This is a genomic window from Bradyrhizobium sp. JHI2711 (assembly GCF_056156565.1).
Map to the genome: position 1 here is coordinate 1 of NZ_JBPZPT010000009.1, position 92,121 is coordinate 92,121.

General features: G+C 58.4%; 60 protein-coding genes and 14 pseudogenes. 46 read left to right on the forward strand and 28 right to left on the reverse strand.

Translation table 11 applies throughout. The features are described 5' to 3' along the window. Positions 1-34 precede the first annotated feature (34 nt). Positions 35-961, forward strand: a pseudogene (locus ACTEK7_RS34845) (IS3 family transposase); the annotation flags it as partial. An 18-nt stretch (positions 962-979) separates the two neighbouring features. Here the strand turns inward: ACTEK7_RS34845 and ACTEK7_RS34850 are convergent. The 4 genes and pseudogenes from ACTEK7_RS34850 to ACTEK7_RS34865 form a co-directional block, all read right to left on the reverse strand. Continuing rightward, positions 980-1,153: pseudogene (locus tag ACTEK7_RS34850) on the reverse strand (IS3 family transposase); the annotation flags it as partial. A gap of 64 nt (positions 1,154-1,217) precedes the next feature. Next, complete coding sequence (gene ltrA, locus ACTEK7_RS34855; protein ID WP_225130581.1) at positions 1,218-2,729, reverse strand: group II intron reverse transcriptase/maturase; 1,512 nt, start codon at positions 2,727-2,729, stop codon at positions 1,218-1,220. 550 nt (positions 2,730-3,279) lie between these two features. Beyond that, positions 3,280-3,606 (reverse strand): annotated as a pseudogene (locus tag ACTEK7_RS34860) (transposase); the annotation flags it as partial. 200 nt (positions 3,607-3,806) lie between these two features. Further along, positions 3,807-4,031, reverse strand: a complete 225-nt coding sequence (locus ACTEK7_RS34865) for a transposase (RefSeq protein WP_225130583.1) — start codon at positions 4,029-4,031, stop codon at positions 3,807-3,809. Between the two features lie 965 nt (positions 4,032-4,996). On the opposite strand from ACTEK7_RS34865, the gene tnpA reads away from it, so the two are divergent. The 4 genes and pseudogenes from tnpA to ACTEK7_RS34885 all read left to right on the forward strand — a co-directional run bounded on the left by tnpA (position 4,997) and on the right by ACTEK7_RS34885 (position 7,205). Beyond that, on the forward strand, positions 4,997-5,410 hold the full coding sequence (tnpA, locus tag ACTEK7_RS34870) for an IS66-like element accessory protein TnpA (protein ID WP_225148627.1): 414 nt from the start codon (positions 4,997-4,999) through the stop codon (positions 5,408-5,410). A 5-nt stretch (positions 5,411-5,415) separates the two neighbouring features. Continuing rightward, positions 5,416-5,770, forward strand: a pseudogene (tnpB, locus tag ACTEK7_RS34875) (IS66 family insertion sequence element accessory protein TnpB). Between the two features lie 101 nt (positions 5,771-5,871). Further along, positions 5,872-6,447 (forward strand): annotated as a pseudogene (locus ACTEK7_RS34880) (transposase domain-containing protein); the annotation flags it as partial. Between the two features lie 95 nt (positions 6,448-6,542). Then, positions 6,543-7,205: an IS66 family transposase gene (locus tag ACTEK7_RS34885; RefSeq protein ID WP_275945349.1), complete on the forward strand. Its 663-nt coding sequence runs from the start codon at positions 6,543-6,545 to the stop codon at positions 7,203-7,205. Here ACTEK7_RS34885 and ACTEK7_RS34890 read toward each other — a convergent pair. Both ACTEK7_RS34890 and ACTEK7_RS34895 read right to left on the reverse strand, forming a co-directional pair. Then, entirely contained in the window at positions 7,202-9,271 is a 2,070-nt protein-coding gene (locus ACTEK7_RS34890) for a recombinase family protein (RefSeq protein WP_225130585.1), read from the reverse strand. The genes ACTEK7_RS34885 and ACTEK7_RS34890 overlap by 4 nt on opposite strands. Beyond that, entirely contained in the window at positions 9,243-9,443 is a 201-nt protein-coding gene (locus ACTEK7_RS34895; RefSeq protein WP_225130587.1) for a hypothetical protein, read from the reverse strand. Before ACTEK7_RS34895 ends, ACTEK7_RS34890 begins: the two co-directional genes overlap by 29 nt. Before the next feature lie 260 nt (positions 9,444-9,703). Between ACTEK7_RS34895 and ACTEK7_RS34900 the strand changes: the two genes are divergently transcribed. The 8 genes from ACTEK7_RS34900 (at position 9,704) to ACTEK7_RS34935 (ending at position 21,306) form a co-directional block, all read left to right on the forward strand. Beyond that, a complete protein-coding gene (locus ACTEK7_RS34900; protein ID WP_463671684.1) occupies positions 9,704-9,952 on the forward strand; it encodes a transposase domain-containing protein in 249 nt (82 codons plus the stop codon). 47 nt (positions 9,953-9,999) lie between these two features. Continuing rightward, complete coding sequence (locus tag ACTEK7_RS34905; protein ID WP_225130589.1) at positions 10,000-10,599, forward strand: UPF0149 family protein; 600 nt, start codon at positions 10,000-10,002, stop codon at positions 10,597-10,599. Between the two features lie 602 nt (positions 10,600-11,201). Continuing rightward, positions 11,202-12,410, forward strand: coding sequence for an acetyl-CoA C-acetyltransferase (locus ACTEK7_RS34910; RefSeq protein WP_225130591.1), 1,209 nt, complete (start codon positions 11,202-11,204; stop codon positions 12,408-12,410). 23 nt (positions 12,411-12,433) lie between these two features. Beyond that, entirely contained in the window at positions 12,434-14,614 is a 2,181-nt protein-coding gene (locus ACTEK7_RS34915; protein WP_225130593.1) for a 3-hydroxyacyl-CoA dehydrogenase NAD-binding domain-containing protein, read from the forward strand. Between the two features lie 653 nt (positions 14,615-15,267). Next, on the forward strand, positions 15,268-16,449 hold the full coding sequence (locus ACTEK7_RS34920; protein ID WP_225130604.1) for a trans-sulfuration enzyme family protein: 1,182 nt from the start codon (positions 15,268-15,270) through the stop codon (positions 16,447-16,449). Positions 16,450-17,778: 1,329 nt separating this feature from the next. Continuing rightward, a complete protein-coding gene (locus tag ACTEK7_RS34925; RefSeq protein ID WP_225130606.1) occupies positions 17,779-18,270 on the forward strand; it encodes a GNAT family N-acetyltransferase in 492 nt (163 codons plus the stop codon). A 299-nt stretch (positions 18,271-18,569) separates the two neighbouring features. Continuing rightward, positions 18,570-19,574, forward strand: a complete 1,005-nt coding sequence (locus ACTEK7_RS34930; protein ID WP_306469177.1) for a cysteine synthase family protein — start codon at positions 18,570-18,572, stop codon at positions 19,572-19,574. A 772-nt stretch (positions 19,575-20,346) separates the two neighbouring features. Then, positions 20,347-21,306, forward strand: coding sequence for a succinylglutamate desuccinylase/aspartoacylase family protein (locus tag ACTEK7_RS34935; protein ID WP_225130610.1), 960 nt, complete (start codon positions 20,347-20,349; stop codon positions 21,304-21,306). Between the two features lie 513 nt (positions 21,307-21,819). On the opposite strand, the gene ACTEK7_RS34940 is transcribed toward ACTEK7_RS34935, so the two are convergent. After that, positions 21,820-22,266 carry a hypothetical protein gene (locus ACTEK7_RS34940; RefSeq protein WP_225130612.1) on the reverse strand — a complete coding sequence of 149 codons (447 nt, stop codon included), beginning with the start codon at positions 22,264-22,266 and terminating at the stop codon, positions 21,820-21,822. Between the two features lie 1,935 nt (positions 22,267-24,201). Between ACTEK7_RS34940 and ACTEK7_RS34945 the strand changes: the two genes are divergently transcribed. The 10 genes from ACTEK7_RS34945 to ACTEK7_RS34990 all read left to right on the forward strand — a co-directional run bounded on the left by ACTEK7_RS34945 (position 24,202) and on the right by ACTEK7_RS34990 (position 40,638). Next, a complete protein-coding gene (locus ACTEK7_RS34945; RefSeq protein WP_225130614.1) occupies positions 24,202-24,684 on the forward strand; it encodes an SET domain-containing protein-lysine N-methyltransferase in 483 nt (160 codons plus the stop codon). Positions 24,685-25,749: 1,065 nt separating this feature from the next. Then, a complete protein-coding gene (locus ACTEK7_RS34950; RefSeq protein WP_463671685.1) occupies positions 25,750-27,627 on the forward strand; it encodes an IucA/IucC family protein in 1,878 nt (625 codons plus the stop codon). 872 nt (positions 27,628-28,499) lie between these two features. After that, positions 28,500-28,748 (forward strand): hypothetical protein, encoded by a 249-nt coding sequence (locus tag ACTEK7_RS34955; RefSeq protein WP_225130616.1) that lies wholly within the window; start codon positions 28,500-28,502, stop codon positions 28,746-28,748. Next, entirely contained in the window at positions 28,741-29,442 is a 702-nt protein-coding gene (locus ACTEK7_RS34960) for a D-2-hydroxyacid dehydrogenase (protein ID WP_225148628.1), read from the forward strand. Before ACTEK7_RS34955 ends, ACTEK7_RS34960 begins: the two co-directional genes overlap by 8 nt. A gap of 975 nt (positions 29,443-30,417) precedes the next feature. Continuing rightward, entirely contained in the window at positions 30,418-32,643 is a 2,226-nt protein-coding gene (locus tag ACTEK7_RS34965; protein WP_225130620.1) for an acetate--CoA ligase family protein, read from the forward strand. Further along, on the forward strand, positions 32,640-34,736 hold the full coding sequence (locus ACTEK7_RS34970; protein WP_225130622.1) for a 3-hydroxyacyl-CoA dehydrogenase NAD-binding domain-containing protein: 2,097 nt from the start codon (positions 32,640-32,642) through the stop codon (positions 34,734-34,736). The genes ACTEK7_RS34965 and ACTEK7_RS34970 overlap by 4 nt, the downstream gene beginning before the upstream one ends. Positions 34,737-35,100: 364 nt before the next feature. Then, the gene (locus ACTEK7_RS34975; protein ID WP_225130624.1) at positions 35,101-36,288 is read left to right on the forward strand and encodes an acetyl-CoA C-acyltransferase; all 1,188 of its coding nucleotides are present in this window, start codon (positions 35,101-35,103) and stop codon (positions 36,286-36,288) included. Positions 36,289-36,463: 175 nt separating this feature from the next. After that, the gene (gene pimC / locus ACTEK7_RS34980; protein WP_225130626.1) at positions 36,464-37,654 is read left to right on the forward strand and encodes a pimeloyl-CoA dehydrogenase large subunit; all 1,191 of its coding nucleotides are present in this window, start codon (positions 36,464-36,466) and stop codon (positions 37,652-37,654) included. A 161-nt stretch (positions 37,655-37,815) separates the two neighbouring features. After that, entirely contained in the window at positions 37,816-38,949 is a 1,134-nt protein-coding gene (gene pimD, locus ACTEK7_RS34985; RefSeq protein ID WP_225130628.1) for a pimeloyl-CoA dehydrogenase small subunit, read from the forward strand. Positions 38,950-39,885: 936 nt separating this feature from the next. After that, positions 39,886-40,638, forward strand: coding sequence for a DUF4011 domain-containing protein (locus ACTEK7_RS34990; protein ID WP_225130630.1), 753 nt, complete (start codon positions 39,886-39,888; stop codon positions 40,636-40,638). Between the two features lie 252 nt (positions 40,639-40,890). Here the strand turns inward: ACTEK7_RS34990 and ACTEK7_RS34995 are convergent, their stop codons facing one another. Next, entirely contained in the window at positions 40,891-42,096 is a 1,206-nt protein-coding gene (locus ACTEK7_RS34995) for a hypothetical protein (RefSeq protein ID WP_225148629.1), read from the reverse strand. Positions 42,097-42,272: 176 nt separating this feature from the next. Next, complete coding sequence (locus tag ACTEK7_RS35000; protein ID WP_225130634.1) at positions 42,273-42,560, reverse strand: hypothetical protein; 288 nt, start codon at positions 42,558-42,560, stop codon at positions 42,273-42,275. 198 nt (positions 42,561-42,758) lie between these two features. Here ACTEK7_RS35000 and ACTEK7_RS35005 point away from each other — a divergent pair, with 198 nt between their 5' ends. From ACTEK7_RS35005 to ACTEK7_RS35015, 3 genes and pseudogenes are all read left to right on the forward strand, one after another. Continuing rightward, on the forward strand, positions 42,759-43,103 hold the full coding sequence (locus ACTEK7_RS35005) for a radical SAM family protein (protein WP_225148630.1): 345 nt from the start codon (positions 42,759-42,761) through the stop codon (positions 43,101-43,103). A gap of 239 nt (positions 43,104-43,342) precedes the next feature. Continuing rightward, positions 43,343-43,492, forward strand: a pseudogene (locus ACTEK7_RS35010) (DUF3606 domain-containing protein); the annotation flags it as partial. Positions 43,493-43,519: 27 nt separating this feature from the next. Further along, entirely contained in the window at positions 43,520-44,053 is a 534-nt protein-coding gene (locus ACTEK7_RS35015; protein ID WP_345944135.1) for an SOS response-associated peptidase family protein, read from the forward strand. Between the two features lie 179 nt (positions 44,054-44,232). Here ACTEK7_RS35015 and ACTEK7_RS35020 read toward each other — a convergent pair whose 3' ends face one another. Next, positions 44,233-46,392, reverse strand: coding sequence for an exonuclease domain-containing protein (locus tag ACTEK7_RS35020; protein ID WP_225130638.1), 2,160 nt, complete (start codon positions 46,390-46,392; stop codon positions 44,233-44,235). A gap of 310 nt (positions 46,393-46,702) precedes the next feature. Here ACTEK7_RS35020 and ACTEK7_RS35025 point away from each other — a divergent pair. Together ACTEK7_RS35025 and ACTEK7_RS35030 are read left to right on the forward strand one after the other, a co-directional pair. Then, positions 46,703-46,963, forward strand: a pseudogene (locus tag ACTEK7_RS35025) (hypothetical protein); the annotation flags it as partial. A gap of 185 nt (positions 46,964-47,148) precedes the next feature. Next, complete coding sequence (locus tag ACTEK7_RS35030; protein WP_225130641.1) at positions 47,149-48,555, forward strand: AlbA family DNA-binding domain-containing protein; 1,407 nt, start codon at positions 47,149-47,151, stop codon at positions 48,553-48,555. Here ACTEK7_RS35030 and ACTEK7_RS35035 read toward each other — a convergent pair. The 4 genes and pseudogenes from ACTEK7_RS35035 to ligD all read right to left on the reverse strand — a co-directional run. Beyond that, positions 48,552-48,919: pseudogene (locus ACTEK7_RS35035) on the reverse strand (non-homologous end joining protein Ku); the annotation flags it as partial. The gene ACTEK7_RS35030 and the pseudogene ACTEK7_RS35035 overlap by 4 nt on opposite strands. A gap of 85 nt (positions 48,920-49,004) precedes the next feature. After that, the gene (locus tag ACTEK7_RS35040) at positions 49,005-49,172 is read right to left on the reverse strand and encodes a hypothetical protein (protein WP_225130731.1); all 168 of its coding nucleotides are present in this window, start codon (positions 49,170-49,172) and stop codon (positions 49,005-49,007) included. Continuing rightward, the gene (locus ACTEK7_RS35045) at positions 49,172-49,318 is read right to left on the reverse strand and encodes a hypothetical protein (RefSeq protein WP_225130643.1); all 147 of its coding nucleotides are present in this window, start codon (positions 49,316-49,318) and stop codon (positions 49,172-49,174) included. Before ACTEK7_RS35045 ends, ACTEK7_RS35040 begins: the two co-directional genes overlap by 1 nt. Positions 49,319-49,504: 186 nt before the next feature. Further along, positions 49,505-50,443: a non-homologous end-joining DNA ligase gene (gene ligD / locus ACTEK7_RS35050; RefSeq protein ID WP_225130645.1), complete on the reverse strand. Its 939-nt coding sequence runs from the start codon at positions 50,441-50,443 to the stop codon at positions 49,505-49,507. Positions 50,444-50,759: 316 nt separating this feature from the next. Between ligD and ACTEK7_RS35055 the strand changes: the two genes are divergently transcribed. From ACTEK7_RS35055 to ACTEK7_RS35065, 3 genes and pseudogenes are all read left to right on the forward strand, one after another. Continuing rightward, positions 50,760-50,966 (forward strand): hypothetical protein, encoded by a 207-nt coding sequence (locus ACTEK7_RS35055; protein WP_225152502.1) that lies wholly within the window; start codon positions 50,760-50,762, stop codon positions 50,964-50,966. Then, positions 50,967-51,194: pseudogene (locus tag ACTEK7_RS35060) on the forward strand (DNA polymerase/3'-5' exonuclease PolX); the annotation flags it as partial. A gap of 915 nt (positions 51,195-52,109) precedes the next feature. Then, complete coding sequence (locus ACTEK7_RS35065) at positions 52,110-52,997, forward strand: LysR family transcriptional regulator (protein WP_225130647.1); 888 nt, start codon at positions 52,110-52,112, stop codon at positions 52,995-52,997. 208 nt (positions 52,998-53,205) lie between these two features. Here the strand turns inward: ACTEK7_RS35065 and ACTEK7_RS35070 are convergent, their stop codons facing one another. The 5 genes from ACTEK7_RS35070 to ACTEK7_RS35090 all read right to left on the reverse strand — a co-directional run bounded on the left by ACTEK7_RS35070 (position 53,206) and on the right by ACTEK7_RS35090 (position 60,171). Beyond that, positions 53,206-54,174 carry a CobW family GTP-binding protein gene (locus ACTEK7_RS35070; protein ID WP_225130649.1) on the reverse strand — a complete coding sequence of 323 codons (969 nt, stop codon included), beginning with the start codon at positions 54,172-54,174 and terminating at the stop codon, positions 53,206-53,208. A gap of 9 nt (positions 54,175-54,183) precedes the next feature. Beyond that, a complete protein-coding gene (locus ACTEK7_RS35075; RefSeq protein ID WP_225130651.1) occupies positions 54,184-55,830 on the reverse strand; it encodes an amidohydrolase in 1,647 nt (548 codons plus the stop codon). A 250-nt stretch (positions 55,831-56,080) separates the two neighbouring features. Continuing rightward, positions 56,081-57,736, reverse strand: a complete 1,656-nt coding sequence (locus ACTEK7_RS35080) for an amidohydrolase (RefSeq protein ID WP_225130653.1) — start codon at positions 57,734-57,736, stop codon at positions 56,081-56,083. 28 nt (positions 57,737-57,764) lie between these two features. Further along, positions 57,765-58,781 carry a CobW family GTP-binding protein gene (locus tag ACTEK7_RS35085; protein ID WP_225130663.1) on the reverse strand — a complete coding sequence of 339 codons (1,017 nt, stop codon included), beginning with the start codon at positions 58,779-58,781 and terminating at the stop codon, positions 57,765-57,767. Positions 58,782-59,550: 769 nt separating this feature from the next. Further along, positions 59,551-60,171 (reverse strand): helix-turn-helix domain-containing protein, encoded by a 621-nt coding sequence (locus ACTEK7_RS35090; RefSeq protein ID WP_225130665.1) that lies wholly within the window; start codon positions 60,169-60,171, stop codon positions 59,551-59,553. A 240-nt stretch (positions 60,172-60,411) separates the two neighbouring features. Here ACTEK7_RS35090 and ACTEK7_RS35095 point away from each other — a divergent pair, with 240 nt between their 5' ends. The 4 genes and pseudogenes from ACTEK7_RS35095 to ACTEK7_RS35110 all read left to right on the forward strand — a co-directional run. After that, positions 60,412-62,898: a GcvT family protein gene (locus ACTEK7_RS35095; protein ID WP_225130667.1), complete on the forward strand. Its 2,487-nt coding sequence runs from the start codon at positions 60,412-60,414 to the stop codon at positions 62,896-62,898. A 12-nt stretch (positions 62,899-62,910) separates the two neighbouring features. Beyond that, positions 62,911-63,843, forward strand: coding sequence for a formyltetrahydrofolate deformylase (gene purU / locus ACTEK7_RS35100; RefSeq protein WP_225130669.1), 933 nt, complete (start codon positions 62,911-62,913; stop codon positions 63,841-63,843). Positions 63,844-63,868: 25 nt separating this feature from the next. Then, entirely contained in the window at positions 63,869-64,789 is a 921-nt protein-coding gene (folD, locus tag ACTEK7_RS35105) for a bifunctional methylenetetrahydrofolate dehydrogenase/methenyltetrahydrofolate cyclohydrolase FolD (RefSeq protein ID WP_225130725.1), read from the forward strand. Between the two features lie 1,033 nt (positions 64,790-65,822). Further along, positions 65,823-66,842: pseudogene (locus ACTEK7_RS35110) on the forward strand (IS481 family transposase); the annotation flags it as partial. A gap of 131 nt (positions 66,843-66,973) precedes the next feature. Here ACTEK7_RS35110 and ACTEK7_RS35115 read toward each other — a convergent pair. Further along, positions 66,974-68,512, reverse strand: coding sequence for an acyl-CoA synthetase (locus ACTEK7_RS35115; protein ID WP_225130671.1), 1,539 nt, complete (start codon positions 68,510-68,512; stop codon positions 66,974-66,976). A 1,245-nt stretch (positions 68,513-69,757) separates the two neighbouring features. Further along, positions 69,758-70,726: an NAD(P)H-dependent flavin oxidoreductase gene (locus ACTEK7_RS35120; RefSeq protein WP_463671686.1), complete on the reverse strand. Its 969-nt coding sequence runs from the start codon at positions 70,724-70,726 to the stop codon at positions 69,758-69,760. A 930-nt stretch (positions 70,727-71,656) separates the two neighbouring features. Here ACTEK7_RS35120 and ACTEK7_RS35125 point away from each other — a divergent pair. Together ACTEK7_RS35125 and ACTEK7_RS35130 are read left to right on the forward strand one after the other, a co-directional pair. Next, entirely contained in the window at positions 71,657-71,968 is a 312-nt protein-coding gene (locus ACTEK7_RS35125; RefSeq protein WP_225130676.1) for a hypothetical protein, read from the forward strand. 667 nt (positions 71,969-72,635) lie between these two features. Then, positions 72,636-74,012 (forward strand): annotated as a pseudogene (locus ACTEK7_RS35130) (aspartate aminotransferase family protein). Positions 74,013-74,589: 577 nt separating this feature from the next. Here ACTEK7_RS35130 and ACTEK7_RS35135 read toward each other — a convergent pair. Next, positions 74,590-74,832: a hypothetical protein gene (locus tag ACTEK7_RS35135; RefSeq protein WP_225130678.1), complete on the reverse strand. Its 243-nt coding sequence runs from the start codon at positions 74,830-74,832 to the stop codon at positions 74,590-74,592. A gap of 1,435 nt (positions 74,833-76,267) precedes the next feature. On the opposite strand from ACTEK7_RS35135, the gene ACTEK7_RS35140 reads away from it, so the two are divergent. The 9 genes and pseudogenes from ACTEK7_RS35140 to asnB all read left to right on the forward strand — a co-directional run bounded on the left by ACTEK7_RS35140 (position 76,268) and on the right by asnB (position 87,850). Further along, positions 76,268-76,801, forward strand: a complete 534-nt coding sequence (locus tag ACTEK7_RS35140; RefSeq protein ID WP_225130687.1) for a hypothetical protein — start codon at positions 76,268-76,270, stop codon at positions 76,799-76,801. Between the two features lie 55 nt (positions 76,802-76,856). Beyond that, positions 76,857-77,351, forward strand: a complete 495-nt coding sequence (locus tag ACTEK7_RS35145) for a hypothetical protein (protein ID WP_225130689.1) — start codon at positions 76,857-76,859, stop codon at positions 77,349-77,351. A 19-nt stretch (positions 77,352-77,370) separates the two neighbouring features. Next, positions 77,371-78,428, forward strand: a pseudogene (locus ACTEK7_RS35150) (IS630 family transposase). A gap of 609 nt (positions 78,429-79,037) precedes the next feature. Continuing rightward, positions 79,038-80,570, forward strand: a complete 1,533-nt coding sequence (gene istA / locus ACTEK7_RS35155) for an IS21 family transposase (RefSeq protein ID WP_225130726.1) — start codon at positions 79,038-79,040, stop codon at positions 80,568-80,570. Between the two features lie 11 nt (positions 80,571-80,581). Then, on the forward strand, positions 80,582-81,325 hold the full coding sequence (istB, locus tag ACTEK7_RS35160) for an IS21-like element helper ATPase IstB (protein ID WP_225130691.1): 744 nt from the start codon (positions 80,582-80,584) through the stop codon (positions 81,323-81,325). A 1,255-nt stretch (positions 81,326-82,580) separates the two neighbouring features. Further along, complete coding sequence (locus ACTEK7_RS35165; RefSeq protein ID WP_225130693.1) at positions 82,581-83,681, forward strand: MFS transporter; 1,101 nt, start codon at positions 82,581-82,583, stop codon at positions 83,679-83,681. A 619-nt stretch (positions 83,682-84,300) separates the two neighbouring features. Continuing rightward, entirely contained in the window at positions 84,301-84,912 is a 612-nt protein-coding gene (locus ACTEK7_RS35170; protein WP_225130703.1) for a CDP-alcohol phosphatidyltransferase family protein, read from the forward strand. A 29-nt stretch (positions 84,913-84,941) separates the two neighbouring features. Next, positions 84,942-85,745, forward strand: coding sequence for a formyl transferase (locus ACTEK7_RS35175; RefSeq protein ID WP_225130705.1), 804 nt, complete (start codon positions 84,942-84,944; stop codon positions 85,743-85,745). 209 nt (positions 85,746-85,954) lie between these two features. Continuing rightward, positions 85,955-87,850: an asparagine synthase (glutamine-hydrolyzing) gene (gene asnB / locus ACTEK7_RS35180; protein ID WP_225130707.1), complete on the forward strand. Its 1,896-nt coding sequence runs from the start codon at positions 85,955-85,957 to the stop codon at positions 87,848-87,850. 437 nt (positions 87,851-88,287) lie between these two features. Here asnB and ACTEK7_RS35185 read toward each other — a convergent pair. The 6 genes and pseudogenes from ACTEK7_RS35185 to ACTEK7_RS35210 form a co-directional block, all read right to left on the reverse strand. Next, positions 88,288-88,989: pseudogene (locus tag ACTEK7_RS35185) on the reverse strand (peptidase C39 family protein). 9 nt (positions 88,990-88,998) lie between these two features. After that, on the reverse strand, positions 88,999-89,508 hold the full coding sequence (locus ACTEK7_RS35190) for an ABC transporter permease (RefSeq protein WP_249786621.1): 510 nt from the start codon (positions 89,506-89,508) through the stop codon (positions 88,999-89,001). Then, positions 89,469-89,900 (reverse strand): hypothetical protein, encoded by a 432-nt coding sequence (locus ACTEK7_RS35195; RefSeq protein WP_225130709.1) that lies wholly within the window; start codon positions 89,898-89,900, stop codon positions 89,469-89,471. Before ACTEK7_RS35195 ends, ACTEK7_RS35190 begins: the two co-directional genes overlap by 40 nt. Next, positions 89,901-90,764, reverse strand: a complete 864-nt coding sequence (locus tag ACTEK7_RS35200) for an ABC transporter permease (protein ID WP_225130719.1) — start codon at positions 90,762-90,764, stop codon at positions 89,901-89,903. Positions 90,765-91,029: 265 nt separating this feature from the next. After that, positions 91,030-91,593, reverse strand: a complete 564-nt coding sequence (locus ACTEK7_RS35205) for an ATP-binding cassette domain-containing protein (RefSeq protein ID WP_225130720.1) — start codon at positions 91,591-91,593, stop codon at positions 91,030-91,032. 250 nt (positions 91,594-91,843) lie between these two features. Next, a pseudogene (locus ACTEK7_RS35210) lies at positions 91,844-92,121 on the reverse strand (ABC transporter ATP-binding protein); the annotation flags it as partial.

The window sequence follows — 92,121 nt, forward strand, 5'->3', positions numbered from 1 at the left end:
ATGAGGGAGGAGGACGGTGCGGACCATCCCATTAATGGTGACGCAAGCGGCCAAGCGGAAAGCTGTCGCCCATCTCCGTGGAGCCTTCGGGATGAGCGAACTGCGGGCGTGTAAAGTCATCGGCTGCCGTCGCATGACCATGAGATACCAGACGATCCGGGCGGACGATGCCGGCCTTCGCCAACGCATGAGGGTGATCGCGCAGGAGCGCCGCGCTTTGGCTATCGGCGCCTCCACGTTCTGCTCAAGCGGTAGGGCTATGTGATCAACCACAAGAAGCTGTTCCGGCTCTACCGCGAAGAGAAGCTTGCGGTGCGTCGTCGTGGCGGCCGCAAGGGGCGATCGGGACCCGGGCGCCGATGACGTTGCCGATGGCGCCGAACGACCGCTGGTCGCTCGACTTCGCATCGGATCAGCTCACCGATGGTCGCCGCTTCCGTATCCTCACCGTGGTCGACGACTGCACCCGCGAGTGCCTGGCGCTGGTAGCCTACACCTCGCTCTCGGGCACCCGGGTGGCGCGGGAGCTGGACAGGCTGGTGATGGAGCCCGGCAAGCCGAAGATGGTGGTTAGCGACAACGGCAGCGAGCTCACCAGCAACGCCATCCTGACATGGGCTGATCAGAGCCGCGTGGCATGGCACTACATCGCGCCGGGCAAGCCCATGCAGAATGCCTTCATCGAAACTTCAACGGCCGGTTGCGCGATGAACTATTGAACGAGACGCTGTTCACGTCGTTGGCCCAGGCCCGCGTCGCGCTCCGATGCTGGCGGACCGATTACAACGAGGCACTACCACACCCGCAGCTCAGATGGAAGACGCCGTCCGAGTTCGCCTTCACCTGCCACCCGCGCCGGGAGCTGGCGCTGCGCTATGCCGAGGGCTCCGCGCCAGCTCGCGCCGCTGCCACCGCCCAACCGGGCAAATCCAACAGCCGGGGCGAACTCAGGACTGGGTAAAACTTGGGGGGCAAGGTCATCGGTATTGAAGATTTCCCGCTTACCGTGGCAAGCGATAGCGTCCTCCAGCGTCTCGATGCAGAATGCGGCTTCCATCGTGATCGAGACGCGCCACGACAGCACCCGGCGGCTGAACCAAACAAGCACCGCCGCGAGATAGACGAAGCCGCGCGCCATCGGGGATGGAGTAAGAAGCGCATAGGCGCTTCTCCTCCCCGAACCGTACGGGCACCTTTCAGCGCATACGGCTCTCCACTCAAGTCTGGCCCATGGCCATTGCGACATCTCGATATCGCGAGGTGATGGTCTTCCGGGGCTCATCCCTGAAGATGTAGGGATTTGCCTCCGGAGTTCTCCATCGGAACTGCCCCTTTGGACTGGACACCAATCGATGCAGTGCTTTCCCGACATGATGGCCTCGTTCACTGACCCCGTGGACAAACCAGGTCTTGGCTTGCCCAGCGGCCGGCGGTCGGTACCAATTCCGCATCAGTGGTTTGATGCGACTCCGGTACTTCCTCGCCAGCCAATGCGCCATTTTCCAGAACACAACGTGATCGATGTGTCGGAACGTGGTCGCGGTGAAGTCCGTGTATTTGTAGAACGCCGCCCAGCCCCGCAATTGGCGGTTCAGGCGGTCCACCATGTCGACCTTGGCAAGATCATGCTCACCGGAGAGGGCCTTCGACACTTTGTGAGTAAATGCCTTGGCCTTCTCTTTGGGTATGGTCGTGACGACCGCCATTCGTCCGTGTGATCCCCGCTTGCGAATGATCCGGTGCCCCAGAAAGACGAAGCCGTCATTGACGTGGGTGATATGGGTTTTGTCCATATTCAGCGTCAACTTCAGCTTGCCTTCCAGAAAGGCACGGCATTCCTCGCGGATGGCCTCGGCATGGGCCTTCGTCCCTTTGACAATGACGACGAAGTCATCGGCATAGCGACAATAGGCTACGGCAGGTTTCCACTCACGGTTCTCTCGAACCGTGATCGGACGCCCCTGTTGAATGCCGAAGTTCCACGCCCAGCGATCTTTCCTCGCTTTCTTGTTCAGGTATTTCGCCTCCAGCCAGCGGTCAAACTCATGGAGCATGATGTTGGACAGGAGCGGCGACAGAACGCCACCTTGCGGAACGCCTTCACTCGCTGCGGAGAACAAGCCACGGTCAACGTGACCGGCTTTGAGGATTCGCCAAAGCAGATCGATGAATCGCAGATCCCTGATGCGACGACGCACGCATTTCAGGAGCAGCCGATGATGGACGGTGTCGAAGTAGCTCGCCAGATCGCCTTCGATGATCCAGCGGCCCTTCGAGTCAGAGCCATCCTGCAACTGCATCCTAACTGTGCGAACCGCATGATGAACACTGCGTTCAGGACGGAAGCCGTAGGAGCCGGAGTGGAAGTCGCTCTCCCAGATCGGCTCCATGGCCATCAGCATCGCCCGCTGGACGATGCGGTCCAGCAGGATCGGTATACCCAATGGTCTCAGCTTGCCATTGGCCTTCGGGATATGGATTCGCTTGACTGGCGTCGGTCGATAGCTGCCGTCCAGCAAGGCCACGCGCAGCCGCTCCAGATGATGCTCCAGATGAGCTGCAAGACGTCGCTTGTCCATTCCGTCAAGGCCCGGTGTGCCCGCGCCGCTCGACGCAAGTACGATCCGGGCCGCTTCGGCAAGCCAATTCCTGTCGGTGATGAGCCTGAGCAATCGATCAAACCGACGGGTTTGATCGGCTGAGGCCCATGTCGCGAGCTTGTGCTGCATTTCACTGATTATCAAAGGTCTTCACCTCGTTGGGTCAGATCACGTGCACTCCAAGCAACTCAAGCTGCTCCCCTTCGCCATGTGGCCGGCTTTCCCGGCCTCGGACTACTACGGAAGCTCTGCCAGCATGACGGACATTGGAGTCAACTCCCTTGTCATTCCGCTCATGCCTTCCCTCGTTCATATGTCGGACTCCAGCGTATCGGTGAGATTGCCGGTCGCAGTCTTTTCCCTTGCTTGCCGCAAGTCGATGCCGTTGCCTCGGTCTGGCTATGTTCTCCCCCTCGGCCCACGCAAGACGCCATACATCTACGCTCGCGTTCGAGTGTCTCCGGCTACATTTCCATCGACACCATTCAGCATTCCGCCTGTTAAACCGTGTAGGCGGAGGCGACATTTCAGCCCACAGACGCGGATAAACCGGTTCGTGTTCCTCAACCTTCCGATACTCAGCCTCGGGAACCATCTCGGTGTAACGGTTTCACCTCAATTCCCTTTACCTGCGGGCTACGTCACCCTGCCAGTTGACAGCAGGTCACCGCCGCTTGGGCTCATGCTTCCCCACAGCACATCGCTTTGGCTCAGCAGGCCGGCTTTGCTGAGCGCGCCTTCTATAAATCGTTCTCCAGCGTCAGCTCCCCGATCTTGGCGTGCAGCGTTTTCACGTCTACCGCCGGCTCGCTCGTTCTGTTGCCGCCGCCAGCACCAAATACCTCGGCCGCCGCTTCCTGAAGCTGGGACTTCCACTGCGTGATCTGGTTCGGGTGCACGTCGAAATGCTCAGCCAGCTGGGCCAGCGCCATCTCGCCCTTGATCGCGGTAACGCTACCTTGGCCTTGAATGCCGGTGCGTGGTGCCGGCGGACTCGTCTGCTCATCGTCTCTCCTGATTCACGGGACAATCTTGCCCGCCGTCAGGCAGAAATTCCACTTATCGCCCTGTCCAGATTTCCAGAGCCAGCTCTCCGGCCCGTGGAAGCGGCTACAGCCATAGCGCGTTCCATTGGTCGTCGATCAACAATGGCGCGACGCGTTCTTGTGCGAGCTCCAAGTGTTGTCCAGTCTTGATCGCGACTGCTCAAGCCGGCCTTTCTCGCCATAGGCTGCTCGATGTGTCCCGACAACGCAAACAAGTCGTCGCACAAGCCTTGCGCCAGGTCGCCAAATGCTGCGGTGACAGAGCGCGGTGCCGCGCGAAGTCAGAGACGATCGCACCGCAAACAAAGGCTTCCGCGATCCGTCCCTCGTGGACCTCGGCGCTCCAGCGCCGCCGACCAAATGCGCGCGACAATACGCTCGACACATATGCAAACCGTGTTCTTCAAAGCTAACGCATATTGCCGGTCTGCTCAACAACAACGGGTCCGGGAAATACGGTGCTGATCTCATTAACGGGCCGGTCGTTGCGCTTAAAGATCCTGCAACTTTCTCGATTCCCAGCTCCGCTGTTTTCCATCGTGCTTTCATTTTCCCCGCACACTTACGGCCACCGTCGAGGGAGCGGCCTGTGTGTATCGGATGACGTTACGTGCTCCGATGACAAGCTAGCGGCTGATCTGTCGCCCCGTTTTGCAACCAAGCCGGTCTCCCGCACTGGATTTCTGCTTAGGCGTCAGGCATGGGGATGGAACCATGCGGTAGCGCCCACTATCGGGCGCCCGAAATCGCAGCTCTCGGCATGAGATGCGGCTCATTCCGCGATGCTAAACCCTTCCCCAACCCGGCAAGGCGGATGACGGACGCGGTGGCGTTAGCGAACCTGTGGCCCGGAAGAAAATGCGCTTCGTTCCGATTAAGACGGCCGCAGATTATATGGGCGCCCCTGAACAATGGCCGAATTATCGGCGCCTGGCTCACTGGCGATCACAGCGATAACGCAGTGACATTAAAACGATCTAACGGGCGCGGGCCGGCAGATGACAAGGTGAAGTGTTGGTGACCCATGGCGCGAAATCCCGAACCGAGTGAAGCTATTTCCTCTGATCCACTCAAGCGCAAAAATTTGTATTAGCTCCTTTGTTTCGCAGATGTCGTAACGGCCAGCGGCTGCAGATTGCCGAGCGCAAGAACCGGACATATGAGCGCCCGTTCTAATTTGTGAAAAGCGTAAGGCTATTGGCTCGCGGTAGATCTGTTCAACGAGTGTGGGATCTTTCAACACACTCTCGAACATTTCAATGGATAGCGGTACGACGACCCCACCTCGTTTAGGTGGGCGAGACGAGCGAGACTCGTGCGTGGATAGACAACGTGAGGGACGCTCATTCCATGCATCAAGACAGACATCAAGACAGGCATGATGCCGTCTCCTATCAGCGGATCGAAGTGATCACGGGGGAGAGGCGACGGCGCAGTTGGAGCGATGCGGAGAAGACGCGGATCGTGGCCGAGAGCGCCGATCCGGAGACGGGCATTTCCGAGGTGGCGCGACGCAACGGGGTCAACCGGGGACTGCTCAGTGTGTGGCGGCGCCAGGCGCGGCTCGCGTCGAGCGAAGCGCCGCAGTTCGTGCAGGTCAGGCTCGGCGCCGCCGTCGAGGCGCAGCCGAACGCGATCGATAAGGCGCATGTTCTGGTGAGTCCGGCCGAGCGGATCGAGGTGATGATCGCGGGCGCGACGGTGCGCGTGCGCGTCGGCGTCGACGCCGCGACGTTGGAGCGCGTGCTGGCGGCGGTAAGGTAGACGCGATGATCTCGTTCGGTCCAATGGTCCGTGTGTTCGTCGCGACGCAGCCGATTGACTTTCGCAAAGGCTTCATGGCCTGGTCGCGCTGGTAGCGGAGGGATTAGGCGGCAAGCCCTATAGCGGCGACGTGTATGTCTTCCGATCGAAGCGATCGGATCGTTTGAAGCTTTTGGTTTTTGACGGCTCGGGAATGGTTCTAGCGACGAAGTGGCTTGAGAATGGGGCTTCGCCTGGCCACCTGTTCGCGAGGGTACGATGCCGGTGACGGGGGCACAAATGGCGATGCTGATCGAAGGTCTTGCGGAGTGGTCGCGTGTGGTCCCGAAGGTGACGAACCGGCCGACGAAAGTTGCCTGAATCGTCTTGTTTTGCTGGCGATTGCGAGTGTGTTCGTGTAGCTCTGCGATATGGCGCTTCGCCCTGAAGATCTCCCCTCTGACCCTGCGGCTCTCGCCGAGATGGTGCTGGCTTTCGAAGGCGAGAACGACGATCTGCGCGCAGAGATCGCCACGTTGAAGAGCCTGATCTTCGGCGCGCGATCGGAGCGCTCGGCGATCGTCTGCGCCGAACAGATCGCGCTCGATCTGGAACGGACTGCGGGCGCGCGGCCTCCGGCCAATGACGACAAACCGGACGCGCGGAGACCGAAGCGGCGCAAACCCAGGCGCAACATCGGCGCGCTACCGGCGCATCTGCCCCGGGTCGAGCGGGTGATCGAGCCGACGTCCACGCTGTGCCCGTGCTGCACGGGACAGATGCATCGGATCGGCGAGGAGAGCAGCGAAGCGCTCGATCGGGTTCCCGCGTGGTTGCGTGTACTCCGCACGATCCGTCCCAAATATGCCTGCCGGGCCTGTGAGGGCCCGATTGTCCAGGCCCCGGCACCGGCGCGGCTGGTCGAGGGCGGCATGGCGACGACGGCGCTGATCGCGCATATCGCCGCGGCCAAATATGCCTGGCAATCGACGCTCTACCGCCAGACGCAGATCCTGGCGGGCCAGGGTGTCGTCGTCGACCGTCAGACGCTGGCGCGCTGGATGGAGAGCGCGGCGTGGCTGGTCAGGGGACTCTACGATCTGCAACTGAAGACCATGCACGGCTTCGAGCGGCTGTTCTGGATGAGACGCCGATGTCGGTGCTCGACCCGGGACGCGGCCGCACGAGGATCTGCCAGTTCTGGGCGCATGCGACGGACGATCGGGCGTGGAAGGGTCCGGCGCCGCCCGCGGTCGCCTATGTGTTCGCAGGCGATCGCGGCAAGAAGGAGATCGTGGCGCAGGTGGCCGGCTTCGAAGGCGTGCTGCAAGTCGACGGCTATGCGGCCTACGCCTCGCTGGCCGGCGATGCGAAGGTGTCGGGCCAGATCCAGCTGGCGTATTGTCTCGTTCACGCGCGCGGCAACTTCCTGAGGGTGCACAAGACGACGAACTCACCCTTCGCCGCGGAGGTCATCGAGCGCGTTGCGGCCGTCTACGCGATCGAGGAGAGGATCCGCGGTCTCGGCGCCGGGGAACGCCGCGCGGCGCGACAGGCCGAGACGAAGCCGCTCATGGAGGCGTTGAAGGCTCGTCTGATCGCGGTGAAGGACGGGATCTCCCGCCGCTCGACGCTCATCAAGGCGATCGATTACATGCTCGAACGTTGGCAGGGACTGATGGCGTTCCTGGATGACGGGCGGATCGAGCCGGACAGCAACACGGTTGAGCGTTCCATGCGCCCGATCGAAGACGCAACTCGTTGTTCAGCGGCAGCGACGAGGGTGCTTCATACTACCATCTGCCTATCTCCCTAGAGTTGAAGGCATTTCTGGTTGGCGTCGCAAGACGGCGGACGGCGCGATCGCCTGCGAGAGGCATCTTGGCGCACATCTGGTTGCGTGAGATCAGATTGTTTGATGATCCATGTCGAGCCCTTGCATAAATGCTCCGCGGGCAATCGTCCCTCAATGATCATGCGACGTATCGTTGACGGACTGACGTCGAGCATCTCCGCTGCCTCGATTAACGAGAGCTCACCTCGATCCCGACGTTCTCCTTCACGATAAGGGGCGATCTCTCGGGTTCTGCGCAATGAACATACGCTGGTCCTCGTCCAGGACGCCCCGTGCGCGGTTGTTTTTCCGGAGCGACTGAGCAAGGCAGCGATTGCGTAGTCAGGCATTTGACGTGCAAGCACGCGTACAAGATCCACTACCTCGGTGTCGGTCGTCCAACGCGTCACGCCGACACGGTTCTTCTTAGCCTTCAGGCGGGTGTGATCGCCACCTTGCCAGTGGATGACGAGGTCAAGATGCTCATTGTCCTGATCCACGTCGACAACGGTTTCCGACAGAACTGTGCGTAGGATTTTCTTCTTGATCTCGGACGTAACACCGGGGCGTTGCCAGGCTCGGATCAGATCGTCCCCGAGTGTGAGCAGCGCTTTGCGATCGCCGGCGCTGAGTCCAGGAGAAGGCGAACTGGTCAAGCCCTCGATTTCTCGTTCAATCACACGTGCAGCTTGGATGCGCTCGTTCCAGCGACGCTCAAGTTCACTAGCGGCGTGACGATTGTCGGGGTCGACCGCGTCGTATCGGCGATACGCCCGGTTCGCTTCGTAGTGCGCCTGTTCGAGAGACCTTTGGAGCTGACGCAATTTTTCCGACTGTTCGGCGCCCTGAGTTTTCATTGCATTTAGCGCAGCCTCAACGCCAAGCGGTTGAAGCCGCTCCAGCACCTCTCGCGCCACCATCCGATCGAGGCGCATTCCACCGAAGCCAAGACAGGCTGCGACGGCCGCTTTGTTGAAGTCTCCGCGGCAGACATATCTCTGCGTGTCACCGCCTCTACCAGAATACTGAACGTATAACCGCCGACCACATCGCGCGCAGCGCAGAAGCCCAGGGAGAAGTGCTTCGCCGCGTCGGACGGCTCCTCGACCCAGATAGCTCTTGCCGTTGGCATTGTCCGCAATGAGCCGCTGGTTTCGAACAAACTCATCCCAGGAGATATAGCCCTCGTGATGGTCGCGGAGCAGCACGTCCCAGGCTTTCCAATCTCGTTGGGGATTTCGCTTCACCTTCCTCCGGCCGTTCTCAATCGTCGTCCTGACACCCCGTCGTCCGAACGCGTACGCACCGGCATAAACAGGGTTGGTGAGCATGTGATTCAAGGTCGTGTAGCTTGGCGTACGCCATTCGATTTTCGGATCGCTCGAACCTCCAACGGCGAAGGGTAGCGCGATCTTCTCCTGGGTCAACCAGAGCAAGACCTGCCGGATCGATTGCAACTCCACAAATTTCCTAAAGACGAGATCCTGCGCCTCGTGGACACGTACGTCCGGGTTTTTCTCGATTCGGTCATCTTTCGTCTTCACGTACCCGATGGCGACCGTCGTGAAGTGCTCGCCGCGCCGAGCCTTTTGTTTGACGGCTTCAACTGATCGCTGTCGAATGACGCTGAGTTCCAGCTCGCTCATCGTTCCCCTCATCCCCAACAGCAATCGATCGTTGATCGACCGCGAATCATAGACGCCATCTTCATCGACAATGAGCGTGCCGACCAAGCCGCAAAACTCCAACAACGTGCGCCAGTCTCGACCGTTTCGAGCGAGGCGGGAAGCCTCGATCGAAAATACTGCGCCGACGCGGCCCTCGCAGATTAGCGCCAACAACCGCTCAAATCCACGTCTTGCAGTGCCGCCACCAGATTTGCCAAGGTCATCATCAATAACCTCGACTTCGCTCCAGCCGAGTGCACGGGCGCGAGCCTCAAGGCCGTATTGCCTACGTTGGCTCTCCAGGTTGTGTACGACCTGATCGACCGATGACTGTCGAACGTAAACCACGGCGCTACGCGCCAGGGCGGAGATCTTCGTCATGACCCGCCTCCTGACCTGACTGGGCTGGCGCTGCGGGCGCCTTTGCGACAGCTTCGTTTAGCAGAAGCGACAGCAACTTTGCGGCCTCGGCTTGCACCACCTGAGGCAGATGCTCTGCTCGCGCCGTCGCGAACAGATCCGGTTGCCGCCTTTTTTGCATCGTCTTGGACATGGGCTCCTCCCTCGACGGGAGGCGATTCCTCCCAACGCGAGGCTACGAGGACGTCAAGGAACATGCGAAGCTCAAGAAGTCGATCCACCGGGAGACACGGATCAGCTACAATTTTAGCCGATGCTGCTTTGAGCTCCGTCATCCATGCCGGCAGAAGATGGAGGCGGCCGTTCTCGCGGCGAACCGTGAAGTGGCGGTGGCATCGTGGATTTGTTCGCCGAGCACGACCAGGTCTCGGCCAGCGTCAGGATGGAATGGATATGTTACTCGAACTTCGTTGCCCGGAATCCCTGCATTATGCAGCCTCTTCGGAAGGCGGGGGCGAGACATGGGCGGTACTCTCTTCGCTTCTTAACACGGCGAAATTGAATGGCCTCGACCCCGAGGCCTATCTCGTCGACGTTCTCGAACGCATGGTGAGCGGCGCCACGAAGACCCACCAGCTTCACGAACTTCTGGCCTGGAACTGGAAGGCCGCGCGCGAAGCCGAAAAGCGTGCCGTGGCATGACGAAGCGGAAGCAACGGCGAGTAACGCGTAAGCCGGTCAAGACGACGATGGCGGACTATGCCATGTCATTCGAGCGGCTCGGGCAATGGATGAGCGAGCGCGCCAGGTCGCCGACGCTTCGGCATCCGCGAGCGACGTCGCTCTCTATGCTCGACGGCGCAGTGGCCGCTGTCGTCGCCGGGCCGGTCTCGATGGCCTCCGAGGAATGGGTGTGCCCACTCCTCGGCGTCGATCCCGACGCCTTCAATCACAACACCGAGGGGTTCTCGGCGATCGCTGCCACGCTGATGCGCCACAACGCGATCAGCGAGACGCTGTCGACGAGACCGGAGAGCTTCGAGCCGCTGTTCGTGCGATCGCCGGACGGCGACGTCGACCCGCAGCCTTGGTGCATGGGCTTCTACGCCGTCATGAAGCTTCGGCTTCTCGTCTGGTCGCGGCTTCTCTCCCAGAACGGAACCGAACACCTTATGCTGCGGCCGATCCTGGTCCATTGCATCGATGACGCCGGTCGGCCCTTGCTGCCCCCGGCCCGGCGCACACTGGGAACACAACCCATTGTCCAAAACGCCTGGCGCGACATTCCAGCAACCGTCGAGGCCCTGTGGCAGTTCTGGGTGCCTATACGCTTCAAGCGTGGCACGTAGGCCGTCCGCGCCAAGTCCGTGGCCCTCTCGTACCGCTTACTTTCAATGAGTGGAGCTGCGCTCTGTAAGCGGGAGCGACAGTCAAGAGAAACATACGACATTCGGCGCATCGTTGTTCGGTATTCGACAAGGGATCTGGAACGGCGGTAAGTGAAAATTCTTTCCGCGAAGCCAGATAGTGTAAGGTCGTCAGGTCCACACGCTGGATCAGTCTTGGCATGACTATTGCTGTACGTCGCAATTGAGGGGTAACGACACTGAGAGTGGCCTAGCGCATTAGCACGCGCAAAGCGCAGTGCTCTTAGTTTCCGAGCTAGCCTTAAGTACGAGAGGACGAGAGATAGAAGCCCGTGCAGAATATCAGTTGGTCAGGTGCGTCCTTATGTTAAAGAGAAGTACCTTCCGCTTAGAGAGATCGTTTCTCAAGTCGCATGACATTGGGGTGGCAGAAGTCCGGAGAGGTGCATCGCCCGGAGTGTATTCCTGCGTCGCGGTATCGGAGCCTGGCGGACGCATGGATACTGACCGCCGATGGCTGTTTCGCCCGGCAAGCCACCTTGAAATCCGCTGTCCGATATTGGTCCCATTTTAGGTGAGGTATCATGCCTGAGGCATTCATCTATGATCACGTTCGTACTCCACGAGGTCGTGGAAAGCCGGACGGCGCGCTACATGAGGTAACCGCACTTCGGCTAGCCTCCGTGCCACTCAACGCACTTAGGCGGCGGAACAACATTGCTTGCGATATGATCGACGATGTTATCCTCGGCGTCGTCGATCCCATAGGCGAAGCCGGTGGCGACATCGCTCGGTTCGCGGCGCTCAAGGCTGGGCTCGGCGATGCAGTAGCCGGCGTACAGATTAATCGGTTCTGCGCTTCAGGTCTTGATGCCGTGAATTTTGCAGCCGCCCAGATTATGAGCGGTCAGCATGAACTCGTCATCGGCGGCGGCGCTGAATCTATGAGTCGGGTTGGCATGGGCTCATCCGGCGGCGCCTCGTCGATGGATCCCACCGTGGCAATACCCATCTATTTCATGCCGCAGGGACTGTCGGCAGATTTGATCGCAACGAAGTATGGCTTTTCGCGCAACCAGGTTGATAGCTATGCCGTGCAGAGCCAGCAGCGGGCAGCAAAAGCATGGGAGCTGGGTCGTTTCAACAAATCGGTCGTGCCGGTACAAGATATCAACGGGCTTTCGCTCTTGGACAGGGACGAGCACATTCGCCCAAACACAACTCTGGAGTCTTTGGCACAGCTCAAACCGGCTTTTGAGGAAGGTGGGCAAACGGGCAGCTTCGACGCCGTCGCCATTCAGTCACACCCCGAACTTGAGAGCATCAACCATGTGCACCACGCCGGCAACTCGTCGGGCATCGTCGATGGCGCTGCAGCAGTGTTACTCGGGAGCAAAAAGTGCGGTGTGAAACACGGGCTCAGGGCGCGCGCAAAAATAAGAGCTTTCGCCAGTATCGGTTCGGAGCCCGCGATCATGTTAACCGGTCCAGTCGATGTCACAAATAAATTGTTCGCACGCGCCGGCATGAATAAGTCGGACATTGATCTCTTTGAGGTCAATGAGGCGTTCGCTTCAGTCGTCTTGCGCTATATCGAAGCGTTCGAGATCGATCACGACAAGATCAATGTCAATGGTGGCGCGATTGCGCTTGGCCATCCACTAGGCGCCACCGGCGCGATGATCTTAGGCACCGTGCTCGACGAGCTCGAACGCAGCAATAAAGAAACCGCCCTAGTGACCCTATGTGTTGGCGGCGGCATGGGGACTGCCACAATCATCGAACGGGTGTGAAGGCAAGGCGGCAGGAGCAGCATATGATTTTTCAGAACTTTCAAGTTGAAGTCGCCTCGGATGGCGTAGCTCTCGTGACTTGGAGCAATCTCGGTCGTTCGACCAACGTGCTGGACGAGACTTCGACTAGCGAACTCGAGCAGATTGTTAAGGAGATCATAGCGGACGACTCGGTGAAGGGCGTTGTTATCACCTCGGGCAAGGAGAACTTCTGCGCGGGAGGCGATCTCCCGTTGCTCGAAAGCACGAATAGGGAATACATCAAGGCGATGGAGGAAGAGGGGGAGCTTGCCGCGACCCAGATGCTGTTTAATCGAAGCCGTCGATTGTCGCTCGCCTTTCGGTCGATCGAGACGTCGGGCAAGCCCTGGGTGGCTGCCATCAATGGGACCGCGCTAGGCTGCGGATTTGAACTGACGCTATGCTGCCATTATCGCGTTGCGGCCGATAACCCGGTAACGCAGGTTGGTTTTCCCGAGATAAAGATTGGTCTGCTCCAAGGCGCTGGTGGGACCCAGCGTGTGCCTCGCATCGTAGCTTTGGAAGACGCGATTCAGATCTTGCTAAAAGGCCAGCCCGTGAACCTGCCGCGCGCCAAAGCACTGAAGCTGATCGATGCGGTGGTGCCGGCGGCCGATCTGATCAAGAGGGCGAAAGACTGGATAAAAGGGAGCGGCGACGCGGTTTCACCTTGGGATAAGCAGGGATTTAGGTTCCCCGCTGGGCCGATATATTCGCCGGCAGGCAAATCGGCGTTTCGGGCTGCCAATGCGCTCTATCGGCGCGACACTTACGACAATTATCCTGCCTCCCGCGCAGTAATGAGCTGTGTCTATGAAGGCTTACAGCTGCCAATCGACGCGGCGCTGCGCGTGGAGTCGCGATATTTTACGAGCGTCCTACGGTCCAAGGAAGCTCGGGCTATGATTCGCAGTCAAATCTCGATGCGCGAACTGGAGCAAGGGCGTTGCCGTCCGCAGGACGTGCCGCCCAGCAAGGTCAGAAAGCTGGCTGTCATTGGCGCTGGTTTCATGGGTGCAAGCATTGGTTACGTTTCGGCGCGCGCCGGAATCGAAGTGGTTCTAATTACCCGGCACCAACAGAGCGCGATTAAAGCCAAAGCGTACGCAAAATCTGCGTTCGACGATCTAATTCGGAAGGGGCGTGCCAACGAAAATGAGCGCGACGAAGCGCTCTCGCGCATCACGGCAGCCACTGATTATGCGGCGCTTCCGCAATGCGATCTGGTCATCGAGTCGGTATTTGAGGACCGGAAGTCCAAGGCCGACGTGTATGCCAAGGCACAGCCGCTTCTGAAGGACGGTGCTATTTTCGCCTCGAACACTTCGTCGCTGCCGATCAGTTCTCTGGCCGAAACCTTCGGGAATCAGGGCATATTCGTTGGCCTTCATTTCTTCTCGCCCGCTGAAAAGATGAGGCTGGTCGAGGTTATTCTAGGCAAAAACACAGGCAAGCTCGCGCTTGCCACCGCCCTAGACTACGTTGCCCAGATCGGGAAGACCCCGATACTCGTAAAAGATTCCCGCGGGTTTTTCGCTAATCGCTGCGTGCGGCGCTATGTCTCTGAAGGAATAGAGATGTTTCTGGAGGGGGTGCCTCCGGCTGCGATCGAGAACTGCGCCAAGATGGCAGGCATGCCGATAGGACCGCTCTCGTTAGCTGATGAAGTTGCTCTCGACCTTCGCTTGCAGATTATGAAAGCGACAGAAGCCGATTTGGGCCCAAACGCGATCGACCCAGGCCAAAAGAAACTGATGGTAGAGCTAGTCGAGAACCAGGGTCGATTTGGACGAAAAAACGGCCGTGGCTTTTACGATTATCCTGAGAAAGGCAACGGAAAAAAGCATCTTTGGCAGGGTCTTGCCAATCTGCAACCAAGGCATATTGATTCCGACAGGGTTGATACAGGGGAGTTGAGCCAGCGGTTCTTGATTGTGCAATCGGTGGAAGCTGCGCGCGCGATCGACGAATGCATCATAACCGATCCGCGCGACGCCGATGTCGGCTCAATTTTAGGCTTCGGCTATCCACCGTTTACCGGCGGCGTACTATCATATATCGACCTCGTAGGCGCGGACAGGTTTGTTGAGCGCTGCCGCAAGCTCGAAGCTACGTACGGTGATCGGTTTACACCGCCGCAGCTCTTGGAAAATATGGCCAAGAATTCTGAATCCTTCTACTAATTAGCATAACTCTCTTGAGTGCAAGAAAAGACGTGTCGCCATCGCAGCGTATCGGGTCTGCGAAAGAGTCAAAAGTTCGAAATGTTTTACTCAGACCGCGCGATTGCGCGGCCTTGATCAGCACTGACTGGATCTATGCGAACTCATGAAGGTGATCGTTGAGCGTTGGACACAAGCCCTTGCCTTCTCCATGTAGAACGCTACAGCCCCCTTGGCTGGCAAGCTTACCAATCCGTGCTGGGCAATATCTCACTTGCCCCGATCTGCATCAAACGGGATAGCAAACAAAGGCTGAAATGCATCGAAGCGTCATGGCTTCTCTGGAGCTTGACTGATCGCGTTGACAGAATGTCCCGGCACGCTGCCAGATGGCCAGAAGCAGGAGGGCGATTGTGCACGGCTGCCAGGAAGCGAGGACCTATGTTGCTAGGCGAGCCCACTGCAGCGCTCTTGATCCGACAATGGTGTGAGAAGTTCTCGATGTTTATTCGTAAGTTCGCACGGGATGGCGTGATGAGTGATCGCCACTAAAGAAAAGAGTTTTGGAGACTGCCGCGGGTGGCCGTTATCATGGTGAGTTTTCCCGCGAATCTCTGGAGCTCCCCACGAGCGGGACGCGGGAATTCCTCACGAAAGATCTATGAGACGGCAAGATGCGCAAGAACACCCGTTTAGATGAGACGCTTTGCGTTATTCCGCCTGAAACACCGCTTGAAGGCTTCGCGAGTCTTGCCATTCCCGTCTATCGGGGATCGACAATTGTATTTCCGGACGCAGCCTCTTATCGCGGCCGGGCTACTCGTGCACCAGATGGTTACACCTATGGACTGTCGGGGACGCCGACCACACGGACTTTGGAGCGGCAGCTGTCCGCCATGCACAATGCGGAGCGGGCAATCATTGTGCCGTCTGGTCAAGCTGCGATCTCAGCCGCCATATTAAGCGTGGTCAAAAACGGCGATCTTCTGCTCGTAACGGATAACGTTTATCCGCCTGTAAAGCAATTCACGCGCAAGATACTTGGCGATCTAGGTATAGAGACAGAGTTCTTCGATCCTACTCGGCTCACAGAACTCGAGGCGCGGCTTCGCTCCCGACGCACGCGGCTCGTGTGGATCGAGTCCCCCGGATCGACCACCATGGAGATCTGCGACATTCCCGCTATTGCTCGCTTGAGCAAGGAAAACGGCGCGCTCCTTGGATGTGACAACACCTGGGCAACGGGACTATTGTGCAAACCTTTGGACCTGGGCGTTGATATAGTTGCGGAAGCACTCACGAAATATGTTGGTGGGCATTCCGATATTCTGTTGGGCGTGATTATTTTCCGTAATATGGACCTCTACCAGCGTGCACGACTCACATTGGGGTCACTTGGTATCGGCGTGTCGCCCGACGAATGTTCTCTTGCCCTGCGCGGCATGCAGACAATGAGCCTCCGATTGCGACACGTTGGCAAACTTTCAGAAGAATTTGCCCTCCAATTGGCTCAAAGTTGGAACTTCCCGGTGCTACACCCTTGCCTGCCTGGGTTTCCTAATCATGAAATCTGGCAGCGTGATTTCAAGGGCAGTTCCGGTGTTTTCAGCCTCCAAGTGGACGGCGTTTCTTCAGAAGGTATCAATCGCGCGTTAGATGGTCTCCAGACATTCGCCATAGGAGCCTCTTGGGGCGGGACCCGCAGCCTTGTGGCCCCAATGATCATCGCCAGTGACCGCGATGTTATGGCTTCAAGCGCCTCAACAACCTATCTGCGGATTAGCATTGGCTTGGAAAACATTGACCAGCTGTGGGCAGATCTTGAAGGGCTGGTGAAAACGTTGCAACGTCAATAACGCCACACACGACCGACCTAACCATCGTAAAGGCCGTTTTTGAAGAGCGGCATTGACGCGGCAAGCAGAGCTGCCGTACGCAATCTGGTAGGGCAGGGTGAGCTTGGCATAGAAGAGCTTGTACGTGCACGGATGCGCAGGACCAGAGACTCTCGACAATGAAAGGAGAGGCAAATGGCGCATCTCCCACGATGCCCCCGAGGATTAATACATCTCGGCTCAACCAATCTAGTCGTATCGAGGCAAGTGGCAAGATATCTAGACTCATGTTCGTCAGAGCTATGTGCAGATCATCAACTCAGCCGTCCGCCGCCGCGCCAACATCAAGTGCCCTTTGTCAGACCTCGCTCGATGGATCGACTGGCTTCTTCGAACTTGCCTGTGAGAGGCGGCGACGCTCCTTTACGGATCAATCATGCAAGCACGTGCGGATTGCAGCAGAGCTGAAACTCCTCTGGTCGGCGCCGTCGATTTCGCGGGGTGCGATAAAGCCTCAGAAGCTTATTGTACTTGGCCTCGTTCCAATCGCGCCGAGCCGCTCAGCGAGCAGACCCCTTGATCAATCGTTCTGACGCAGCATACTAGAGGAAGACAATGACAATCCGCCGCCACGCCAGATTGGGCCGGTGAGCCACGACCGCCCGATATTGCGCCGGAACGACGTCCGGGCTCTCTCCTACCACGACTCCAAGCGTAAATTGCCGACGCTTTGTCGACAATCATTGTCCACCCGGCAACACGTGCCGTAACGGCGTCATATGCGGCCGTCATTGCGATATGGCGTCCTTGCCCATTCCGGAGCTGCAGTTCTGGAGCTGAGGTGCGTTCAACAGACGCTAGTGAAAACGTGACTCATCTTAGATCCCGTGCGACTTATCTTAGATTTTGATCTTGGAACGACCACCCCACCAGTTTTGGAATTGGCGCTTCGTTCGGTGCGCCAGACGTTGCTCTTGAAATCAATTCACAGAAGCAAAACCAGCAGTTTCGGGCAACCGGTTTGGATCTACGCAACCCGTAGGTCCATGCGCTCGACCTACGTACCGAGACCACAGCGATACTACCGCCGAACGCAGGACAATCGACGCTGTTGGGTTTGTCGAGTTCGCGACAAGAGACTACCAGCACCTCGCCTCTTGCTGCCACTCATCTAAGCCGTTGAATTGTCAATTCTAATCCGATCTCGGCGCTCTTGCGCTTGTTGGCACGAGTTTTGTGAGTCTCTCGTCGGAGCTCGAGGAGCTACCAACGCAGATCGACGTTGTGTCGGAGCTATTCATTCGTTTTCTTCAGCAAGGGCCTGAATCGACGCTGATACGGAGAGTTAGCATGCGCGCGGCGCTGAAAAGCCTGTCTCATCTTGATTACCCGCTGGTCGCCCACCTGAGGGTGGAGCCCGAGCAAGAAGACTTTGTGGACCCATTGGATTTAGTGTTTTCGGAGCTTCGAAATAGCGCATGTCCCGGTTTTGAGCACGCGTTCTCGATTGAGGTCTGCGAGAAGACCGTTGGCTTCTTTGTTCTGCGTGAAAGAGCGGCATTGCCCGAATGGGCGCTCCCAAATGCCATGACCTTGCACACCCTTTGCGTGGACCGATCATGCCAAAGGAATGGATACGGTAAAGCAGCGATTGAACTTGCTGCTCGATGGATCTCTAGGAACCGTCCTTCTATCGGCAGTCTCATGCTCGGCGTCAACGTACGCAATGTGACAGCTAGAGCTGTTTATCTGGAGTCGGGGTTTCGGGACACGGGCGCTACTCACTACGGCCCAAGCGGCCTTCAAAACATTCTTAAACATGAGATCCGTCCGGGAGGGTAAGAGTGCCTTGTTCTCGATTAGTCCCTCGGGCGGCGTGGCATTCGCGGCACGTCTTCTCTGAGTGAAGCCTGCATGGTTTTCGCGATTCGGTCATAGAATGCTCGGTGGAGAATGTTCCAGCAAATTTCTGATCCTCGTCCCGAGCCACAAATTGGAGACTAGCTTAACTCGCCAGTCGAGGTCGTCACCAGATGGTCATCTCGAAGCAGAAAATCTACCACAACCTGAGGCCCGCCCGCTCCGCGGAGGAGGCGCACAACGGCGGTCCACTCATTACAGAAGCATCAAAAAGGCATGCTATGCTGCACAAGACCGTAACTCAATTGATCGGGCAGACGCCGGTAATGTCAGTTGACATTCCCAATCGTGATGCCCGTTTGATGCTAAAAATCGAAAAAAACAATCCGGGCGGTTCGATGAAGGACCGCATGGCGCGAAGCATGGTTATGGCTGCGCTCCAGGATGGGCGACTCGCTCCTGGCGGCACCATCGTTGAGTCCTCTTCCGGCAATACGGGTATAGGTTTAGCTCTCTCCGCATTGGACTTTGGCCTGCACTTCATCGCGGTGGTAGATCACCATGCGGCCCCCGATAAAGTCCGGATGATGCGGGCGCTCGGCGCCGAGATCCGCTACGTCGAAGGCGAGTTTGCGGAAGACGAAGTCGCCGTCGTCGCGAGGCAGCGCCTAGCGGAACGGCTTGCCTCAGAGCTTAGCGGCGCGCTATTCATGAACCAATCGAACAATCCTGCAAATCCGGACGGCTATGCAACTCTCGTCGAAGAGCTGATCACGCAAATTCCTCAGGGCATCGACGCGTTTGTCGGATGCGTTGGGACCGGCGGGTCCATGACAGGTATTGCGCAACGGCTCAAGCGCCATAAGTCGACGGTGCGCACAATCGGCGTGGAGCCGGCCGGATCGATCATTTTCGGAAGACCCGCGCACCCCTATTATCAATCAGGGACCGGCATGCCTACTGGTGACCAGGTCGGCAACGTCCTGGACTATGGCTGCATCGACGAGGGCGTCCAGGTGACCGATGCTCACGCTTTCGAGACGGCGCGCTACATCGCTCGGCGCAAAGGGCTTTTAGTCGGCGGGTCGTCCGGCGGCGCTATCTACAAAGCCTTGGAGTTCATCGACGCAGGCAAGCTGACCGGTACGGTCGTAAGCTTGGTCGTTGATGGCGGTGAAAAATATCTGAGCACGATTTTCGACGATGACTGGATGGAAAAGCGTAGCTTGCTAGATCCAACAGTCGCTGCCCAATTGGACAAGTGGCTCTTTGGGAATGACACGTAAGGCAACGGTAGCTGGGCACGCATCCCCATTCGATAATGCGTCGCTGCTTATCTTCAGTAGGCGCGAATGCATCGAGGTGGGAAACTCGCGAGGATAATGGTCTTGAGACAGGTTGAGAGGATCGTCATGAAGGCCGACTGGGCGAGAGAACTTGAGTAGGCTGATTATCGGTCAGCCTCCTGCCGGCTTAAGCCTTAAAGCCGGATGACTTTGCTGCTTGATCTCGTGAAGGGGTAACATGCTTCATAGCTTGCCTCAGCGAATGTGGGCATGGGCGTGGCGCGCATATAACGATGTGCTGAGCTCGCTCGCGGAGAGCCGATGCAGGCGCAGCTCTTGCTGCCGATTAGGAGGGACGTTTGCCCCAGCATTGAGAGCAAAAGCATCCGATGACGCTCCAAGTTCTGCATCCGTCCGAGCGTAAAAAGGGCATCGCGATGTTTGGCGAGGACAAGAACGTGTTGGAAAGGGGCGTATACCTTACCAAACCGATGTTTTGGATGAACCTATGTCTGGGTCCTCGAGCTCGAGATCATGCGTGACTTACGCCATACTTGCGGGGACCGCGCCGCAATCACGAGGAGCAGCTCTGTTGATCATCGTTTGTCCTATTCTGTCGTTGAGAGAGCTTCTCCTATCTGGGTTGAAAGGCGTCTGAGGGAGAGTTGCATCGAAACCGCAAGCGTCCGTGCTCGAGTGCCGTTTGTCAACCAAAGGTGTAAGATCTATGAGAACCCGCGTGTGGACTACTATCAATTTTGATGCGGACGGAATGCAATCCGATTTCGCGCGCGTTCCATACTCCTCGGACACCTCCGCCTATGGTTGGATCCCTATCCCGATGCTTTGCTTCAAAGGTGCTGACGGGCCAACGGCCCTATTTACTGCGGGTACCCATGGGGACGAGTATGAAGGCCAAGTCGCACTTCGCAAGCTAGCACGAGAACTTACGAGTACCAATCTCCAGGGTCGGGTCATCATCCTGCCCGCTCTCAACAGGCCCGCGGTCGCCGCGGGCCATCGCAACTCGCCCCTCGATGGAAGCAACCTCAATCGCGTTTTTCCTGGTATGCCTGATGGCGGCCCAACGGCCATGATCGCACATTATGTAGCCACGGAACTGTTTCCTCGCGCCGATCTTATCATTGATCTGCATTCGGGCGGGACATCGCTCGAATACTTGCCTGTGGCGCTGGCCCGACCCGGGCGCACCGACGGCGAAGCCGAAAAAATCCGCTGTCTTTTGAGGAGTTTCGGTGCGCCCTATGGCATCCTTACGGACAGAGCGGGAGGCGGAGCAAGCGGCACACTCTATGGGTTCGCCGAACAGCAGGGCATTCCAGCATTGACGACGGAGCTCGGCAGCGGTCCAACGATATCAAGAGTTGGCCTCGCAATCGCCGAAAGCGGCCTTCGCCGCGTGCTGCGTGACTACGGTATCGCGCCCGATATTATCGCTCCAGAGGCGCCGCCGGTTCGGCTCGCGAGATCACTCGGGCCAACAAGTACAATCTATTCGCCTACTGATGGTCTTTTCGAACCTCATGTGAGGCCCGGCGACCAGGTTGCCGTCGGTCAAAAGGCTGGATGCATCTATCGCTTAGATGACCCGCTCGCGCAACCGCTTGAACTCACTTTTGCTGCAGCAGGCATCGTCAGCTTCCGGCGCTTTCCAACGCTTACGTCGATTGGGGATGCACTATTTGGCCTTATGGTAGAAGCAGATAACTAGCAAAAAGTGTGGCAGAAGTGTTCGTTCGATTGGCGCGACTGCATCGAACGAAACCGCTACCAAAGCGTGAACCGAGAGTTGGCGTTGAGCGCCTCAGATAAGCCCGCATCAGCAGTTCGGCTGGACGCGGGCATGTACCCGGTGGTTGATTACGGCTGGCCTGCGTTCAGCAGCTCTCTTCGCGCATGCGTTTCTGGCCCGATCTTTCGCTAGCTCGAGAGCCGCAATGGCTCCATCGAGGTCCTCCAAAGCCGAACGTAACTGGAGCTGAGAATTGATCTATCGCCAAGCTTAAGCGATCCCGGCAAAGCGATTCAGTAGAGGCGCGGCGACCGCACGTAGCTCGGTGGCTCGCTTGGCACCCATCAAGCAAAGCCCTGTTGTCCCGATCCCCATGCGAGCGTCGATGCAGCGAAGTGTTTCGGCTGGGTGATGCGAGGTGTTCCATACGACAATCTTCACCCAACGCTTTGATGCGTTTGGCATGGTACGTGCTTGTTGTCCGTACACGAGTCACAGGCGAGCCTTTGTCGCGAGCTGCTGGTGCATTTCAGTCGTCTGAATGCGCAAGGTGTACAAAGAATCAGGGACAAAAGAATGTGCGCAACGGCCAATCCCGTATCGAATTACGCCGTAATCAAACTGCCTGTCAGGCAATTGCGACCGACAGAGCAAATCAACATTGAAGATGCGCGTAAACTGACGAATATAATCGGGAAGGAGAAACGTTGGAAGCGACCTATTTTGGTCGAGCACCGTCACTCTGTCATCATGGACGGTCATCATCGCTACTTCTGTGCAAACGCGCTTGGTCTCTCGTTTGTCCCGTGCGTCTTGCTTTCTTATGATGATCCCAACCTGCAGGTGACCTACTGGTCCAATTCGGCGCCTGTCGCTGTGGATCAGATCATCCGGGCCGGGCTTTCCGGCGACCTTATGGACTATAAAACGACGCGCCATCAGCTACTCGTCCCTGTGGACAGCTGCTCAGTCGACCTAGACGACTTGAGGTGAGGGACGATGGAATGATGCAGGGCTTTAACGAACGCGACGTCAAATGAAGAATGGTCCCGAGCCGTAGACAAGTTTTGTTCCCTTTCAACCTCGGTGGGCTCCCGCAACGTAGAAGGCAAGTAGCCCTTTTCCACCGTACGCCTGATGTCTGCTCGAGGGTCCCCCACGTGGTACACGTGCGCTGACGTCTAGCAGCGCGGGCAACCTTGTCTACCCGATCTTAGACATTGTCGATAGGCATCCAGGCGATCTCGCCCACCAGCTCCCGGACGCGGCCGTCGGCCGCCCTAGTGATCCGGCGACCTGACGGACAGTCCCGCCGTTAGCTCGCCGGGCATCACACGGCGATAATGCATGATGCGACCAAAACTCTCAAAAACACCCGCCTCCCAAGCTCGGTGTTGAATGTTATCGCGACGATTAGGTCGATAGCTCCCAATGTTCGAAGCGCCCGCAGACGGGGAGAAGCCGTACCGAGACAAACTCTTCGATCACGCGCTCAAGCCGGTCGATCCAGGCCTTGGCGACCCAAACCGCCCTACTATTTCCTGAAGCGCGGCCATGTGCCGGAGTGATTTAACCTCTAGTTCCTGAGGCCAGCGAGATAACGAATTGTCGAGCCTTTTCTGCGGGGATAGGTGAGGCCGTGCTTGAGCATCAAGGCGCGCGCCTTCTGCCAGTGGGCGGCAGCGCTTCAACCGCTGCCACTCGGACGTGAACGAGACCGCGCATCGTCTCGCGGCATTCATCGGAGACCATACCGCCGTCGGCGCCCACGCGTAGCAGCCACGCGAGAAAGGCGGCGCCTGGCGGTTAGTCTTGGCCCGATCACCTGCCTTCTTTGAGGCCAGTGACGAGCTAGCCTGCATTCATGAGGCATAGCCGGCCGGACAGGCCTCATAACCAAAATGCACACGATCAAATCGGCACCGATCCGTAGCGCATACTGGCTGCAGGCGCGTCGACCTCGCAAGAGGCAAGCGTCTCCTTTGCCGGCATGTTTCCACGAACGCGCAGTGTCTTCACCTCGCGACGTCTGCTCCGACACATGCATAGCAATCAGCTACCACAACTCCTTCCTGGATCATGATGATCGGATCGGCTGCCCGATCATCACTCGGACTCGCTGTGTCGGCCGGTCGCCTCAACACAGGCGGACATAGGGTCTTACAGCTCGTCTATCTCGCCAGGGTACTGGATCGGGTAGCACGCCAATTTCTGTTGTGGCGGTGGTCGGATCACCATGGAACAGCCTTTCGCGCTAAAACATCTTTTGAGGATACCCTGATCGTCAAAGCGGGTCGGACCCCTCCACAGGTTTGGCCTCACAATTCACGGGTAAGCCCCTCATAACTGTACGTGCCGGCAACGACGTCGCCGTCAGCACGGACGATAAGGGCGCCCGGCGCGATAAACGTGTTTGTCTGAGCGGTGGGAGCGCAGCGCCACTACGAGGAGGTATATCGTCGGGTCTGCGAGACCGGCAGTGGGGGCTCACGATCATAGGCCATATCCCGATTCCACAGAGACGCCCCTATTCGAGCTTCGACCGCAGCACACCAAGCCTGCTTCACCTCTCCGCCCGATCCGCGTGGCCGCCTAACATAGGCAGAGGCGACATCTGTCAACGCGGAGAATTGTCGTGACTGGCTTGATCTACGGCGGCAGCCGCCTTGGAGGCGGCGCGAACAAACTTACTAAACGCCTTCTGCTTGAGTTGAGTTCAAGTTTGAGCTCAACGAGCCGAGACTATCATCATTGGCAGTTGGCAAGACCAGAGGCAGAGCGTCTAGATCGCATGATGCCGATGAGTCACAGCTACCGTGTCAACAGCTAAACAAGATGAGAGCACAGGTCAAATCGAGTCGGAGAGATAACGTTATGAACAAAACCAACCTCGCCTGTAAGCCGTCAGATCGCATCTACGTCGGACGATCCGAGATAAATGGGTCCGGCTTGTTTTCAAGAAGAACTATATCGAGGGGAAATGTCATAGAACGGCTCGAAGGTGAGATCTGTCCGCTGGCGACCAAGAGGACGATACAAATTGATCGCGATAAGCATCTTTGTAGTGAATACATAGACTTCATAAATCACTGTTGTCGTCCGAATGCCCGCCTTCAGATCGACGATGGTGGCGTTGTACTGATTGCGATGGAGGAAATTGGTCGTGACAGAGATGAAGTGACGATCAATTACAACTGCTCCGAATACTCTCTTGCTGAGAGCTTCTTGTGTCGATGCTGTGAGCCTCCCAGGCTTATCGCTGGATACAGATACTTACTGGAGGGAGACCAGGGCGAATACCTGCAACGAATAGGGCAATTCGTGCTGCCGCACCTCTTGTCGATGTCTTCAAAATGATCGTCGTCACAGGACTGAGTTCGACTACGAGGAGGTAAACTGAGATCAGGTAGTCCAAGCATGGTGTAAGGAGTGCAACAGCTGCATCGCAGAGATGCGTTACGCGGAGTTCTGACGGTCGGGCCAGCTTGCTCTTTCAGCCCGATTTCTTAGCTCTCTGCGGACCACGTCCTGCAGCGTCTCCTTGTGTCGAGCGATAGATCCGACGACAGCTCTTCAGCTTGATCTTCTCGTCCTCGAGCTGCTTTAACCGCCGTTTCTCGGTCGGCAACCGCCGTCATACTCTTCTTCCAATTAAAATAGGGAAGTCACCTGGCTGATGCGGGCCTTGCCACCGATGTCCGACAGCAAACGGATAAACGTCTTCTGGCAGCCGAAACGCCGAGGGCGTTCATCATTCTTCGCTCGTTCCAGCCTGGGAATCAGTGCGAAACATTGCAGCTCAAATAGTGCTTACCGCGCCTCAGATCACATTCTTGCAAAAAGTCGATCCCTCGCGATTGCTATGAAATCAATCGCCTGATTCATGCAAGTAACCCGAATCCTCAGTTGTTGGCCACTTCGCGCTGGAAATAGTTGACCATTCACATCTTGCGCTGAGGCTCCCGAAAATTGCGCATGTCCGGTTCCAGACAAGCGAGACTCGGCATCTCACTGTGCAAGCATTTCAGCGACGGAGGAAAAAGGCGGAGTGCCCTCCTCTTATCTCAGCAACATCCGGGCACACCGTTGTGGCATACTGTTTGCTGGGAGCAGGGCTTGCTACGCGTGATTGGCGCGAAGGATCTAATGAAAATGATCGAGGAGGTCAAGCAGTTGGGAGCGGTTCCGATCGAAGCTTTGTCACTCATGTTTCCTTTCGAATGATGCCATGCAAGGTAGTTCGTTTATTCCCCACGGCATCGGGACGGACGGCTCGAAGCTCTCTCAAGTCGCAGAACACGCAATTGACCGCGCAACGCGAGAGGGGCATCCCCGCAAAGTTAGTTGGACGCCCAGCTCGAACGCGGCGTTCACGGAGGGCGCGCAGGCCTGTTTGCTCGCCGTTCTCGTGGAGGAGGTGAAATGAACGAGAGAATGTCCTCCTGGGCATATGCTGAATCTAAGGCGTGTGCCTCGCAGCTTTGCCTAAGCGCATCGCGCAATGCCGTCTGCCGCTTGGTCCGCTGCCTATTCGCCGAGCGTCTTCTCGAGCCGGAGGGGTTAATGTGGGCTCGCCAAGGCAACGAAGCATGGCTTCCCCTTTGGCGATCACGCGAAGTCCTACACTTTACGGATTTGCACCGTGCGCCTGCCGGAGTACTTCAAAATCGAGGTTCAATCGAAGTAATAGACGAGACCGGCGCTCGTTACCTGATCGATAGTCCCTGCGACCTCATCAGAGAGGTCGCGCCGTCTTTGACAATCGCGCCAGCAACGGACGGCGTTCAGCGTCTCATCCGCGACGTCGAGGACAGCATGCGTAACGACGTCCTCGCACGTGATCACCGGGAGCATTGGAGCGCAGAGTTGCGTGGTAAAATAGCCGAAGCTGGAGCCCGGGATTTCATCGAATATCTCCAAAGGAATCTGCCGCCGCACCTGGCGGCAATTACTCTCGATCAGTGGGGAGCACTGGAGGGGCATCCCTTCTACCCGACATGGAAGGCCAAATCCGATCTGTCGACCGAGGACGTCACTGCATTGTCGCCTGAGTTCGGGGCTCGCGTGCGCGTCCGAATCGCCGCACTGCGCAAAGAATGGTCCTATGTGGAGAAGATGCCGCATGTGGGCACCTATTCGGAATGGTTCTCCCAAAACTTCCCGCAGCTCTGGTACGACTGGACTGAAGGACTTAAAAAAAGGGGCAAATCCTCTGAGGACTGGCTGCCGCTACCTATCCATATCTGGCACCTAGACAATTTTCTGCGACGTGAACTCGCCTCAGAGATCGCGTCTGGAATTTTCGATCCCAACGGCCCGGAAATCATAACGCTGCCGGCAATGTCGTTCCGCACAATGCTGCCAGACACACGGGAGCCGAGACCCTTTATCAAATTACCGGTGGCGATTTGGATGACCAGCGAACAGCGCATTCTGCAGGCAAAGTCGATTCACATGGGACCGCGTCTCAGCACCTTGATTCTAGAAATCATATCAAATGAGAGGCATCTCTCAGAAAAATTGGAGATCTTCCCAGAGGAGCTGGGGGCAATCCTTCACCACCCCGTAACAGACGACGAGCATCGGGGTCGATTTCTTTCGGTTGTCTACCGCAACCCTGATGCAATGACACGAAATGATGGACTATTTTCGGTCACTGTTGCAGCGCTCCTTGCTGCAAGCCCGGTCGACGGCCGCCCGCTCATTTGCGAACTGATTGCGCGGGGCGGCTGTCAAAGCGAATCTGCATTCTTCCGTGCCTATGTGAGGACCGTGATCACGCCGATCCTCACCATGTATTTGCTTTACGGACTGGCACTTGAGGCGCATCAGCAAAACAGTACAATCTTGTTCGACGAGATCGGTCGTCCCCAAAAACTCCTACTCCGGGATTTCGGCGACGCCCGCACCTTTGTTCCCCTGCTCAAGGAGCGAGGGTACGATCTCAAGCCGTTCACTCGGACGGGGATCTTACCCACGGCCTTTTACGACGACATCAGTCTCGTGCGCTCATTCGTCATCGACGCGTGCTTCGTCTGTCATTTACATGAGGTCGCACTGTGCCTCGATGAACATTATGAGCCGTCAGGCCCAAGCCTTTGGTACATCCTACGGGAAGAGACCGAGGCCGTCTTTGACGCCCTCAGGCCACGCATGATGTCGGATGCGCTCTGGTTGGAAGAACGCAAAGCGTTTCTCGAGGATCCCTGGCGAAGCCGCTCGGTGCTACGGATGCACTTGGAGCGCTATCGGGACTTTCGAGTGGAGCACGAGCTGCCAAATCCACTGGCGGGAGTGTAATGACAGCGGTCCCCGGGGTTTTCGGACCTGGCATACTGCATCCGCAAACCGCCGGTTCAGCGCCTCTGATGTTGCGCTTGACGGCCGCTGGAAGCTGAAATGGGGCTTTGACGCTCCGTGCCAGGCCAGCTGAAGACCCACTTTATCCTTCAGAGCAGGATCGATGCGCCGAGAATCCAAAAGTGGCGATCGCTATATTCGGGCTGCCGTCGTCTTCAAGTCTTTCATTGCCACCCTGCCGGTGTCGCAACTCTCCTGGCCTGACGGACGCGCCCCCCTTTGCTGTTTTGCCTGCCAAAGAACATCGATGGCGGCAACATAGCGAGATTTGCTGCCTGTTCTTTCGGCGGCCATGATCGTGTGCGGTTTCGCCAGAGCTGGCTCACTTTACGCCAAGCGCTCCCGCTTGGTGGTCCACAAAGGTGGACGGGGCACCACCTTGGTAATGCAGATCGTTTCGTTCCGAGCGATGTGACAGAGACTGGAGACGAGGCGCAGGCGATCCCGTTCTCTATGCGCCTCACGGTCCACATTGGCCAGTTTCGCGATGACCTTGTCGCCTCAACTCGAGCATAGGGGAGAACAAACGGCGAGACGTGGGCGAATTCGCCGGAATCAATGCAAGGACGCAGAATTTCAAACAGCAGCGGCGCTACATCGAATGAATCGAAAGTCGGTCGTTTGATAGCGGTTTTCCGGCAACTGCAAAAGGAAACGATTTCTGCGCCCCAGGCGGTTCGGTGAGTTCAAGAAGGCGCACACCTTGGCTCGCACGATGCGATGTGTGCAGATCCTCGCTCCCATTCAGCAGGTGTTTTGAGCAAACAAGAATTGGTGTCCAGGCACCATCCTACGCACAAACATGAGGTAGCATGTCAAGTGAAAGTCCCGCCCTCACCATTGTCGTCAACCACGATAAGGCGGAATTGTTTGCACATGTGTTGGGTGAACGTTTTCCGCAAGTCCGAATCATTGTGGCGCCGGATGCCGAACGGCTAGAGCAACACATAGGTGAGGCCCAGGCATTGCTTGCTTACCATTTCCCGGTCGAACTGCACGGCCGGGCGCGGAAGCTGAAGTGGTTTCAGTTCCATGCTTCCGATCCGCGACAGAGTGGGTGATATCATCGTGACAAATGTTCGCGGAATGCAGGGCGGCCTCATCGCTGATTACGTGATGGGCGGCGTGACGATACTGAATTGGAATTTCCGAAAACTTTTGTCCGAGCAAGCGGAGCGCAAATGGATCCATCGATCCGTGGCGCCTTTGGCCAACAAAACGCTTGGCATTGTTGGGTTGGGTTCGATCGGTTCGACTATTGCTCGGCGCGCGAAGAGCGCGGGGATGATCGTTTTGGGTGCGAAGCGGGATATTTCTGTCCCGGCGGAAGACGTAGACCGGTTGTTCGGCTCCGATCAGCTGAAGGACTTGCTGCCACTCTGTGATTTCGTGGTTTTGGCCGTGCCGGCCACGCCGGAGACGGTCGGTCTGATCGGCGCTGACGAGATAGCATGCATGCGAAGTGATGCATTCCTGATCAACATCGCCCGGGGCAGCGTCGTCGTGGAGTCCGAATTGATCAGTGCCCTGCAGGCGGGCTCACTCGGGGGTGCAATGCTCGACGTGTTCGAGCGTGAGCCGCCGCCGCAGGACAGTCCGCTTTGGGAAATGCCGAATGTGATCATGACGCCCCATATTGCAGGTATTCTCACAGATTATGTGGAGCGAGCAATTGACATCGTCACAGAGAACGTCGAACGCTACCTGAAAGGGCTCCCGCTGAGGAACGTAATTGACCTGCGACGCGGTTACTGAGCCTCGATGGGAGCCAGGCAGAAGATTCGGTTCGCTCGCCCCACGTGCCGCCGCATGGGCGTCTCCAATCGATGGCGTGCTTAGGCTTGCCGCGAGACGAATCTTACATGAATCCTGGACGATATCCTATATGAATGCTGTTGAATGCCTTTTGCAGCGGGCCAAGCTTTGCTGGCTCAACGAGGCTAGTAATGGCCGGCTTCCTGATGGGGGGGACGGCCTGAGAGGCGGTCTCCTGACTGAACAGCCCTCTTTGGGGCACCTCGAGATGACAAACCTTGCTCTGGAGAGCAAGGATGGCCGGCCCTCCCCGAACTGCTCGGCAGGTTGTCCCGGTCGGAGCCAATTGTTGTCGGGTCAAGCCGTCTTTTCCTTTGCAGCGGCCTCATTCCCCCTACTGTCGTCGTGCTCGAGCTGAGTATCGTTTCGATCGAATGAAAAGCCGCGCTGTTGTCCAGTTCCGCGTTGAATTTCGAACATATGACGGCCCAGATTGAAGAAATTCGGCCGGCGAGACGGCTAGTCTATTTGAACAACGCAGTGAACCGCCTGAGCGCTGCACATTAACCCGGGCGCGATGCAGAGGTTCATTGTCTATCGCCCTTTCGAATTACCCTGACTGCTCGGAGTTCTGATTGCTGTTTGCATTGATCCTGCACGCGATGCGGCGCTGATGCAGCGTCGATTCGCGTCTGCTCGGAATATTGACTGCCCGTACATCGCCGCGCTGGGCCTCCGGTTCACCAGGGACTCCAGCGATCGGATGATGGCGATCTGTCATCCTGGTGAGTATTCGATGTAGCGCATCGGTGTACGAGATGCGGCCCCACTGCAGTCTAGGGCCTGCGACGAGTGTGGTCGGCTGAACAATGTCTTGACGTGCGTTCCGCTACCTCGCTCGCAGATGATGGGCTTTAAGGCTGAGACGATCGAGCATCGCGTCTCGGCGGAATAACTAAAGGAAGAATTGGAGCTATGGAAGCACGCGTTCCGACCGCCGCGGTCGCCTCAAGTGATTGGTCGCCTGCAGTCGATGCGAGTGACGTCATTAGCGGCATTCATGCGATGCTGCATCCCCGCAACATCGTGCTCGTCGGTGCCACAGACAAGCCGGGCAACTATGCCGAGCGCATTTGGAACAATCTGATCAAGTATAAATACGCTGGCGGGCTCTATGCTATGAACCCCGGGCGCGACACGATCTGGGGCGTGACCTGCTATCGGAATTTCGCCTCCCTTCCCGAAGCGCCCGACCATGTGCTCGTGCTGGTGCCGGCGAAGTTCGTCGTTCAGGTATTACGGGAGGCAGCCAGCGCAGGTGCGCGATCAGCAACTATCGTGACGTCGGGATTCAGCGAGTTGCAAGATGAGGAAAGTCAGCGGCTTGCGGCTGAACTTAAGGCCGCGGTGCGCGAGACGGGAATTTTCGTAACGGGCCCGAATTGCCTTGGCAATTTAAGTGCAGGCGAAAGACTGTTCACCAATATCGATGACCGGGTCGTCACGATGGAGCAGGGGGCGGTCGCGATTGCCGGCCAATCGGGCGCTATCGTGATGCTGATCCGGCAGGCGCTCGAGGAGCGCGGTGTCGGTGTCGGTTATATGGTATCGACCGGTAACGAGGTCGGGCTGGAAACGCCGGCTTTGATAGAGTACTTCGCCGCCGATCCCTCGATCCGAGTCATCGTGGTTTATCTGGAGGGCGTGCGCAATACCAATGCGTTTCGGCGTGCCTGCAGGGCAGCGCGTGACGCCGGAAAACCTGTCATTGCGTTGAAGCTGGGGGCCTCTGCGGGGGGGCGCGCTGCCGCTATGGCGCATACCGGGGCGCTGGCAGGCTCCATCGAATCCTTCGACGCGATATCGAGCCGCGAGGGCGTGATCCGGGTGCGCGGGCTTGATGAGCTGATCGAAACGACCGAATGTTTCGTTCATGCTCAATTACCTAGGGGCGGGCGGCTTGCCGCGGTGACGCTATCGGGTGGCAAGCGCGGGCTTCTGATTGACGCATTCCATTCGACGGGACTCCATTTTCCCCCGCTCTGTAAGGACATTAGCGGAAAGCTCGCGACGATGCTTGGGCCGGGTTCGCTCGTTGGCAATCCGCTGGATGCCGGTTTTGCTGCGGTGGTCGATCCATCCGTTTATCTCAAGTCAATCAAGATCATGATCGATGATCCGGACACCGACATCGTCATCATTGACGCGGAATTGCCTAAGGCGCCGCATGAGTTGCGCGAGAAAAATCTGCGCATCGTTAACGAGATGGCGAGCACCACATCGAAGCCTGTGATCTACATTAGCGGGATGTCCATCGGATTTACCGAGCACTCAAAGGCCCTGCGTAAGTCCTTGCCTTACATTGCTGTTGTGCAGGGCATGGACCGTGCCGTCAGCGCGATCAAGGCGCTAATCGACTATGCGATGCTCAAAAATGACGTGCCCGATATCGTTTCCTGCTCAAAACCCCGGGCTCGGGCCGTACTAAAAAAGACCTTGAACTGCACCAACGGCGCCGCGCTCGACGAAGTCGCCTCGAAAAAGCTGCTCAAGGCCTATGGCATTCCGATCCCAAAGGAGGCGATAGCGCGAACCGCCAAAGAGGCGTCAGCACTCGCAATGAAGATCGGCTTTCCAGTCGTGGCGAAAGTAGTCAGCCCTGACATCCTTCACAAATCCGATGTCGGCGGCGTCATGCTCAACCTCAAAAGTGCGGACGAGGTTCAGGTTGCCTTCAACGAAATCGTCACACGCGTGAAGAAGTTGAAGAGCAAGCCGAGGCTGGAAGGTATCTTGATTTCTCAGCAGCTCGAAGCCGATCTCGAGCTACTGATAGGCGCCTCGCTTGATGCTGAGATGGGGCCGGTGGTGCTATTTGGCACCGGCGGTGTCGACGTCGAGTTGATGAAAGACGTGGCACTCGCCGGAGCGCCTATTGACGCGACCGAGGCCAGAAGGCTGATACGTCGCACCAAAGCGGGCATTAAGATCGGGGGCTACCGCGGCAAGCCCGCCTTGAAGGAGGCTTCAGTTGTCAAGGCGCTCGTCGGGCTCTCCAACCTGATAGCCGATGCGGATGGTCAGATCACGTCTATTGACGTCAATCCATTTCTCGTCACGACCAAGAAAGGTCTCGCGGCTGATGCACTTGTCGTACTGCGGTCTGACACAGACAAGAGCGCCAAGAGGAGCCCACTGTGAGCGAAGTGGTGAAGCTTGAGCGTCATGATGAGGTCGGCATCGTCACGGTCAACAGTCCACCGGTCAACGCGCTGAGTGCCGCAGTCCGGGGCGGCATCTTCGAATGCATCAAGGCCGCGATCGCCGATCCCGCCATCAAGGGCATCGTGCTGACCTGCGCCGGCCGCACCTTCATCGCCGGCGCCGACATCACCGAATTCGGCAAGCCGCCGAAGCCGCCCGCCCTCAATGACGTGCTGTCCGAGATCGAGAATTCGCCCAAGCCGGTCGTTGCCGCGATCCACGGCACCGCGCTCGGCGGGGGCCTCGAGGTCGCGCTGGCGTGTCATTTCCGCGTCGCGGTGAAAGAGGCCAAGCTCGGCCTGCCCGAGGTGAAGCTCGGACTTCTGCCCGGCGCTGGCGGCACCCAGCGTCTGCCCCGCGCGGTCGGGCCTGAGCTCGCGGTCAAGATGATCGTCGGCGGCGACCCGATCGGTGCGGCGGAAGCGCTCAAGAACGGCCTGATCGAGGAGATCATCGAGGGGCCGGCCTCGGGCGGCGAAGCCTTCGTGCGCAAGCTCATCGCCGAGAAGCGCCCGCTGCGGCGCCTGCGTGACGACGATTCCAAGCTCGCGGCGGCCAAGGCCGACCGCTCGATCTTCACCAATGCGGTTGCGGCCATGACCAAGAAGTCGCGCGGCCTGGAGGCGCCGTTCGCCGCCGCCGACGCGGTCGGCTATGCCATCGACCTGCCGTTCGACGAAGGCCTGAAGAAAGAGCGCGAGGGCTTCCTCAAGCTCGTCGCCAGCGACCAGTCCAAGGCGCAGCGCTACGCCTTCTTCGCCGAGCGCGAGGCCAACAAGATCGCGGGCGTACCTGAAGGCACCAAGCCGCGTCCGGTCAACCGTGTTGCCATTCTCGGCGCCGGCACCATGGGCGGTGGCATCGCGATGTCCTTTGCCAATGCCGGCATTCCCGTCACCCTGATCGAGACCGGTGAGGAGCAGCTCAAGCGCGGCATGGGCGTGATGCAGAAGAACTGGGAGGCGACCGCCGCGCGCGGCGGCATCCCGGCCGATGCGCCCGCCAAGCGCATGGCGCTGATCGACGGCAAGGTCGGCATCGAGAATGTCGGCGATGCCGACCTCGTCATCGAAGCCGTGTTCGAGACCATGGCGGTGAAGAAGGAGGTGTTCGGCAAGCTCGACCAGTACGCCAAGCCTGGCGCCGTGCTCGCCTCCAACACGTCCTATCTCAACATCGACGAGATCGCGAAGTCGACCAAGCGTCCGCAGGACGTGCTCGGCATGCATTTCTTCTCGCCGGCCAACGTCATGAAGCTGTGCGAGATCGTGCGCGCCGACAAGACCGCGCCGGATGCTCTGGTGACCGCGGTGACGATCGCGCGAAAAATCGCGAAGGTGCCGGCCGTGGTCGGCGTCTGCGACGGCTTTGTCGGGAACCGCATGTTGGCGCAGCGCGGCAAGCAGGCCGAGAAGCTGCTGTTCGAAGGCGCCTTGCCGCAGCAGGTCGACGCGGTCGTGACAAAATTCGGCATGCCGATGGGGCCGTTCGCGATGGGCGACCTTGCCGGCCTCGACATCGGCTGGCGCTCGCGCAAGGACCGCGGCATCAAGTCCGAGATCGCGGATGCGCTGTGCGAGGCCGGCCGCTTTGGCCAGAAGACCGGCAAGGGCTACTACAAGTATGAAGCCGGTTCGCGCGCAGCGCTGCCCGATCCTGATGTCGAGAAGCTGATCGACGAGACGCTGCTGCGTCTGGGGCGCAAGAAGCGCGTCGTCAGCGACGAGGAGATCCTCGAGCGCATGATGTACCCGATGATCAACGAGAGCGCGAAGATCCTCGAAGAGGGCATCGCCGCGCGCCCCTCGGACATCGACGTGGTCTGGCTCTACGGCTATGGCTGGCCGATCTATCGCGGCGGTCCGATGTTCTGGGCCGACACCGTCGGCCTCAAGCACATCGCCGATCGCCTTTCCTTCTACGCCAAGGAGACCAACGACCCCAGCCTCGAGCCCGCCCCGCTGCTGAAGAAGCTCGCCGCAGAGGGCAAGACCTTTGCGTCGCTCGCGGCCGCGGCGAAAGCGGCGTGATGGCCTCAGCCTCTCCGCTTGTCATTCCGGAAGCGCCGAAGGGGCGGGCCGGGAATCCATTTCGCCGTGAAAAGCGCGGGTCGATTGATTCCGCGGCTCGCGACTTGTCCAATCCCGGAATGAGTCTGATCTAATTGCAGAAAATGACCCCTCCCGGTGACCAGGCTTATTCCGAGACCGTGCGGCAGACGACACCATCTTGCAATGCGCGCCGCCCGACCACCTGTCGGAAGCTGCCGCTGATTATGGCGCGCATGCCGAATCTGGCGACCAGCGGATCAGCTCACCGAACTCGCGGCCATGGTCGGGCGCGCCAACAGCAGAAATCGTCACAATCCATCTCATCTCGCATCAGGAGGTCGTTTTGATCGACGCCGTCATTGTTTCAACCGCCCGCACGCCCATCGGCAAGGCCTATCGCGGCATGCTCAACGCCACCGAGGGCGCAACCCTGCTCGGCCACGCCATCGGCGAAGCCGTCGCCCGGGCCAAGATCGAGCCCAATGAGGTCGAGGACGTCGCAATGGGGGTAGCCCTTCAACAGGGATCAACCGGCAGCAACATCACTCGCAAGGCGCTGCTCCGCGCCGGCTTTCCCGTGACCGTTTCCGGCACCACGATCGACCGGCAATGCGGTTCGGGCCTGCAGGCGATCGCGCTCGCCGCGCGCTCGGTTATCTTCGACGGCGTCGAGATCGCGGTCGGCGGCGGCGGCGAGTCGATCAGCCTCGTGCAGAACGACAAGATGAATTCGTTCCACGTACGGGATCCCGCGCTGCTAAAAATCAAGAGCGAAGCCTACATGTCCATGATCGACACGGCAGAAGTCGTCGCTAAGCGCTACGGCATCTCGCGTGCACGCCAGGACGAATATTCGCTGGAAAGCCAGCGCCGCACCGCGGCCGCGCAGCAGGGCGGCAAATTCAAGGACGAGCTCGCGCCGATCACCACCACGATGGCGGTGACCGACAAGGCGACCGGTGCCGTGTCGATGAAGGAGGTCACGCTGTCGCAGGACGAAGGTCCGCGCCCCGAAACCACCGCTGAAGGCCTCGCAAGGCTCAGGGCCGTGCGGGGCGAAGGATTTTCGATCACCGCCGCCAATGCCAGCCAACTTTCGGACGGCGCCAGCGCTTCCGTCATCATGAGCGACAAGGAAGCGGCCAAGCGCGGTCTTGCGCCGATCGGCATCTTCCGCGGCTTCGTCTCCGCCGGCTGCGAGCCGGACGAGATGGGCATCGGCCCGGTCTTTGCCGTGCCGCGCCTCTTGAAGCGCCACGGCCTTACCGTCGACGACATCGGCCTCTGGGAGCTGAACGAAGCCTTTGCTGCGCAGGTGCTGTATTGCCGCGACAAGCTCGGCATCGACCCCGAGAAGATCAACGTCAATGGTGGCGCGATCTCGCTCGGCCATCCTTACGGGATGTCAGGCGCGCGCCTGACCGGCCACGCCCTGATCGAGGGACGCCGCCGCAAGGCCAAATATGCCGTCGTCACCATGTGCGTCGGCGGCGGCATGGGCGCGGCGGGTTTGTTCGAGGTGTTGCAGTAATCGCACCTCGCAGCCGAGTTGCGCAATTGCGCACGCGCGGCACGAACCGTATTCCGCAGACGGAGTGACGGCTACGGAGACGAGTGGCTTTCTTACGAAGGCCGATTGTTACGGTCCCGGCCCCTGTGCCTGTTTGCGCAAGGCCGGAGGACGAGGAAGCTAACAGGAGGATCTCATGGATCTCGCGTTCACAAAGGAAGAGCAGGCGTTTCGGGAGGAGGTGCGGCAATTCCTGAGTGACAACGTGCCACCGGATACGCGGCGCAAGCTTGTGGAGGAGCGGCACCTCTCGAAGGACGAGATGGTGACCTGGTGGCGCATCCTCAACAAGAAAGGCTGGGGCGTCAGCCACTGGCCCAAGCAGTACGGCGGTACGGGTTGGACATCCGTGCAGCATTATATCTTCAATGAGGAATTGCAGTGCTATCCGGCGCAGCCTCCGCTCGCTTTTGGCGTCGGCATGGTCGGCCCCGTCATCTACACCTTCGGCAACGAGGAGCAGAAGAGGAAGTATCTGCCGCGCATTGCCAATGTCGACGATTGGTGGTGCCAGGGCTTCTCCGAGACAGGCTCCGGCTCGGACCTTGCTTCGCTGAAGACCAAGGCCGAGCGGAAGGGCGACAAGTGGATCATCAACGGCCAGAAGACCTGGACCACGCTCGCCCAGCACGCCGACATGATCTTTTGCCTGTGCCGCACCGATCCGTCCGCGAAGAAGCAGATGGGCATCTCCTTCATTGTCCTCTCGATGAAATCGAAGGGCGTCACCGTGCGACCGATCCAGACCATCGACGGCGGTCATGAGGTCAACGAAGTGTTCTTCGACGACGTCGAGGTGCCCTACGAGAACCTGATCGGCGAGGAGAACAAAGGCTGGGATTATGCAAAATTCCTGCTCGGCCATGAACGAATCGGCCTAGCTCGCGTCGGCCTCTCCAAAGCACGGTTGCGCCGCATTCGCGATCTCGCCTCCAAGGTGGAAGCCGGTGGCAAGCCCATTATAGAGCATCACGCGTTCCGCCAGAAGCTCACGGCCTGCGAGATCGAGCTGAAGGCGCTCGAGCTCACCCAGCTCCGCGTCGTCGCCGACGAAACCAAGCATGGCAAGGGCAAGCCGAACCCGGCCTCCTCAGTCTTGAAGATCAAGGGCTCCGAGATCCAGCAGGCCACCACCGAGCTGCTGATGGAAGTGATCGGCCCGTTCGCTGCTCCTTTCGAAGTGCGCGGCGACGACGGCTCCAGTGAGGCCATGGACTGGACCGCCCAAATCGCGCCGAGCTACTTCAACAACCGGAAGCTCTCGATCTATGGCGGCTCCGACGAGATCCAGCGGAACATCATCGCCAAGGCGGTGCTGGGGCTGTGAATTCTGCCCGTCACAAACACACTCGACGTCACGGCCGGGGCAAAAGCGCGAAGCGCGTCTTCGACGAATGACCCGGCCATCCACGCTAGCGGCACGAAGAACGTGGATACCCGGCACAAGGCCGGGCATGACGAAATCAGATACCGGGAGAGTTGAGAAACATGGATTTTGACCTGAACGAGGAGCAGCGGCTTCTCAAGGAAAGCATCGACGGCCTGCTGACCGATTCCTACGATTTCGAGCAGCGCAAGAAGTATATGAAGGAGAAGGGCGGCTGGAGCAAGGCGGTCTGGCTCAAGCTCGCCGAGCAGGGCCTGCTCGGCCTGCCGTTCAGCGAGGCCGATGGCGGCTTCGGTGGTGGCGGCGTCGAGACCATGATCGTGATGGAGGCGCTCGGCAAGGCGCTGGTGCTCGAGCCGTATCTGGCAACGGTCGTGATTGGCGGCGGCTTCCTGCGCCATGCCGGCACCGACGCTCAGAAGGCGGCACACCTGCCCGGCATCATCGACGGCAGCAAGACGCTGGCGTTCGCCCAGCTCGAGAAGAATTCGCGCTACGATCTGTTCGACGTCACCACGACCGCGAAGAAGAAGGGCGACGGCTGGGTCATCGACGGTGAGAAATTCGTCGTGCTCAACGGCGAGAACGCGGACACGCTTGTAGTGACCGCCCGCACCAAGGGCGACCGCCGCGATCATGGCGGCATCGGCGTGTTCCTGGTGCCGGCCAACGCCAAGGGCGTCGGCACGAAGGGCTATCCGACCCAGGACGGCCTGCACGCCGCCGACATCACCTTCACCGGCGTCGAGGTCGGCCCGGATGCGGTGCTCGGCAATCCCGAGGATTCCCTCGCGCTGGTCGAGCGCGTGGTCGACGAGGCCCGCGTCGCGCTCTGCGCCGAGGCGGTCGGGCTGATGGACGAGTCGCTCAAGACCACGGTCGAGTACATCAAGACCCGAAAGCAGTTCGGCGTCGCGATCGGCTCGTTCCAGTCGCTCCAGCACCGCGCCTCCGACATGTTCGTCGCGGCCGAGCAGGCGCGCTCGATGTCGATGTTCGCGACCATGGCTGGTGATTTCGAGAACGCCAGGGAGCGCAGCAATGCCATCGCCGCGGCCAAGGCGCAGATCGGCAAGTCGCTGAAATTCGTCGGTCAGCAGTCGATTCAGCTCCACGGCGGCATCGGCATGACCATGGAGGCGAAGATCGGCCACTACTTCAAGCGCCTCACCATGATCGAGAACTCGTTTGGCGATGTCGACTATCACCAGTCTCGCGTGATGGGGATAGCTTAATTTAATACACAGCCGTCATCCTGGATCTCGCAAGCGCGGGGCCAGTCTTCTCGTTCCTGGCAAAGCGAACCAACCCAGACCCTTTCGGCGAGAGACAGCCGGATGGTTCGTCGCTACGCTCCTGGCGATGACGGAGCAAGCGCACCCAATCAGGTCGACAAAAATGGAAACCACCTTGTTCGACTGCACCAGCAAGGGCGCCCTCGTTAGCTGCTCAAGCCGCGGCATAAGTGGGTTTTGTACTGCAAGAACAGGCGGAAAAAGCGAGGATATGCGAAAAGGTCGTATAGATGCGATCTGGTCCACCGGTCGGACACTGCATTGCGATCTCCGGGACTCGCTTCCACAGCTGCGAAGATTGCGGGATTCGCTTTCGCCACCGTCCTCTCAGCCAGAGCGAATCCCTATTGGCCACCGTTTCGTGATGGTCTTTAGCTTGGTGTAGAATCCCACTCTCTCCGCCACCGATTTTCAGTAGCGAAAAAGTCCTTCAAAATCAGGTGCTTCCCGAGCCGCCGAACTTTTTGCGGTGGAGCACTACGGTGGAGCACCGTGATCCCCTTAAGTATGCCATCCGGGGGGGTAATCCAGCCAGCAGAAATTACCCCCGCTAGTCGAAGCTCGGAATAACGCTGCTCTTCTTATCCCGCCTCGCGATGGGCGTTACAACACCGACTAAGAAACCTAAGACCGGCAATTCAGAGATGTCGGCGGCGCAAAAAACGGATAGGCCGACATAGAGAGATCTGCTGGGGATGTTGTAGACCTTATGATGTGCACGAAGCGGTTGTCCGTAGAGGATTCTTCTTGGTAATGGTCGACTTTTCGGGGGGAAATTCGTTGACCGTTCTCGACGAGCCGAACGAGGAGCTCCGGTTGGCTGGGGTGTACGATCGCCTCAGGCTGAAGCTTCTGGATCTGTCCAAAAAGAACTGAATGCTGAATTACAGCCTCGGTGCGAGATCCAAGCGACATCTTCAGATCGTCGACGAGGTGATGGAGGAGGTCTACAGGAAGCTCGCCGGCGAAGATGCCTCCTTGAGAATCGACCCTCTGGAAGAGCCCGAAGATATTCCGCCGGAGGAGAAGACGGAGGAGTTCATCGCCGCGCTCGAGCATGCGAAAGTCTCGAACCTGGAGTATCTGACGAAGCTTCAGGCTCTGGAAAGCTCCGGGCGCGATGACGAGTTCTCCTTGGGAAAGCTCGAGCGCGAGCTTCGCGATCACATCCGCGACGAATTCGAATTGCCGCCTCGGCCCAAGAAGGCCGAAATCAACCGTGCAGAACACGCCCGCCGGTCGAACATCGATCCGAATCCGGAGCTCGGACGCGTCAAGTCGAAGCCATCGCATAGCGACGCCGCCCTACAGACCTTGAAATTTCCGGACGAACTCGAGCGCGTGCTGGAGAAGATCGCCGCTGATGCACGATTATCGGAACAGGAAATGGAACTTTCGACCCTGTTCCTGTCGTTCGGCTTTTTGGATGGTACGAATCCGACAACTGCGACAAGAAGGCGTTCGCGCTTTGCTTCTGTTGCCCGTCGCACTCGACGTGAAGAAGGCGTACGGCCGAAATTCTTTCCATTTGTCGGCCACCGAATCTTCCGCCGAGTCAAATCTCAGTTTGCAGAAGCTTCTGGAGACGGAGTTCCACCGGAAATTGCCGTCCTTCGAAGGCAGCGATGACGAAGGATTGGCCTCTATCGAAGCATATTTCGACCTGGTCCAGGAGGCCATCAAGGATCTCGGACGATGGCAGATACGCCGATGGCTCGTCCCGGGTCATTTCGCCTTCGGTCGGTTCGCAGTATACGCCGACCTGAATCCTGCGAACTGGCAAGTCGATCCTGCTGCGCATCCCCTCGTCGGATCGATCCTGCAGGGGGCAGAAAAGGGCTTCGAAGGCGACGGCGCTCTCATCCCGAGTGAACCTACCGACTATCTGATCGACGATCCGCATATAGAAGCGGCGGCGCCTTTCCTGATCCACGATGCGGACGCTTCGCAGCACAGCGCCGTCATCGATGCGATGAAGGGCCGCAACCTCGTCATCCAAGGCCCGCCGGGCACCGTTAAATCGCAGACGATAGCGAACATCGTGGCTATACTGAGCGATGCGAAGGTCGGACCCCACATTCCGTCCCATGACGAAGAAAACCCGCCTGCCTTGCTGCACTCGTCGGCAGAATCCTGCAGGAGATCTTTCAGGAAAGCCGCAAAGAGTTGCGGACTTTGACCTGCATTTTTAGATGCTTGCACGATAGCAAGGTCCAAATTCGCGCGAAAATCGGCGAAGCGATGATCGTCAGCCCGGATTTTTGATAGTAGCTCCCAGTCGACACCGCTGGCATCGAGCAGTTGGAACGTAGTGATCGCGCGGGCTACTTCAATGCCCATGCTCTTTCCCTTGTCCGCCGTTTGAGCCAAACCCTTTTCGATACGCTCAAAAACATGAGGCGCGGTAGTGATCGGCCAAGCGCCGGTTGTCGCGACCCAGGCTAAGGCAAGCGCAACTTCATCGGATAGGAACCGGATTCCGAAGTTTATGCTGTCCTCCGGAGCCCCCGGGTTGGCATCTCGAACAAGCTTGGCCCAAAATTCCGTATCTTCGCTAGACACGTTCTTCAGCTCTTCGCGAGCGTGCGCCTGCAAGATAGGGTGCAATCCTCCGAAGCCATGTGGCACGACAGCGAAGGCGCCAGCGCGGACTAGAGGGGCTATCTCAGCCAGTCTCATCAAGCCGGCGCGAAAGCCGGTCCGGGCTTCTTCGAGCGAGAAAGAACCAATCAGCTGTCCAGTCTCTACGGACGGGTGCATCGCAGCGGCAAGTAGATCGGGAACGGCGATTGAACTGAAACAAAGTGCCGCTCGCTTATATGAGGCACTGGACATCAGGAGCGGACCTTCCTCGCCAAACTGGTCCGCGCCAGACGGCAAGTAGAGTGGCTTGTCCGCAATCGCCCTCGCCGCGATACCGTCACTCTCCAGCCAATCGTACCAAGCAGGAGCGAATCTGGCGAGGAAATCGCTCAGTTGGTCGTCTGGAGCTCCAGAAAGTTTTTCAGCTTCATCAACGTCGAAGTGGCAGCCAATTAGGTCCTCGACTGCCTGTAGAGAACCCCAATTTCGCTCCTGCCCCGCCATGCCGTCGTCCTTTCCACTGGGAGATGTATGATGTCAGGATCACTCGTCTACCGCAATCTGCGGCGAACGCGCGAACTGCGTCCAACCGCGATCAAGAAGTCCACGCGCATTCGCGGGGCGGGCCTGCTTCGACAGTGGTCCCGATCCAATCGTCTGCCCGCCTGGCCTCGCGGGCTTCAACGCTGACGTCGAGAAAATTCAGCCCTGCCTTCGGGAGTGGGAGGGAGCCCGGCCTCGATGAGCCATTTCCGGATATGACCTGGGACGTACCCCTTGGATTCCAAGATATGTTGCTCGTCTCGGTCGCGTCGCGCGAAGTACTCCTCGACGGTGAAATTCTTGATCAGGAACCTCCTGAATCCCGCCGCGTTCGATCGCACGTACTTGAACCTGGCCACGAAGCGTCCCTCGTACTCGAGATACATGCCATCCCAGGTGAACTTGGATTTGTCGAATGCCGTCATGTCACTCCCGAAGCGAACTTTCGTGCGTATCTGCGCGCTTAGAGCTTGCCGCGAAAGCGCTCGGCGGCCCATTCGCACCATTGGTGTGGATCGGCAGAGGAACGAAGAAGTGGTCGACGACGCAGGGCGGAAGTCCGTCGCGAAAGGCGATCCTCTCTTCTTGCGTCTCGATGACGCCATTGCAATGGATCGATGCCCATGAAGCAAAATAGCTTGCGCCATTCCTCTAACCGACAGATCAGCCGTATGCGGAGAGATCGCCGTAAAGACCGGCTTTACGTATCCTTGCATGGCCCCGATGACGCAACGCGTCGGCAGGTAATCCCGATTGCTCGCTATTACCCGCTCAACGAGCTACTAGCTGAAATGACCCGCTACGCGGAACAGGAGTTCGGCAAAGTTCATGTGAGTTATCTGCTTCTGCCTGGTGTCAACGACACGCAACAGCATCGGGATCAGCTCAGCGCCGTAATTCGCGGGCGACCACTGTTCAAATCCTTCTGTGGCTCCGATCTATCGCGAGTTCGGCGTGAAATGGGATGAAGGCGTCGTTGCTTGGGACGGTCTGCGGCTCGACGGATGGGCTTCCAGCAAGGGCATCCCAGCGGCCATCGACCGTTTTTCGCGGACTTGACGTATTCCTTCCGCGATATCCTCGACAGTGAAGCAGACGGGTATCCGCTCACTTTTCTGCGGCCGCTTCGTCGTTCTTTGGACCGCTCCGGAACCGCGCGAACCCCTTCAACGTTGCTCCACCATTGGATTGGTAAAGGGAGCAGCCGATGGCCGCAGCGAAGAAGAGGACCGGGCGTGGACGCAAACAGGATCGGGCCCGCGTGGCCAAGGGACAGGCTTACGAAGTGCGATAAGAAGCAAAGAAGACCGGCCGCTCGGCCTCGGCGGTGAAGAAGGCGGTCAAGAAGGTCGGCAACATCTTCCCCGACTATCCGGCTCCGATCGTGCGCAATGGTGCGGATGGACGCGACCAAGAAGCGCGCCGAAAAGCTGCAGGCCAAGGGAAAGATCGTCGACTTCAAGGAATTGAGCCGGATTCCGGGACCACCAACATCCGCAACGTCGGCAGCGCGCACTGGAAGCGTTGGCTGGGTACGGAGCACCGCTGCCTGGTCCCCTTCACCTCGTTCAGCGAGTACGATACCATCGACGGCAAAAGGACGCCGGTCTGGTTCGCTCCGGACGAAAGCCGGCCGCTGCTCGCATTCGCCGGTCTGTGGACGAACTGGACCAGCGTCCAGAAGGCCAAGGAGGGCGAGGTCACAGCCGACATCTACGCGTTCCTGACGACCGAACCGAACGAGGAAGTGAAGCGCGTGCATCCGAAGGCGATGCCGGTGATCCTGACGACGACGGAGGAGTGCGAGGTCTGGATGCGGGCGCCGTGGGAGGAAGCAAAGGCGCTGCAGCGCCCGCTGCCCGACGGTGCGTTGAAGATCGTGGCGACCGGCCAGAAGGAGGATATCGCGCCGCCGTAGCGTCCTGCGCAGGTCGGTCTCCTCGACCAACGTCCGAAATCATCGACCGCAATGAGGATTTGCGCCGAGTGCGCTCGGCGGCATCGGATCCGGCTCTCGTGCGGCGACGTCGAATGCGCGTCGCGAGCTTGCAGGTGGACAGCCGGATCCGCAGCAGAAATTCGGAAGCCGCGCCTCCGCTAGGCAGCCACTGCGTCCGGCGCCTCTTCCTCTTCGCGCTTTCGGTTGATCAGATTGAGCAGGTGAACGGAGGCCCGCGCGTCGCAGAGCGCCCTATGATGATTGTCGAGCTCGATCCCGTAGATTTCACACAAGCTTCCGAGTCCGTAGGACTTGAGGCCCGGAAAGCGGCGGCGCATCCCGGTGCACGTGCACAGCTTCGGGAAGCGGAAACGCCGCTCCAGTCGCTCGAATTCGTAGGCGATGAAGCCGTAGTCGAAGTTCACGTTGTGGGCCACGAAGATTCCGTCGCCCATGAAGTTCATGAAGCTGTCGGCCAACTCGACGAACAGCGGAGCGCCGCGCACCATCTCGTTCGTGATACCGGTCAGTTGAACGATCTTGGCCGGGATGGGGCGCTGCGGATTGACCAGGCTGTGCCACTCGTCCACGACCTGGTGATTGCGGACCTTGACCGCGCCGATCTCGGTGATGCGGTCCCCGCTCGACCAAGCGCCGGTGGTCTCGATGTCCACCACTACGTAGTCCTGCTCGGGATCGAAGCGATAATCGACGCGCCCGATCTCGGCGACGATGCCGGCCGCACCAAGTTGGCGGAGACGGGTCAGCTGATTGCGGCGGATGGCGTCGCCTTCCGTCTTGATCTCCATGAACGAGACGTTGCCGCCGCGCACCACCAAGAGGTCGGGAAAACCATCCCTCATGCCGCGGAAGTCCTCGCACATCGCGCCGACGATCTTCGCGACGCCGGCGGGATCGGCACCATCGAGCAGCGCGCGAAGCGCCTCGACCTGGACGTGGTCCCAGGCGAAGATGCCGTTCGCTCGTCCCCAGCGCTGCGCAACGGTGCGCAGCAGCGACGGTAGCGCCCGTCGCGAGCCGATGGCTTCGAGCTTCTCGTCGATCGACGGCGCGAACAACCGACGGAAGCTGCGGTCCTTCAGGCACTGCGGCAGCCAGTCGAAGCCGCTGGGAAGCTGCGAGCGCTCGAAGAGCTCGTCCCAGAACAGAAGACCGAACAACGAGTGCCAGAGCCCGTTCTCGGCGTGGAAGACCTTGGCGCCCTCGCGCCGCAGGACGCCGGCGACGCCCGCTTCGGGGTTGCCGCGGTGCGTGTCGTCGACAGTGATGACGCGCCCGGCCCGCAGCAGTTCGGTGTGCAGGCCCGTGCGCCGGCCGCCGAACTTGCGCGCGTAGAAATCCGTGGCGAAGAGGTGTTCGCCATCGCTCGCGGGATCGTCGATCATCCGCTGCAGAAGCTCTTCGGCTTCGGCGCGTTCGCCTTGGCCGTAAAGCAGGCGCGCCAGACGCTCGTTGCATTCGGGCGACGAACCTGCGCGATAGAGCTGGCGGGTGAGGTCCTTTTCGCCGGCCTTCTCGAAGAATAGTCCCGTCTGATGCGCCGCCCGGCTGCGGAGCTCGGCGGCGTATTCGCCGCCGCAAGTCGGGCCGGCAAGAACGTCGATCGCGGCCCGGCGATGGACGGACTCGGACTTCGCATCCAACCGATCGAGGATCTGGCTGTAGTGGAACGATGCCAAAGCCTCGTCGCCGTCCGTGAAGCGCGCGCTGAACGCAGTTTCCTGGTTGGTCCGGAGGATCCCGAGGTAGCGCAAAGCAAAGTTCTTGAGGTCCACCTCGGTCTTGCCGAAGTAGAGATAGAGCAGAAACTCGATCGGCCTCGTGCCGTCGAGAGCGATGAATTTGTGGGCGCCGCAATGCTGCGCGGCCACGGAGTAGGGTATCCGCTCGAGATAGTAGTCGATGAATTTCGGCTTCGACCAAGACTTGCGCACGTCTCCGCGCCCGGCCGCTTGCGCGCCGGTCATCAGGACCTCCTTCGGCAAGCAGGCGATGAACGCCGCGTAGTCGGCTTCCCCGAGCGCGCGAGCGTGGCCGGCCGCCATCAGCTCCGCGGCGGCCTGATCGACGTCCTTTATCTCAGGATAGCTGAACAGCGACCGGTCGAAGATCGCGCCACGGCGGTTGACCATCCCGACCAACAGGCACTGGGCATCTTTGGAATGACCTCCGAAGCGTGCGACGAAGGCAAGATGCTCGGCGGCGAGTATCGGACCGTAGGTCTTCTGGACGAACGCCAGCATCTCAACGAAATGGTCGAGGTAATAGTAGACGGGCAATACCGGGAGCTTGGCCACGCGGACCTTCAGGCATCGGGATTCGGTTGTTCTACTTTTGTTCGAAGACATCAACGAAAGTCAATACCCCTTCTCCCACTCCCCGACGGATTGGGAGCCGGGATTTCGCACGAGGAGGCGCAGATGGATGGCGTCAAAATTCTTCGGAGGCCAACGTCTCGTTTGTCTGCTCAAGTGTGGGCACGCGTCGACCGCGCAGGTCGGAACAGGTGGACAACCGGAGCTCTCCCGATTTCGAATCCCTGTCCCGTGTTATCCGCCGGGAACGCGCCGGCGGTCATGAGGATTCGTCCCGGCAGGAGCGATCTCGATGCTGATGACGAAGGAAAGACCGCGGGCGATCCGGACGTTGAGAGGCTGGGCGATGGGCGTCCTGCAGGAAGCCGGCGCCATCAACGAATGCGAGGAGCATGGCTGGGTCAAAGACCGCGCCGATCCGCACGCGCGCGAACGGGCCTTCGTAGTGGCCACGCAGGATCCGCCAACCGGGGTCTCTGCGGACGATGCCGTTGAGGAGATTCGTGACGTCCTGGATTCGATCGGCGACACGTGTCCCGAGTGCCCGCCAGATTCGGCGCTTAGCGTCGGCCCCGCCTTCCAGCCGGACATGTGCGCCCTTGCGCCGCCCCGACATCCTCCGATAGCAACAACGGTCGAACGTAATTTGCGAGTGCGGCACCGCCTCAAGGCCGTGCTGCACGGCGACCGGGGCGGGGGAACGACGTCATCCATTACCAATTCAACAAGCCCGACCGGTTGATCAGCTCCGGACGCATTACGCAGATCAAGAAGGGGGTGTACGGGGCTTCCGTCGAGGAGGCCGTTCCGGAAGAACTCGAGGTCTTCCTGTCGGCCCGACAAGATGCGGAGATCAAGCCGCTCCCTGCGCCGTCTCCGGTCGCTATGCGCATCCTCCGCTCAATGTTCGTCCGCGAAACCGGTACGTGGCGGCTGGCCGGCGGCGAGACCGACCGTACCGAATGCAAGGCGGGCTTCCGGCTGCGACCGGAGGATCGCTTCTCGAAGGCTCTCCGCGCAATCGCAGGGCTGGCCAACAACAAGGGGGGCTACCTACTGTTCGGTGTGGCGGATGCCACCTTCGTAGCGGAGGGACTTGCGGACGACGCCTTCACGAAATCGGGCATCTCGCTCGTCAACAGGATCCTCGCGGGCGCCCTCGATCTCGTCCCGCACGTCACGAAGGGCCTCATCGAGCTCGGCGGAAAGCAGGTGGGCGCGCTGTACGTGGAAAAGCACGATCATGGCCCCGTCATCGCCATCAAGAACGTCGGTCAGGACGTCAAAGAGGGAGGAATCTATTTCCGGTACGTCGGAGAGACCCGCCTGATCAAACCCGGAGAGCTCAGGCAGATCATCGCCGCGCGCGAACAGCGGGCGGTCGCGGAGTTCAGCGCCCGCATGAATCGCGTCGCGGTCGGCAAGGAGGCGACGATTGATCTCGACTCCGGCGAGTTCGCCGGCACCAGCGGCAAATTTCTCATCGACAAGTCCCTGCTCCCGAGCATCCAGTTCGTCCGCGAAGGCGAATTCAACGAAATGAAAGGCGCGCCGGCGTTGAGACTGATCGGCGACGTCGAGCCGATTTCGGAAGTCGAACGGGAGAGAACGAGAATCATCCGCGAAAACGTGACGCCCGACGCGGTGGTCCGCAATTTCCTGCGGAACGAGAAGGTCGCAGAGCCGATGCAGTATATCCTCTTCAAAGCCCACGCCCAGCGCAAGTGGTTTCCGGTGTGGTTCTACATCGACCAGACGCAGTCGACGGCCGAGCAGATCGCCGAGGATCTGCGAAAGCAGGTCGCGACCTACCCGTCGTCGCGGGACGCGCTCGTCGACAGGCTCGCGGGCAAGGACGCGGCTTTCCGACAATCCAGCGGGAAGGCCGAAGCCCTGCGTACCAAACTGGTCCGAGGCGAGATCACCGCGCCGACCGACGTCGACGAGGACGTCGTCTTTGCCGGAGCGGTCCAAGCTCTGCCCGCTACGACGAACACGAAGGATCTGGAGGAGATCCGGAAGATCCTGATCGACTGCCTGGACCGGGCTCAGGAATCGGACCCGCGGAGCAGCAATCGTCGGGGAGCCATCTACCGGGCCGCATGCCGGGTCGATGAGTTGCTCTACATGAAGGAGCAGACCTAGGCCGATTTCCGCCGTGCCCCCGCCGGCGCGCGCTTCGCGACTGCCTCCTTGGCCGGTTTCTTGCCGGGGATCGGCATCAGCATCTCCTTCTGACCCGCGGCGGCCTTCTTCGACTTCTTGGCTGGCTTCTGCGGAGCCTTGCCCTGGGCCGCAGCGCCGCCGACGCGCCGCCGCAGCGCCTCCATTAGGTCCACGACGTTCTCGCCCTTCGGCCGGTCCTCGGAACGATCGGTTTGCCAGCCCGCTTCTGGTTGATGAGTTCGACCAGCGCCGTTTCGTACTGGTCTTCGAACTTGTCCGGCTCGAAGCTGCCCGACTTCTGTTCGACGATGTGCCGGGCGAGATCGAGCATGTCCTTGGTGATCATTGAGGCTTCCATTCGACCATCTGGTCGTTGAGCCCGTCGTGCATGCGACACGGCATTTCGGGATCGAAGGTGTCCATCGGGTTCATGCGGTATGTCCGGGATCGACATCCTTCGGCGTCTTCTTCTCCCGCTGAGGCGCCATCCTCGCGGGGCTTTCTATTCCGGGGACACCGCGCGGGCCCAGCTCTTCGCGCTGGATATCGTCTTCCGAACGCTCGGGCTCCACGCCATTCATCGGCTTGTCGGGCATCATTCCATCCTGGCCTTGTACTTCAGGTCGCGGATTCGTGTTTCAGCCTCCTCCTTCGAGGTCACGATCTCCGATTCATCAGGTGCTCTCGCTATCGCGCTGAGCCTCTTCAGCTCGGCGAGCTGTTCCGCGGTGGGCTTTTCCATTTTCGATTCCTCGACGGCCTGCATTCGTCATCGGGCACGCCCAGCAGCCGATCGATGGTTTGCTCGCAATCTCCGGGGGCCAGGCTCGATATGGCGAGCCAGGACGCCTGAGCCTCCGCCACCGCCCTCGGCACCCGCTCCTCCGGATCCATGACCGGTACTCCACGTACTCGGAGGCAAACGCAGCTATGAACGGTGCGTTCCTTTGCTCAGACCCTTGAACGAGCTGGCGCGAAGCAGGCCTTCGGAGGTGATGTCCCGATATTCGATGTCGGCGTAGAACTTGGGTTCGACCCAGGTGGCCTTTGGCTTTCTGATGGTCTTCGTCAGCTTCTGCTTCGGGCTTACCACGGTATCGAGCGCCTTCCGGATCTGCGCTGACGTGGTCCGGCTCCATCCCGTGCCGACCTTGCCCATGTAGACCAAGTCCTTGCCTTCCTTCTTGCCCAAATAGAGGGCGGCCACGCCGGAGGGGTCCTTGATGAAGCCGACCACAGGGAATTTGCCCTTCTGAACGACCTTGATCTTCTGCCAGGCCTCCACCCGCTCCGACCGATAGGGCGCGTCCACGCGCTTGGAAACGATGCCTTCGTAATTCAACTTGCCGGCGGCCGAGAAGAGCGCCTGCCCATCTCCTTCGTGATGCTCGCTGTAAAGGATGGGCTCATTGAGCTTATGCTCCTCCATCAACTGCTTGAGCAGCCTCTTCCGCTCGATCTGCGGCTCCTTGCGCAGATCTCTGCCGTCCTGCCACAGCAGATCGAAGGCGAAGTAGATCAGCCGGTCCTGGTCGCCTCTGCCTAGATCTGCCTGCAGCTCGGAGAAGTTCGTGCGCTCGTCGTGAATGACCACGACCTCGCCGTCTACGATCGCCTGTCCTTCGATGTCGAAGGCGCCGGCTATCCTCGAAAACTTGCTGATCCAGTTGTGGCCGTTGCGCGTGTAGGCACGGCGATCCTCCCCGTCGATGCGGAGCTGAATACGGTAGCCATCGTATTTGATTTCGTGAATCCACCTAGAGCCCGAAGGTGCCTTCAGCTTTAGGGCCGCAAGCTGGAGAAAGATGAACCCCGGCATCCGAGAGGCTTGCGGCTCTCTGGCCGGCTTCTTGGTACGCTTCGCCACGCTACACAACTCATAAAAAACCCACCGCCGGGTTTGGGCCGACGGCGGGCGGTCTACCTACCTTACTCAACGAGTCCTCCAACTTCGGAGGCTGTGACGTGTTCCGAAGCGCACCAAGGCCATCGCGTTGCCCCGAGAACCGGTCCAAACGCCGCGCACAGGTTCCTATTTGAGCCCGCGGACCTCCCCCCACCGAGTTCGACCGAACCATAGGCTCGAGCCGGCGTTTACCGACATCATGTCAGACGCATTCGACTACTTCCGGGCCTATGCCGTACGAGCTCTCTGCAGGGCCCGGTCTATGCCGCAGGGCAAGATGAAGCATCTGCAGCTCGTGGCCGGGCGAATATACAATCTCCTCAAGAAAGAGGCCGCTTACGGCCCGAACACGCAGCATCTGGAGGACTTCCGCGCAGCGCAGAAACTCGAGAGATCCCTCGATTGTCCGCCGGGCGATGGCCCGGCCGCTCAAAGTCATTTTGCTAAATCGAGATCGTCGAGCGCGGGTCGGGAGGCTCGTTGAGTGGCTTCTCTCGACAGTCCCACGGTAGCGAGCCTCCTGCGAGAATACGCGCAGCGCGGCGGCAATCCCTACCGGGCAAAAGCCTATTCACGGGCCGCGGACAGCCTGGCCGCCCTTGCGATGCCTCTTCATGTGCTCATCGCCGAAGAGCGGCTCACGGAGATCCCCGGCGTCGGCGATGCGATCGCCGACATCATCACCAAGCTGCACAAGACCTCCTTGACGCCACGGGCGACGATCCGCAGCGTGCCGTCCGGCAGTGGCCGCTGCCGTCCAGCGGGCTCAACCCGCTGGCGATCGGAAAGAGCACCGGGGGCCTTTCGAATTTGCCGGTGCGTGTCACGATGACGAGCTGACGTTGAAATCGAGCGAGGCTGTTGTCGCCGCCGAGTCCGTTGTCCTCGCCTTCGATCAGCGCCTTGTACATGCTCTTCATTGTCTTTCGAGCATCGATTGAAAGCTTGTCGAAACTGCAGTCTCGGGTCTCCCGCGTCCAGGTCACGTCCTTCCACCAGGAGATCGGATGCGTAAGCAGCAGCTCCCAACGGTGGCCGGTCATCGGGTCGGGCGGAGGCCAACCCATCCCCGGTTGGTTTGCGAGCTTCAGGAGCCATTGTCGACGACGTCGTCGGGCCAATTCGGGAAGTCCGACTTAATGTCCGGGAGCGAAACCATTCACGGCGCACCTTGTCTAAGGGCCGCGCGGCGGCCAAAGCGATTAGAAATCGTGACGGATGGCAGGCTCTCGCGGCTTCGCTGTCGATCCTGAGGTTGAACAATTCGGGATTCGTTTGCGGTCGAGAACGGTTTGCCGTGCTCGGCAGCGCTCGCTTCGGCGAGCGCTTCAATCCGATCTTTCAGAACTTAAGCGAAGCAACTAGAATTCACGTGCGGTGCAAGGGAGGGGTGTTCGCCGAGGCCGGAAACGCTCTTGAGCCTCCGCTGCCGCCGTACGGACGTCTTCAGCCGAAGCCAATCCAAGTGCTTCCGATTGTCCGCCGGTCGCGAGATTGTAAGCAACCGCAGTACGGCCACCTGCATTGAAAATCGCTCTAAACAGGGCTTGATCGAGGTTCGTATGCAGCGCATAAATTCGTGCAACGACGACCGAATTTGCCGCCCGTTGTGCAAAAATTATATTCGATGGATTGGGAACGCGTTCGCATGTTCTTGGAGGTCGCGCGAGCAGGGCAAATCCTGAAGGCATCGAAGACTCTTAGGTTAGATCATTCCACGGTAGCTCGACAACTTACCGCTCTTGAGCGAAGTTTGAACACTAAGCTGCTTGAACGACATACGTCTGGATGCACTCTAACTGCGGCAGGCGAGTCGTTGATGGTCGCGGCGGAGCGCGCGGAGAGCGAATTTATCAGAATGAGTTCGAGCATCAGCGGCGCGAATCAGGCTATCACAGGTACAGTGCGCGTCGGTGCACCTGACGGCCTTGGCAACTATTTCCTTGCAGAGCGCCTCGGTATGCTTGCTGCGAAACATTCAAGGCTCGTCATCCAACTGGTTCCGCTGCCACGAACATTCTCGCTATCGCGGCGAGAGGCCGACATAGCGATCACGTTGGATCGCCCCAAACAGGGCCGACTGATCCTGGCGAAGCTAACCGATTACACACTAAGTGTGTATGCGGCGGAGAAGTACCTTGCGCGAGAGGGCCCGATCACAAACCAGCACGAACTGGACGGCCGATTGTTCGTAACGCATGTTGAGGACATGGCCTACAGCCCCGCCTTAGACTATGCTTCTGTACTCGGTCGCCTTAAGTCACGTAAATACGAATGCGGCAGCGTGGTCGCGCAAATGGAGGCAATTCGCGCCGGGTATGGAGTCGGAATCCTTCACGACTATGCAGCGCAACGGTATCCGGAGTTGAAGCGCGTGCTGCCGGCAGTTCGATTCGTGCGCAATTATTGGATCACCTCTCACCCTGATACGCATGAGACACGCCGAGTTCAAGAGGTGCATCGATTTATCTCTAGATCCGTGAAGGCCGAGAGGGCCTCATTCGTATCGGAGTAAGATGGACAGACGCACAGACGGATGCATCGAATAGGCTAGACTTCATATTGCAGTCGAGAAGGGAGCGCAAACGTCGCTGACGAGTGCCTAGCGAGAAAGCCTGTCCAGCGCATGCGGAAAATGGTGCCAGGAATTCCGGTGCATCGGCTCCTGAAGATGGGCCCAGATCATAAGTACATCGTCATGAGCAAGGCTCTCGCACGACAATCTAGCCTATAACCGAGCTGGTCCAACAGGCGCGCTTGGAGAGAGACGTCTCAATTATTTCTTTTTGAAGAGTCGGATTGTCACCGCTGAGGACAAACACCAGCACAGTCTCAGGGTACGCGGCCAACGGATTGGCGGGGCTTAGCTGAACGTCACCGGCCGCGACTTGAACAAGGTACCTGTTGTTTGCTTCCTCGGACGTGACTATGACACCCTTGATTCGCTCTGTTATTTTTGCCAGCTGGCTCAAAGATTCGCGCATTCCCAACTGGTCGACCAAATCCTTCGTGCGCAGAACCATGGTGCTGAACGCGGTTCCGGAGAGCTCAGCGTCGCTCGCGGCAGGAAGAACTTTTGAGGGAAGGCGCGTCAGAATCGGTATGCCATCCCGCAAGTAGATTGCACTCGCATCGACTTGACTATGACGGGTGCGTACAACGACTGCCTCTTGGTTGAGTTCGCGTAAGATCGCTTCGACCTTGGACACCCGACTTGCGTGTACAAGATCTATTTTGTTAAGGATCAGCCGGTCGGCCGCTTCGATTTGCCGCTGGACCAGTTTGCCAACGAACCTGTCGTTCAAACGATCGACGAAACTTGAAGCGTCGATCACTGTAATCATGGCGCTGAGGCTCAACTCTCGCAGGCCTCGGCTGTAATATGAAATGCGGCGAGGGTCGCCAACTCCGCTGGCTTCGACCAGAATGCGCTTTAGTCGCGGACGAAATGCAGTCATCCAATCGAAGGCTTCTCCGAGTCGATCGGTGACGGAGCAGCAGACGCAACCATCTTGAATGCCGAGCGTCAGCCCAGCCTCGCTAATCACGTGTTGAGCATCGATGTTGATAGGCGCGAGGTCGTTTACGATAACGCCTGTCTCTTTGGAGCCCCACGCTTGTAAGAGGTGATTGACAAGGCTTGATTTGCCGGAGCCGAGATACCCGCCAATTATGATGACGTCCACACTCATTGACGCGCTCTAAAAGCTGTTCGGAAAGTACTTTCCTTCAAAAACGGTGCCGAGAACCTTGATTTCGCGGATGCGCTCCGGCGGCACTTCGAACGGATCACTATCCAGCACAGCGAAGTCCGCTTTTTTGCCCGAGCGGATACTACCGACTTCGCTATCCATTCCGAGTATATAGGCGGCGTCGATAGTGATGGCTTTCATCGCCTGCTCGACTGAAATGCGCTCGAGTTCTCCCATGACCTTACCCGTTTCAGACAGGCGGTTTACTGCAACCCAGGCGTTCACCAGTGGTGCTGCGGGCGCCATGCTGAAGTCTGAGTGCAAGGAGAAGCGAATATTGTTACGCGTCAAAGTGCCTAGCCGGGACATCTGCGATGCCCTCTCATAACCGAGTATGCGCTTATAAAAGCGGTCGCTGAGCTCATGAACGTAGTAGACGTTGACCGAAGCATTGGCGCCCAGCTCGGCCGCACGCTGAATTTGTTCCGGTGTGCTAACTCCCAGATGCTCGATGACGAGCTTGCGTCCAAATCGCGGCCGGCGAGCTTGGAGATGCTCGAGCGTGTCGAGGACGAGTTCTAGACCCAAGTCGGCGGAGGTATGAATATGAATGACGTTTCCGGCATCCCAATAGGCTTCGGCAGCCTGGCGTAGGATCTCGGGCGATGTGATCCAGTGGCCATCCTGGCCCTCGATCCGACCCGGCCAGTTAAGTTGCATCAGGTTGGAGAAGAATCCACCGTCAGCAAACAACTTGACCGATTTGCCGAAGTGTGCGCGCTCGGTTTTCGTTGCGCGCAGAGCTTCGAGATGAGCCATACGCGCAGGGATGTCGACGGAGTCCGCTCCGAAGGGAACTCCAACGGGAGTCATTTGCACTCTGAACGGCGTGTTTTCATCGAAGGCTTCCTGGCAAAGCTGCCATTCCAGCTCTTCGCCGCCGATTTTGCCAAAGGCCATGTCACCGATCGTGGTGTTGCCGCCCGCACGTATGACGTCTTTGAAGGAACGATATCCAGCCTTGATACGTTCGGGTTCGAGGAGATAGCTCCGTAAACGCGCCAGCACCATGGCCATGCCGCTCTCGTAGAACAGCTGTCGTTCGGCATCGACTTGGGGATGCCTTTCGGCATCCTCCCGCGTTATTCCGGCCCATGCCATCGCGGCGTCGTTGAGGTAAAGCGAGTGAAAGCCGCGGTGCCACACGACAATCGGCCGTCTATTGGAGATGCGTGACAGAAGTCCTCCGCTTACCGGGCCGTGCCACAACTCGTGATAGCCCCAACTTACGAGCGGTTCGCCCTCGGAGAGCTGGCTTTCGATCTCGGTCAGACGGTTGAGAAATTCGTTTTGTCCACGAACGGAGACGAGCGATCTCCCAGGCAATTTCCAATCCACGCCAGTGATCCAGTGCATGGGAAGGAGTATAGAAGCCAGAGCAGGATGCACATGTGGGTCTATGAAGCCGGGCATCAGGACGGCATCTCGAAACCTGTCGTCGATCTCAGGTGTTTGGCCTGGGAACCACGGCCGGATTGACTCTTCCGTACCAACTTCGAGGATGCGAGACCCTCGAACGACCACGGTGTCGGCGACCGGCAATGACGGGTTCATCGTCCGGATGGTCTTCGCCCTGTAGATGGTCGTCTTTTCCACCTTGGAATCCTTCCGAAGATCTGTTGGGAATGGCCAAGCCCGTGCCATGACAACGCCGAGTTAGAGCCGGTTCACTATGCGCGGTCACAAATGCGATCGCCAGCCAACGGCTGCTCAAGGTTCATTCTGCTCGTGATGGTAACGTGCACCCGGCACCACCATTCACGACGCATCGTTGCCGCTACTGCTTCGGTTAGCTGCTCGCTGTGAAGAAGGGTTGATGGCCGGCAGCTAGGAATGGTCGTCTGTGCTATGCAGCCTGTCGCCCACTCGGCGCTTCTTCGGCCGAGCACTCCCAAATTCTTTCTCCCTCGACGTACGTGCCGAGGACCTTGAGATCAAGCACGTGCTCTGGATCGACGGCGCGCGGGTTCTTGTCGAGGACTACAAAATCCGCATATTTGCCAACCTCAATGCTTCCGATCTCGTTGTGCTTTCTAAGATGGAAGGCCGCGTCAATTGTTATGGACCGCAAGGCCGAATCCATATCCATGATCTGATCTGGGCCAATAACGTTTCCTGCGCGGCTTCGGCGAGTGGTGGCAAGATGTAGACAAAGGAGCGCGTGCGGCCAGGTCATCGGTGGGTCGCAGTGGAGCGAACTCCGCATCCCCTTTCGGACGGCGCTCCCCGCTGGCACAAACTTTGCGGCCGCTTCCGGTCCAAGGAGCGCGTCGCGGAGTGCTTCGCCCCAGTAATAAAGGTAAGGTAAGAAGAAGCTACACACCACTCCGAGCGTGTTGCAGCGGTCAATTTGGTCTTCGCGCAACGTTCCGCAATGCTCGAGCCGGAACGGTCGCTTTGCTTCGGGAAACTCATTGAGTGCCGCCTCATATGCATCCAGAACCGCGTCGATAGTCCGATCGCCATGCGTATGAACGGACATTTGATGCCCGCGGGCGGCGTAAGCTCGTATGATACGGTTCAACTCTTCGGGCTTGTAGTTCATGTGACCGACGCTGTCGCGCGGTAGACCCATGCTCGTAAGGGTGATTTCGTTATTGAGGTATGGCTTTGTCAGCCACACGTTGCCCATAAGGACGGACCCATCACCCCACACCTTGATGCCGGCCATTGCAAACCGATCGTTTCCTCCCTCAAAGGAAATTGTCTCGATTCCTTCGGGAACTGCTCTCTGATAGCAAAAGACCCGAATGGGCATTTGCTCTCTTTCCAAAGTCTTCTTGTAGAAGAGGCTGGTCATGGGCGTCACGCCCATTTCGGAGCTGGTCGTATATCCAGACTTTGAGAACTTCCACAGCCAATCCCGTAAGGAGTCGACGCCCCGCTGCTCGCCGCAGAGAGCATAGAAACTCTCGATGACGTATTCGCGCGAGCGCTCCTCAAATTTCCAAGGTTCACCATTCTCATCGCAACGAACATTCCCGCCAGGAACAACGGGGGTTTCGCGTGTGATTTTAAGTGCCTTAAGGGCCGCCGAATTGAGGTAAATTCCGTGCATGTTTGACACCTGCACCGCGATCGGAATGTTCGGTGAGAGTTCGTCCAGGTCGGCCTTGCTAGGCTCTTTGGCGCCGACGTGGAGCTGGGGGTCAAGCCCCAGGAACCAGAGGAACTCACCATCTTTTGCTTTGCTAACTCTTCTTCTTATCTTAGCGAGAGCCGCCTCGTACGTGGGCGTGTGCACCGATCGAATATCGACCACGGGGTCGCCCCAACACAAAGCGCTAAGCAGGGGATGACCGTGTGCTTCGACGAAGCCGGGTAACATCGTGCGCCCATCGATATCGACTAGAGTTGTTTGCGAGCCACGGTGACGGCTTACGGCCTCCCAAGATCCAACGGCGAGTATTTTTCCCTTGGATATTGCCACGGCTTCAACCTGCATCTGGTCGCGATCCATCGTGACTATCGGACCGCCGTGAAAAATTGTGTCTGCGCCCATCTGTGCTCCTCCTGCCGGCTTTCCGGCGTCAAGCGCCGTTGGTCTGCCCTTCAAACATTTCCGTGAGTGTGTCGGTTGGTAGTTCGCCGCGCACGCCTATGAACACCAGCTCGCTTCTGCGATCGCCTGAAAAGGAAGGGCGGAGATCGATCGTCGAGCGCTTGCCGATTAGCTGGAAAATGCCGCTCTGATCGGCCAAATCCGAGAACCGAACGATACCTTTCGCGCGCAAGATTGACGCAGGAAGAGCCTTTACGATGTCAGCGAAGTTGGCTTGATTCCCGACATTGCCTGACCAGGACCAACTCTCAAACGTGCCGGAATGATTACGAATCCTTGAGGTGCCGGTGCAGGCGGTACAGCCTTCGTGACGGCAAGGGCTTTCAGCGCGGTCGCATCGAAAGGATGCCTTCCGATTAAGCCGGAGGGCCTCTGCGTCGCCGTCACCGAGCAGCATAAATGCCGGAAGGATGGCATTCTGCGTCTTTATGATTCTCATCGTCGGCAACGCACCGCGGAGTATCGTGATCACTTTGTCGGCGAACCGCGGCGCTATCAAATCGGTCTTGTTGAGTAATACATAATCCGCGACCGCAGCCTGATCGATAGCAAGCTCAGTATGTTCGAAGCTTAGGCTCGGGAAGTTTTCGGCATCAACAACGCAAATGGTGCGATCAATCCTCAGCCGGCGAGAAACCGCGGGTTGCATAAATGCATCCGCAATGGCCATCGGGTTCGATACGCCACTTGTCTCGAGCAAAACTCCGTCGAACCTCTGCTCCGAAGACGCGATAGACAGAATTGAGCTCAAGAGGTCATCTTTGATGCTGCAGCACACACATCCATTGGTAAGAGAAATGATGGTGTCGTCCTGCGATGCGATAAGCTTCACATCGATGCTGAGCGCGGCAAAATCATTGACGAGGACAGCCAGCTTCAGCCGAGTGTGCTGTAGGATGTTGTTCAGAAGCGTCGTCTTTCCGGCACCCAGAAAGCCGGACACAATCGTAACCGGTAATCGTTGCTCCCGGGCGAAATGCAGCATCGTCGGCGAATCCTCGGTGATTACAGCAACGGTCAGGCGCGTCCGTCGCCTGCCACACCGCCCCAGGTACGAAGTGCGTTTTCGAGCCTTTGAAAATCGAAACGACGAAGCAGTTATTCCGATAAATCAACGGAAAAATTCTGTCAACATGAAATTTTACGCAAGAATTTCACGTGTGTGCTTGGCTGTTTCGGTCCGCACGGGACTTGCGTTTGCGAGACGTGGGAATGGCGTTCGGGTGTACTTCGCCAGCAGCGCAGCCGGCTGAGGACCTATCAATGCACGCAGGCGGAATGCGCCCAGACAAATTGGCAGGCATCCTTTTTAGGACGGAGTGTCCATTTCGTTTCGTGGCGCCGATCATTGCCAATGGCGAGGACTGTCGTCGGTTATAGAAAAGGTTCTCGCGGAGGCAGGTTTGCCGCCCCGGCGAGGGAGATGCTTCGCTAACAGGCACCGCTTCATTAGGGCAGATCGCCAGCCCGTTTAAGCGGGTCCATTTCTCTTACGAAGCAGCGCGACCTGGTGTAGCTTCTATCGTATGCCCCGGTCGCTCCGGAGCGAATGCAGCGGTCGCGATCATCAATTCAAGGAAGCTGCGCGACTAGGTGACGACGACCCGACCCTACGCCGTTTTCTTGCCCGGTTGTTTGCAACGGCGGCAGAGGCGGCAACGATTGGTCTCTATGCTCCTTCGAGATGATATCTGTATGGGGTCATCTGATTGCAGCTCGAGCCATTCTCGGATCTCCGCTTATCGACAGCGTGTCTAATAGTGCGGCGGGGTAATGACCCAAACCACTTTAGCTGGCACCGTTCCGGGATTTGCGCAGCGATGTTGCAAGGTGCTGCTAAAGGAGAAGCTGTCTCCTTCTTCAAGCTGAAACAGCTTGCCGTCGACCCACAGGTTCAGTTGCCCAGCAATCACAATCCCCGCCTCGTTGCCGTCGTGGCTGTATTCTTCGCTGTCGGCCCCCGGTTCAATCGTACTCAAGAGCAGCTCTAGAGGGCCAGCGAGGTTAGGCGAGAGAAGCTCCTCGGCGATCCCGAGGCCGGTGAATGTCAATCGGCGGCGGTGCGCTTTACGAACGACGATGTCTCGTTCGCCCGGCGCCGCCTGCATGTTCCCGTTGAAGAACCAATTCATATGTACGCCAAGAGCGTCGCTCAGCTTCTTCAGAACACCGATGGGCAGCTTCGATTGATTTCGTTCGACTTGGCTCAAATAGCCGACCGAAATGCCGGCGGCCTGAGCAAGCTGGGTCAGCGTCAGCTTCTTGATCTTCCGAAGTTCGCGGATCTGGCTACCGACGGCAGCCTCCAAATCCATTCCGCTTTTTGTTTCAGAGGCCGCCCATTCCTCAGCTGTGCGTATCGGTCTAATCGCCATGGGCTCTCTCGTCCTTCAATGCGGGCGGCGTGCCGCGACCAGCCGCCTGTAGCCACAAGCCACCATTCAAACCGCCAGATTGGGCTCAATCCATTTGGAGCGCCTGCAACATGAGCTCCCGACTACCCGATTCCTTATAGAAGCCACAACATCGAAAAAAAACTCCAGATGTGAAAAATCTATTCACCTCTGTGAAAAAATATGCAATATTTTCACGAAAGATCGTTAGGAGCTTTAGGTGTGACGGATCTCCCGAAGTCGGCCCAAGTCGTCATTGTTGGCGGCGGTATCATGGGCTGCAGTCTTGCCTACCATCTTACTCTTCGTGGGTGGACGGATGTCGTTTTACTCGAACGTAAGCAGCTTACGTCGGGAACGACGTGGCACGCCGCCGGGCTGGTAGGCCAACTCGGAGCAACCCACAACCTGACGCGGTTGGCCCAATACACGACCGAACTCTATGATCAGCTCGAGAGAGAAACAGGTCAAAACACCGGCTACCGTCAGATCGGATCGTTGGCGATTGCAAGTCATCAGGAGCGATTTGAGGAGTTGAAGCGCGGGGCCTCAATGGCTCGTTGTTTTGGGCTGGAAGTAAATATCTTGACTGCTAAGGAGGCGGCCGATCTTTGGCCGTTGATGGTGACCGAAGATGTTGTGGGTGCGGTCCATCTTCCGAAGGATGGTCAGACCAATCCAGTGGACACGACGCATGCGCTCGCAAAGGGTGCCAAGAGTCGTGGGGCGAAGATATTTGAGGGCACGGCTGTAACCGAGATCATGACCGAACGCGGTCGTGCTGTCGGTGTTCGCACCAAGGACAGCGAAATCGCTGCCGAATTTGTGGTCAATTGTGCGGGCATGTGGGCGCGGGACCTCGGTGCAGCCGCGGGGGCGATCGTCCCACTTCACGCAGCCGAACACTTCTATATCGTCACTGAGCCGGTGCCTGACATAAAAAAGCACCTTCCCGTGCTGCGGGACGCGGACGCCTGCACGTATTTCAAGGAAGATGCCGGCAAGCTGCTGGTCGGCTGGTTCGAACCGGTTGCAAAGCCCTGGGGGATGGAAGGCATTCCCGAGAGTTTCGAGTTCGATACGTTGCCGGATGATTTCGATCACATCGAGCCGCTGCTTGAGGGAGCGATCCGTCGCGTTCCCATACTGGCAAAGACGGGAATCCAGTTGTTCTTCAACGGACCGGAGAGTTTCACCCCGGACGATCGCTATATGCTGGGCGAGACGCCAGAGGTGCGAAATCTCTTTGTGGCGGCAGGCTTCAATTCCATCGGTATTCGTTCGGCCGGCGGAGCAGGCAGAGTTCTCGCCGACTGGATTGTCGATGGTCATCCGCCGATGGACCTGTGGGACGTCGACATACGGCGCGTCATGCCTTTTCAATCCAATCGTCTTTATCTACGGGATCGAACGGTCGAGTCGCTTGGCTTGCTGTACGCGATGCACTGGCCGTTCCGGCAGGCGGAGAGGGCGAGAGGAGTCCGGCGTTCGTCGCTACATGACCGCTTGCTCTCGCGGGGGGCTTGCTTCGGTGAGGTCGCGGGCTTCGAACGGCCCAATTGGTATGCGCCAAAGGGGCGCGAGCCCAAATATGAATATAGCTTCGGGCGGCAAAACTGGTTCGACTATTCCGCGGCGGAGCATCGCGCGGTTCGCGAGAACGTCGGACTGTTCGACCAATCCTCTTTCGCCAAATTCGTTTTCGACGGCGATGATGCCGAGCACATTCTCAATCAAATTTGCGCAAACAACGTCTCAGTTCCGATCGGCCGCATCGTCTATACTCAGTGGCTGAACGAGCGGGGGGGCATTGAAGCAGATGTGACGATCACCCGTGAAGGCGAAAAGCGCTTCCTCATCGTTACTGCGGTCGCCACCCAAGTCAGGGATTTCGCCTGGTTGAAGCGCAATATTCCAGAAGGTGCCCGGGCGCTGGCCGTCGACGTCAGTTCGGCCTACGCCGTCCTGGGCGTTATGGGTCCGAAGTCTAGAAGTTTGCTGAGCAAGCTGACGGATGCCGATCTGTCGAACGGAGCGTTTCCATTTGCCAGCTCGAAGATCATCGATCTTGGTTATGCCAAGGTGAGGGCGAGCCGTATCACCTATGTCGGCGAACTGGGATGGGAATTGTATGTGCCGACTGAGTTCGTCCAGGGTGTATTCGACGTTCTTGTCGAAGAGGGGGCTTCATTCGACATGCGTCTCGCCGGCTACCATGCGATGAACTCGTTGCGGATGGAGAAAGGATATCGGCACTGGGGCCACGACATCACCGACGAAGTTACCCCGCTGGAGGCCGGGCTCGGCTTTGCAGTTGCTTGGTCGAAGCCGCAAGGATTCATTGGGCGCGATGCGTTGCTGCGTCAAAAGGAGGTGGGCCTCAAACGCAAGATGATCCACATGGCAGTCGAGGATCCCGCACTAATGCTCTACCACAATGAACCGATTTGGCATGACGGTCGGCTCGTTGGGCGCATCACGTCCGGCATGTACGGTCACAGCATTGGAGCTTCTCTTGGTCTGGGATACGTCGAGAATCCCGACGGCGGAGGAGTTGATGCGGCCTTCTTGCAGAGCGGAAGATTGGAGATTGAGGTTTCCGGCGTGCGTGTGCCCGCACGTGCGTCGTTGCGCGCGTTCTATGATCCGGCGAACAATCGGGTGAAGGACGTCGAAGGTGCCGTTACCGTGTCCGCGGCGGCTTCCTGATCGGTGCGTGTCATGTCTGAAATCAACACGGCACCCATCAAAATCCCCGATGCAGGGAGTTCGTCTGTCTTCCTCTCGTCAAAAGAACGAGCAGATCGTCCCGATTTCGTCCTGACATTTTCCTGCCCGGACCGGACCGGCATTGTCCACGCCGTCTCCGGTTTCCTCGCGACCCATGGATGCAACATCAGAGACAGCGCTCAGTTCTCCGATCGCAGCGTCGGCAAACTTTTCATGCGCATCTCTTTCGACGCGCTCGCTGAGACCGGAACCTCACGCTTACAGTCGGAGTTTGCCGAGGTCGGAAAGTTGTTTGACATGACGTGGCAATTGCATGATTTCGGGTTGAAGCCACGGCTCATGATTATGGTCTCGCGGGCGGGGCACTGCTTGAACGATCTTCTGTTTAAGTATTCCACCCGAATGCTCGATGTCGAGATTCCGTTGATCGTTTCGAACCATAAGGATTTTTTCCGCCTTGCTGCGTCCTACGACATTCCTTTCCATCACCTGCCGATCACCGCCGATACAAAGCTGGCGCAAGAGGCAAAACTGATGGATCTGGTCGAGCGGGAACGCATCGACTTGATCGTTTTGGCTCGATACATGCAGGTCTTGTCGGATGGGGTCTGCCAGAAGATGTCTGGGCGGGTCATCAATATCCATCATTCGTTCCTGCCGAGTTTCAAGGGAGCGCGGCCGTATCATCAGGCCCAGGCAAGAGGCGTGAAGTTGATCGGTGCGACGGCGCACTACGTCACGGCGGACCTAGATGAGGGGCCTATCATCGAGCAAGACGTCCTGCGCGTTGATCACTCCCTCACGCCGGAGCAACTCTCGGCAGTCGGACGTGACGTCGAGGCCGCGGTATTGACGCGAGCCGTAAAGTTCCACGCGGAGAACCGGGTCTTGTTGAACGGCGATCGCACAGTGGTATTTGGATGAGCATTTTGATGCGGTCAAACACGAAATGAGCGCAGTGGTGATCGACGGTACTGCCGCGGCCAGGCAGCTTCACGCCGTGTTGCGTGGTGCCGTTCTAGATCTCGTGGAGCGTGGGGTGACGCCTGGCCTTGCGGTCGTGCTTGTGGGCGATGATCCCGCGAGTTCGGTTTACGTTCGCAACAAGGTGCGAAAATCGGTCGAAGCGGAATTGCGCTCGTTTCATCACAGATTACCCGCCTCAACCAGCGAAAGTGATATTCTGGCGCTGATCACACGCCTGAACGGCGCCGAAGACGTTGACGGCATTCTCGTTCAACTGCCGCTACCCTCTCACATTGACGCCCAGAAGGTGACTGCCGCCATTGATCCAGAGAAGGACGTTGACGGTTTTCATCCCACTAATGTGGGCAACCTGTCGCTCAGCGCCTCCGCTTTGATCCCCTGCACGCCACTCGGCTGTATGCTCTTGATCAAGAGCGTCCGTAAGGATCTTACAGGACTTTCTGCGGTCATCGTTGGTCGTTCAAACATAGTCGGAAAGCCGCTGGCACAACTCCTGTTACGAGAAAACTGCACGGTTACTATAGCCCACTCCAAGACCGAGGATCTGCCATCGGTCTGTCGTGGCGCAGACATCCTGGTTGTGGCGGCCGGACGGGCGAGATTCGTTCGTGGCGATTGGATCAAGCCTGGTGCAATCGTTATCGACGTTGGCATCAATCGCATAGGAGGCGATGGCAATGAGCAATTGGTTGGCGATGTGGATTTCGAGGGCGCGCGCACTGTTGCCGGCGCACTGACACCCGTCCCGGGCGGTGTGGGCCCGATGACCATTGCGTGCCTGCTCAGAAATACGATCGAGGCTGCCTGTCGCCGCCGGGGTGTTTCTTCGCCGCTTGACCATAGCGCACTAGGCGCCGGAGCCCCTCCGCCACTCCTGCGTTGATTGAACTGCGCGTAAGGCAGAAGCATTCGACCTAAGCAATGGTGATGGCGAGCCCAATTGAGCAAGATCTCTGTCAGGGAAGGATCTCGATGGATCGCATCCGATCTTCATTTAAAGCTAGGGTGACGCGGTTGCCTGAGATGCGCGTGCTGCGTTCGGCGGCTTGCCCGGCGCCGCGGCTCGAGGTCTACGACGAGCATGGCATGCAGGGCTTTAGCTAGTCTCAAGCACGTAAGGAAGACAACGCGATGAAAGTCACCGGTGATCCGCCTGAGCCGGATCGCGCGGACCCGAGCGAAGATGCATTGGCAGCTGATCTGCCGGGTTCCTACTGGTAAACTTGCTGCCCGCTGCCGGCTACACGCGCAACGGGGACGATACCGCTGTTAACATATACCGCCGCCGGCGACCGCCTGGTGCAGTTGAGAAGGGACCCGAGGATTTGACGTTAAGTCTGTCAGGGTCACGTGTCGGATGCGCGAGAGGCAAACTCGTCGGTCTTTGAGGAACATCGTGAAGCTCGCCAAACCCTTAAGGAGTAGTTGATGGCTTGGCTTGGTCATGGCCGCGGGGCAGCTTCGCGAGCCAGTCGAGCATAATTGACCTGCTGAGCCGCGACCGGTTGGCGGTTCAGCGTCTGTCGTTCTTCGGCGCGCCCACTCAGTTGCGGACTTGGCCACAGACGCCCCAAAGCAATCCCCGCATAGAGGCTAACCGGCCAACGAGAACACTCGGCGTCTTCACCCAGCGGGTCGTCATCAAAATGTCCTTGTCCCCAAAAGGGGGACTCCGAAAGATGGTTTTCGGAACGGTTGACAAGGGCCGTAGGAGATGAACTTGCCGCGATCCGAACGCTCCGCGTAGAGCATCGCAGCTGGCCGAAAGACCCCATGCGGGCGCAACATCTGTAGAAGTTTCGACTTAATCTGACGGCGAGGTTTGAACTGGCAGGGAATGGAGCTGCGGGCGAGCAGGAGCGCTCACCCAAAGGGCGCTCCCGCGCAGCCCGCAGCGTCTCACAGGAGACGTTCCCATGACCCAGGAACAGAAGGTCATTCGCGCGAAAGTCGGAATGCTGGAATCGGCCAAGCAGCTTGGCAACGTTAGCCAAGCTTGCCGGATGATGGGCTATAGCCGCGACAGCTTCTACCGGTTCAAGGAACTTTACGACAAGGGCGGCGAGCTGGCGCTGATTGAGATCAGCCGCAAGAAACCGATCCTGAAGAACCGTATCGCGCCGCAGGTCGAGGCGGCCGTCGTTGAGCTGGCGATCGACCAGCCGGCCTGGGGCCAGGTGCGGGTCAGCAATGAGCTCAGGAGCCGCGGCCTGTCGATCTCCCCGTTCGGCGTGCGGACGGTGTGGCTGCGTCACGACCTCGCCAACGTCAAGAAGCGGCTGACGGCGCTGGAGGCCAGGATGGCCCAGGACGGCCTGGTGCTGACCGAGGCCCAGCTCGTTGCGTTGGAAAAGGCCAAGTCCGAGAAGGAGGCGCACGGCGAGTTCGAGAGCGAGTGCCCCGGCTATTGTAGTGCGCAGGCACCTTCTATGTCGGCAACATGAAGGGGGTCGGGCGGATCGATCAGCAGACCTTCATTGACACCTACAGCAAGGTGGCGTTAGCCAAGCTGTATGATCGCAAGACGCCGATCACGGCGGCCGAGCTGTTGAATGACCGCGTGGTACCGTTCTTCGATGCGCGGGGCATCGCGCTGAACCGGATCCTGACCGACCGCGGCACCGAGTATTACGGCAATCCGGAGCATCACGAATACGAGCTCTACCCCGCCGTCGAGGACATCGATCACACCCGCACCAAGACGAAAAGCCCACAGACCAACGGCATTGTCGAGCGCTTCCACCGCACCGTGCTCGAGGAGTTCTATCGCGTCGCGTTCCGCAAGAAGATCTATCCGAGCATTACTGCGTTGCAGAGCGATCTCGATGAGTGGATCACCGCCTATAATGAGTTACGCCCGCATCAGGGGCGCTGGTGCTACGGCAAGACGCCGAATGCAAACCTTGCTTGACGCAAGTGCTCTGTCGAGAGCGAAATTGTTGCCGGTCGGACATGAAATCTTTGTCGGACACCTGCCGCGACAAAGCACCCACTGTCAGATCAAGTCCCTTCTTTTACACAACATCGGTTCTTGCAAGGCTGACTTTTGCCGCCGCTTTTCTATCCCTCAAATTCTTCTTCCTGACTGCTCCCAATAAGGATCCCGCAGCTGCCTCTTGAAGATCTTGCCTGAGTCTTCGCGCGGCAGGCGGGTCCGGATCTCGATCTCCCTGGGAACCTTGTAGTCGGCCAAGACCGTCTTCAGCTTCTCGCGTATGTCCAGGACATTAAGCATAGTCCCGGGTTGCGGTTCGACCACTGCCATGAGTGCCTCGCCAAATTCCGCATCGGGAATGCCAAACACTGCGCAGTCATGCACGCCCTGCACCATGTGTAGAGCTGCTTCGATCTCGGCGGGGTAAATGTTGACCCCACCGGAAATCACTACATTGTGCAGCCGGTCACATAGGAACAGATAGCCATGCGCGTCGACAAAGCCGAGATCGCCGGAGGCGATAAAGCCTTCCTGATCCATCTCGACCAGCTTCTCGGGTCTGTTGTGATATGTGAATCGCGGGAAAGACGTGTTGCAGGAATAAATCTCTCCAACCTCCCCAGCTGGCAGTACTTGTCCGTGCACACCGACTACGCGCAGCTCGACATGGCGCAAAGGAGTGCCGACCGTTCCAGGCTTTTGCAGCCAATCCAGCGAGGTCGCAAACGTCACAGCCCCTGCTTCTGTCGAGCCGTAGAACTCATGTATGATGGGCCCCCACCATTCAATCATCCCACGCTTCACCTCCGACGGGCAGGGCGCCGCCCCATGGACGACGTGGCGCAGCGACGAAAGGTCATATTTCATTCGTACACTTTCAGGCAGCTGCATAAGGCGTACAAACATGGTTGGCACCATGAGAATAGTGTCAATCTTCTCTGCTTCTATCAGGCGTAACAACTCCTCAGGTTCGAAACGAGGCATCAGCACCAGCGCGCCGCCCCGGCGGCTGAACCAGATTCCAAAGAAGTTCGGTGCGGAGTGGTAAAGCGGTCCTGGGACGAGCGCGCGAGCGCCCGGCCCATAAAGGATCGCGCGTATATCCTCCAATCCCGCGGCCTGCTCGCCGGTTGGTGGGACGCGACGTACCCCTTTGGGATGCCCCGTGGTGCCCGACGTATAGATCATTGTCGTCGGCTGGGCTGCAGGCAAAGCCGCGCACGACGGCTGATCCGCAATCCACCTTTCGAAATCGCGTGCGAACCCCGGCATCGCGAGAAGCGCGGGATGGATATTGTAAGCAGCTATCAATTCCGGCGGCGTCGCTATACTCAGAACCAACTTGTTTGAGGCGTCACGTTCCAGTTGATGCAAAAGGTCTGCATGGCCTATCAGCACCTGCGCGCCGGAGTCGGCCACAATGTACTCTATCTCTTGACGCTTGAAATGCCAGTTAACCGGTACAGCATAAGCTCCGAGCTGCATAACTCCATGCGTGACCTCCACAAATGCGATCTCATTCCGCATCAGAATGCACACGCTATCGCCTTCGCGAATGCCGAGCCGAGCAAGCCCTCCCGCGATCCGCATCGCGCGATCCGCGACATCGGAATGACTGCGCCGTCTCTCACCCGAGATGATGCCATGAAAAAGTGGGGAAGTCCCGATCATCCTATCTCTCCTCTTTAATAAGATGGGTGCCATCGAACCGCTCCGCAGGACCAAGAGGTGTGTCAGTTGCTTGGCCGAAGGAAAAGGCGCGCGCTATAGACTTCACGGTTTGAGAGACGCAGAAAGCCGGCGTCATTTCCGTGGCTGCAGTCGCGACATGACATTCACGAGATCGCCAACTCGACTAACCATCCATCCTTAACCACCTAACTGCGGCGCGGCCGCCCTTGGTGAACGCCATGCACGCTCGGGCCCGATTTGCCGCAATTTGATGCGGCGTGCCCTCTACTCTTTGGCCTCGCCCTAAACCTGCAACTTAACCTTCAACCAATATTGTTGCGCGAACTAGTCTTGTGATGTTCGCGCTCTCGATGGTCGAGCGTGTACATGACCAAACATTGAATGACATTAATGACCCGTGAAGTGACAGTGTTGAATGCCGCAAGCGAAGGGCTTAGCAATCAGACCCTGCAAGGCACTCGACTATTCGTCAAAAGGCTTCTGCATCCAGTTGGTTTCGATCCATTCGCATCAGGCCCCGTTCAACGCCCGAGAACCTATTTCGGCCAGCTCCAGCCTTGTAGTTGAGAAAGCCACATATTCTGTGACCGGCTCTGCACCAGTCGCTTTCGTCCCAGAGCACCGTTCAGGAACATTTAGTTTCCAGAGCGCTCCACTAACATTGACTCAAATGTAGCTCCGCGGCTTCAAGGCCAAGGCCCTCGAGGCCCTGTCAACCCATCTCTCCGATGGGCGATAGATAGCTGGGCACCTCAACAAGAAAGCTCCGCGAGCACATGCAGTTAGAGATCGAATGGCACCATCGCGCCGCTCTGGCGTGACGACCATAATGTGGATCACCCATGATCAGCCCTGCGAATGCCGTAATGATCGCCATGTATCTCGAGAGGCAAGACGATTGCGGCCCATGTTGAATCTATCAGTTACGAAGGAGCTGAAGACGAGGAACTTCGTGCCGACTAAAGCGGCCGACCAGTGTGCTGCGATGGTGCCGATGATCAGCTCCTTTCTCCCTGTGTTATCGCGCTACGCGCACTTCCGGCGGAACGAGGGATCATCGACACCTAAGGCGATGCTCCTGCGGAACGAGACGAATGCTCGCCTGGCGTTTCGGCGCGCTTAGCATCGAGTCCATGCGCCAGTTACGACGGATCCGTGTTTTGCGGTTGATGCTTCAATGGACTCCAAAGAGCAGATTCATGCACGCAAAGGTCTTGACCTGTATCAGACGGAGCTCGCCAAGGTCGCCCTATATTGCGCGGCGACCTGCTGCACCAGGTCGGCGGCACCCATAATCGAGAGCACGCCTGAAACGGCGTGACCAGCACTCAAGATATCGATCCACCGCCGCGGTCCTTCGCCAGAATTGCCACCAAATCTTTCTTTGGCTTGTGCTTCGGACACGGTTTCGTCGAGGGTCGACGGATCAAGGCCGGACGCGACGATTGATGGCCTTAGCATGTTGACTTGAAGCCCCGTGAAAGCCCTGGTCAGCATTACGTCGTCAAGCGTGCTATCTATCAGCATGCGTCGATAGGCACTGCTCGCCATGCTCTCAAGTGTCGCAATGAAGCTGGTTCCCATGTAGGCGAGATCACACCCGAGCAAACGTGCAGCAGCGAGGGAAACGCCGTCAGTGATGCCGCCGGCGAGTACGATTGGACCATCGAACATGGCGCGAACTGCCCGAACGAAAGCAAATGGGTTAGCCCAGCCAGTATGGCCACCAGCTCCCGCGGTAAGCAGGATCAAGCCATCCGCACCGGCTTTCACGGCGTTTTCCGCGTGGTGCAGCGATGCGACGTCGGTGAACACAAGGCAGCCAATTTCGTGCAGCGGTCCGATCGCAGCAGTCGGCGATCCCATGCTGGTTATCACAATTTCCACCTTGTGGCGTATGAGACAGGCGAGGTCATCTTTCATCCGCGCCTGACGCATTAGAAGGTTTGGGCAGTGCGGCGCGGTCACTCGGTCCCCCTTCGCGAGATCATGCTCAATGCAGGTTAGCCAATGATCGAGCTCCTCGACCGATCGCGCATTGATGGTCGGAAATGCGCCAATCGCTCCCGACCGGCAGACAGTAGTCACAAGTTCTACCCCAGAGACAGAGAACATGGGCGCAACGATCAGCGGTAGGCCAAGCCGAGATGCGATTGCAGCCGGCAATCTGCTTCCATGGGATCGTGCAATCATACTCGCTTCTAGGATCATGTTGTCTCTAGCTATTGCGTTTGCCGGACGAGGTTCCACGGACGGACGTCATAACGTTCGAAGCTTAGGCCTGCCTGAGCGAGGAGAGGCCGTCGTGCGCCTACCCTGATCGAGACAAGATCAGGGTCGTTCGAGCAAACAGGCGAGCGAAGGAGGGCGCTCGATCAGGGGAGCTAGCGAGGGCTGATAGTGCTTATGATGCATCGCGAACACCCGTAGCTCCTTGTCATCAGGCTGAAGGCTGACGTTCTCAGGTAATTCGTGACATGCGGATGCTGCTGGATCAACTGCCAAAGCAGATAGTATTGTCCGGAAGACGAGCTCCACTCTATCCCCGGATCTGCGCGATGGAGGCGCCGGAACACCTGCACAGCGCCCAAACGTCGCAAGAATTGCTCGCTCGTGGCGCTGACGGCCTGCCGCGCGACTACACGATCAGCGCATACTCGGCTGGGAACGCAAGCGCGGCGACATTGGAGCCCCCCTCTGCACTGACTAGAGTTAGTGGCGAGGCGATCTCGCAAGGCGTTTAGGATATCAGCGATCTCGCGAGATGTCTCCGATAGCCTCTGGATTGGCCATTTTCGTAGAGTGCGTAGTTGAACGTATGCTTCGGCTCGCGAACGAGACACAAAATGTTCCATTGTGCTGGCGGGACGACCAGTTTCCAAATCCGTTGCCAAGAAGACCGTCGGTCCGGTCGAATGCTAGGACGATATTCGTCAAGCGTCAGAATCATTAGACCTTGAGAGGTACCGTCATTGTTTGCGAATTCCGCACCACCTCGCGCAGTGCGGCCTTGACCCGGCCCTTTATTTTGTCGCGCAATTGCGGGCCCAACTCCCGATGGATGGCGGCGTCCGGCCCGGCGGGCAGAACGCAGACGCGCGGATAGCCGTAGCCAGCGCGGGCATGACGGATCTCCTTGAACTGATGTTCGAGGGCAGCGTGGCCGGCGCGACGGGGTTTGTAACGGTAGGTCGATCCGTCAAACGTGAGTGCCGCGCGGGTGTGGCGGATCGAGACCTGCCACTCGTTGCTGCTTCGACGACCAGCTTGCGCTTGCGGCCGGGCGTCATGCTATTTGCGGATCGCATCCTGCGGCATCCCTCGTTGAGCGACAGAGTTGCCACCAGCTTCGCCAGCTTGACGTTGTCGCCCTCGAGCAGCAGCCGCATCTCGGTTGGTAGCAGCCTGTCGTGCTTCTTCTTCCAATTAAAGTAGTCAGTCCGACTAATGCCGGCCTTGCGGCAGATCTTGGCTGCGGCGACCAGTCACGGCTCTGCTTGAGAATGAATGCCTTCTGGGCGTCGGGAATTCGAGGCCGTCAGTGTTCTTCCCCCTCCTCAGGGGGAGCCGGTGCTGGAACCCTCGCGAAAATGCCCCGTCTGCCGGCCTCAGATCGTTCTCTCCGGGCCCCGTTCGGAAATTGGGGCCTCTTGAAGGTGTTGCTGGCGATCTCACCAGAGTAGGTAGTGTCGCGATGTCCTATTGATGCGTACGGTCAGCTAGCAACTCGCCACCTGCTGTGATGCAGCTAATCTGAGGGTATCCAGCAGAGGCCGCAACATGCGGGGCGTTAATTGATGAGATCTGCGTCCCCAAGCGTTCTCTGCTGCGCATGCGCCAGGCGCACGCAAGCAAGTTCGTTACTGTGGACCCGCGGACAAAAGCAGTACCGAACCAATATCGAGAGTAGAGGAAACTCTCTGCGGCAGTTTGGCATGAGGGGCTAATCCAGTTTGATTGACGTTTTGATCGCGTGATGCGCAAATTGGTCGATAGTCCCCTTCGCATCCCCGAAGCCGAACGTCAGGGCTCAGGCGTTGTGGCATCGCTATGACTGGTGTCTGCCTACTCAGCACAACTTCAAGAAGACTATGAGGATGTCGTGAACCACAAGAAAGCAGAGTCCAATACGGCGGTTGGATTTTCGCGCGCTGGGAGGCGTTCCGACGAAAGCTTTTCCCGGGGACAAAGAGTGTTCCCCGACGGCACCTCGCGAGTTACGATTGAGCGAGATCCAACTCCGCTTTATATCGAGCGTTGGCCTGGGCAGCTATGTGCTCGATTTCGATGGCCGCCGGTTTCTGGACCTCAATCGCAACTTCACGACGTTGATCCATGGACATGCCTTCGCCCCCGTGGTGGAAGCGCTAGTTAATCAAATTCAGCGCGGCAGCTGCTTCGCAAATCCGACGGAGATCGAGATCGAACTCGCAGAACTACTCTGTGAACGCATTCCGAGGGTTGACCGCGTTCGCTTCGTGAATACCGGGACTGAGGCCGTACTATTTGCGGTCAAAGCTGCGCGGGCCTTCACCGGACGTTCGAAGATTGCCAAGATCGAGGGTGCATATCATGGTGCCTATGACTGGGTCGAAGTCAGTCAAGCGGCGACACCGGAGAACTGGGGTGACGTCATCCAGCCCAACTCGACGCCCTTCTATCGCGGGATGCCTGCAAGTGTTCTCGATGAGGTGATTGTTCTCCGCTTTAACGATGTTGAAGGCGCACATCGATTGATATAGTCGAATGCGTCTGAGCTTGCCGCCGTCATTCTGGATCCGATGCCGAGCCGCGCGGGGTTCATTGCGCCAAAGCCCGAATTCGTAGCTGCTGTGCAGGAATCGGCCCGCAAAAACGGGATTCTTGTGATTGCTGATGAGGTCCTCAATCTTAGGCAGAGCTTTCAGGGGGCTTCCGCACGTTACGGCCTTGTCCCAGACATCATCGCGATGGGCAAGATCATCGGCGGAGGTCTGCCGATTGGAGCAATCGGCGGTCGCGAGGACGTGATGAAGGTATTCGATGCACATCGGGTCGACCACTGCTTCCGCAAGGAGGTACGTTTTCTGCCAATCCACTATCCATGACAGCGGGGCTAGCCGCAATGCATCATCTGGACCATGGGTCTTTTGCTCATCTGGAGATCCTCGGGGACATCGTGCGAACAGGAATCGGTCGGGCAATCTCGAAACTGGGCGCGCCGCTCTGTGTCACTGGAGCCGCCTCACTCTTCCGCATTCATCCGGGGGCAGAAGCTCCGAGTGAATATCGCGAGATCTGTCCCACGCCCGCCGGAGAAACTCTAATGAAGGAGCTAACACGCTTCTTTGCGGAGAACGGCGTCATCCTCCCTTATGGTGCTGCTGCATCGATTTCATCACCTATGACGCGCGCCGACGCGGAGTTCATCGTCGATGTGTTCGCAGGCTTTCTCGAGAGCCGTCAAGACATGCGGGGCGCAATGAGGGTAGGCAGATGAATGGGCTATGTCGGCAGCGCATTTTGGTTTAAGCCTTTAAGAGGATCTTTCGCCTATAGTCTACCGTCCTCGACGATCCCGGTTGGTGAGGGCCGGCGATAATCAGCTGGGATAGTCGGGTGGTAATCGCTCGTCCACACGCCGCTGCTCCCTTGCACGAGTTGAGCGACCGACAGGACCCCTGTCACAGTGCGCTTGGCAGTTTCGTGGTCCGAGTAAGCATCACACCTGCGTGCGCGCAACCTTTTCGACTTTGTTGGCTACACGAGTGTTGCCGTCGTGCCTTGAGTGAGCTCGGCAATCGGAGCCACAGCTTGGCCTAAGGAGCGATAGGTCGCAGCCTTGCACCTTAAAGAACGCTGTTCAGCAGTCCGTTCAGGCCATATACATGGGCGGACCTACGCGCCGACCAAAATCTGACTTATTCTCGTCCTCTAGGCGCAAGATCGCCGTCATGTTTCGCTCCTTGTGATGGCCAAGGCCAGCCTTTATGCATTCTTAAAGGGGATGCGATCTGGCGGTCTGCTGTCGTGGCCTGCAGCAAAGCCAAGTACCTTACTCAATAGGGCTGATCTATTCATCCATGCTCCTCGGGCGGGCCGTGGAGAATAATAAGTTCGATCTCGCGAGATACCTCGAATATAGCTTCTGGATGTAGGCCATTCTCGCAAAGTGCATATTTGAGCGCTTGCGCACGGCTCGCGAACAAGCCACCGAAATTGCCGTTCTGTTCACGGACGACCCAGTTTCCAAAACGATTCTTGCCAACAAGGACGATCGGTTCGGTGGAGTTTCCAGAAGGATATTCGATAAGTGTCATAACCATAGACCATGAGTTTGTAGAACCTGGGGATAATTCTGCTCGTTGCATAGCGTGAGCTGACCAGTCAAAGCGTGTTGTGTTGGCGAGAGAGCATCGCCGTTTTAGGCTGCGAGAGACAGCTGGAAAGGCTTGCTCGCCTACCTTTGAATTGCCAGTTAGACTCGAGCAGCACGACGCTTTTGGCCTGTTTCGTTTCATATATGCACCGTTTTCTTGCACCCATGAGGCGCGGACGACTACCACCCTGAACGTTCGCCGCCGTAATGCGGCGAAGCGCAAAATCTCCCAGCGGTCGGGATTGTCAGCCAAACTTCATCGGTGCTAGGCACGACTAGCACGGGTTCATCGAGGCACGGGTACGTGGAATATGGGGGTGTTGGTGGAGTATCAGGATTATCTGCCGAACTTGGCATCTGCAGCTCCGTCCTTGGATTGCGCTTCAGGATTCGCAGATCCGTATCACGTCTAGAGGACCGCCGCGATTTCAGCCATCTCGCATGGTCGTTGCAGATCGCGGCAACCAAATGCGATGTTTCATTTCGCGAACCATTCGTCGTTCCGGATGACAGAATCTACAGCAAACACCAGGCTTGTCGCGCTATCAATTCTGGGGAAGGCAGATCGCTTCGCCGTCGCTTGAACGAGGAAGTGTACCTACCCCATTGAGACGTCTTTTCTGCTTTTCACCAGAAGATCCGAGAGAAAGAGGCGACTAGGATAAAAAACGCGCGCGAATACATGAGGATCTCGGACGCTTGCCTATGCGCGCTCATCGCTGGCAAAGGCGAGACCACCTTCGTGCTGAGCTCGTCGTTGCGCGCCAAGGCCGTAATCTCATCGCTTCGACAAACCTGCTTAGAAACGTTCGAAATGTGTTCGAGCGCAGCTTCTGTGGGCTCAAGGACTTCCGCCGCATCGCCACCAAACACGCAAGCTCTTTGGGAACTTCTTGGCCACTGTATCGGCTCAATTGAGGCGGGACATTAAGAGTTTAGGCAGGCGGCAGAAGTGGACCGTAATGAGAAAGATCGTAGCGCCCCATTCTCGGCCAATTGATGCGGCAGGTGGACCGTAACCACGGCTTATTCCTGGGTTAGATGTCAGGAATGCACTTTCAGCTAAGCCCTCAAATGCTAGCGACGTGTCGGCTCTGGTCCAGGCGTATACGATTAGCGTTCCTGGCCTTTCATTGAAGTGAGTGCAGAATCGGGTGCGCCAAGAAACGGACTGTGGGGACGCGCAAGATGCCTCTGCGGCCGGCTCGTCGGCAGAGGCGCCGGCCTTTCAGAGGCAGCTGAGCGACGTCGCTCGCCCATCCACTTCCGTGCTCATGCAGGTCCGTGCCCAAGCGGATGCATGGCAATCTGAGGCGCGGTCCGTCATGCGGGCGAGCGCGCACCCGTATCTGCCGGCTCCGGACGGTGAAGGAACAATGCTGAACGCTTCGGCACTCATGGAGCCGAGCCGTGTCTTGGATCGCGCCGTACGGCATAGCGCTTCGCATGACTGGCCAGAGGTCCTGCCTGTGGAAGATCAGCATCGGTTTCAGGTGATCATGAACGAACCCCTCCCGGCATCACCTCTGGAATTAACCGGAGAGGATGAGGCGATGCCGGGCAACTCAGCGCAGCAGAAGAGCCAGCCAATTGGGGTATTGGTAGGTCGCAGCGAGAAGCCCCTTTATGCCGAAGATGCACTCCTTATTCCCCGGCTTAAGCAGGCGCTCATCGAAGGAGGAGCCGCCGAGAGCACCGCCACGAGCAACGTCGGTCATCTGCGCAGCTTCGCCCGCTGGCTCTTTGCAAACAGAAAGCCCAGCATTGCTGATCGGCTTCATAGCGATTCAATGGATGAAGACGTCGATGAGTTCATAGCAAAAGGTGGAACGACGAACGTCCGTTGGGCATTAGCTCATCTGCGGACCTCTCAGTCGATGAGGTATCGCGCCGATCGCTGGCCGCCCTGACCTGACTCCCTATCCAGAGGACGCGAGTCTCATCAAAGAGTACAAACAACAAGCAGTGACGGCCGGAACTTTAGGTACCGCCAGCACCTATGCCACTCTTCTCGCGGATTTCAGCCACTACCTTCGTACAAACAACCAGCCGGGCATTGCGGCGCGGATTCACGACGAGACATGGAATATGGAAGAAGCGCTGAATGAAGAGATCAATCGCTTCAAGGACGCCGGTGGTCATAGAAGTATCGGCGCGGCACTTGAACATCTCCGCGATGGAGCGAGAAAACGCAATGCTCCGCCTTTATATTCCGAAGACGCACAGATGATTTCTACACTTCAAGACGCGCTTGTTGGGGCAGAGTACAAGGAGATCACCGCTATGGTGAATTATGTTCGTCCTCTTCGCAGATACAGCCAGTGGCTCTTTGCAAACAACAAACCGTGCATCGCTGCTCGGCTTAACGACGCGTCGTTGGCCAGCGATGCTGCGGTGTTTGATATAAGTAAAAGGCGGCTCGTTCTTTGCGCACTAGTACCCACTTTTCTTGGATCGTGAGTCGTGATTCAAGATATGGATGATACCCGAAGCAAGAGAAGTCCACCTTTCGAGGAAAGATCGCAAGGTGCTTGAGGCGAGCTGTCGCTCACCGATGACGTTGCAGCGCGATTTGAAGCGGGCGCGGATAGTTCTGTTGGCGGCGGATGGGCGCAGCACCCGGTCGATCGCCTTGGGGTCCAGCCGCGGATTGTCAGCCTTTGGCGGCATCGCTATGCCGACCAAGGCCTTGAAGGGCTGCAAGACAAGGCGCGACCGGGCAAGCAGCCGATTTATACGAAGGCCACTGACAAGCGGATTCTGAAGCTGCTGGACAAGCTGCCGCCGAAAGGGTTCGCACGCTGGACCGGGCCCCTACTGGCCGGGGCGCTGGGCGATGTTGACGTCCAATATGTCTGGCGGTTCCTGCGCAGCCACAAGATTGACCTCGCGGCTCGCAAGTCCTGGTGTAAGAGCAACGACCCGAACTTTACGGCCAAAGCCGCGGATGTCGTCGGCCTCTATGTCGCCCCGCCCGCGAAGGCCATTGTGCTGTGCGTGGACGAGAAGCCCTCGATCCAGGCTCTGGAGCGAGCGCAGGGTTATCTGAAGTTGCCCAATGGCCGCGCCTTGACCGGCCAGAGCCACGATTAAAAGCGGCATGGCACGACAACGCTGTTTGCAGCGCTCGAAGTCGCCACCGGAGAGATCATCGCAACGCACTCTAAACGGCGTCGCCGCGTCGAGTTTCTTGATTTCATGAAAAGCATCACCGCGGCTTTTCCGGACCGGAAGCTTCACGTCATCCTCGACAACCTCAACACCCACAAGAAGAACGAGCATTGGCTCAAGGCCCACCCCAACGTGCAATTTCATTTCACGCCGACAAGTGCGTCCTGGCTCAATCAGGTCGAGGTGTGGTTTTCGATCTTGCAGGGGCAGTCGCTCAGCGGCACCTCCTTCACAAGCCTCAAGCAGCTGCAGGATCACATCGATGCCTACGTCAACGCATACAACGACAGAGCCGAGCCCTTCGTCTGGACCAGGAAAAAGGTCCGTCAGCGCCGTTTCAAAGGCCGCCGTATCACTCCGCTCTGATTCCGGGTACTAGGCGCCCATGCGATGCGAATCCCTGCGCGCAGGGTCCAATCTTCAGTTCGCTCTGGCTGCTGGAGTCCCTAGTCAGGCGGGCCAGCGTCCGCGTCCGACCTGGGCCTGCCGCAGTGAGGAGAACAGGTCTCGATCAAAGGTTTTGCGAGGGCTTTGCGCCGGGCGCGATGTGATGCCAGGAGACACCACTCCGATCCGCCGATGTCAGAATGGCATGGCTGTATTTCGGTGCCATTTTCGCTGACTGTCCTTGGTCTGCCGCCCTCGCGCCCACTCGCTGAGAGCGAGTGTCAGCGGCCATTACCGGCAGGCATTCACGGGTGCAGTCGTCAACAACGGTCTGGTTATGGAATCGGCGTCCGTCTGTAAGCTGATCCGAGACGGCCGGCAAGGGGTGCGGATTCCGCTCGATGTCGCCCATGATTCCGAGATGATCTCGCCCACCATTCCGATTTGAAGTCGCCCGCCCGTTCCGAGATGATTTCGCCCACCATTCCGGGATGATGTCGCCCGGGTGACGAGGCCTGTTCTGGCTCCCATAGGGTCACCCCTTTCGGCTTTGCGAAGGGGACCTGGATGCCGACGGAGAGGCTTGCGATGCGCCGTGTGCGCGATGTGATCAGAATGAAGGCGGCCGGGCTGCCGAGCCGCGAGATTGCGCGACGGGTGGGCGCGGCACCCTCGACGGTGCGGCTGGCGCTCCGGCGGTTCGAGGCCGCGGGCTTGAGCTGGCCGTTGCCAGACGACGTCACCGACACGGTTCTGGAACTTCGCCTGTTCGCCAAGACCGGCAATGGCAACCGTCAGGGTCACCGCCGCATCGCCGAGCCCGACTGGGCGACCGTGCACCGCGAGCTCAAACGCAAGCACGTGACGCTGTCGATCCTGTGGGAGGAATATATCGCCACCGAGCCCGGCGGATACCGGTACTCGCGCTTCTGTGAGCTCTACCGCGCCTGGGAGGGCCGTCTGTCGGTGACGATGCGCCAGGCCCATGTGGCTGGCGACAAGCTGTTCGTCGACTATGCCGGCGATGGCGTGCCGGTGGTGGTCGACCGCCTGACCGGTGAGCGCAGAACGGCGCAGATCTTCGTCGCCGTGCTCGACGCATCGAGCTTCACCTACGCGCAGGCGACCTGGACGCAGGGGCTCGCCGACTGGATCAGCGCCCATGTTGGCGCCTTCGCGGCGATCGGCGGCATACCGGCGCTGCTGGTGCCCGACAACACCAAGGTCGCGGTCATCAAGGCGAGCCTGTACGACCCGCAGATCAACCGTACCTATGCGGAGATGGCGGCGCATTACGGCACCGCCATCTTGCCGGCGCGGCCGCGCAAGCCGCGCGACAAAGCCAAGGTCGAGCAGGCCGTCCTCATCGTCGAGCGCTGGCTGCTCGGTCGCCTGCGTCATCGCACCTTCTACAGCCTGGCCGAGGTCAATGCGGCGATCGGCGAACTGCTCACGAGGCTGAATGAGGAACGGCCGATCCGACGGCTCGGCGTGACACGCCGCCGGTTGCTCGAGGAGGTCGACCGGCCGGCGCTCAAGCCATTGCCGGTGTCCCCCTACGTCCTCGCCGAGTGGCGGATCCGCCGCGTCAGTCTCGATTACCACGTCGAGGTGGAGAAGCATTACTACAGCGTTCCGCATCGTTTCGCCCGCGCCGAGGTCGAGGTGCGGTTCACGGCCCGCACCGTCGAGATCTTCCACAAGGGCGAGCGGATCGCCGCGCATCAGCGCATGAGCGGTAATCACAAACACACCACCGTGCCGGAGCACATGGCCTCCAGCCATCGGCGCTACGCCGGCTGGACCATCGCGCGTATCCGCCAGGACGCCGCCGCGATCGGGCCGGCGACCAGCGCGTTGTGCGACCTCATTCTCGACGAGCGCTCGCACCCCGAGCAAGGCTTCCGCACCTGCCTCGGCATCCTCAGGCTCGCCGCCTCCTATGGGCGCGACCGGCTGGACGCCGCGGCTGCGCGGGCGATCGACATCGGCGCGCGCACCTATGGCTCGGTCAAGTCGATCCTCGCCAACAATCTCGATCGGCGTCCTGCTCACCAGCGCTCCGCGGACGATGCGCCGATCCTGCATGCCAACATCCGCGGACCGCGCTACTACAATTAGGAGATCATCCCTTGCTCACCCATCCGACCCTCGACCGCCTCAACGCCCTCGGCCTCCACGGCATGGCCAAGGCCTTCGCCGACATCGAAGCCACCGGTGAGGCCGCAAGCCTCGGTCACGCCGAATGGCTTGCTCTGCTGCTCGAACGTGAAGCCTCGCTGCGGCACGACAAACGGCTCGCCACCCGCCTGCGCTACGCGAAGCTGCGCCAGCAAGCGTGCGTCGAGGACATCGACTACCGCACCCCGCGCGGCCTCGATCGCCCGCTGTTCGCCAAGCTCGTCGAGGGCCGCTGGATCGACGACCATGCCAACCTGCTGATCTGCGGCCCGGCCGGCGTCGGCAAGAGCTGGCTCGCCTCGGCGCTCGGCCACAAGGCCTGCCGCGACAATCGCTCCGTGCTCTATCAGCGCGTCCCGCGCCTGTTCGACGATCTGGCGCTCGCCCGCGGCGACGGTCGACATCCCCGCCTGTTGCGCGGCCTTGGCCGTGTCGATCTGCTGATCCTCGATGATTGGGGGCTCGAGCCGCTCGATGCCAGCGCCCGTCACGACCTCCTGGAAATCCTCGAAGATCGCTACGGTCATCGCTCCACCATCGTCACCAGCCAGCTTCCTGTGGACCAGTGGCATCTGCTCATTGGAGATCCCACCTATGCCGACGCCGTGCTCGATCGCCTCGTCCACAACGCCCATCGGCTCGACCTCACCGGTGAGAGCCTGCGCCGAACTCGGCAATCCGCCCGAAAGACCTGAGCCCGTGGCGCTGTGGACATGCCGCTGCGCTTGGACAACGCAATCGCGTTGCCCACATGCCCACAGCAAAAGCAGACCGAAGAAAACAGGTTCAAGTTGCGATTCCAGATTGACCACGCGGCTTGACCGATGCCAGAAAACCAAGCGGCCAGAATGCCCCGCCACTGGGCGAGATCAAATCGGAAAGGTGGGCGACATCGCCTCGGAATCCACGGGCGACTTCACATCGGTACGCCTGGGCGACTTCGTCGGAATCCGCAAAGGGGAGACGGACCTCGCCTCATCTGGAGTCTCAGGCTGTCGCGGAAGCGGCAAATTTACGGACAGTGTGCGCTCCTCTTCTGGCGGCGATTTCGTTAGCAACGCCTCGCCAATGATAAGAGAAACGATACGACGACTCGTCGGGTTTGTTGGGTTCGCGACAGTGTTTCAGCCTGGTTCGCGGAGTCGAACCCACTAAGAAGTGATCGAAAGGGTTGGCCTGCGCAATCAGCGAACTGGCACGAGTTTTGATGCTTTCCTTGGCGCGGCAGAAGCTGCCGGTTGGCATCGTGCCCCGGGTTAACGTCATCGGCTGCGGGGAGGAGGGTGCCAACCTCGCTCAAATCGCACGCGATCGAATGGTGGGAATCGCCGCGTTCACGACCTGCCGACGGTGAGCGCGAGCAATTGTCGAGCTCAAGAGAAGATGTCGAAAATTGATTCCAGTCGCTCTCTTGTGGCGGCGCGAGCTGGCCTAAAAGTTTGTGCGCGTTCGGGGCCTCTCCTATTTACTTGAGCGTCAGCACCGCAGTCGGCTCTGTCTGTTCGAAGAGTTGCAGGAGATGCCTTATGAATCCGGATATTCATCGCAACGGAGTGTCGTATGCTAGCCCTGCCGCGGGTCAAGTGCTGCGCGATCTTGGCGTCGAACCGATCATTAATTGCACCGGCGTGCGTACCTCCTACAGACCACGGTACATCGAGACCCACCGCGCAGTCGCATGGCCGAGTCAATACAATTGGTGCGATCAAACGGCTGCCAAAGTCCGTCTTGCCCCGTAGCTCGTGTCATTCACCATCGCTGGAATTAATCTGTTCGGGCGAAATCGGAGGCGAACAGAACCTATTGCACCTAATCCGTAGTAGTTGAGGCACTCGGCGATGCGACACCGAACCGAGAAGATCGCGCCCCATCCGGGAGGATGACTGGCTGATTGTTGTAGCACTGGGCGGTGCAGGAATTATCAGCTACGGCACACTTTATTATTGTGTGGTGGCCATTGCAAAGGAGGCTTCCCATGACCTCGTAGTCACAGAGGACTGGTTAATTGGTTGTTTCTCCTTTGCCTTGCTTGCTAGTGCGCTGATGTCCCTGGTTGCCGGTCGCCTCATGGACCGATACGGCGCAGGCAAGACAATGAAGGTCGCCTCATTCGTTAGAGCTGTTAGCCTGGGAATTGCAGCAACTTCTTGGAATGCGGTCGTCTTTGCAATCGCCCTGTTCGGTATGCAACTTGCGTCGGCATTTCTCTTTTATGAGGCGGCTTTCGTATTTTTGGCGCAGCGAGATGCGATCCATGCGAAACGGCAAATGGCTGCCTTGACATTGATCGTCGGTTTCTCGTCGACGCTGTTTTGGCCGTTGACCTCGTTGCTGCTCGCATCGATATGCTGGAGGCAAGTCTGTTGGATCTATGGAGGCTACAATGTTCTCCTCGCGCTACCTTTAATCCAATTGGCTCTTGGAAAGTCGTCCGCAAGGCTTGGAGATCTGAATACCGTCTGTGGCTCGCGAGACCAGTCCTCTTCCAAGCCGATTGGCCTCGTCCTCATAACGGTAGGATTCTCGCTGACGACATTTGCTTTTTCAGCATTGCTTAGCCGGATGATTCCCATCCTTTCGTCGATCGGCTTAGACCCGCAGGAGACAGCGTTAATTTCCGCACTCTTCGGCCCGTCACAGCTCGCAGTACGGTTGTTTGCAGGATGGTTTAGCGTGAGGATTCCCCCATTCAACTCACCCTTCTCATGTGTTATGCTTTCGGCGGCTACAATCGTCATTGTGCTGGCGGCTCACTCTCTCGTTGGAATTGCAATCTTCGTTGCCCTGGTTGGGTTTAGCTCTGGTCTAAACAGCATCTGTCGAGGAAGCTTGCCGCTGTCAGTCTTCGGGCCGGGCGGGTATGGAACACGAGTCGGGTTGATCACGACTTTCCGATTGTCGACGGCCTCGTTTGCGCCGTTCTTCTTCAGCTTCGTCCAAAACAACTATGGGCTTGGGCTTGCCTTGGCTTCACTAGCCGTCTGCGCAGTAGCAAGCACGCTTTCATTCGCATTCGTGGGTATCCGATCAAAGCGGGAACCAGGCCAATGAAAAGTGGGTTGATCGGCCTGACTGCGAGCCCGACGTGAACCGGATCGTCAATAAGTGTTCGCCACCTTAGATCAACGATCGCAAGTGTCTGAGTCTAGGCCATCACGCCGAGCTCGACGTTCGCGCGCATTCTGGAAGCCGTGGTGTGCGCGAGGGGGATCAACTGAGCGGTCCAACTGCAGTGCCAAATGGGAGACGTATCTCGGCTTCGCCGGGCCAGAGCTCAAAATGCAGATGTCGCCCCGCTGAGGAGTTGCACGTTGGGATTATCTGGACGCTAGACTTGGTCATCGCGATCGCGACCGCCATTTGCCGCAGCCCCATTTTGCGTCCTGCCTTGGGCATGCCAACAAGCGCCCGCTGGCGGTCCTTTCGAGGCGATTGAACAGCAGCGGCTATGGGAGAGAACGTCAAGGTAGCCGACCACAGCTCGAGTCCGCCTCGGCCCCACATTTGCATGAAGGCTGCCGTCTTCGCTCGCGGAACCACTAAGCTGACCTACTAGAACCGGTAGTTTGCGGACATTTCGGGCCCCGCCCAATTTAAGTTGCGGCCGCCAACCAGCCGCATGGGCTCAGGTTTCGATCGCTCTCGGCAGAGAGAGCAACATCGAGGTTCGATGATCGCATATTTATCTGACCGCGCAAATGCCGTTACTGCCGTGGGGCTCCTGTGCTGTGGTGCAGCGATGGGGCTCGTGGTGAAAGGACACTATGAGGCGGGAGTCGCGTTCGGTCTCTGGGCGATCATCGCTGATGATGTCGACGGCGAAATTGCCCGGCGCACCAAAGGTCGAACAATGGCTACCAAGGCCATTGGTAAAGCTCTCGATGCTTTCTCTGACCTCTCGTTTGGATCAGTCATCCCGGCGATTGTCATCGCATCTTTTATCGAGTTTCCAGCATCTGCGGTGTTCACAGCGTTCGTGATGCTCATCGGAGCTCTTCGTCTGGCATATTTTGACTATTTCGGATTGGACGAGCGTGGTCGTTCGACCGGTCTACCTCTCTCTTACGCTCTGCCGATGCTGGCCGCGATCTTGCTGGTTGACCACACTATCGCGCCGCTTGAGTTGGGTGTGGTTCTTCCAGCATTCTTTGTACCGCTATCTTTGCTCCACATCGCCCCTTTCAAGATCAAAGCCTCTGGCAGTCTTGTGCATGTGATAACCATCGGCGTGGCGGCCACTGCGTCCGCCGGATTATTGATGACGAGTAGAGCGTTTCAATAAGCGGGCTTGCAATGTCTCAAGGAATAGAAATGTCCAGCTCAATCAACCGCGTGGTATTTGCCGGCACCAGGGGACTTGCGACCCGCTGTCTTCTGTTCGTCATCGAGACCTGCGGCAAAGACCACATCGCCGGCATTCTCGGCGCTTCCCGGTACGAGAAAACTTGGTGGCGGCACGAAACCAGTGAGGAGCTTTGGGAAGTCGCAGACCGCTTCGGAATACCCTTCTTCGAGTCGATAGATGATGTTCCTCATCTCGGAACGTTTCTCGTAAGCGTCATGTGGAACAAGATTTTCCCGCCCCATATCCTCGCACGGTTCGACGGAGGGGGTGTCAATCTTCATCCGGGCCCACTCCCTGGATATCGCGGCAGTTTTGCGCGGACGCATGCCATACTCAATGGCGAGAAGAGCTTTGGGGTAACTGTCCACTATCTCCCAGAGCGGGTCGATAGGGGCGATATTATCGGCGAATTGCAGTTCCCTGTGCTGCCTTTCGAGACCGCCCTCTCTTTAGACACCAGAGCGCAACTTTATGGATACGCTCTCTTCTGCCAAGTGTGGCTGCGTTTGTTGGACGGATCGACGACCTGTCGCTCACCAGACGAGTTGATCGGTCAAGAAAAGCGCAAGGCTTGCTTCTATCCCATGCGCAAGATGACCGCACTTTTGGATTCGTCAGACGTTCCACGCAGCGCCGAAGAACTCGATCGGCTCTATCGCGCTCTATATCTTCCACCACGCATTGAGCCTCCCAAGTGGCTCGTCGAACGAATCATGACTAATGAGGTTCGGACGCTCCTTCTGGATTCTAGCGCCGGCGGTAAGGCGTGACTTGGCGGGCAGCGCGGCAGCGAGCTCGAAATATGAGACCGCGCTTCTCGAGGGCGTCCGTGACAGCCGAAGTGTGCCTGCGAATTGCCGCTCATCGACTGAATGTGCTCTGGCTCTGGACGTTGTTTTTGTAGTATCCAGCCTACCGAGGGGTGCCGGCGAGCCGACGCCTTCCGCAGAGCCAGCTTAGCGCGCGAAGGAGGCTAGCTGTGTGTGGGATTTGCGGATTTATCGGACGGATTACTGATAAGTCAGTGACCGAGCGGAACCTCGCGCGTTGCGCTCAGACGCTGGCCCATCGGGGGCCCGACGCGAGTGGCAGTTGCGTGACCTCTTCCTTTGCCTTTGCGCATCGAAGGCTCGCGATCATTGATCCGGATCCGAGGTCAAATCAACCGTTTCTCGATGAGGAGCTCGGCCTAGCAGTCACGTACAACGGCGAGATCTACAATTTTCGCGACTTAAGGCGGGACTTGCTCCGACATGGATACCGATTTCGCACAGAGTCAGATACCGAAGTACTTTGCAAAGCATTTTCTTGTTGGGGGATTAATAGCGTCGAACGTCTGCGGGGAATGTTTGCTTTCGCAATCTACGATCAAAAGACGGGGACAGCGTTCCTTGTCAGAGATCGGCTTGGAATTAAGCCGCTATATTACGCTTGCGCGGATAATGGCTTTGTCTTTGCCTCACAGCCGTCAGCCATCCTGCAGTGGCCAGGGGTCAGCTCGAAGCTCGATTCGGTTGGATTATCAACCTTTCTCTCCTACCGTGCCGTCTTCGGCGAGAGGACGTTATTTGCAGATATTCGGAAGCTGCAACCCGGCACTTGGCTGAAGATCACGGCGCAATCGCACGAGCATAGGCGCTGGTGGGATTCTGCCTGCCTCGACGGTGGTGGTGGTGATTGCAGTTCTCTTGAAACGTTGATCGGCAGCGCCGTGGAGGAACATTTGGGGGCCGACACGCCACTGGCTGCGCTGCTTTCCGGAGGACTGGATTCCAGTGTCTTGGCTTTCGAGCTTTCAAGGCAGTCTTCGCAAAAGCCGACATGCTTCACCGGCATCGTATGCGGCGGACTTTACGATGAAAGCCCTTATGCGGTTGAGGTCGCGAAATCTCTCAAGCTAGCCCATGTCTTGGTCCGGCTGCCCGGGGCAACGAGCCTGGATGTCGTTAAACGCCTTACCGCATTACGTGGTCATCCAGTCGGCATGCACAACGAAGCGGCGATGTATTTGCTTGCTCGAGCAGTCAGCCACTCTCACAAGGTTCTCCTTACCGGCGAAGGTGCCGACGAGATATTCCTTGGATATAGCCGGATCTTCAGATTGCCCTTTGACCTTTGTCGACAGGCATTGCTGGCTGCTTTGCCAGATGTCATTGGCCGCCCGGCGCGGCGTCATCTCGGCCTTCCCAAGTTCAAAGCAAGCGAATTCGAGTTCTTTCTCGCCCGGTACACGTACTTTCCCCAAGCCGAGAAGCTGGGGCTGGCGACATCGGCATGGAGAAAGGACATTGTTCACGATGCGGAGCTGATCGACTGGATGAACAATGCCTACCATTCAGGCGGGGTTACCCCGGCCGAGCGCATAAGGCATTTCTTCGTAGGGCATCATCTGCCAGCGCTGCTTGAAATGGTCGACAACACCACGATGGCGGCCGGGGTGGAGGCTCGAGTGCCCTTCACAGACCATCGGATCGTTGCATCGGCTCTGCGCATGTCATTCTCAGAACATCTGCGTTGGAAACATGCCTTCGCCCCATTTCATGCGGCCTTCACGCCGATTGAGAAATTTAGCGAAACGCTCGACGTCTCCAAGGCCGCTCTGCGCAGTCTTTACAGAGATCGTCTGCCCGCAAGTGTGATCACCAGGAAGAAGCTTGGGTTTCCGTTACCTCTTGGTAAGTGGGCGACGGACCCGAGCTCGGCGCCCTTTCGTGACTTGATCTTCAAAGAATCTCCTGCGATCGCCGACTATCTCGACGTTGGTGCTCTCCGGCGATGGTACGCACGCCGCTCTCAAGCGGCGAACGATGCATTCGGAAAACAGCTCTGGTTGATCTGCAATCTAGAAGTCTTCCTTCGTCAACTATCTTCATAGAGGTTTTGTAGGTTTGGAATTGCCGTCGGCCGAAGGCGAACCGGAATTCGGCGTCGCTTGCGAGAAGACCTCGAGCCGATGGACGCGGAGCCCGATAATATTACGCGAGGCTGATACGCGAATGCGCCATCCAGTGCGAACGATGCGTTTTGAGGGAATCTGAATCTACGCTGACTTACGCGAATGCATTGGAAAAGGACGCTCGCCTTTATAGCTGCCTGACGGTTGGCGCCCACCAAAAAGGTTCGCTTCTCGGACGCGTGCAAGAGTGCAGGGCCAGGCCTCATGAAGGTTGGTTTATGCTGCTTTTGATGTCGGTGCATACCGGCCCGCCCGATCGTAGGCCGCTCGAGAGCACCATTCGAGACCGATCTGACTTAGCTACATGTGGGCTTTTCGCACCAACCGAATGCATCAGCGTTCGGAGCCACAAACGGTCAACGTGTCGGCTGTTGGGTAGCATAAATCTTGGGAAGCGGAAGCTCAACATTCGCCATCTTTGGAAGACCCGCAAGGATCACCGCCTTTTCCCGGTTGGGGCCGAACTCCGTCATGCTGGCAAAGCTTGAGTGGTCGACGCGCGTGGCAACACCTCCATCAGCGGGCTCTTTGAGAGGATCATTGAAGAACACGTTATCGACGTCGGTCCCGGTCACCACCACCCAATGAGTGATGGTTTTACCTTCGAACTCAATGCTGATCATCACAATAGGATACCACCCTGCCGCCATCTAATTCGAGAGGTCATCGAGGCTGTAAGTTCCAACATGGACGGGGATGCCGCGCTGGTACGCTTCGGCGAGATCTCGCTCCTGGAGAATGTGCATCACCTCCATCTCGCCGCCTTGTGAAGTGCGAGACTGAAGAAACAGTCCATCATGGCTCACAACAACAAGCGCTGCGAAGCCGCGGCGTTTGAGAGCCAAGGCCAAGCCGACCGGGCCGCAGCCGCCGTGAATGGTCGTTGCCTCTCGCCAGATCTCGAGCTCAGCTGTTTCACTCGGCTGATATCGCTCGTCCAGCGCGGACATGACCATCACCAGGGAAGATGGTCCACAGGTGGACTTCCTCTTTTGCCGATACAGAGGAACATTCCTGACCATTTGATTTGTTGAGCTTTCGAGGTCGGGACGCGACATGAGGTCACCTCAGATGGACTTGAAAGAAGCTGGGCGAGGTCCCGTCTGGCGCAGAGACTCGCTGATCGTCATCAGTGCGATCGCCGTCGCTGCGATGACTAGGCCCGGTGCGAGGGCGATCCACCATGCGGTCTTCAAATAGTCTCTGCCGAATCCCACCATATTGCCTAAGCTCGACATCGGCGGTTGTATCCCCAGTCCTAGAAAGCTCAGGGTGCTTTCCAGTAGAACCGTCTCGGTGAGCCCAAGGGTCATGCCGACCACGACGGTAGGTGCACAGGCTGGGAGAATATGCCTTGCGTAGATATGGACCCGCGAAGCGTTGTAAGTTCGTGCCGCCGTTACATGGAGCCGGTTGCGGGCCGTCAAAGCCAGCCCTCTCGCGATGCGGGCGTGGCGCTCCCAACCGTGCAAGCCCACAAGACAGACAAAAAGTGCCAGCAAATTGCCAAATATCGTGATGACAAGCAGTGCGGTCATCATGAACGGCATGGCAGCCTGCATATCGACGAGTGCCATGAGTCGTCGATCAATCCGCCAGGCTCGGCAGCGAGGAAGCCCAACGAAACGCCCAGCAGGGTACTAATGAAGGTCCCGCCCACCGCAACGAGCATGCTGATCTGGATCGAATATATCAAGCGTGCCAGCACGTCCCGGCCGAGCTCGTCAGTGCCCAACAAATGTTCCAGCGTGCCGCCGAAGAATATTGGTGGCGTAAGCCGTGCATCCAAGGAGATTTGTGCTGGATGATAGGGGGAGATCACCTGGGCCAGTACGGCAATCAATAGACATGCGACGATCCACATTGAGGCACCATACAGTCCTACCTTGGCTGGCTTACGCGGGTCGCGTGGGGCTTTCGGAGAACGAAAGATGTTGCAGGTCCATTCATGCGGCCAGGCGGTGCTCATCTATGTCTCCGAGGATTTGGACCGCGGATCGAGCCAGGTGTAACCGAGATCGACGGCCAGGTTGGTCATGATCATCGCGGTGCCAGCAAGCAGAACAATTGCCTGCACCACTGGAACATCTCTGCTTCCGACGGATGTGACGAAGAGATTTCCAATACCCGGCCATGAAAAGACCGTCTCGACTAGTATCGAACCAATTACCGCTCCGCCGATAAGCAGGCCAAGTATGGTCAGGATCGGAGCCGCCGCATTGGGGAGTACGTGGTGGATCAATATTCGCGAGAACGGAATGCCGCGCGCAAACGCCGCCAACACATAGCGACTGTCCAGCGATTCGCGAACGCCACGCGGGTGTACCGTACAAGGACGGCGGAGCTTGCGGCCGCCATGGTTACTGCCGGCAAAGCCAAGCTGCGCCAGCTCTCCGCGCCGCCGGTCGGCAACCAATTGAGGTGAAGTGCACACACGGCCTACGATGCTCGACGGAAACACTGCGGCAGCTATTCCTCCCGCAATGCCCATGACCGCCGCCAGGGTAAGAGCACAGCAGGTGAGTATCAGCGTCAATGCAAGGTGGCTGAGGACGACACCGAGTGCATCCTGTCGATAGACGTATGAGACGCCTAAGCTTCCTCGGACGACGTTATGGAGATAGGCCAGGTATTGCGCTAGGATGGGGCGATCGAGCCCCAATTCGCCTGAGTATGCGGCGGGCATGTCCGGGGTCGCGTCGGGCCCAAGTAAGACGGTCACCGGATCGCCAGCACAGCGCATAAGAATGAATACGCTCGTCACCATCAGAACGAGCGTGACCAATGCGCGGGCAATTTTGCTCGTAAATACCTTATGGGCGTTGCGCCTCATGCGATTATCACCTCTCTGCCGGCACGTGCCGAGGCTCTGTGGGCTGCGAACAAGGTGTTGAGCGCGTTGCCATTTCGACCCCGAGTTCGGAATTGGGCACCGCCCTGACCAGGGACTTCATGTAATCTGTCTTTAGGTCGAGCAGTACCTGATCGCGTGAACCGCTCTCAACAATGCTTCCGCGCTTCAGGACCGTGATCTCTGAACAGAGATGGCGACGGATCTGATATCATGACTGATGAATAGCAGGGACAGGCTGCGGCTCTCACGCAGATCCGACAGAAGGTTCAGGATCTGGGCTTGAACAGTCATGGAGTGCGGAGACAGGCTCGTCACAAATCAGAACCTCGGGATCGAGAATAAGCGCTCGCGCTATATTGACCCGCTGGGCCTGTCCGCCGCTTATCTGATGCGGTAACTTCCCAAGGATCTCGCCCGATAAGCCGACGGCGGAAATTGCTGCAGCCAGCCGAGCCTGACAAGCGGAAGACCTCATCCTGAAGTTCACAAGCAGAGGCGCGACAATCTGTTTGCCGATCGGGGTGACTGGGTTCAGCCCATCGAGAGGGTTCTGAAAGACAGGTTGCACACGGAGGCGGAACGGAGCCAATCGATTCGGCGTCAGCAGCTCGCCGTCAAAAAGGATCTGACCCGCTTGTGGCGCTATCAGACCAAGCAGAAGCTTCGCGATTGTGCTTTTGCCGCTGCCGGACTCCCCGATCAGTCCATGGGCTTTCCACGCCGGATGCTCATGTTGATCTTGCGCGGCCTCGAGCCGCCAGGGACCTCCGCAGCGGATCGGCGAGAGCCCCGTAACAAAAATCGACATTGCGCAGTTCGAGGATCGGTTCGGGTGATGCTGGCGCTGTACGAACGCGAGCAGGCCCGATTGGCGTGGTCATTTCATGGCTCCAAGTTGTGGCATGCCACCACCTGTTGTGGAGTGCCCTGCAACACGGGCGCTATGTGCCGGCAATATCCAGTGTTCCGGAGCACCGAGATGCAAAATTGCACCCGGCTTGGCGCTGGGTAGGTTCAGGCAGGCTAGCTGAAGAGCTGTGCAGACGCCGGGGATGCCCCTAAAGTGGGGGGACAGCCGAGAATAGCGCGCGCGTATAGGGGTGCAGGGGAGTTCGAGCGGCGAGATCGGCGCGCCCCACTTCGACCAACTGGCCGGTGTAGAGAACGCCGATGCGATCCGACCACTGCAGGGCAACTCCCAGGTCATGGGTGACCTGCCACTGCATTTTCATCCAGCGGCAGTTAGAGTCTCGGGGTTTTTGTGCAGCGAGACCGAACTTTGGACCACCCGGAACTAGAGTTTTGCGCCTCTGATCACGTTGGCGGGCTGGTGGCG

Excerpts from the sequence above, each read along its gene's own strand:
- ACTEK7_RS35090 (WP_225130665.1), bottom strand. The coding sequence starts at position 60,171 with ATGGCGATTAGACCGATACGCACAGCTGAGGAATGGGCGGCCTCTGAA.
- ACTEK7_RS35140 (WP_225130687.1), top strand. The coding sequence starts at position 76,268 with ATGCTGAACGCTTCGGCACTCATGGAGCCGAGCCGTGTCTTGGATCGC.
- ACTEK7_RS34955 (WP_225130616.1), top strand. The coding sequence starts at position 28,500 with ATGTCAAGTGAAAGTCCCGCCCTCACCATTGTCGTCAACCACGATAAG.
- ACTEK7_RS35085 (WP_225130663.1), bottom strand. The coding sequence starts at position 58,781 with ATGCTGCATTTCGCCCGGGAGCAACGATTACCGGTTACGATTGTGTCC.
- ACTEK7_RS34930 (WP_306469177.1), top strand. The coding sequence starts at position 18,570 with ATGCTGCACAAGACCGTAACTCAATTGATCGGGCAGACGCCGGTAATG.
- ACTEK7_RS35135 (WP_225130678.1), bottom strand. The coding sequence starts at position 74,832 with ATGACACTTATCGAATATCCTTCTGGAAACTCCACCGAACCGATCGTC.
- ACTEK7_RS35005 (WP_225148630.1), top strand. The coding sequence starts at position 42,759 with ATGAAGCAAAATAGCTTGCGCCATTCCTCTAACCGACAGATCAGCCGT.
- ACTEK7_RS35045 (WP_225130643.1), bottom strand. The coding sequence starts at position 49,318 with ATGGAAAAGCCCACCGCGGAACAGCTCGCCGAGCTGAAGAGGCTCAGC.
- ACTEK7_RS34935 (WP_225130610.1), top strand. The coding sequence starts at position 20,347 with ATGCAATCCGATTTCGCGCGCGTTCCATACTCCTCGGACACCTCCGCC.
- ACTEK7_RS35070 (WP_225130649.1), bottom strand. The coding sequence starts at position 54,174 with ATGAGTGTGGACGTCATCATAATTGGCGGGTATCTCGGCTCCGGCAAA.
- ACTEK7_RS34890 (WP_225130585.1), bottom strand. The coding sequence starts at position 9,271 with ATGACGAAGATCTCCGCCCTGGCGCGTAGCGCCGTGGTTTACGTTCGA.
- ACTEK7_RS35190 (WP_249786621.1), bottom strand. The coding sequence starts at position 89,508 with ATGGCACTCGTCGATATGCAGGCTGCCATGCCGTTCATGATGACCGCA.
- ACTEK7_RS34900 (WP_463671684.1), top strand. The coding sequence starts at position 9,704 with ATGTTACTCGAACTTCGTTGCCCGGAATCCCTGCATTATGCAGCCTCT.
- ACTEK7_RS35115 (WP_225130671.1), bottom strand. The coding sequence starts at position 68,512 with ATGATCGGGACTTCCCCACTTTTTCATGGCATCATCTCGGGTGAGAGA.
- tnpA (WP_225148627.1), top strand. The coding sequence starts at position 4,997 with ATGCATCAAGACAGACATCAAGACAGGCATGATGCCGTCTCCTATCAG.
- ACTEK7_RS34995 (WP_225148629.1), bottom strand. The coding sequence starts at position 42,096 with ATGGCGGGGCAGGAGCGAAATTGGGGTTCTCTACAGGCAGTCGAGGAC.
- ACTEK7_RS34915 (WP_225130593.1), top strand. The coding sequence starts at position 12,434 with ATGATTTTTCAGAACTTTCAAGTTGAAGTCGCCTCGGATGGCGTAGCT.
- ACTEK7_RS34940 (WP_225130612.1), bottom strand. The coding sequence starts at position 22,266 with ATGGCGCGTCGTTTTATAGTCCATAAGGTCGCCGGAAAGCCCGGCCCG.
- ACTEK7_RS35170 (WP_225130703.1), top strand. The coding sequence starts at position 84,301 with ATGATCGCATATTTATCTGACCGCGCAAATGCCGTTACTGCCGTGGGG.
- ACTEK7_RS34905 (WP_225130589.1), top strand. The coding sequence starts at position 10,000 with ATGGCGGACTATGCCATGTCATTCGAGCGGCTCGGGCAATGGATGAGC.
- ltrA (WP_225130581.1), bottom strand. The coding sequence starts at position 2,729 with ATGCAGCACAAGCTCGCGACATGGGCCTCAGCCGATCAAACCCGTCGG.
- pimD (WP_225130628.1), top strand. The coding sequence starts at position 37,816 with ATGGATTTTGACCTGAACGAGGAGCAGCGGCTTCTCAAGGAAAGCATC.
- ACTEK7_RS35120 (WP_463671686.1), bottom strand. The coding sequence starts at position 70,726 with ATGATTGCACGATCCCATGGAAGCAGATTGCCGGCTGCAATCGCATCT.
- ACTEK7_RS35205 (WP_225130720.1), bottom strand. The coding sequence starts at position 91,593 with ATGTCGATTTTTGTTACGGGGCTCTCGCCGATCCGCTGCGGAGGTCCC.
- ACTEK7_RS34925 (WP_225130606.1), top strand. The coding sequence starts at position 17,779 with ATGCGCGCGGCGCTGAAAAGCCTGTCTCATCTTGATTACCCGCTGGTC.
- ACTEK7_RS35195 (WP_225130709.1), bottom strand. The coding sequence starts at position 89,900 with ATGAGCACCGCCTGGCCGCATGAATGGACCTGCAACATCTTTCGTTCT.
- ACTEK7_RS34950 (WP_463671685.1), top strand. The coding sequence starts at position 25,750 with ATGAACGAGAGAATGTCCTCCTGGGCATATGCTGAATCTAAGGCGTGT.
- ACTEK7_RS35065 (WP_225130647.1), top strand. The coding sequence starts at position 52,110 with ATGGATTGGGAACGCGTTCGCATGTTCTTGGAGGTCGCGCGAGCAGGG.
- ACTEK7_RS34885 (WP_275945349.1), top strand. The coding sequence starts at position 6,543 with ATGTCGGTGCTCGACCCGGGACGCGGCCGCACGAGGATCTGCCAGTTC.
- ACTEK7_RS34910 (WP_225130591.1), top strand. The coding sequence starts at position 11,202 with ATGCCTGAGGCATTCATCTATGATCACGTTCGTACTCCACGAGGTCGT.
- purU (WP_225130669.1), top strand. The coding sequence starts at position 62,911 with ATGTCTGAAATCAACACGGCACCCATCAAAATCCCCGATGCAGGGAGT.
- ACTEK7_RS35200 (WP_225130719.1), bottom strand. The coding sequence starts at position 90,764 with ATGAGGCGCAACGCCCATAAGGTATTTACGAGCAAAATTGCCCGCGCA.
- ACTEK7_RS35080 (WP_225130653.1), bottom strand. The coding sequence starts at position 57,736 with ATGGGCGCAGACACAATTTTTCACGGCGGTCCGATAGTCACGATGGAT.
- ACTEK7_RS35125 (WP_225130676.1), top strand. The coding sequence starts at position 71,657 with ATGACGGATCTCCTTGAACTGATGTTCGAGGGCAGCGTGGCCGGCGCG.
- folD (WP_225130725.1), top strand. The coding sequence starts at position 63,869 with ATGAGCGCAGTGGTGATCGACGGTACTGCCGCGGCCAGGCAGCTTCAC.
- ACTEK7_RS35175 (WP_225130705.1), top strand. The coding sequence starts at position 84,942 with ATGTCCAGCTCAATCAACCGCGTGGTATTTGCCGGCACCAGGGGACTT.
- ACTEK7_RS34895 (WP_225130587.1), bottom strand. The coding sequence starts at position 9,443 with ATGTCCAAGACGATGCAAAAAAGGCGGCAACCGGATCTGTTCGCGACG.
- istA (WP_225130726.1), top strand. The coding sequence starts at position 79,038 with ATGCGCCGTGTGCGCGATGTGATCAGAATGAAGGCGGCCGGGCTGCCG.
- ACTEK7_RS34945 (WP_225130614.1), top strand. The coding sequence starts at position 24,202 with ATGAACAAAACCAACCTCGCCTGTAAGCCGTCAGATCGCATCTACGTC.
- ACTEK7_RS35000 (WP_225130634.1), bottom strand. The coding sequence starts at position 42,560 with ATGACGGCATTCGACAAATCCAAGTTCACCTGGGATGGCATGTATCTC.
- ACTEK7_RS35040 (WP_225130731.1), bottom strand. The coding sequence starts at position 49,172 with ATGCCCGACAAGCCGATGAATGGCGTGGAGCCCGAGCGTTCGGAAGAC.
- ACTEK7_RS34965 (WP_225130620.1), top strand. The coding sequence starts at position 30,418 with ATGGAAGCACGCGTTCCGACCGCCGCGGTCGCCTCAAGTGATTGGTCG.
- ACTEK7_RS34990 (WP_225130630.1), top strand. The coding sequence starts at position 39,886 with ATGCTGAATTACAGCCTCGGTGCGAGATCCAAGCGACATCTTCAGATC.
- pimC (WP_225130626.1), top strand. The coding sequence starts at position 36,464 with ATGGATCTCGCGTTCACAAAGGAAGAGCAGGCGTTTCGGGAGGAGGTG.
- ACTEK7_RS35055 (WP_225152502.1), top strand. The coding sequence starts at position 50,760 with ATGAAGCATCTGCAGCTCGTGGCCGGGCGAATATACAATCTCCTCAAG.
- ACTEK7_RS34920 (WP_225130604.1), top strand. The coding sequence starts at position 15,268 with ATGCGCAAGAACACCCGTTTAGATGAGACGCTTTGCGTTATTCCGCCT.